This window comes from Pseudomonas sp. Irchel s3a12 (genome assembly GCF_900187485.1).
Classification (GTDB): domain Bacteria; phylum Pseudomonadota; class Gammaproteobacteria; order Pseudomonadales; family Pseudomonadaceae; genus Aquipseudomonas; species Aquipseudomonas neuropathica.
In genome coordinates, this window is the sequence record NZ_FYDN01000001.1 from 683,687 (window position 1) to 796,839 (window position 113,153).

The 113,153-nt window shown below is 58.1% G+C and carries 74 protein-coding genes (1 of these 74 cut by a window edge); 44 read left to right on the forward strand and 30 right to left on the reverse strand.

Features of this window, described 5'->3' with window-relative positions; genetic code table 11:
* The 4 genes from CKW14_RS03195 to CKW14_RS03210 form a co-directional block, all read right to left on the reverse strand.
* Positions 1–673: the 5' portion of a multidrug effflux MFS transporter gene (locus tag CKW14_RS03195; protein ID WP_095124641.1), read on the reverse strand. The gene continues 542 nt to the left of window position 1, outside the view; the window shows 673 of its 1,215 coding nt (coding positions 1–673); the start codon lies at positions 671–673; the stop codon falls past the left edge of the window.
* Positions 674–698: 25 nt separating this feature from the next.
* Positions 699–1,664: an LLM class oxidoreductase gene (locus CKW14_RS03200; RefSeq protein ID WP_095124642.1), complete on the reverse strand. Its 966-nt coding sequence runs from the start codon at positions 1,662–1,664 to the stop codon at positions 699–701.
* Positions 1,661–2,065 carry a nuclear transport factor 2 family protein gene (locus CKW14_RS03205; RefSeq protein ID WP_176471245.1) on the reverse strand — a complete coding sequence of 135 codons (405 nt, stop codon included), beginning with the start codon at positions 2,063–2,065 and terminating at the stop codon, positions 1,661–1,663. The genes CKW14_RS03200 and CKW14_RS03205 overlap by 4 nt, the downstream gene beginning before the upstream one ends.
* Before the next feature lie 77 nt (positions 2,066–2,142).
* Positions 2,143–3,000: a sugar phosphate isomerase/epimerase gene (locus tag CKW14_RS03210; protein ID WP_095124644.1), complete on the reverse strand. Its 858-nt coding sequence runs from the start codon at positions 2,998–3,000 to the stop codon at positions 2,143–2,145.
* 106 nt (positions 3,001–3,106) lie between these two features.
* On the opposite strand from CKW14_RS03210, the gene CKW14_RS03215 reads away from it, so the two are divergent.
* Positions 3,107–4,021, forward strand: a complete 915-nt coding sequence (locus CKW14_RS03215; protein ID WP_095124645.1) for a LysR family transcriptional regulator — start codon at positions 3,107–3,109, stop codon at positions 4,019–4,021.
* Positions 4,022–4,130: 109 nt separating this feature from the next.
* On the opposite strand, the gene CKW14_RS03220 is transcribed toward CKW14_RS03215, so the two are convergent.
* From CKW14_RS03220 to CKW14_RS03235, 4 genes are all read right to left on the reverse strand, one after another.
* Positions 4,131–5,219: a Gfo/Idh/MocA family protein gene (locus CKW14_RS03220; protein WP_095124646.1), complete on the reverse strand. Its 1,089-nt coding sequence runs from the start codon at positions 5,217–5,219 to the stop codon at positions 4,131–4,133.
* 113 nt (positions 5,220–5,332) lie between these two features.
* A complete protein-coding gene (locus tag CKW14_RS03225; protein WP_095124647.1) occupies positions 5,333–6,136 on the reverse strand; it encodes an SDR family NAD(P)-dependent oxidoreductase in 804 nt (267 codons plus the stop codon).
* 85 nt (positions 6,137–6,221) lie between these two features.
* Positions 6,222–6,527, reverse strand: a complete 306-nt coding sequence (locus CKW14_RS03230; protein ID WP_095124648.1) for a Dabb family protein — start codon at positions 6,525–6,527, stop codon at positions 6,222–6,224.
* 74 nt (positions 6,528–6,601) lie between these two features.
* Entirely contained in the window at positions 6,602–7,462 is an 861-nt protein-coding gene (locus tag CKW14_RS03235) for an intradiol ring-cleavage dioxygenase (protein ID WP_095124649.1), read from the reverse strand.
* A gap of 205 nt (positions 7,463–7,667) precedes the next feature.
* On the opposite strand from CKW14_RS03235, the gene CKW14_RS03240 reads away from it, so the two are divergent.
* A complete protein-coding gene (locus CKW14_RS03240) occupies positions 7,668–8,582 on the forward strand; it encodes a LysR family transcriptional regulator (RefSeq protein ID WP_095124712.1) in 915 nt (304 codons plus the stop codon).
* 58 nt (positions 8,583–8,640) lie between these two features.
* Here CKW14_RS03240 and CKW14_RS03245 read toward each other — a convergent pair whose 3' ends face one another.
* Both CKW14_RS03245 and CKW14_RS03250 read right to left on the reverse strand, forming a co-directional pair.
* Positions 8,641–9,705 carry a maleylacetate reductase gene (locus tag CKW14_RS03245; RefSeq protein WP_095124650.1) on the reverse strand — a complete coding sequence of 355 codons (1,065 nt, stop codon included), beginning with the start codon at positions 9,703–9,705 and terminating at the stop codon, positions 8,641–8,643.
* A gap of 79 nt (positions 9,706–9,784) precedes the next feature.
* A complete protein-coding gene (locus CKW14_RS03250; protein ID WP_095124651.1) occupies positions 9,785–10,168 on the reverse strand; it encodes a nuclear transport factor 2 family protein in 384 nt (127 codons plus the stop codon).
* A 769-nt stretch (positions 10,169–10,937) separates the two neighbouring features.
* Between CKW14_RS03250 and CKW14_RS03255 the strand changes: the two genes are divergently transcribed.
* The 15 genes from CKW14_RS03255 (at position 10,938) to CKW14_RS03325 (ending at position 28,021) form a co-directional block, all read left to right on the forward strand.
* Positions 10,938–11,792, forward strand: coding sequence for a sugar phosphate isomerase/epimerase (locus CKW14_RS03255; RefSeq protein ID WP_095124652.1), 855 nt, complete (start codon positions 10,938–10,940; stop codon positions 11,790–11,792).
* A gap of 87 nt (positions 11,793–11,879) precedes the next feature.
* Positions 11,880–12,929, forward strand: coding sequence for an inositol 2-dehydrogenase (gene iolG / locus CKW14_RS03260; RefSeq protein ID WP_095124653.1), 1,050 nt, complete (start codon positions 11,880–11,882; stop codon positions 12,927–12,929).
* Positions 12,930–13,047: 118 nt separating this feature from the next.
* Positions 13,048–14,310 (forward strand): sugar MFS transporter, encoded by a 1,263-nt coding sequence (locus CKW14_RS03265; RefSeq protein WP_095124654.1) that lies wholly within the window; start codon positions 13,048–13,050, stop codon positions 14,308–14,310.
* A gap of 121 nt (positions 14,311–14,431) precedes the next feature.
* The gene (locus tag CKW14_RS03270) at positions 14,432–15,157 is read left to right on the forward strand and encodes an SDR family NAD(P)-dependent oxidoreductase (RefSeq protein ID WP_095124655.1); all 726 of its coding nucleotides are present in this window, start codon (positions 14,432–14,434) and stop codon (positions 15,155–15,157) included.
* A gap of 80 nt (positions 15,158–15,237) precedes the next feature.
* Positions 15,238–16,191 carry a sugar ABC transporter substrate-binding protein gene (locus tag CKW14_RS03275; protein ID WP_095124656.1) on the forward strand — a complete coding sequence of 318 codons (954 nt, stop codon included), beginning with the start codon at positions 15,238–15,240 and terminating at the stop codon, positions 16,189–16,191.
* A 66-nt stretch (positions 16,192–16,257) separates the two neighbouring features.
* The gene (locus tag CKW14_RS03280; RefSeq protein ID WP_095124657.1) at positions 16,258–17,211 is read left to right on the forward strand and encodes a substrate-binding domain-containing protein; all 954 of its coding nucleotides are present in this window, start codon (positions 16,258–16,260) and stop codon (positions 17,209–17,211) included.
* Between the two features lie 87 nt (positions 17,212–17,298).
* On the forward strand, positions 17,299–18,861 hold the full coding sequence (locus CKW14_RS03285; RefSeq protein ID WP_095124658.1) for a sugar ABC transporter ATP-binding protein: 1,563 nt from the start codon (positions 17,299–17,301) through the stop codon (positions 18,859–18,861).
* Between the two features lie 37 nt (positions 18,862–18,898).
* Entirely contained in the window at positions 18,899–19,900 is a 1,002-nt protein-coding gene (locus CKW14_RS03290) for an ABC transporter permease (protein WP_095124659.1), read from the forward strand.
* 211 nt (positions 19,901–20,111) lie between these two features.
* Positions 20,112–21,332: a carbohydrate porin gene (locus CKW14_RS03295; protein WP_095124660.1), complete on the forward strand. Its 1,221-nt coding sequence runs from the start codon at positions 20,112–20,114 to the stop codon at positions 21,330–21,332.
* A gap of 1,014 nt (positions 21,333–22,346) precedes the next feature.
* Positions 22,347–23,135, forward strand: a complete 789-nt coding sequence (locus CKW14_RS03300) for a YkgJ family cysteine cluster protein (RefSeq protein ID WP_095124661.1) — start codon at positions 22,347–22,349, stop codon at positions 23,133–23,135.
* A gap of 275 nt (positions 23,136–23,410) precedes the next feature.
* A complete protein-coding gene (locus CKW14_RS03305) occupies positions 23,411–23,836 on the forward strand; it encodes an Rrf2 family transcriptional regulator (RefSeq protein ID WP_095124662.1) in 426 nt (141 codons plus the stop codon).
* Positions 23,837–23,897: 61 nt separating this feature from the next.
* Positions 23,898–24,761: an SDR family oxidoreductase gene (locus CKW14_RS03310; RefSeq protein WP_176471246.1), complete on the forward strand. Its 864-nt coding sequence runs from the start codon at positions 23,898–23,900 to the stop codon at positions 24,759–24,761.
* A 419-nt stretch (positions 24,762–25,180) separates the two neighbouring features.
* A complete protein-coding gene (locus CKW14_RS03315; RefSeq protein WP_176471247.1) occupies positions 25,181–26,296 on the forward strand; it encodes an NADH:flavin oxidoreductase in 1,116 nt (371 codons plus the stop codon).
* 12 nt (positions 26,297–26,308) lie between these two features.
* A complete protein-coding gene (locus tag CKW14_RS03320; protein ID WP_095124665.1) occupies positions 26,309–27,211 on the forward strand; it encodes an NmrA family NAD(P)-binding protein in 903 nt (300 codons plus the stop codon).
* Positions 27,212–27,667: 456 nt separating this feature from the next.
* The gene (locus tag CKW14_RS03325) at positions 27,668–28,021 is read left to right on the forward strand and encodes a hypothetical protein (protein ID WP_095124666.1); all 354 of its coding nucleotides are present in this window, start codon (positions 27,668–27,670) and stop codon (positions 28,019–28,021) included.
* A 426-nt stretch (positions 28,022–28,447) separates the two neighbouring features.
* Here the strand turns inward: CKW14_RS03325 and CKW14_RS03335 are convergent, their stop codons facing one another.
* A complete protein-coding gene (locus tag CKW14_RS03335; RefSeq protein ID WP_095124668.1) occupies positions 28,448–28,639 on the reverse strand; it encodes an MbcA/ParS/Xre antitoxin family protein in 192 nt (63 codons plus the stop codon).
* Between the two features lie 35 nt (positions 28,640–28,674).
* Positions 28,675–29,193, reverse strand: a complete 519-nt coding sequence (locus CKW14_RS03340; protein WP_095124669.1) for a hypothetical protein — start codon at positions 29,191–29,193, stop codon at positions 28,675–28,677.
* 123 nt (positions 29,194–29,316) lie between these two features.
* Between CKW14_RS03340 and CKW14_RS03345 the strand changes: the two genes are divergently transcribed.
* The 4 genes from CKW14_RS03345 (at position 29,317) to CKW14_RS03360 (ending at position 31,423) form a co-directional block, all read left to right on the forward strand.
* Complete coding sequence (locus tag CKW14_RS03345; protein ID WP_095124670.1) at positions 29,317–29,625, forward strand: helix-turn-helix domain-containing protein; 309 nt, start codon at positions 29,317–29,319, stop codon at positions 29,623–29,625.
* Between the two features lie 148 nt (positions 29,626–29,773).
* On the forward strand, positions 29,774–29,992 hold the full coding sequence (locus tag CKW14_RS03350; RefSeq protein ID WP_095124671.1) for a hypothetical protein: 219 nt from the start codon (positions 29,774–29,776) through the stop codon (positions 29,990–29,992).
* Positions 29,989–30,390, forward strand: coding sequence for a Mov34/MPN/PAD-1 family protein (locus CKW14_RS03355; RefSeq protein ID WP_095124672.1), 402 nt, complete (start codon positions 29,989–29,991; stop codon positions 30,388–30,390). Before CKW14_RS03350 ends, CKW14_RS03355 begins: the two co-directional genes overlap by 4 nt.
* A 376-nt stretch (positions 30,391–30,766) precedes the next feature.
* Positions 30,767–31,423, forward strand: coding sequence for a hypothetical protein (locus tag CKW14_RS03360; protein WP_095124673.1), 657 nt, complete (start codon positions 30,767–30,769; stop codon positions 31,421–31,423).
* Between the two features lie 118 nt (positions 31,424–31,541).
* Here CKW14_RS03360 and CKW14_RS03365 read toward each other — a convergent pair whose 3' ends face one another.
* The gene (locus tag CKW14_RS03365; RefSeq protein WP_095124674.1) at positions 31,542–32,429 is read right to left on the reverse strand and encodes a hypothetical protein; all 888 of its coding nucleotides are present in this window, start codon (positions 32,427–32,429) and stop codon (positions 31,542–31,544) included.
* 479 nt (positions 32,430–32,908) lie between these two features.
* Here CKW14_RS03365 and CKW14_RS03370 point away from each other — a divergent pair, with 479 nt between their 5' ends.
* Entirely contained in the window at positions 32,909–33,286 is a 378-nt protein-coding gene (locus CKW14_RS03370; protein WP_095124675.1) for a hypothetical protein, read from the forward strand.
* A gap of 82 nt (positions 33,287–33,368) precedes the next feature.
* Positions 33,369–34,064, forward strand: a complete 696-nt coding sequence (locus tag CKW14_RS03375; RefSeq protein WP_218233132.1) for an HNH endonuclease — start codon at positions 33,369–33,371, stop codon at positions 34,062–34,064.
* A gap of 53 nt (positions 34,065–34,117) precedes the next feature.
* Here CKW14_RS03375 and CKW14_RS29265 read toward each other — a convergent pair whose 3' ends face one another.
* From CKW14_RS29265 to CKW14_RS03400, 5 genes are all read right to left on the reverse strand, one after another.
* Positions 34,118–34,552: a hypothetical protein gene (locus tag CKW14_RS29265; RefSeq protein WP_141231775.1), complete on the reverse strand. Its 435-nt coding sequence runs from the start codon at positions 34,550–34,552 to the stop codon at positions 34,118–34,120.
* 171 nt (positions 34,553–34,723) lie between these two features.
* The gene (locus CKW14_RS03385) at positions 34,724–35,137 is read right to left on the reverse strand and encodes a hypothetical protein (protein WP_095124678.1); all 414 of its coding nucleotides are present in this window, start codon (positions 35,135–35,137) and stop codon (positions 34,724–34,726) included.
* On the reverse strand, positions 35,130–37,175 hold the full coding sequence (locus CKW14_RS03390) for a hypothetical protein (protein ID WP_141231776.1): 2,046 nt from the start codon (positions 37,173–37,175) through the stop codon (positions 35,130–35,132). The genes CKW14_RS03385 and CKW14_RS03390 overlap by 8 nt, the downstream gene beginning before the upstream one ends.
* The gene (locus tag CKW14_RS03395) at positions 37,172–38,776 is read right to left on the reverse strand and encodes a site-specific integrase (RefSeq protein WP_095124680.1); all 1,605 of its coding nucleotides are present in this window, start codon (positions 38,774–38,776) and stop codon (positions 37,172–37,174) included. The genes CKW14_RS03390 and CKW14_RS03395 overlap by 4 nt, the downstream gene beginning before the upstream one ends.
* Positions 38,773–40,026 (reverse strand): site-specific integrase, encoded by a 1,254-nt coding sequence (locus CKW14_RS03400; RefSeq protein WP_095124681.1) that lies wholly within the window; start codon positions 40,024–40,026, stop codon positions 38,773–38,775. Before CKW14_RS03400 ends, CKW14_RS03395 begins: the two co-directional genes overlap by 4 nt.
* A 94-nt stretch (positions 40,027–40,120) precedes the next feature.
* Here CKW14_RS03400 and dnaQ point away from each other — a divergent pair, with 94 nt between their 5' ends.
* From dnaQ to CKW14_RS03415, 3 genes are all read left to right on the forward strand, one after another.
* On the forward strand, positions 40,121–40,879 hold the full coding sequence (gene dnaQ, locus CKW14_RS03405) for a DNA polymerase III subunit epsilon (RefSeq protein WP_095124682.1): 759 nt from the start codon (positions 40,121–40,123) through the stop codon (positions 40,877–40,879).
* A gap of 132 nt (positions 40,880–41,011) precedes the next feature.
* Entirely contained in the window at positions 41,012–43,267 is a 2,256-nt protein-coding gene (locus tag CKW14_RS03410) for an Orn/Lys/Arg decarboxylase N-terminal domain-containing protein (protein WP_095047905.1), read from the forward strand.
* Between the two features lie 14 nt (positions 43,268–43,281).
* Entirely contained in the window at positions 43,282–43,896 is a 615-nt protein-coding gene (locus CKW14_RS03415; protein WP_095047904.1) for a GNAT family N-acetyltransferase, read from the forward strand.
* Here CKW14_RS03415 and CKW14_RS03420 read toward each other — a convergent pair.
* Both CKW14_RS03420 and CKW14_RS03425 read right to left on the reverse strand, forming a co-directional pair.
* Positions 43,862–44,755, reverse strand: a complete 894-nt coding sequence (locus CKW14_RS03420) for a LysR family transcriptional regulator (RefSeq protein ID WP_095047903.1) — start codon at positions 44,753–44,755, stop codon at positions 43,862–43,864. The genes CKW14_RS03415 and CKW14_RS03420 overlap by 35 nt on opposite strands.
* Before the next feature lie 85 nt (positions 44,756–44,840).
* On the reverse strand, positions 44,841–45,071 hold the full coding sequence (locus CKW14_RS03425) for a hypothetical protein (protein ID WP_093430724.1): 231 nt from the start codon (positions 45,069–45,071) through the stop codon (positions 44,841–44,843).
* Between the two features lie 185 nt (positions 45,072–45,256).
* Here CKW14_RS03425 and CKW14_RS03430 point away from each other — a divergent pair, with 185 nt between their 5' ends.
* Together CKW14_RS03430 and CKW14_RS03435 are read left to right on the forward strand one after the other, a co-directional pair.
* Entirely contained in the window at positions 45,257–45,814 is a 558-nt protein-coding gene (locus tag CKW14_RS03430; RefSeq protein WP_038366013.1) for an NADPH-dependent FMN reductase, read from the forward strand.
* 153 nt (positions 45,815–45,967) lie between these two features.
* The gene (locus CKW14_RS03435; RefSeq protein WP_095047902.1) at positions 45,968–47,251 is read left to right on the forward strand and encodes an arsenic transporter; all 1,284 of its coding nucleotides are present in this window, start codon (positions 45,968–45,970) and stop codon (positions 47,249–47,251) included.
* Between the two features lie 130 nt (positions 47,252–47,381).
* Here the strand turns inward: CKW14_RS03435 and CKW14_RS03440 are convergent, their stop codons facing one another.
* Positions 47,382–48,332: a DUF1853 family protein gene (locus tag CKW14_RS03440; protein WP_095047901.1), complete on the reverse strand. Its 951-nt coding sequence runs from the start codon at positions 48,330–48,332 to the stop codon at positions 47,382–47,384.
* Positions 48,333–48,447: 115 nt separating this feature from the next.
* Between CKW14_RS03440 and CKW14_RS03445 the strand changes: the two genes are divergently transcribed.
* From CKW14_RS03445 to pepN, 6 genes are read left to right on the forward strand one after another with little or no spacing between them, the layout of a single operon-like run.
* Positions 48,448–49,338, forward strand: coding sequence for an NAD(+) kinase (locus CKW14_RS03445; protein ID WP_003224174.1), 891 nt, complete (start codon positions 48,448–48,450; stop codon positions 49,336–49,338).
* Positions 49,338–50,309: a metallophosphoesterase gene (locus CKW14_RS03450; protein WP_093430727.1), complete on the forward strand. Its 972-nt coding sequence runs from the start codon at positions 49,338–49,340 to the stop codon at positions 50,307–50,309. Before CKW14_RS03445 ends, CKW14_RS03450 begins: the two co-directional genes overlap by 1 nt.
* On the forward strand, positions 50,306–51,175 hold the full coding sequence (locus CKW14_RS03455; RefSeq protein ID WP_095124683.1) for a rhomboid family intramembrane serine protease: 870 nt from the start codon (positions 50,306–50,308) through the stop codon (positions 51,173–51,175). The genes CKW14_RS03450 and CKW14_RS03455 overlap by 4 nt, the downstream gene beginning before the upstream one ends.
* 32 nt (positions 51,176–51,207) lie before the next feature.
* Entirely contained in the window at positions 51,208–51,468 is a 261-nt protein-coding gene (locus tag CKW14_RS03460) for a YeaC family protein (protein ID WP_007919229.1), read from the forward strand.
* Positions 51,465–52,295, forward strand: a complete 831-nt coding sequence (locus tag CKW14_RS03465) for a DUF2797 domain-containing protein (protein WP_093430729.1) — start codon at positions 51,465–51,467, stop codon at positions 52,293–52,295. The genes CKW14_RS03460 and CKW14_RS03465 overlap by 4 nt, the downstream gene beginning before the upstream one ends.
* Positions 52,296–52,305: 10 nt before the next feature.
* Positions 52,306–54,963 carry an aminopeptidase N gene (gene pepN / locus CKW14_RS03470; RefSeq protein ID WP_095124684.1) on the forward strand — a complete coding sequence of 886 codons (2,658 nt, stop codon included), beginning with the start codon at positions 52,306–52,308 and terminating at the stop codon, positions 54,961–54,963.
* 395 nt (positions 54,964–55,358) lie between these two features.
* On the opposite strand, the gene katG is transcribed toward pepN, so the two are convergent.
* On the reverse strand, positions 55,359–57,629 hold the full coding sequence (katG, locus tag CKW14_RS03475) for a catalase/peroxidase HPI (protein WP_095124685.1): 2,271 nt from the start codon (positions 57,627–57,629) through the stop codon (positions 55,359–55,361).
* A gap of 335 nt (positions 57,630–57,964) precedes the next feature.
* Here katG and CKW14_RS03480 point away from each other — a divergent pair, with 335 nt between their 5' ends.
* Positions 57,965–60,001: a TonB-dependent receptor gene (locus CKW14_RS03480; protein WP_095124686.1), complete on the forward strand. Its 2,037-nt coding sequence runs from the start codon at positions 57,965–57,967 to the stop codon at positions 59,999–60,001.
* Positions 60,002–60,116: 115 nt separating this feature from the next.
* Here the strand turns inward: CKW14_RS03480 and CKW14_RS03485 are convergent, their stop codons facing one another.
* Complete coding sequence (locus CKW14_RS03485; RefSeq protein WP_095124687.1) at positions 60,117–62,327, reverse strand: LTA synthase family protein; 2,211 nt, start codon at positions 62,325–62,327, stop codon at positions 60,117–60,119.
* 419 nt (positions 62,328–62,746) lie between these two features.
* Between CKW14_RS03485 and CKW14_RS03490 the strand changes: the two genes are divergently transcribed.
* Positions 62,747–63,763, forward strand: a complete 1,017-nt coding sequence (locus CKW14_RS03490) for an ABC transporter substrate-binding protein (protein ID WP_095047894.1) — start codon at positions 62,747–62,749, stop codon at positions 63,761–63,763.
* 33 nt (positions 63,764–63,796) lie between these two features.
* Here the strand turns inward: CKW14_RS03490 and CKW14_RS03495 are convergent, their stop codons facing one another.
* The 3 genes from CKW14_RS03495 to CKW14_RS03505 form a co-directional block, all read right to left on the reverse strand.
* Positions 63,797–65,338 carry an alkaline phosphatase D family protein gene (locus CKW14_RS03495; RefSeq protein ID WP_095047893.1) on the reverse strand — a complete coding sequence of 514 codons (1,542 nt, stop codon included), beginning with the start codon at positions 65,336–65,338 and terminating at the stop codon, positions 63,797–63,799.
* Between the two features lie 103 nt (positions 65,339–65,441).
* Positions 65,442–65,639 carry a helix-turn-helix transcriptional regulator gene (locus CKW14_RS03500; RefSeq protein ID WP_093430734.1) on the reverse strand — a complete coding sequence of 66 codons (198 nt, stop codon included), beginning with the start codon at positions 65,637–65,639 and terminating at the stop codon, positions 65,442–65,444.
* Complete coding sequence (locus tag CKW14_RS03505; RefSeq protein ID WP_095047892.1) at positions 65,636–66,010, reverse strand: hypothetical protein; 375 nt, start codon at positions 66,008–66,010, stop codon at positions 65,636–65,638. The genes CKW14_RS03500 and CKW14_RS03505 overlap by 4 nt, the downstream gene beginning before the upstream one ends.
* Before the next feature lie 232 nt (positions 66,011–66,242).
* Here CKW14_RS03505 and CKW14_RS03510 point away from each other — a divergent pair, with 232 nt between their 5' ends.
* The gene (locus tag CKW14_RS03510; protein WP_095047891.1) at positions 66,243–66,740 is read left to right on the forward strand and encodes a hypothetical protein; all 498 of its coding nucleotides are present in this window, start codon (positions 66,243–66,245) and stop codon (positions 66,738–66,740) included.
* Between the two features lie 78 nt (positions 66,741–66,818).
* Here the strand turns inward: CKW14_RS03510 and CKW14_RS03515 are convergent, their stop codons facing one another.
* The 4 genes from CKW14_RS03515 to CKW14_RS03530 all read right to left on the reverse strand — a co-directional run bounded on the left by CKW14_RS03515 (position 66,819) and on the right by CKW14_RS03530 (position 70,282).
* Positions 66,819–67,298, reverse strand: coding sequence for a copper chaperone PCu(A)C (locus CKW14_RS03515; protein ID WP_095124688.1), 480 nt, complete (start codon positions 67,296–67,298; stop codon positions 66,819–66,821).
* Positions 67,298–67,903 (reverse strand): SCO family protein, encoded by a 606-nt coding sequence (locus tag CKW14_RS03520; protein ID WP_007915980.1) that lies wholly within the window; start codon positions 67,901–67,903, stop codon positions 67,298–67,300. Before CKW14_RS03520 ends, CKW14_RS03515 begins: the two co-directional genes overlap by 1 nt.
* Before the next feature lie 156 nt (positions 67,904–68,059).
* Positions 68,060–69,454: an efflux transporter outer membrane subunit gene (locus tag CKW14_RS03525; RefSeq protein ID WP_095124689.1), complete on the reverse strand. Its 1,395-nt coding sequence runs from the start codon at positions 69,452–69,454 to the stop codon at positions 68,060–68,062.
* 33 nt (positions 69,455–69,487) lie between these two features.
* On the reverse strand, positions 69,488–70,282 hold the full coding sequence (locus CKW14_RS03530; protein WP_095047888.1) for a helix-turn-helix transcriptional regulator: 795 nt from the start codon (positions 70,280–70,282) through the stop codon (positions 69,488–69,490).
* A gap of 486 nt (positions 70,283–70,768) precedes the next feature.
* On the opposite strand from CKW14_RS03530, the gene CKW14_RS03535 reads away from it, so the two are divergent.
* From CKW14_RS03535 to CKW14_RS03565, 7 genes are all read left to right on the forward strand, one after another.
* Positions 70,769–77,179 carry a non-ribosomal peptide synthetase gene (locus CKW14_RS03535; protein ID WP_095124690.1) on the forward strand — a complete coding sequence of 2,137 codons (6,411 nt, stop codon included), beginning with the start codon at positions 70,769–70,771 and terminating at the stop codon, positions 77,177–77,179.
* 257 nt (positions 77,180–77,436) lie between these two features.
* A complete protein-coding gene (locus CKW14_RS03540) occupies positions 77,437–90,453 on the forward strand; it encodes a non-ribosomal peptide synthetase (protein WP_095124691.1) in 13,017 nt (4,338 codons plus the stop codon).
* Positions 90,450–108,293 (forward strand): non-ribosomal peptide synthase/polyketide synthase, encoded by a 17,844-nt coding sequence (locus CKW14_RS03545; protein ID WP_095124692.1) that lies wholly within the window; start codon positions 90,450–90,452, stop codon positions 108,291–108,293. The genes CKW14_RS03540 and CKW14_RS03545 overlap by 4 nt, the downstream gene beginning before the upstream one ends.
* Before the next feature lie 66 nt (positions 108,294–108,359).
* The gene (gene macA / locus CKW14_RS03550; protein ID WP_095124693.1) at positions 108,360–109,508 is read left to right on the forward strand and encodes a macrolide transporter subunit MacA; all 1,149 of its coding nucleotides are present in this window, start codon (positions 108,360–108,362) and stop codon (positions 109,506–109,508) included.
* A gap of 2 nt (positions 109,509–109,510) precedes the next feature.
* Positions 109,511–111,469: a MacB family efflux pump subunit gene (locus CKW14_RS03555; protein ID WP_095124694.1), complete on the forward strand. Its 1,959-nt coding sequence runs from the start codon at positions 109,511–109,513 to the stop codon at positions 111,467–111,469.
* A 677-nt stretch (positions 111,470–112,146) separates the two neighbouring features.
* Complete coding sequence (locus tag CKW14_RS03560) at positions 112,147–112,512, forward strand: DUF6124 family protein (protein WP_095047882.1); 366 nt, start codon at positions 112,147–112,149, stop codon at positions 112,510–112,512.
* 59 nt (positions 112,513–112,571) lie between these two features.
* Positions 112,572–112,853, forward strand: coding sequence for a DUF6124 family protein (locus tag CKW14_RS03565; protein WP_320413091.1), 282 nt, complete (start codon positions 112,572–112,574; stop codon positions 112,851–112,853).
* Positions 112,854–113,153 lie beyond the last annotated feature (300 nt).

The following is a 113,153-nucleotide window of genomic DNA, read 5'->3' on the forward strand; positions in this document are numbered from 1 at the left end:
CTGCGAAGTTGAAAGCCATGATCAAGGTCGAAACCAAGAATCTCTTGCTCTTCAGAACGCTCAGGTAGGAAGTGAGGAGCGAAGCGGCGGCATGGGAGCTTTTGCGCGTAGCGGTTTCATCAAAACTCGTTTGGGCACGGCACCAGAGAATCACGCCGCATACGGCCAGCGCGGCATAGATCCACCGCCAGTTAGCCACCACCAGAATCGCTGAGCCGAGCAGTGGTGCTATCAGCGGCGCAAGGTTATTGACCAGTGCCAAATGGCTCTGCAGCTTGCGGGCTTGAACACCCTCAAAACGGTCTCTGACAATGGCAATGGGAAGTGTTGCAGCCGCTCCGGCTGCGCATCCTTGTAGGAAGCGCGCACTGAGCAACAGGGTGATGTCCTGAGCAAAGGTGCAGGCAATGCCTGCGATGGTGAACAACACCAAGCCGGCGAGAAGAATAGGGCGTCGACCGATCCGGTCAGACAGTGGCCCAAAGAGCAATGGCCCCAGCACGAATCCGAAGATAAACACGCTCAGGGTTTGAGAAGCGGAGGCTAGAGATACGCCAAGCGCCTGACTGATGTCGGCAATTGCAGGCAATCCCATATCGATAGAGAGTGGTGGCAGCGCTGTGACGGCACCCAACAACAAAATGTATAGCCACAGAGGGCGTGACACGGACATTAATCAGGACTCATTGGCTTGAAGTTTAGTGGCTAGGGAAGTGCGGAAGGACAAATTCGGCGAGCTCTTCCATGACCTCATCTGCTGGCCTTGAGCCATATTTGAGGTTGAACGCCATATGCGAAACGCCGATACGCTCATCCTCTTTCAGAAACTGAATCAGCGCATTTCGCCCCATCCGATAGCCTGAGTGAATCTTCTGAGGCATCTCATTCGGGTTCGCTGCCAAGTCGAAATTCATGCCTTGAAGCATGGGCTTGAATTTACCTGGGCAATGCTCAGCAACAAGGGCTTTCCAGTCCTTGGCTGCAGCGCGGAGCGTCTGGTGATCCAGGATGTAGTAGAGCCAACCATCAGCGTGTTCGGCGATCCATGGCAGTGATTGTCGGCTCGTGCCTGTCACCAGCGCCGGTATGCGGTTATGGACTGGTTTGGGCAGAAGATCCGTTTGCCCATCCATGCTGATCAGGCCCTTGGTGCCCATCTTCGGGAACGTTTCTTCTGTCAGTTGCCGCAACGCGTGGAAGGTGTCTTGGAACCTTTGCCCTCGCGTCTCGAAATCAATATCAAAAGCAGGGTACTCGACCGGGCGATCACCGGATGCCACGCCCAGCAGCAGGCGTCCACCGGATAACTGATCGACAGATGCAGCGGCTTTCGCCAGGTGAATCGGATGGCGCAACGGTAGTACCGCACTGGATGTCCCCAGCGCTATGCGTACGGTCTTGGCGGCTAGGTATCCCAGGTAAACGAAGGGGTCGAACACCTGACCGACGTCGCCAAAATTTGGGTCGAGCAACGGAACATCGCGAGCCCAGAGTGCTGCAAAGCCAAGTTGCTCAGCCCGGCAGGCGAGTTCTGCGTGGTTGGCCAGCGTCGGTACTGCGCCCTTATAGGATTCAATTGCCATGATGAAGCCGAGGGTGAGGCGGCCTTGCTGGAAGGCACGCTCGAATCCAGTATGGTGACTCAGATCGACGCCAAAACTCATTGGGCAGCCACCGCAACTCCGTAGGAGTCTTCGAAGAAGCGGTAGCGCGTGATCAGCTCGTTGATGACTTCAAATTCGATCGCGAACTCGCTGATGATGGTTTTGCCAGTACGTATGACTTGGCACTGCAGTGAGCCGAGCGCGACACCGCGTTCGTAATCGGCCATCAACGACTTGATGTTGAATTCTTGGGGCTGCAGATAGGTTCCAAAGTCGCGATAAAATGCAGCCACTGCAACACGTCCTTTGCGCGGGCCAACCCAAGGTGCTATGTCAGAAGCACCAGGAATGCTCCAGTCCACATCTTGGCTAAAGCACTCCGCAATGGCCTCCGGGCTTTGTCCGGACGAGATCTTTGCGAAAAGGGTGCGGATCACTTCGAGGGTTTTTTCAGTGCTCACAGTTTCGCGGCTCCGATTGAGAAAAAAGGGGGCTTTCAGCTCCGCGTGGGGAGCTGAAAGCAGGTGCGACTACTGAGTTATTTGCCGAATTGGCTCATGGTTTTCTCGTAGGCGCTATTTGCCATCTGCTCTAGAGGAAGCATGCGGTGAGTGTCAGACAGCACTTCAAGACCCCATGGGCCTTCATAGCCAGCAGCCTGAACAGCCTTGATGAATGCCGGGATGTCGAAAGTACCGTCGCCTGGCAGGACGCGTTTGTGAATGGTGTCCATCCACAGTGGTTCGATGGCGTATTTGTGAGCGTCGTTGAGCTCGATCGACTTGATGAAGCGAGCCGGGATCTTGGTGATATCGTTAAAGTCGATGCCACCGCGCTGGAGGTGCCAAATATCGAGCAATAGACCGCCGTTTGGCTGGTTGGCGCCTTCCACGATTGCCAAAGCGGTTTCGATGGTTCGCACGTTGCTGAAAGGCATAATTTCCAGAACGACGTTGGCACCGACCTCTGCAGCCTGTTGGCTCAGCAGGGTGAACTCCTTGACCATCAAGTCGATGTCCGCAGTGTCCTCACCGATGCCAGGGCCGATCTTGATGGAGCGAGCGCCCAAAGCTTTAGCTGCTTCGAGTAGCTCCTGGCGAACCTTGTCCGACTGACGGCGACGTTCGCCGGTGTGGTACCAGTCAACCAGGAATTCCAACTCCACATGCTTGATACCGTTCTTTTCGAGAATGGCTTTCATGGCTGGATATCCAATCTTGTCGACAGTATCCATCATGCCGTTGTGAACCAAGCCGATGCCTTTAAAGCCCGCGTTGCCCGCAGCTTCCATCCGATCCTCGAACGAGTACGGGCTGACTTCGGTGGGGCCCATCGGATAGATGTCACCTGCAATAGTCCAATACGCAGCAAGCAGTTCAATATTTTGAGTATTCATTTCTCTGTCCTCTTTAGGATTGGAATCAACGTGAGAACAGACTAAGGTAGAGCTTTGTTGCGATAAACCTCATTATGCTCCTTTCATAGTGGAGTAAAGGTGGACAATGGCACAGGTTGAACAGGCCTTAAGTGGCGTGCTGATCTTCGTGACTGCGGCGCGGGCTGGAAGCTTTACCGTCGCTGCCGACCGGCTTGGCATCACCAAATCAGCGGTGGGGAAAAGCATCGCGAAGCTCGAAGAACGGCTCGGATGCAAACTTTTTCATCGAACGACACGGAGCTCGGGCCTGACCGTAGATGGCGAGGCCTACTTCGCAAGCTGCTCGGCTGCAGTAGATGAAATCCTCGCTGCAGAGGCATCATTGACCAGTCACCAACAAACACCCAGTGGACGCCTGAGGGTTGACCTACCTGCCGCCTATGGCAGGAGCGTTGTGCTGCCGGTGCTACTGGAAATCCTGGATGCGAATCCCGACCTCAAGTTGACGGTTACCTTCACCGATGCCGTCATTGACCTGATTGAAGAGGGGATTGATCTTAGTATCCGGTTCGGGGCATTGAAGGATTCCAGCGGCCTTGTGGCTCGTCGACTTACCGTGCAGAAGCAGATCATATGTGCAGCCCCCAAATATCTCGCGAACCACGGCTGCCCTGAGTCTTTGGAGGAGTTGCAAAACCACCGTTGCATCGTGAATTACCGACGTGGGCAGCGGATGAGTTGGAGCGTTCTGGATGGGGACGGAGAAGTCACACGCATCACTCCAACCGGAACTCATGAGGTAGGAGATGGTGATGCCATCGTTTCCATGACGGTCGCTGGGCAAGGTATTTGCCAGATGCCGAGCTCTTTAGTTAAAGATCATCTTGAGGCGGGACGGCTCGTTCAGGTTCTTGAGAAATACAATCCAGGTGAGGTGGAGATCCATGCGGTATGGCCCCAAACGCGTCACCTGCTACCAAAGGTTCGGCGTGTCGTGGATGAACTCGTGCTGAGGGCTGAGCGTGGGGCGCTGGATTGAATAGCGTCATGCGGTCACGAATGCGCGCCAGTAGAAAAAAACCGCTGGCGTTTATCGATCGTAGGGAATGTTCCGCTGCCCAGACTGGATCTGGGCAGCGAAAGCAACGTCAGACCAGCGTTACTTCCTGCCCTCGAAGTTCTGACGATTTGAAAAGTGCTTCGAGGATCAGATTGATATTGTGAGCCTGAGTTGCCGGAACTTGCGATGGCAAGCCTTCAATAAGTGATTTAACGAAGGCGGCCGCTTCTCGATCAAAATAAACCGGATTGCCGATTTCAGCGATCTCCGGTGAATAAACAGTTTTTCGCACAGCCCATACTTCGGGGAAACTCGTTTCGTTCCAATGCGTCCAGCCTTGCGAGTGACCAACCTTTCCATCGTGATAGAGCTTGTACGAGGCGGGCATTGGGGTGGAGTGCATAACACCGTGTGTACCGTAGGCCGTCATGTCCCAGCTTTCCGTCCAAGGCATGGGATCCCAAGAGCTAAAGTCGATTGTGACCACTTTGTCGTCGTAATTCAGCATCGCGGCGGCGGCGTCTTCGCGCGCAGAATCACTCATTTGACCTGCAAACTTGGTGATCCTGGCGTTCACGGACTTAGGCATGCCGAAGTGCAGCAAGATCCGGTCAATGGTGTGGCATCCAATAACGTAGAATGCACCACCCAGATCACCTGGCTGTTTCATGTGGTTGGTATCAGCCTCGTCGTGCGAGCAGCCTGCGTGAGCACGCACCTGAAGCACTTTGCCGATTTCACCGCTTTGGAGCACTTGCTGCATTTTTTCCACTGCAGGGGAAAACCTCCAGCAGTAGCCGACTTGGAACAGGTTGCCAGTGCGCTCTACTGCTTCCACGATGCGGAAAGTATCGGTCGAGCGGCGACCTGCAGGTTTCTCACACAGAACGGCTTTACCTGCTTCTAATGCCTCGATAGCCCAATCAGCCATGAGATAACTCTTAGGATGCACCAGAACGATATGTACATTGGGGTCGCCGAGAATCTCCTCTTTACTACGGGCCTGTAGACCCAGCGCATCGACGAACGGGTCGAGCAGTGGGCTATCGTCGTAGGCGCCGAAGAACTCAACGCCTGGGATACGCTGAAAGGCTTTAACTCGCCCCGATGTGTGAGGGTGGGTGATTCCCAAGCATGCCACGCCCAGCTTTGTCTGTTTGTCGATCTTGGTCGGCATAATCCATTCCTTATTCGTCTATTCATCACAGAAGGCCACGCGAACATCACGGGCCGTGCAGGGGCTACCCGGAGCGATGCTCCACAGGTGGGCGCGCCAGGATTGCGCTGCTATTAAATGACTGAGCGGATGCTTCCGCCGTCGACACCCCAAACGCTGGATGTCACAAAGGACGCCAGATCAGACGCCATAAAAACAATGACGTTGGCCACCTCCTCTGGAGTGCCAAGTCGATCTAGAGGAAGCTGGCGTAGCGACATCTCGTGCTCCACTGCAGCTTGAGGCTCCATCCCGTGGACTTTCGCCATGGTTTCAGCGAAGCCGCCCGATTTCGTCCAAAAAGGCGTCCAGATAGGGCCGGGCGCAACGGCATTGACCCGAATGTGCGGGCCTTCACTGCGGGCCAAACCTTTGGTTACGGCGAGCACAGCAGCTTTAGAGGCGGAGTAGTCAAGCGGGCAGGGTTCTGGCTGTCGGGCAAGGTCGGAGGCATTGTTGATGATGACGCCGCTTCGTTGAGCGCGCATCACCGGGAGGATTTTGCGGCAAGCGCGTACGTAGCTCATGAAATTGAGCTGCATCGTTGCTTCCCAGTCTTCATCAGTCAGGTCGTCGAACATCCGTACGGCGCCAGAGCCAACATTGTTGACCAGCACATCAACCTTGCCGCCGTAGATGGCCAAAACGCTATCGATGCCATCGTTCACACCGATCAAACTGCTGAGGTCAGCTTTACTAACAGCAACTGTGGCGCCAAGAGCCTCAGCCTCGTGCTTGAGTTCTGCGAGGGCTCCTTCATCCCAGTCTAATAATGCGAGCTGACTGCCTTCGGCTGCAAACGCCAGCGCTGTGGCGCGACCGATACCTTTCGCTGCGCCGGTGATGAGTACGATTTTTCCGGCAAGGTTAGTTTTCATGTCTGATACCTTCTTTTTTGAGCTGTTAAAGCACGTGGTGCTCGTTTCTTATTGATTCGAAGTTCAGTGTTAGAACAGCGTGTTATTACATGAAGTAGTCAACCTGGTGCCTGGCGGTGCGAACGTTTCCGAGTTCTTCGCGAACTCGCAAATGAGCAGGGTGAGTGGCATAACCCTGCAGCGCCTCCATGGAATCAAACTCCGAATACAGCACCACATCGCAGGCATAGTCGATCTTGCTGAAATCGACGCCGATCTCAAGCTTGAGAAGGCCAGGAATTTCACTGCGGAGGCCTTCGAAAGCATTTTTGAGTTTTTCTATATTGACTGAGCGCTCATGCTCAGTTTCGCCAAGCAAGTTCCACATGACGATATGTTTGACCGGTCGCATAGTCCTCTCCGAGGTAGGTGTGCGATTACTGCTATGGCCTGCAACTGCAGGCTTGGTAGACAAGAATGTGGGGGCTAAGCGTTGTGCAGGATGAAGTCAAAATCCAAGGTGTAATACAGCGAGTCAATCGTATTGCCGTAAGTATCAATGCCACTCTCATGGCGAACCCAGTCTGCAATTAATGACGAGCGAACACCGAACACCGCGTCCGAATCCAGATAGTCCCCGCCTTCGCGGAATACGTGGGTGACTAGACGCTGATATCCAGGGGCAGTGATCATGAAATGCAGGTGCGCAGGGCGCCATGGATGCCGATTCAACGCCTCCAGCATCTTTCCAACCGGGCCATCATGGGGAATGGGGTAGCACTCGGGGACGATCGTGCGGAAGTGATAATGCCCATTGGCGTCGGCCTGTATTATTGCCCGTCCGTGGTAGTCCTCCAGACCTGGCTTCTGAACGTCGTATAGGCCGGCGTCGTCGGCTTGCCAAACTTCAATGGTCGCATTTGGGATGGGGGTGCCATCTTTGGCCGTAACGGTGCCCTTCACAAACCAAGGCACTCCTGGCAGCCCACCACTTATGTCTTCGCCCAAGTCGTAACGAGGGGCATTGGCAACATGGAATGGGCCGAATACCGTGGCCTCGGTGCAACCTTCTGGCTTCTTGTGATTCTGAGCAATGACCAACGTCGACAGCCCCAGCGTATCGGATAGGAGGATGAACTCCTGTCGTTTGTCGGTTGTGATATGACCGATCGCGGTCAGAAACTCGATACCCTTTTCCCATTCTTCTTCGGTCAAATTAGTCTCCCGCGCAAATGCGTGGAGATGCTGAACGAGTGAAGTCACGATCTCATGCAGGCGCTGATTCTCCGTCCCGGCATTTCGAGTGAGGACAGCTTGTGTGATCGTCTGCTCATCTAGGTTTCGCATGGAAATGCTTCCTTTTTTATTTGAGTCAGGAGAGTTCTGAGGTGAACTACTCCCTAGGGAACGTTAACTGCTGGCCGGCAGATGCCTGTTCCCGAAACTATGGCAATACGCTAAAGTCCCACGCAGTGGAATAAAATACTAAAAATGGAAATCTTTATTTCATCACTGAAATAATCCGCTGGTTATGACGTTGGGATGCCTGACGATGGACAGATTTACAGAGCTAGAACTCTTTGTGCACACCGCTGAGCTGGGTACGCTGAGCCGTGCGGCGGAGAAAATAGAAATTTCCAACGCTGCTGCCAGTCGTCACCTTGCTGCACTCGAAGAAAGACTTGGGGTGCGCCTGGTGGAGCGGAGCACCCGCCGTTTATCCCTAACCAATGCAGGTCACGATTTTTATGCCAAATGCAAAAGCCTGCTCGCTGAGCTTGCAGAAGCAGAAGCGACGGTCAGTGCGGCTCTGATTGAGCCCACGGGCACGCTCACGATAAGTGCAACTATCTCGTTCTCCATGCTCCACATCGCACCACTCGTTCCTGAGTTCCAACGGCGCTACCCTGGTATCAAGATCAAGATCATCGGTGCCAACCGCTACTACGAAATCATCGACAGCGAGATTGATCTAGCCATTCGAACTCGCGAATTCGAAGCGGACTCGAACATTACTATCCGTCGGTTAGCTGAGACCAGGCGGATACTCGCAGCGTCGCCTAAATACCTCCAACGCAAAGGTACACCCAAGACTGTGCAGGATTTGGCTGAGCATGATGTGCTCATCTACAGCCATGCGAACCACCCTAATACCATGGAGTTCACGCGCGGTGGAGAGCATGTGAGTGTCAAGGTACAACCTGCATTAGAGACAAATGATGGACAGATCGTCAGGGCGGCAGCGCTGGCAGGGGCGGGAATACTTGTTCAGCCCAAATACATCATTTATGACGACCTAGTCGCCGGCAGACTGATCCCGGTACTGGATGACTGGGACTTACCAAAACTGACTATTAATCTGGCGTTTCAGGATCGACGCCATATGCCTGCGAAAACCCGTTTATTCATAGACTTCCTGCTAGACCACTTCAAACGCAGTGACTATGAACGGTACTGGACTCGATGAAAAAAAGCCCACTCAACTTCCGTCACAGTTGTTGAGTGGGTAAGGCAACAGTCGGGACTTAAACGGGACGTTTCCCTTCATATGCGTCTTGGAGCAATTGACGAATCCCCTCGCGCTCGATCGGACGCGGGTTCCAGTAAGGGTTACTGAGAGCAATATCTGTCGCGCGATCAAGATCCGCCTCGGTCAGTCCCAACTCTTTCAGCTTCATGGGTGCGCCGAGTTTTTCCGCTAGATCGAATAACGCGCCACCGGCTGAATCATGCTTCCCACCCAAGGCTCGAATGATGCGCGCCGCTGCGTCCGGAGCAGCGCTGGCGTTGTAAGCGATAGCGTGAGGCAGCACGATAGTGTGTGTCTGGGCGTGAGGTAGGTTGAAGCTGCCACCCAGCGTGTGACAAAGCTTGTGATGCAGAGCCATACCTACATGACCAAGCACAGTGCTGCACAACCAGGCACCGTAAAGGCAGTCGCTGCGGGCCTCTAGATCCTCAGGGGTTTCGCTGATGCGCTCCAGTCCCTCAGCCATCGCACGAATACCTTCTTCTGCAATCAGAGACATCACCGGGTTCCCATCTTGGGAATAGAGACCTTCTGCAGCGTGAGCGATTGCGTTCATGCCGCTCATTATCGACATGCCTAAGGGGAGGGTGGCTGAAAGCTCAGGGTCATAGATCACGGTTTTAGGTAAGACTCGTGGGTCTTTGCCTGTTTTCTTGATGCCGTTTTCCGTCAGTCCATACACCGGTGTCATTTCGGAACCGGCGTAAGTTGTGGGAATCGCCAAGATTGGGAGGCCTGACTCCAAGGCGATTGCCTTACCCAGACCGGTAGTAGAACCGCCGCCGATCGCGATGGCGCAGTCAGCCCCCAGTTCCTTCGCAACTTCTCGCGCTTCACGAGCGGTTTCGATTGGGACATGCATGACTGCTTTATCGAAAATTCCCGCAGCACGGTTACCCAATATGTCGGCGATTCGCTCAGCCTGATCTCTTTGCTCAGGCGTGCACAGCACTAGGGCGCGGCGGGATTCGAGGCGGTCTATCTCAGCCTCAAGCTGTTGAAGAGATCCCTTGCCAAAGATCACGCGAGCAGGCAGGCCGGTGTAGGTAAAGTTTTTCATATTATGGTGTGTTCCTATCGGTGAGAGCTAGTGCGGCAGGCTCTCGGGCAGAGGGAATCAAGTAGTTCCAGCGCAACGCTTACTTAGGGATGGGCGTGGGCTGATAGGCGAGCAGCTTCCACTCGCCGTTACGCTGCTCCCAAACCGCCAAGGCTTTGTTACGAAGTGTTTTCTGCACGCCGCCAGCAGTGATTTCACCGTTCATCTCGCCGAAGACGAGTGCGATATCACCTACGACTTTGATGAACTCGATTGGATGCTCGATATGGTGGTAGACGTAAAAGCCGCCCAGGCATTTGTCCATGTAGCTTTCAAGCGAGTCTACGGCGCCGTTGGAGTGGGAATAAGTCAAATCGGGATGGGCGTACGCTTTAAACGCTGTGAAATTGCCGGCAACGATGGCTTCGTAGCGTTTATCCTCAAGCTCGCGAATCAACTCCTCAACTACGTTTTGGTTTTTCATGCTCGGCCTCTTGGGGTCTGTCACAGGCATGTGAGCGAATTTCGAGCCATGCCCTTTTTCTGTAGCCAGCCAAGGCTGCTCATCGCAGCGTTCGACTAGTCCCAGCCTATAATTACGAAAGGGCTTATAAAACCTCGCGTTTGGAAATCTTTATTTCACTGGTGAAATAATCCTATTCCACCTCATTTTTTTGCCATTAAAGAGTGAAAAGCCTTCTCTCAACTCCTTAATAAGCTGGCTGATTGTTCTGAGCCGGTATCCCTTTTCGCGTTTCTTCCATTCTCGGATTCTTCCGCTGGTGAAAAAGAGAATTCACCTTTCGGTATTTTTCTTCCTAAAACGCATGCCTAAGATCGTCCTACAACGGCAACTCATTTCAGTTGCACTAAAACAAGAACGGAGACATAGCCATGTACTTGCTCCTAACCCTTTCCCAAAACCGCACTGCTGCTGCCCAAGCGGTGCTGAGTCTCCTAAACAATCTGCGTTGTTCCGTACTGCTGGGTGACTCCCGCTCAAAAGCATCGGTGCAAGGCCCATCAAAAATTCGCTCTTTTTACCTAGCGAGCAGGTCATCTCCCCGGATTCCAGTAGGGACTGCTTCACCGGGAAGTCATGTTGGAAACGATCACGCCTGAAAGCATCACGCTGACGTCGAAATTGATTTCCGATACCGCTTTTGAAAAGACATTCCAGGTTCCTTGCGCGTTCTGGATTTAGCAGCGCTCGCACGCTTCAACCTTTTGCAACTGCCACTCAGGAGTTACACATGAGTAATCAAAACGTCGAATTGTTGGCCGCGTATTTCACCTTGTCAGGTGATGTCTACCCATTCGGCCCAACTGAAATCAGCCCCTTTGCATTCCGGGATCGTGTAGAGGCAGCCGCAGAAGCCGGTTACAAAGGGGTGGGCCTGATCCATGTAGATCTGATGTCGACAGTTGATCGCATCGGTTTTCGCGAGATGCGCCGCATTCTCGAAGGCAACGGTATTAAGCACGTCGAATTCGAGTTTTTGACTGACTGGTACCTTGATGGAGAAGCTCGGCGCGCCTCGGACAAAATGCGGGCTGAGCTCTTCAACGCGGCCCAAGAACTTGGCGCTCGTGCGGTCAAAACCGCCCCAGGCCTGCACCAGGAAGACGCCAATATTCCGCTGATGGTCGAGCACTTCGGCCAGTTGAGTGCTGAAGCGGCAACCTATGGTACGAATATCGTCTTGGAGATCATGCCGTTCAGTAACGTGCGCACGATTGATACCGCGTTGGCTCTGGTTCAAGGCGCGAATCACGACCACGGCAAGCTGCTACTCGACATTTGGCACTTAGCACGCGGCGGCGTCGACTTTAGCGAAATTGCTCGTATTCCAAGCAAATTCATCGGTTCGGTAGAGCTCGACGATGCTGACAAGTACGCCGTTGAGCCGCTATGGCAGGACACTATCCACAAGCGCCGCTTACCAGGCGAAGGCGTGCTGGATGTCCCTGGCTTTATCAAAGCCATTCAGGCTACTGGCTACGAAGGCCCTTGGGGTGTGGAAGTCCTTTCTGAAGTAGTGCGCAAGCTGCCATTGCAAGAGATGGCTCAGCGCACCTTCGATACTTCGATCGCACAATTCCAATAAATCACAAGATTGCCTTGGGTGGGAGCTGAGCTTCCACCATCCCTAACTAAAAATAACAGGCAGCAGTGCTGTCGAGGGAAGAACATCATGTTACGTATTGCCGTATTGGGTGCTGGGCGTATTGGCAAGATCCACGCCGCTAACGTTGCAATGAACTCGCGTACGAAGCTGGTCGTCGTAGCCGATCCATGGAAGGAAGGAGTTGATAGTCTCGCCGATCAGCTCGGGTGCGAAGCCTCTTACGACTATGTGTCCGCTATTCATCGAGAGGATGTTGACGCAGTTTTGATTGGTACGCCTACCGAGTTCCACATTGAGTTGATGCTTCAAGCCGTAAAGCTGGGCAAACCCGTGATTTGCGAAAAGCCCATCGATATGGACTATGAACGCGCAGCCGCCGCAGTTCATGAACTCGAAAGCCTCAATGGACGAGTCATGCTGGCTTTCAACCGCCGATTCGACCCTGACTATCTTAGCCTTCGGCGTGCTATTGACGCCGGTGAGGTGGGTGATGTTCGCCAAGTGATCATCACGAGCCGTGACCCTGGACTTGCAAGCCGTGCCTATCTGGAAACGTCCGGCGGCATCTACCGGGATATGACGATCCATGATTTCGATATGGCTCGGAGTCTTCTCGGCGAAGAGCCCGTGGAGGTCTTCGCTATCGGCAGCCGTCTTGTTGACCCTACCCTTGAAACCATTCCGGACTATGACAGCGTGATGGTGCTGATGCGCACCGCGTCAGGCCGTCAATGTCACATCAATTGCTGCCGAGAAGCAGTTTACGGTTTCGACCAGCGGCTGGAGGTCTCAGGTTCGAAAGGCATGCTGCTGAACGAGAATCATCGCCAGAGCACCATCCGCCGCTACGGCGCCGACGCTACAGATGTGGCTGAGCCATTGCTCCACTTTTTCCTGGAGCGTCATGCTGATTCATACAAGATCGAGCTCGATAGTTTCCTTGACGCTCTTGAGACTAATAGCCCAATGCCAGCGACGCCGCGTGATGGTTTGCTCGCTTTGCGCTTAGCCAACTGTGCGACTGAGTCCGCTGCAACCGGCAGGGTTGTGAGGGTAGGACATCACTTATCGCTGGTTGATCCAAGCGTCGAAGTGGCTCAAGCAGCAGGAGTCTAAAGGCGGGTTGCCTAGCGCCAAAAATTAGAAATAAAAGGGTCGTCTCGGGCGGCCCTAATCCAGGTGAGAGCCTGGCGTGCATCAATGACGGTTTATAAGACTTACAAAGGTACCGGTCATGACTACGAATACCAAGGTCTATGAAGGCCTCCCAGGCAGCCGCGAAAAGCTTTCTTCAACTCGCGTAGCCTTCATTTTTATAACGAGCTTGTTCTTCATGTGGGGGCTGTCACACGGGCTACTCGATGTGCTGAACAAGCATTTCCAAGACACCCTTCACATATCTCGTGCGCAATCCGGACTGGTTCAAACAGCTTACTTCGGGGCGTACTTCATCATTGCCCTGCCGGTTGGCATGTTCATGGAGCGCTTTGGCTACAAGGCAGGGATTCTGGCAGGACTTGCCTTATTCGCCTTTGGAGCCTTGCTGTTCATTCCCGCTTCGACGGTTGGCACCTTTACGCCGTTTCTGGTTGCACTATTTGTACTAGCATGCGGTTTAGGCTGCCTAGAGACCGCCGCAAACCTGTATGCCGCCGCACTTGGCGATCCTGCGAAATCAGAACAACGTCTGACATTTGCTCAGTCCTTCAATGGTCTGGGCGCTTTCATCGGGCCGGTCATCGGCGGCGCGGTTTTCTTTGCTCCACCTGTTGAGTTCAACGGCAGTCGCATTGATCTGGTTTCGGTGACATATGCGGCGTTGGCTATCATCGTGATGTTGATGTTCGTGGCCTTTGCTCGAATCAAACTTCCGGAAATTCGCGGCGAAAAGATTTCTGATGCACTGGCCTCAAAGGGGGACGAATTAAGGCTCTGGAAGAAGAGCAGCTTCACTGGTGCGCTGTTCGCCCAGTTCTGCAACGTCGGTGCTTACGTCGGAATCGGTGCGTTCTTCATCAATTATGCGATTGATCACTGGCACGGAATCTCCGTCCAGAAAGCATCCTTCCTACTTTCACTTGGGATGCTTGCATACATGATCGGTCGATTCGCCGGGACGTGGATAATGCGTTATGTCCCCGCACGTTCGATTCTGATCCTCAACAGCTTAGTGAGCATGATGCTTTGTGTCGTTGCCATCGCTGGGTTTGAGCGGATCTCGATCTTCGCGGTCGTCGCCATCTATCTTTTCATGTCGGTGATGTATCCAACGATCTTCGCTATGGGTATTCGGGGGCTCGGCACACAAACCAAGAAAGCTGGATCGTGTCTGGTGATGACGCTCGTGGGTGGTGCCTTCGTTCCACTGTTGATGGGCGCGCTTGCTGATCACTTCGGGATTGCCACGGCTTTCTATGTGCCACTGGCATGTTTCGCAGTCATCGCATGGTATGGGCAGAGCCAGCCACCTGTGACTGCGACCAACAAAGCTCACTGACTCATAAACCCGATAACGACCTGTGGCAGGCCTCGCATGGCGAGGTCTGCTGCAACGGATTCGGCTTGCCCGTGATTCTTGAAAGCCGGTCGTTGGCAGACTTCAGATTAGGAAAATCAACATGAAACGACTACAGAACAAAGTTGCGTTGGTGACGGGTGGTGGGATGGGAATCGGGCGTGCGATCGCCGAGCTTTTTGCCGATGAAGGAGCCACCGTCATAGTTGGCGATGTCCACCAGCCTACGCCATACAAGAACGATAGTGTCGTCGCCAAGCACCTGGATGTATCAAAGCTGGAGGACTGGGAAAGCTTCGTCGAGGAGGTCATGAGTGAGCACGGCAAGGTTGATGTGCTCGTGAATAACGCAGGCTTGGTGGGCTCCTACCTTCCCATCGATGAGATCACACTCGATGACTGGAATCGGGTTATCGATATCAACCAGAACGGTTCGTTCTTTGGAATGAGAACTGTCATTCCGATCATGAAGCGTCAGCAATCGGGCTCCATCGTTAATGTGTCTTCGATCTGGGGCATCGTCGGTGCCAGTGGTGTATCGGCGTACCAAGCTAGCAAGGCTGCAGTGCGCATGATGAGCAAGAACGCAGCTTTGTCGTATGTGTCCAACGGTATCCGCGTCAACTCGCTGCATCCGGGGTTGGTTGAAACTCCAATGATTGCCCACCAAGCGGCTGATACCACCGCAGCCGTCGTCGCAGCGACGCCGATGGGGCGTGCAGCGGATCCCAAAGAAATTGCCTACGCGGCTTTGTTCCTGGCCAGTGATGAAGCGAGCTACATCACCGGGACGGAACTCGTTGTTGATGGAGGCTACACAACACCTTGAACGTTCTGTGACGCGCTCGTATTGCAGCACGCGCAACTCCGTGCCGCGATTTTGATACCCATCTGAGGAAAACAAAAATAATGAAAAGGCAGAAAGGTGGTTTGTTGTGCAGCGCTGTTTTCGCAGCGGGTTTGATGTTCCAGTTTTCCCCGGCAATGGCCGCCGGTGAGAAAATCGTAGTCAATTTTCAAACGTTATCCATTCCCTACTTTATCTACATGCACGAGCAAGCCGTGCAGGAAGCTAAGGCCCTTAATATTGAGCTGCTTGTACAGGATGCTCAGTCCTCTTCAACCAAGCAGTCCTCGGACGTAGAAAACGCCCTGACTCAAGGTGTCGCTGCAATGGTGGTTGCACCCAATGATGTGACCGCCTTGGCACCTGCCTTGAACGAAGTGCTGTCTGAAAAAGTACCCTTGGTGACAGTCGACCGCCGTGTCGAAGGAACCGATGCCCCAGTGCCCTATGTCACTTCGGACAGTGTCGCAGGTGGCCGACTTATGGCCGAGTTGGTCACATCGAACATGAAAGACGGTGCCCGTGTAGCGTTCATCGGCGGTACCCCAGGCTCGTCGACCGCCATTGATCGCGCTAAAGGCGTTCACGACGGACTCAAAGCTGGCGGGGAGAAATTCCAACTCGTGGCTGAACAGTCAGGGGAGTGGGAACGCGCCAAGGCCATGTCGGTGGCAGAAAACATCCTGACTTCGCTGAGTGCAAACCCTCCAGATGCAATTATCTGTGCGAGCGGCGACATGGCCCTCGGCGCTGCGGAAGCCGTGCGGGCCATGGGGCTGAAAGGCAAAGTCAAAGTGATCGGATTTGATGCCTACCCCGAGGTGCTGCGAGCCATCCGTGACGGAGATATCGCCGGCATCGTGGAGCAAAACCCCAGTAAACAAATAAGAACGGCCCTGCGGATGGCGGTGAAGAAAGTACGCGGCGAAGCGGAGCTCGAAACGGTGATCGTTCAGCCATTCATGGTCACCCAGGAAAACCTGAGTCAGGCAGAGCAATACAGCGCCATTCAATAACCGGGCTGTTCTACGCCCAGTCAATCCGAATGCTTGATGTACCTATGCAATTTGAGGAATTCAAGAATGAAAACGAACAATAAATGTCGAGTGCTGACTGCTGCAATGGCCACTGCTTTCTTGATGTCGAACACTTCCGTTTTTGCTGCTGGTGAAAAGATCGCAGTGAGCTTCCAGACTCTTTCAATTCCCTTTTTCATCTTCATGCACGAGCAGGTTGTTCAAGAGGCTAAAACATTGGATGTCAAGCTGCTTGTTCAGGACGCCCAGGCTTCATCCTCCAAACAGAGCTCGGATATCGAAAACTCGCTGACACAAGGCGTCGCCGCAGTTGTATTGACACCAAACGATGTCACGGCGCTCGCGCCTGCGATCAACGATGTATTGGACGAGAAGGTGCCGGTAATTGCAGTTGACCGGCGCGTAGAGGGTACCTCTTCACCCGTGCCATACGTAACAGCAGACAACGTGGCAGGTGGTCGGCTTATGGGCGACTGGGTTGTAAAGAACCTGCCAACAGGCGCCAATGTGGTGCTCATCACCGGTCAGATCGGCTCCACGACTGCGATGGATCGTGCGAAGGGCGTGCATCAATCACTGAGCGCTGCTGGTAGCAAGTTCAAGCTTGTCGCTGAACAATCCGGAGAGGCTGATCGGGCCAAGGCGATGTCGGTGGTCGAGAACATTCTTACCGCGTCGGCAGGTAATCCACCTGATGTGATCATCTGCTCCACCGGCGATATGACGCTTGGAGCAGTCGAAGCGGTGCGCGGCATGGGGCTGGGCGACAAAATAAAGATTATTGGCTATGACGCCTATCCCGAAGTGCTTAAAAGCATCAAGGCTGGTGAGATCACAGGCATCGTCGAGCAGAGCCCAAGCAAGCAGATTCGCACAGCACTGCGCCTGGCTGTGGACAACATCAGAAACGGCACCAAGATCGAGTCGGTGACCATTACGCCATTCATGGTCACGCGGGAAAACCTTGATCAGGCCGAGCAGTTCAGCGCTATCAAGTAGTCCATGTGGTCACGCTTTTGAAGGCAATGAGGGAGGGAGCAATGCTCCTTCCCGTGTATAGCGAAACCAGGGCTGGGAGGCATCGAGATGAACGATAGGCTGCTGCAAGTTCGCAATATCAAGAAGACCTTTCCGGGTGTCGTCGCGCTCAACGGCGTACAGCTCGAAGTCGGGAAAGGTGAAGCCCATGCTTTGCTGGGTGAAAACGGCGCCGGCAAGTCCACCATTCTAAAGATCCTGGCCGGGGCTCAGCCTGCGGATGCTGGCCAAGGCTCACTTGAATTCAATGGTCACGTGCTTGGGGAGCATGACACCCCCATACATCGCCAGGAGGTAGGCATCATTACGATCTACCAGGAATTCAATCTTATCGCCGACATGTCAGTCGCCGAAAATATGTACCTGGGTCGTGAACCACTACGACATGGTTTCGTTGACTGGAAGCACATGTTCAGTGACGCGCAGCACGTGCTGGACGATCTTGGTTTGCACATTACGCCAAAGACAATGGTGCGCAAGCTGAGCGTGGCAGAGCAGCAAATGGTCGAGATCGCCAAGGCGCTCACCATGAATGCAAAGCTCATCATCATGGATGAACCTACTGCTGCGCTCAGTGGCCGTGAAGTCGACAAACTTCACGAGATCATTGCAGATTTGAAGGCTAAAGGGATCAGCATCATCTATGTGTCGCACAAGCTCAACGAAGTAAAGGCTTGTTGTGATCGCTATACCATCTTTCGCGACGGAGCCTACATCACCTCTGGCGACGTTTGCGACGTTAGTGTTGATGACATTGTCCGACTGATGGTTGGCCGGGACGTGGAGTTTGTCCGCAAACCGCTCACGGGTGCACCAGGTGAGGTGATGCTCAAGGTGCAAAGTGTTTCCAGAACAGCGGCTGGTGGAGGAAGGAGTCTTCATGCGACGCCATTGCTCGACATGTCCGTCGATGTACGAGCGGGGGAAATTGTCGGTTTCGCTGGGCTGGTGGGAGCAGGCCGCACTGAACTGGCTCGCGTGATTTTCGGTGCCGACGGATGCGATGAAGGGATGATCTACGTCAATGGGCGCCAAGTCTCTCCATTCAAATCCCCCAAAGAAGGTATCGCTGCTGGCGTTGCGCTTGTTCCTGAGGACAGGAAGCAACAGGCCTGCTTTTTGAGCCACTCAATCCGTTGGAATATGAGTTTGCCAAGTCTTGGCGGATTGCAGCGCTGGGGCATGTTTATCGATGACCGGGCTGAAACCCAGCTCATCCAGGACTACCAGAAGCGACTGCGCATCAAGATGGCTAACGACAACGTGGCCATTGGAACGCTGTCTGGAGGCAACCAGCAGAAAGTGATTTTGGCTCGCTGCATGGCGCTCAAGCCGAAGGTGCTCATCGTCGATGAGCCAACACGCGGCATCGATGTAGGGGCCAAGGCAGAAGTTCATCAACTTCTGTTCGACATGGCCCGAGCCGGCGTCGCCGTGATAGTGATTTCTTCCGAGTTACCTGAAGTCATGGCGGTCAGCGACCGGATTGTCACGTTCCGTGAAGGACAGATAACCGGAATTGTCACGGCTGATGAGGCAACTGAAGAGCTTCTTATGGCGCGTATGGCTCAAGGCGTGAGCTCATCGTTTTCGCAGCAAGGCGTGGCCTGAACAGGTCGCACCCGCATCGTCTATCGAGTAAATAAAAATGATCAAGCCAGCATCGAATGAGTCAGTCGTGGAACGCCGGAAAAAAATTGAGATAGTCGGGTTCTTTGAGAAGTATGGCGTGTTGTTGTTTCTCGTCGCGCTTATCGTCATTTTCACCCTATACAACCCAATGTTCCTGTCGGCACGAAACATCAAAAACATTCTTACCGAAGTGTCGATCTACGGAATCATTGGTGTAGGCATGACCTATGTGATTCTCACCGGGGGAATCGATCTTGCAGTGGGGTCGTTGCTTGCATTCGCAGCGATCAGCGGTGCATTTTTGATGCAAGCGCTGGGCGGCGATTTCTTCATGGGATGGCTCGTTGCGATGCTCGCAGCGTGCGCAGTCGGCACGATGGCGGGCTACATCCATGGCAAGGTGGTGACCCGTTTCGGCGTACCCGCGTTCATTGTGACGCTTGGCGGTTTGACCGTGTGGCGCGGCGCGACACTCATTGTGAATGACGGTGCGCCTGTTAGCGGTTTCAATGAAGCTTTTCGCTGGTGGGGAAGGGGAGACGTCTTAGGCGTACCGGTTCCTGTCCTCGTCTTTCTTGTGGTCGCTCTGGTGGGATACATCGCGTTGCGCTACACCCGATTTGGCCGGCAGGTTTATGCCGTTGGTGGTAATCCAGAAGCAGCGCGACTCTCAGGCTTGAGTGTTCAGTCCATAGTTCTGAGCGTCTATGTCATCACCGGCTTCCTTGCCGGGCTTGCTGGATTCCTGCTGTCTGCACGACTTGGATCGGCTGAGGCCGTTGCCGGCACGGGTTACGAACTGCGCATTATCGCTTCAGTGGTGATTGGTGGTACCAGCCTGTTTGGTGGTTTAGGTGGCGTCGGCGGCACGATTGTCGGAGCGTTGCTCATCGGCGTACTCATCAATGGCTTGGTTATCATGAACGTATCCGCGTATTACCAACAAGTGGTGATTGGAATCATCATCGTGTTGGCGGTCGGTTTCGATACGTATGCCAAATCCAGAGGCAAGTCATGATTTGGCTGAAGCACCGTAGAAAATGATATGTAACTGTTTCACTGGAGCCTTATCTATAAGTGTCGTTACCCGTCGACCTGACGAGGTTGGCTCCAGGCTGTAACCACACGAAGTAACTTAATAAAAGCCCACGTCGCTGGAAGAGGAATCTTCCGGGAAGGGTTCGGCTGTCCCGAGAAAATCAAATAAAAATAATAAGTGGAGACGCAACATGAGATTAAAGACTGTTTTCTGGAGTGTAGGTGTGGCTGTAGCAATGCCGCTGTCTGCAAATGCACTGGATTTCAGCGGCTATCTTCGTACGGGTACAGGTAACGCCTTAGAGGGCGGCAGTCAGTCCTGCTTTCAGCTTCCGGGCGCGCAGTCTAAGTATCGGTTGGGTAATGAGTGCGAACAGTACTTCGAGCTTGATCTGCGGCAAGATCTTCTCAAGCTCGATGATGGCTCCGCCATCAGTATTGAGGGCATGGCTCAGTTGTACAATCAATACGGCCATACACCGAAGTTTACGGGGGATTATGGCTTTGCACGAATGAACCAGATGTACGCTGAATGGAGCAAAATGCCCGCTCTTAACGGAGGCTCTTTTTGGGCTGGCCGTCGTTACTACAATCGAAACAGCATCGAAATGAGTGACTACTTCTATTGGAACCAGAGTTCGAATGGTTTCGGCTTCGATCAAGTAGGTATCGGTGATCTCAAATACAGCTACGTTTTTTCGCGCAAAGACAACTTGTTCCAAAAGGACTACATCAACCGCCACGACTTTACCGTCAGCGGCTTCGATACCAACCCCGATGGGGCGCTGCAACTGGGCGTGAGCTTTCTCGACAAGCCGGACAGCAGGGATGATTCCCATACGGGTTGGTCGGCCATCGCCCAGCACAAACAGAAAGGCTTCCTAGGTGGGCTTAATACCTTTGCGGTGCAATACGGACGCGGCCCAGGAACGGCTTTGAGTTACACCGGCGACCCAGCTCTGGATAACGCCAATCAGAGTTGGCGCATGGTGGAGTACTTCGACTGGCAAATGACTCCGCGATTCAGTGGGCAGCTTCAGGTCGTCTATCAAAAGGACAAACGTCCAGACGGTGATGACCAAAACTGGCTTTCTGTGGGCGTACGCCCGGTCTATGCATTCACTGAACAATTCAAATTGAGCACCGAGATTGGCCGAGACCAAGTGGAGGCGCCTGGTGGGACGCGCAAACTGACTAAGTTCACCATTGCGCCAACTTGGTCACCTGCTGGGCCTGGCTACTGGCATCGTCCAGAGTTTCGTCTGTATTACACCTATGCGTCCTGGAACGAAGCGGCCCAACGCGCAGCGAATCAAATGGCTGCTGGGTCAGCGCTTTCGGATACCGGTGCCTTTGGTAATGCGTTGCATGGCTCAAACGTTGGTGTGCAGCTTGAGTACTGGTGGAAATAGGCGAGTCAGCCAACAGGGTCAAGTCAACTGACCTCCGGGAAGCCCTACCGCCAGTTATGTCCAGGTAGGGCTTCGACTATCGAGTTGTAAGGGAGACCTGCACATGTGTTCGCAATCGCATTGTTTTAGTGTTTTTACTGCTTGGGTTTGCGACACAGGCCATGGCGGTAGGTCACAATGATTGCTGACACAAACGCCAAAAGCGCATACCCAATGGGCTTTTGAAATTGGCATTGTCGCTGAGCGCAAAGCGCTACGACTTTGCGTTTCTTCCTGATTCACCTCCGTCCAATCACATCGCCACAGTAACGCCATTTATAGCGCCAGAAATTCAGGCCTGTCTTCCAGCTTGAGGCGGATGTACATCGAAACCAGGTCGTGCGGCCTGCATCGTTTCCGCACCCAGTCCCTTGGTCATGCGGTTGGCGACATCGACACTCTAAAAGCGCGGCTTGCTGTAACACTTTGTCTTAAAGTTGCTGTGCTTTGCCGTTATGTGGCTCTTGCACTCAATATGGATACCAATATAGTATCCGATTGTGGCGTGAGTAAACACCGTATGTTCGATTCTCGTCCATGTGGCGGCAATAGCACTTCATGAGGGATTATTGCTTCGGAGATTCTCTCGAGCAGCGCAAATGCGAACCCGGCTTTTGTTAAAAGAATCCCCGTTAAATTCTCTAAGGCGAAACTGGCTAAAACGTCTGTGGTAAGTCAACCGGTTACGGTTAGGCACGAAGCCCGAAAAGAATTAACTCTGAGATATCTTCTCGCGGTAAACCCCCAAATGCTATTGCCACCCTTACTTATTCCGTAAGGCAAAAGTATGTGGTGAGCTCTAACCTCAATGAAGTCATCAGCGACATCCTGGTTGACACGCAGGATGCCGTCCGTGGGGAGGTTAGACGGGCGACGTTGGCGGAATGGCTCCAAATCACAGCTAAGTCCAGTTAAATTTTTTTGTCTTAAATAGATACGTTTATAGTATCCGGTGGCGTAGATAAGGAACACGTGATGACGAAACTTAACGCAATTTCCCAAGTGACTACCGGTGGCGCCACCGGTAAGGGGGCAGTTCAATATACCTGTGTGACCTGCGGTATTTGCTGTAAAGGAAGGCTGATTCCTTTAACCGTGAAAGAGGCGGAACAATGGCTCACGCGGGGTGATGACGTAGCGATACTGCTGGAGGCGTTCAGTCACTCTGCGGAGGCAGTACAATCACCTGAGTACCAGCATAATGCGAGCCGAGCAGCCAAAGTGACAGCAGGAGACAATGAGCTTAACGTTATTGCCATATTCGCAGGAAATGCATTGAATCAGTGTCCGAGCCTACAAGAGGATAACCTTTGCGGTATTTATGAAGATCGACCGTTGGTGTGTCGAATTTACCCTATGGAAATAAATCCATTCATTGAATTAAGAGTTGAGAATAAAGTTTGCCCTCCTGAGTCTTGGGGGCGTGGTGAAATCATTTGTACCGACGGCGAAGCAAATCCGCCCTTAAAGTTGCTGATTAACCTGTCTAAAAAGGCCGATGTTGAGGATGCTGCCGTTAAGGTGGCGATCTGTGAGCTATTGGGGGCTACCGTTGCAAGCTGGAAAGGCGATGGGTTGGCGGTGTATTTCCCGAAACGAGAAACGCTGCTCGGCGCAATCCTTGCCAGTGATGCACGCCCGGCGCGCTCAAATAGCCGATGGGCCGTTCGTACTGATAACCTTGAACTACGCTATCAACTTCAAAGCGCGGGCTTGCCGTTGGCACCTGAAGATGCAAGCAATTACGTCTATCAAGCGTTGTAGCATTTACGGAAGGACAACTACTGCTTAGGCAGGGGGCGAAGCAATCTTTCGTGCAGGACGACATCTCACCTACGGAGCGAGGTATGCAAGTTCGAGCAATGCATGAACGCTTACGAGCGCAGCGGCGCAATAGAGAAGAGCGCGATAACAGCTCTTCAGCGGCTATTTTGGATACCCAATCGACTCGCGGCTTAAGGTTGAGACGGTGCCGACCTGTGCCTTGCCGCCCCGGACGGCTCTTGCATTCGACATGGATACTAATATAGTATCCATGAATGGCTTCAGTAAACACTCAATTCTCCATCGCCGTCCATGTACTGGCGGCAATCGCACATCACGACGGGGTTTTCGCTTCGGAGATTCTCGCGGGCAGCGTAAATGCGAACCCGGTTTTTGTTAAAAGAATCCTCGTTAAGCTTTCGAAGGCGAAACTGGCTAAGACGACGGTTGGTAAGTCGGGTGGTTACGGACTGGCGCGAAGCCCAGAAAATATTTCACTTTTGGACATCTATTCTGCGGTGAGCCCTCCTGATGCGTTTGCCATTCATACTTATCCGATAAGGAAGGAATGTATCGTGAGCACCAACATCAAGGAAGTCATGAGCGACGTACTGGTTTGTACTCAAGAGGCCGTCCATAGGGAGTTGAGACAGACGACGTTGGCAGATGTGGTGTCCAAAATCAGAGCTAAGTCCGCTTAGCTTTTTTTTGCCTATAATAGATACGTTAATAGTAGCTAATAAGCATTTAAAGGAACTCGAAATGACGAAATTGAACGAAAAGTCCTCTCTGCCTGGCGGCACTGCAACCGGCCCCGCCGCGACTACGCATTACAAGGATTCGCCCACCGCCGTTCTCATCGGAGTGACCGGTGGGCTTGGCCACGCGCTGGCCAGGCTCCTGGCGGCCGAGGGCTTTCGATTGGTGCTCGCTGCGCGACGAGAGCACGACGCCGCCGAGATAGCCGGCAAAAGCGACGGTTCGGCGATTTACGTGCGCGCGGACGTAACCGATCCGGCTAGCCTTGAGAAGCTGGCAGTAACAGCTTTTGAACACCTCGGCCGGATCGATGCAGTGGTTAACCTTGCAGGTATCTCGCCCCGCAAACCTATTGAAGACTACACGCTATCCGACGTCGACGATCTGCTCGCTATCAACGTGAAGGGGCCAATCCTCGTGACTCAGGCATTCCTGCCTGGGCTGCGCAAGCAAGCCAGCGACGGAGTGATTGTCCACATCGGTGGAGCCATGGATGGCCGGGTGGCGCTGCCTTTTATGAGCGCCTATGCGGCGACCCGTGGCGCACTGGCGAGCTACGTGCAAGGCGCCAATCGCGAGCTTGAAGGGACAAACGTATCCCTGTCGTTCTTCGGGCCCGCCCCCTCCAACACCGAGTCGGAGTCCCCATTTTTCGACATGTGGAAAAAGATGGGCGTCGACCTATGCGAGCCTGATGAAGTTGCACGCGATATCCTAGCGACGATCCGCCAGCGACGTAAGGAGCATGTCATGGGTGGCGCGCTGCTCAAGATGATGACGCTTATGAACGCCATCTCTCCATCCGTTGCTGATGCGATAGGTCTGCGGAAATTTGGGAAGCTTATCAAGCAATATAGCCCGCGTTGATGATGAGCTTCGAACTTTATTCGGGGCGGGTAGAAGCGCCACGTTTCTCAGCCGTCCCTAATAGCATGGCTTACCGAATGCAATGCGGGTGTACAAACTGAGGCTGCTTCTTACCGGCAAAGTCTATGAAGGCACCTTTATGGACGAAGAACTTTTGATCCATGAGATCAGGCGTGTGATTTTACCGAGAGCCAACTGCAATAGTTCGCCAACCTAAGATGCCTGAGTTTGCGACAATTGCAATAAGTTCCTTCCCGTTACAACTCGATACGCTAAAGCGCGAAAATCATTCTTTGTATTCCACAGCCTGGTCGCAGTCACATACGGCTTCTATACAACTGCAAGTGCCAAATGCCAAACAGGTGGGAATCTCGCATACGACCGATAACTCAGTCGCTGACAAACGAATAGGATCCCAAGTGAACGAACAGTTTTTCCAGCCCTACACTTTCAACAACGGAGCGACGGTAAAAAATCGGCTCTTTATGGCACCGATGACTAATGGGCAAAGTCATTCCGACGGACGCTTTAGCGAAGAAGAATTGAACTGGTTAACGATGCGTGCCCAAGGTGGATTCGGCGCGGTCATCACAGCCGGAGCTTCGCCCTACGAAGACGACATTTACATAGAAGGGCAGATCGGAGCTTTCTCAGATTCTCACGAATATGGACTCCGCTGCTTTGCCGACATGGTTAAGCGGGAGCAGGCGCTGTCGATTATTCAACTCATGCCCTCCGGAATGCGAGCAAAAGCCAAACTGAACAGAGGTAAACAGCCGGCGGGCCCAAGTGTCGTTCAACTTCCTATTCCTGATTTTGAGCAGCCTCGGGAGCTCAGCGAAGAACAAATCCAAGCCATCCTTGATGTTTTAGTGGATAGCGCGCGGCGAGTGCAGCGGGCTGGGGCCTCCGGAATCGAGCTACACGGTGCCAACGGCTACCTTTTTACCCAGTTTTTTAGCAAAGCCACGAACCTGCGAAAAGATAAATGGGGAGGCTCGGTGGAAAATCGCGCACGATTTTTACTCGAAGCCATGCGGAGAATCCGTGGCGAGTTACCCGGCGACTTCACCATCGGGGTTAAAATTCTTGTCGAAGATTGGAACAACGGGCGGGGCTTCGACATTGACGAAGGCTTGGAGATGCTCCGAATGATGAACGATGTGGGGTTTACTTACCTGAATCTCTCGGCCATGAACGCTAAGGAAGTATCCTGGAAATATCCCACTCAAAAGCAGACAAATCTCTCGCGGGTTAGGGACGTTTTAAGGAGCGACATTCCCGTAGTGGCAAGTGGATCGTTGTTAACCCCGCAAGACGTTCAAGATGCGCTCAACGATGGTGCCGATATGGTTGCTTTGGGCCGCGCGGCGATATTAGCCCCGGACTGGCCGAAAAGGGCTGCTCGCCCTGACTTCGAAATTCAAAGTTTTCCGCTCGCGCTTGAAGAGCTCTATGCGCTCGGAGTGTCGCCGAAGTTTGTGCATGCGCTGCGAAATGGGCTTTCCATGTGGAAATTCATAAAAGAAAATTAGGAAGAGAGCGTCATGAATATAAAGCAAAGTAAAGCGCGAGTATTGGTTATAGGTTCCAGTGGGCAAATAGGTAAGAAAGTAGTTTCCAATCTGGAGGGCAGCCTTGACGTTGACGTTAGGATTACTTCCCGCAGACTTGAGGAGGTTCATCGTTTAAGCGGCGAGGGAAAGGACATTGTTCACCTCGATCTAGACGACCCACGAACTTTCGGAGCCGCGCTCGCGGGCGTGGATAGAGTTTTCCTTTTAACCGGCTATACCGTAGCCATGCTTGCGCAGAGCAAAACGCTGGTGGATGCGGCGAGCAAAGCCGGTGTTAAACATATCGTGCACCTCGGTGTGTTTGGAGAATGGGATTGTACGGGGCCAGCCTTTGCCTGGCATCAATTGGTTGAGGCGTACATTAAAACCAGCGGAATTTCTTGGACATTCCTTCATCCCAATATGTTTATGGAAAACATACTTACCCTTTGCTTAAAGGGTGACACCCTGACCACTTACTGGAACGAATATCGAACCGGCTGGGTTGCGGCGGCGGATATCGCGCTGGTTGCAGCTACCGCGCTTCAGGAGGGGCCGGCGAAGCACGCTGGAAAAGAGTACTGGCTTAGCAGCGATGTTGCTACTGGGCCTGAGCTCGCCAAACTTCTAAGCGAACTACTCGGAAAAGAGATTGCCGCCAAAGTCCTTGGCCCGGCAGAATTTCAGGCTATTTTCACATCGGCAAGTATCCCGGTGGAGTCGTGGTATGCAGATGGTGGCGTCGAGATCATGCGACAAATAGTTGATGGGCGAATGGGGTATCTAGGATGCGTTCGAAATGATGTTCCGCACGTCACCGGAGAACACGCTTTAACACTTAAGCAATGGATTCTTCAGCATCGGGAAGAGCTAATTACGATCACTGGGCACTAGAGATACGTTGGAATAATGGGGTGTATTCCGGCTTTGGGGGCGTCAGCATTCTCCAAATACAGGTGCCTGTTGAAATTCACTCAATCCTCGTCGTTCTTTCAGTCTTTCAGATCGCTGGAAAGCATTTTTCAGCATAACCGTCCGGCCATGATGAGCGAACGCGGGAGAAAAATCGACACTTTCACTTGTGTTTACGTTTTCGTCTGGAGGGATTATTCAATTCTGGCGGCACGCTAGTCACACTATACAGTTCCAACTGCCGAGGTAAGGAATGGGATAGCGTAGCGAAAGTAAATGACGCTACTCACCACCCAAAGGCTTAGTTGTAAAACTGTTAATGTAGGTTGTGCGTCTTTGGGGATTTTGGCTTAGCTACGTCTGTTAGACAGCTGCGATGGATGCAGCGTTCTCCACGATGAGCATCCAATGGGTTCGTACAAGTGGTAAGGATTTGACATGCGTATCACGACCCCCATTGAGGGACAACTCTACCAACTGGCGCTGGCCCATCTCTGCGCACAAAACCTTGTCACAGTTGTGTCCGCATGCTTAGCGCGTCCAGTAAAACGCAGAGCGGTAGACACGGTCGGCTATCTACGCGTCGAATGGCTCGGTGCCGAAGCGTTGGCGGCGGTGCAAGAAGGTTACCAACGCGCCGGCAAGCGACGCTGGGGCAGCACTCGGGACAAAGTCGCGGTAAGTCTGGGCGAAAAATCCAGGCTTTATCAGGCGCTGCTACAGGCAATACCGATAGAGGTTTTGCCGGCTGAATTCATCGAACTTAGGCTCGCGCTCGACGTAAGCGTTTGATGCGTAATGAAGGTGAAGCCAGGCTAAAAGCACCCAGGATCTATTTGTTTCTGGGCGAGTGGTGTAGCGAGCCAAGAGGCTTCAAAGGTGACAGCCGTCAGATCTCGACATCGCGTAGCGGCAAGCGAGCGATGGATGAAGAGGGGGCTTCAAAGGCTCTGTGCATCGCTCGTAGAGCTAAAGGAGAAGGGGCTGCACCAAGGAGTTGTGCTGGGCTGCGTTTGAGTTAGGACTTGTCTCGTGTGTCTGTCTTTGCAGATGCGATAAAAGCGCGTGGCTCAGATCGAGCAGTGCCTCGCGCAGTCGCCGATCTTCACGAGCATCGCCCGAATCCGGTTCGAATGTTTGCGCATGTTGAAGCAAAGCCTCGGCGTCGTTTGTGTTGAGATCAAACGTGATCATGTCGATCCTCGACGAAGGAGTGCATTAACTGGCGAACCCATGGTTGAGCCTATCAAGTTCTGCTTTCACGACTTCATATCCCATCTGACTGTGAGCCAGTTGCAACCGCGAGCAATCACCGGTTTCAACTGTCGGCTGGCTCAGCCAATGATCGGCTTTCTTTTTGTTGCCAAAGACAAGCTCGGCTTGGTGTTGGATCTGCTCGACGTTGTTCACTTTTACTCCTGGCACTCTATTGCGACTGGTTCATCTCATTTGGCTGTAGAGGCGGAAGCAGGGGTCTTGGCGCAATATTCACGGAACGCCTTGATGCCGCGCGTGATGATCAATATTGGCTTAACCATATAGCGATAGCTGACGAACAAATTCAGCGCGATCCAGGCTAGCTGGTAGGAAGAACCGTGAAAGCTTCGGTGGTTGGCGCTGTTTGTCCAGAAACCGTAGGCAACAAAAATACTAAAGATGGCGACCGCTAACGGAAAGATGCCGAGCCTCCCTAGGGAGACGCCAATGAAGGGAATATTAACCACCGAGCGAACAGGCTCCCCTGCCACTTGCATTGCCCAGATTCTGTAGACCTTGTCCTTACCCAGCTGTGCTGTCACTCGAACGCGATCCCCCGCCCTGACGTGAGCATCCAGCACGTCTGGGATTTCGATCGGTTCGAGTTTTTTGCCTTCGATTTTCCAAAAATGGTAGCTCACCATGTCGCCGCCGAAGCCGCGCGATTTCTCGTCGAGCCGACCGTCTACGATCTGCATTTCCTTCATCTTGATTCCCTGTCCTTGCGTCGCTGAGTGATGGCAAAAGGATATTTCTTCTAAATACTAAGGAATACTTAGTATGTCGTCAAAGCGAATCTAAGAATCTCTTAGCCTTTCGGCGATGAGAAAATGAGTACGTTCGGCAAGCGTTTGAAAGAGGCGCGCAAGCTAAGGGGCTTTTCACAGGAGCGCTTGGGGATTGAAGCGGGCATTGAGCCGGCCACGGCCTCTGCGAGGATGTCTCAGTACGAGAAGGGCGTTCACCAGCCTGGTGAAAGCATCGTGAAGCAGATCGCTGCAGTCATGAATCTGCCGGTGCCGTATTTTTACTGCGAGGACGATGAGACAGCGCATCTGCTGCAGTGCTTTCATTTGTTGAAAACGAAGGATCGAAAGGATGTGGTTGATCAGGTTGAAAACCTCGCTTTCAAACACTGATATCTGGATCCGAAAAGTTTTATGGGCACTTCGGGCCTACGCAGGGGAGCAAGCGGAACGTCTCGCTTTCGGTCTACCGTCTTCGGCACCTACGTTGCCGCCGGCTTGATTTATGATCTGCGCCTATCCTTTGACTGGAGTAACCTAGTTGAATCGAAAAAAGGCGGTGTCCCTGGCTGAGCGTGAGGGGCTGCAATCGGTGATTGATAACGCACGAAAGCATGCCGAAGCGGGTTATCCAGACTTTACGGAGACTGATCCTGCTGTGTTCGACGCGGACTTTGTGATCAATAAGGAGCGTGAGGGAATGAGTGTTGCTCAGGCGCTTGAAGCTTTGGTTGCATTCAAGCTCAACCGCAGGTCATGAGTCCTACCCTCTGCTTCAATTGTGGCCTGTACGCCGATCGGCAAAAGGCTGTGCCCAACGAAACAGGTGGCGCGATCCTCGTCGTCACGGATCTGAAAACGAAAACGATTGTCATTGTTGACATACTGCCGGCGCCGCCAGACAGCGAGACCAGTCCGAGCCATTTCATCAGAGGCCAAGAAGGCCAGGCAAAAGCGCTGAAATTGGTACATAACCGTACAGCGGGCATGGTGGATTATTTGGGTGAATGGCATTCGCATCCCGATGGCTGTCCTGCGCGCTCGAGTCAGCTCGACGAAAACCTGCTGAATACCCTGCATCGCCAGATGAGCATAGAAGGGTTGCCAGCGCTCATGGTGATTGTTGCTAAAGGTGCGGTAGGGTTTTTCTTACGTTGATCCATATGCATGCGTTTTGGTTTTGGGTATAGGGACGGGTGCTCATGTTCGAATGCCAGCCCACTTTTGGATGCTCGGCCCGATCTCATTAGCTAGTCGTTCATTGATCGCTTCAAGGCCATACTTTTTTAACTTCGAGCCAACCGCGAAAATGACTGCGAAGCCTGTAGTCCAAGACATGCAAGGGGATCTATTGAGGGCGGGGGCCGCCACCTGGGGGGCCGAATCTGTTCGCTAAAGGTTGAGTGGGTGGCTATTTGATATTAATATTGCAGGGTCTACGGCGGCATTTTGCTGATGACTTGTACCCAGAGAAGCCGGGATTCGAGGGACTTTGGGGCAGCACCGTTAACTTTCGGACAGTTAAGAAGTTTCTATGGCTAGTGATCTCTGGAGTCTAGTGCTCAATGTTGTGGCGTCATTCATTTATGCAGGCATTTTGTCGCTATGGAGGCTTAGGAGTAATCAGCCTATCCCAGCACCTGTTCAAAAGCATAAAAGTACAGCCGTTGAATCAATCGAATCGGTTGAATCTGTTGAGTTAGATAGGCGAGCAAAGAATCGTCAAAAGGCTGATGAAACAGCGGTAAAATTTGTTTTCTATTTCGTCACGTTTGGTATGCTTTATCTCTCGATTTCCACGCCTCCATTGTTTAAGGCTTTGTTTTCAAGTGGCGAGGTTTACCTCAGCAATGCTAGATTTGTTGGAGAGTATCTTCCTGCAATTCCCGTCGGGAAAACTAACCTTCAGTTCATTTTTTTCATAATCTCGGCGATTTTTTATATTCCTTTAATGCTTGTCGCTGAGTTTATTGCCAGATTTATATCACCGCTCGTGGATTCGTTTAAAGAAGTGACGGAGCGGATATTTGCGGCAATAACTATGTTGGTTTTTGTTGTTTTCTGCGTTCCCATAGGAGCTACCTCTGTATGGTTATATTATGAAAAAACCTATGCTGAATCACTTTTAAGTGTTTTGTTCTTCGCTGCGATACCCTTCGTTTTCTCTAAGGTGCAGTCAGTGCGTAGATGATATTTTTTAAGGCGAGTAACTGAGTTTCCAAAAGAATATACCGGTTCACGGATGAGTTGGCACCGCTCTAGGAAAATTTGACGTCGTGGTTGGTCGCTACATCTCTTTTACATTTTATCTACAACCGACTGTTGATCAGTTCCTCTGCCAGTCGCCGAATTTCTCCAGCAGCGTGAGAGTTCGGAGCTACGTCTGCAAAAGAATGCGAATAGCAAAAACCTTCCAAAATCTCCCGATCCTCATTGTAATGCTTAATCGAGACTTTGTATGAGGCCGTCATTTCGGTCGAGAGTATCGGGAAGTCCAGCGCTCGGATCGTTTGGTAAATACGCTCGCGACGCTGATACTCCGCACGCTTGGCTTGCCTAAGCTGCTCATGAATTTCATCGTTCAGGTCGGGCGGTTCTCCGACGAACTCTTCCAGTTCACTGTTGACTCCGCCGTCGTCGCAGTTGGTTACCAGCCCGAAAAAAGAGGGCGCAACCCTGCGACACTTGATCGCTCTCATGGCCGTGACGAACGCCTGGCCACTATGGATAGAGTTGTAACAATCACTGTCGGCAATCACTTCAACCAAGTCTGCATATCTTCGTATCAGCTCAGTGTTCACGTTGATGTCGAGAAACACATGGTCGTACCGAGTGATCATGTCGCTGAGACCCTCATTGGCTTTCTCTTTTCGTTCTAACGTCTCCATAACGTGACTGTAAATGATGCTTTCGATGTGCTGTTCTGCCTTTGGCAGGCTAGTAGCGTTATCACTGATCTCCTTTTTCAATCTCTTGATATCTGCAGTTGAGACTTTGATGTCGCGCTCGTCATAAAAGTCAATTTTACTAACTCGGGTGCCAGGGATGAACCCTCGGCCGCCATTGGTCATTCCACGGAACACACCATCGTTAGTGACAACGGCAATCTTGAAGTGTTGTTGAACCAACTGTGCCGCCAAACTAATCGTGATGGGGGGCTTGCCAACCCCAACCTTGTAGGTGGCAATCGACAGCACACGCCCAATGGTTTGCCATTCGTGCGCGCTTTGAATTCCTGCGGCATCTCAATCCCGGAGCGTTGGAAAAAGCTCCACAGCGCTTTTTCGGACGGCTGACGGTCATATTTTGCTCCTTTCAAGGGTTCCCAGGAGCGCCAAGTGTGCTCATCCACAAATGCTCGCATCGCTTCCAGCGCGACACTTATCTTTGCTGATTTACGAAGTGTTCTCAGTAATATTCGAGGGTTGTGTCTCATTTGTCTTTTCCGCCCGTGTCTTGGTGGAAGGAAGAGTATCCATTGCGCCCATGCGAAAAAACCAGGAGCATTGCTCATGGCCCAATCATGGCCTGTCTACAGCGCAAAAGGGGATTGCTAGTGGCTTTGATACCGACTGCCATTTACCGACATAGAACGAGTATTGAATGTGCCCTAAGCATACTCAGGGATGGTTATTTCAACCCCGTGAGTGGCGACCCTCTGAATGGTGACTCCTGCATGAATCTTTGGGATCAGCAGACAAATCTTGCGGGTAACATTACTAAAACGGGCGTGGACATTGTGGTCGCCTGGTATGGCCCCCCTGCGGTCGGAGGAAATCCAAGTTCGTATACGCCTCTTCCCCAAGCAACCTGTATCGATTTCAATCCGTGGAGAGTCGTGATCACTCAGCATATCCCGAAGGGACTGCTGCGAATTGTACGGGTGGAAGTGGTTAACCAAAAGATGGTGAACGCTTTTCTAAAGAAAAAGTTTTGGAGTGCTCACACGCCTTCCGGCTTGCGGCGGGAAAGACTCCGACTCTTTCAGCACATCAGGAGTGAAATAAGGGCGAAAGATTTTTTCCTAGAGATAAAATGGTGTCGATTTATCTGACTTAATCAGCGGGTGCAGAGTGAAGAAGCGAAATAGTCACCAATCGCCTATTGATCAATCTTGCAGGCTCATGGAGATACCAATGCTGGTACAAGAAGCCGTAAATTTAACCAAGAAAGACCAACAGATTTTGGATTCAATAATGCCCGGTCAGGCCGGTTGGCACTTGCAGAGTCACTTGGAGTGTCTGCAATCGTGCCCTTCATATGATCGGTGTGGTGGGCAGGGGCCTGATGGGAAGGTTTGCTCTGACGAATGGAGAGACGCCTTACTCGACGAGGGCTCATCCAAGGTTTTCGTTCATGTCCTTAAAAATTTTGATTTCTACAACCAATGTGATTTGCCCGGGCTGGCCGCGAAATCTGATCAAGTCACATCGCTTCGTTTCAAGTTCTTGAAGGCGATGGATGGTCTAGCTTCCCAAGAGTATGCGGAAGGTTCTCTGCGGCTGGTCAAGCATCGGCGGCGTGAACGGGCCAACGGCCTCTCGCTGCGTTTGAAGTGGGAGCGTTTCGATCAAACAGGAAAGCTTGAGTGTGAAGCGTGCACTATCGATTTCTTTGCAATGTATGGCGAGGCGGGTTTCCGGGTCATTGAGTGTCATCATCAGATTCCACTGTCCCATGAGAATCACAAGGGCAAGACCAAGCTGGAAGATCTAGCGCTTCTGTGCGCCAACTGTCACCGGCTCGCACACTCTGATGAGCTATTGCATCGCGTGGATGCGCTAAAAGAATACGTCAAAGAAGCGCAGAGAAATCCGCTACTGCCGAATTGATGTTGCCCTCATTTTTAGAGCTTCATAACGGATCATCGTGAAGCTCTGGAACGTTAGCGAATGTTGAGGCGCAGTAGTCTGCCGATGACCAACATTGCATAGGCTTGGCGCTTGACCCAGCGATAGGTCACCTGCGACGAGGTCACCAGATGATAGCGGTCTTTGAGATCGCCCACTCGACTCAGTAATTTCTGACGCTCAGCTGCAGAAAGGCCTTCACAAGCAAGTTGCGCCATGAGCTCCCTAAGCTTCCTTTCATACTCTTCTGCCCATGCTGGTCGGAAGCGATTTTGAATCGTCTCTAAACGCAAATACAGATAAGCAGACATTGACAAGGTGATCGATGCACTTATAACAGTCAGGTCGCCCTGATTCCATAAGGCGGCAAGCGCCATACAAGGAGATGCGGCAACAAGCGATAGATAAACTGAACGCTTGGGAGGATCTATCCCGTGATGTGACAGGGCATTGTTGAACGCAGCAATCATGATGTTTCCTCGGCGATGGGGTACCGAAGATCCTCTCACAAGTCCTTTAGCCATTCATCCCAAACCATGGTCAAGAAATTACAGTCTGTGCTCATGCTAATGAGGGCATGGCAAGAATGGAGCTGAACCAAGGGCGGCGACCTCACTGTCTGGCGAATAGCCTCCTCCTGGCTAACCTTTTCTGTCTGGCCTAGGGATAGGGTTCATCAGCTTGTCCCGAGTCAGGCCATTCAATGCAGCGTTGTGAATGAATATCTGAGCCGTTTCAGCCATAAGCTGCAATTCATTTTTTAGCCGTTTGTTCTCTTCCTGCAGCCTCAGAATTTGCTCTGCGGCAGCTGTGAGGCTCTTAGGCAACGGCATGCTTGCGGTGCGATCTCGGTCTGAAATGATCTCCGCTTTTTTAACTTTGTAAGCGTTAACAACCAATGCTTTACCGGCCAGCGCTTGGCGAGTAGGAACAAAACCCAAAGCCGATTGAGAGGCCTCGCATATGGCCTCCCAAGTTAGCTTTTTCTTCAACGGCCACTCTCTGATAATGGACGTTATAGCTTTAATCTCCTTGGCGGTGAACGCACTAGGCATCTGTATTTTCTTCCATTAGTTCTTTCAGGCAGCTTAACAAATCGTCGCTGTAGACGTCACTGAGCCCACCGGTTTCAAGCATTTCCGGGTGCTTGATCGTCAGTATTCGTTTGGCATGGGTGAAGTCATTACCGGCCATCTGCACAGGGCTGCCATCCGGTATTGCCGGGTTACGGTGCATCGCCACAATCTCATTGAGGCGCACTAGATACAGTTGATGGCGATCGACCCAACGCGTTGCCGCACGATTGCCTGCTTCGATTTCCTTGAGCGCTGCTTCCAGGTTTTCCGCGACGTGATCGCGCTCGCGTTCCACTGCTTTGAGTGAGTTCTTGTGTCCCTTGCAATGCAGCAACTCGGAACAGTTCAAGCAATCGGCAGCTTTCTCGCAGGCTGAAACCGTCCACGGGTGAGTACAAATGCCGTACCGGGTTGTGATGATGTTGCCCTTGTCTCGAACGTCGTATTCTCCCTCCGTAATCGGGGTGTGCGTAATGTCCGCCATGGGTATCAAACGGTCGCCGATTTCCCGTGCTGTCCGTTTCGGGTCTTTATGCATGTACGTTCGCGACTGTGGGACAGATGCCCGCCCACTCCATGCGGTGATTCGTTCAATGGCGACTCCCGCCTCCTGGGTGGCGGTGTTCAAGAAGTGCCGAAGCTGGTGTGATTTCAGGGTGATGTTTTCGTAACCATGCCGGTGCAAGAAGGAAGGGTACGTCTTGCCATTGAGCTTGCTCACGTTGTTCTGAGACAGGCGTTTGTTGTAGTAATCGCGATTGATGGGCGCCAAGAAAATCGGGCTGGTTGCAAAACCATCCGCCAATTGGAATTCGCGGAAGCAAAGGAGTGATTCCGACATTTTGGGCGGCGTTATGGAGCAGAGCCTCGGGTCTACCTGGTAAGGAAAGAATGGGTTGTTTTTTTTATGGTACTCAACCACGGCTGCCCATAACGTCCTAAGAGTCCATCCTGCCAACTTACGATGCCCAGTCATCCATTTCATCAGGTTTTCGGCAGACTTAAGGGTCGGGCGGCCCAGTGCTGCGACAGCTTGCTCGCGTGTCAGTGGCTGATTGGGTGGAACGACAGGACAGGTCTCGTGTGGATAGAAGTCCTTCGCGCCTGATTCGTAATAACGCGCAAGCTTTCGACCTTCCTCAGTGATTTTTTCCAAGCGTCGGAAGGCCTCTTCACAATGGCCTGCCATTACTTCGGGGATCTCTTTCGTGACCATTTTATTGATCTTTGGAGAATAGTGTCGCAGGAATTTCTGGGGTTGACCGAGCGTATCGGAATCCTCTTCAAGCGATGCAAGCTTCAGCCAGCTTTGTTCGTTGATACGAAAAGGTGCCGAAAGGAATATGGCCGTAATACTCGTAATGTAGGTTGCCTCATCATTGAGATCGCCTGAGTGGCCGTTTGCAAAGATTTCGGCGAGCGCCAACAGAGTTTCGTCCAAGGGAAGCTTCGTTTCTCGGTCGTAGCTGGCGCCAGGTTCTCTCAGCCCCCGAAATGGATGTTGCCAGTGACGAATGCCGCTAGAAGTAATGTTGTGCTTGGTGACCTCGTCAACCAGATTTTTTAGCGCCGCGCCCATTCCTAAAAGATCGACATAGGTCTTTTTGATGATCGCAGAGGCGCGGTCGAGGTGCTGCTCTGATAACCGAGTAATGTCTGCATAACCGTCTATTTCAATGAGCGCTTGTTCAACGACCATTATGATAGATAGGTCTTTTGACGGTACCTTGCTTGGGTCACCTCGTCGAGTTTCTACTATGTAAGCTTTGGCGAATTCCATGAACTCAGGATCCAGTTGTTGGTTTGCAGCAGGTGTGACGCTTTTATGCACGCCTGCATTCGCCAAATTTAAAAAGCGAAGCCTTCCACGAGGTAAAGTCCATACACTATCGCTCCAGTTAAAGTTGGGGAGGCTGTGATATGTTGGGTTTGCGTATCTGGCATTGAAAATATAATTGGCTAGATTTTGCGAATTTGTGATGACAGCTTTTGACTTGAAAGGTGTTGGTGTAATCATCGTGTATTTTCCAATTCGGCTTTGCGTTTCTCGCACAATGCAATAACGTTCTTTACGGCTCTGATGTCTTTGTCAAGCTGAAGAGGCGCTAGCATGCGGCGTGATTTGCTTGGCAAATGGATGTTGTTCTCTTCTTCTTGGCGGTCGATCAGCCGAATCAAGACCTCTTCGTGTGGCCCATACACCCAGGGCTGAAATTTGCTACACCGGTAGCAGGGGATCGGTACTGACGCGGAGCAATATCCCGATTCACCGCAAGTGCCAACACCCTTGCGTCCGTCCAGTTCAATTCGGCTGGTAGGGTCATCGCCTCGAATAGCGTGGGACTCGTCATCCCTGATTACCCCGCTGAATGCTTGTGCCAGAGGAGCCAAGAGCGTCCCAATGTCGTTATTGAGGGTTCGCGCGCGTTCAGCTGGATCGTCATAGTAAGAATCTAGAGAAGTTGGTGACTCGTGACCCAACCAGTACTGAAGAATCTTCCTCGGCACACCCAGTCTTGCCAATTGACGGGCGCGAGTGTGTCGCATCCGATATGCAAACTCGTGAAGCCGCTCTCCTGTCCTTTCAGAAATCACGGGGCTACCTTCTTTTCTTTGAAGGATCTGGATGATTGATGACGAGCTTTTATGCCAGAGTAATGAGTAATAGTATTCATCCCCAGCTGCGTATGTGTCTGCGTACTTTTTTCTTCTCCTAAGCGCCGGCTCATGAAGTGTGAGAAAAAAAGGCAGCTGGTCTCGTTCGGTCTTACTTAAACTTTTTCCAAAAAAACTCTCAAAGGCTTCGATGGAGCTTTTGATCTGAAGTTGACAGATGTCCCAGAGGTCATCACCCATTGGGTGAACTTCAAATTTTCCGTCGCGAAACTCCCCGGAGTGTTCATCCTTTACGCTAGGAAAGGATACGCGCTTTCCAGAGACCCCAAAGGTTGCCCCCGCAGACTCAAAATCCATGTTTTTTAAATATGAAAGTTGTTTGGGGCGTCTGCCGTATTGAGCATTTAAGAGTGCGGCTACGCTATTTTGTAAACTTACCTGGCCTGTGCCATAGTCGTACCACAACGTACTGACTAGGTCGTCATATTCTTGTTCCGAATACCAGCCCGTATCGATATTTCCTGCGATGGCCCTACTATTCGACTTATGATAGGGGCGGTGAAACCGATGAATAGTGTCAATCACCTCGTCACTAACACCGGGGATGCCAAGTGCATGCCAAGTAATTAGGAGGTTTCCGATGTTGTTGGCGGTAACGTTATCTTCATTTGCAATAAGTTTTGCGTAGGAGCTCGGTGTAAGCTTTGAGGTTGGGTTAGTTCGCAGAACCTTTACCAAGCATCTGATTCGACTGCGCATTGTATTTGCGGAAAGTTTTCCAGTGCGGCCAACCGTTGTGATCATTGATTTGAATCCATCAACGGTTTGCTTGTCCATGGCGAGAATTGGAGTAATCGTCATTCCATAATGGCCAACCACAATTAGGCGGTCGTCATTGAACTCCGCTATGTATCCTCTCTTGTTTTTAACGCTGCTTTTATCGAATTCTTCAAGAGTAGCCAGAATCGGCTCCGGGACTTCCGACCTTTCAGGGGCGTTCATTTTGCCTTCCTTTTTTTGCTGTCTTTTGCTGTGTCTTCAGCAATAGCCAAACCTGTTTTAAATGCGGACTCGCGGACGTATCGACGATCATAGGTTTTTGCGGACTCTGATCCCGCTGCCCAGCCCATGAGATACTCTCTGTCAGAGCGTTCTTTCGCCTCGCTCACATCCTCTTCCTCACACTTCAACGAGAAGCGGTAATTCCAGTCGTGACGGAGCAGGTGAGGGTGGAGATGCTTCAGGCGAGCGTCTTTTTTGATCATCTCCGTAAGAGCAGCCCTGAAAGTATTCAAAGTGATCTCTCGTCCCTGACCCTCTCCCTTTTTGTGCTTTACGAAAATGAAAGCGGTCTTCTCAAAGCCCACATTTGGGATGTCGGCACGCCAAGTCCCCAAGTATTCAAGGATCTTCTTTTCAAGTTCGGGAGAGATCGCGATGTCTCGGCCTAATGTCTTTGCGACAGGCTGCATTAGGCGACGGTCGTATTTGTCATCATGATTGCGCTCAACAGCAATGTAGGCATGATCACCGCCGCTGGCAGGAAGGAAATGCTCTAACTTCAGGCTTAAAAGTTCTCCGACCCTCATGCCAGTGTCGTAAAGAATGTACAGTGCCAGCGCGTTGCGAAAGGCTATTCCCTTATCAAATTCGGTCGCGTCGTCATCGTAAGGATTGGCGAAGATCTCCAGCAGCGCTTCGCGAGTGACCACATTCAGCTTTTTGTCGATCTGCTTTTGTTTTGCTGCTGAAGATGAACCGGGTTTGACCTTGCGCTCCAACAGGCTCTTCTCTAGCTTCTCGATGAGCGCATAGTTTTCCGGTGCGTTCGAGTCCTGGATGAGGCGCCCAAAGAGCCAGGACAGATAGAGGGCAAGCACGCTCAGCGAGTTGTTGATGCGCCTGCCACTAACCTGCGAACCATCGTTGTCGCGGCAGCTAACTGAGATGTGCTGAGTAAGGGACTCCACTTCTGGGAGTGATAGCAGCTTCTTGGTGGCGAACCTTAGCTCAAGGTCTATGCCATGCTCGTTAGCCCAGGTGTAGAGGCTTTTCAGGACGTACAGGTTCGCCCTTTGGGTGTTGGCGGTCAGGCTGGCTGTCCGCAGGCTTGTGTAGGCCGTTGGGTAAAACAGCGGAAAACCATCGCCATCGGTATCATAAAGGAGGGAGAATCGCCGGCCGTTCCGGGCAATGTACTCCTTTACCTTGAGTTTCTGTTTACGTTTCTGGTCGGACTTTATATTTTTCATTTTTGGTTTTTACATTTTTTTGCCGATTTTTGGAAGCAGATTTCCCTTGAGGGCTGCTACCATAGGGCTTCTAGGTTGAGGTTATTTACTCTTTATGGTTAACAGGTTAGTAGTACTCGATACCGAAACCACCGGCATGCCGGTGACCGATGGTCACCGGATCATTGAAATCGGTTGTGTCGAACTGATCGGTCGGCGCCTGACGGGCCGGCATTTTCACGTTTACCTGCAGCCGGATCGCGAGAGTGATGAAGGCGCCATCGGCGTCCACGGCATCACCAACGAATTCCTCGTCGGCAAGCCGCGCTTTGCCGAAGTGGCCGATGAGTTCTTCGAGTTCATCAAGGGCGCGCAGCTGATCATCCACAACGCGGCGTTCGACGTTGGCTTCATCAACAACGAATTCGCCCTGATGGGGCAGCACGATCGCGCTGACATCACCCAGCACTGCTCAATCCTCGACACCCTGATGATGGCTCGGGAACGTCACCCGGGGCAGCGCAACAGCCTCGATGCGTTGTGCAAACGTTATGGCGTCGACAACTCCGGCCGTGAACTGCACGGCGCCTTGCTCGACTCGGAGATTCTCGCCGACGTCTACCTGACCATGACCGGTGGCCAGACCAGCCTGTCGCTCGCCGGCAACGCTTCCGACGGCAATGGCACGGGCGAGGGCGCGGACAACTCGGCGACCGAGATTCGCCGCTTGCCGGCTGATCGTCAGCCTGCGCGGATCATTCGTGCGACGGAAGAAGAACTGGCGGCGCATCTGGTGCGGCTGGAAATTATTGCCAAGTCTGCGGGTGGCCCGGCGATGTGGACGCAGATCGCGGAAGCTGACGCCCAGGCTTGAAGATCAACGGATCGGACGATCTTTGCTTTTGGCGGCATGAAGCCAACTGGCCACCCTCGCCACTTTCGCTGCAACCCTCTACCCTGAGTGCATTGGCCGATTCAATTCGGCCGCCTCAGGACACTGAGCCTCATGTACAAAGATTTGAAGTTTCCGGTGTTGATCGTTCATCGCGACATCAAGGCCGACACGGTCGCCGGTGACCGTATCCGTGGCATCGCCCAAGAGTTGGAGCAGGAAGGTTTCAGTATCGTGTCGGCCACCGACTACGCCGAAGGGCGGTTGGTCGCGTCGACCCATCATGGTCTGGCGTGCATGCTGATTGCCGCCGAGGACGCCAGCACCCACTCGCATCTGTTGCAGAACATGGCCGAGCTGATCGGTCTGGCGCGGGTACGCGCACCGGATCTGCCGATCTTTGCCCTGGGCGAGCAAGTCACCCTGGAAAATGCGCCGGCCGATGCCATGGCCGAGCTCAATCAACTGCGCGGCATTCTCTATCTGTTCGAAGACACCGTACCGTTCCTCGCCCGGCAAGTGGCCCGCGCGGCGCGCAAGTACCTCGATGGCTTGTTGCCGCCGTTTTTCAAGGCGCTGGTGCAGCACACCGCCGACTCCAATTATTCCTGGCATACCCCCGGCCATGGCGGAGGTGTGGCGTATCACAAGAGTCCGGTCGGGCAGGCGTTTCACCAGTTTTTCGGTGAAAACACGCTGCGTTCGGATTTGTCGGTGTCGGTGCCGGAGCTCGGTTCGCTGCTCGATCACACCGGACCGCTCGCCGAAGCCGAAGCGCGCGCCGCGCGCAATTTCGGCGCCGATCACACCTTTTTCGTGATCAATGGCACCTCGACCGCCAACAAGATTGTCTGGCATTCGATGGTCGCGCGCGACGATCTGGTGCTGGTCGATCGCAACTGCCACAAGTCTGTTTTGCACGCGATCATCATGACCGGGGCGATCCCGCTGTACCTGTGCCCAGAGCGTAACGAGCTGGGGATCATCGGCCCGATCCCGCTGAGCGAATTCAGCCGCGAGTCGATTCAGGCCAAGATTGACGCCAGCCCGCTGACCAAGGGCCGTGCGCCGAAAGTCAAACTCGCCGTGGTCACCAATTCGACTTACGACGGCCTCTGTTACAACGCCGAGCTGATCAAGCAAAGTCTCGGCAACAGCGTCGAGGTGCTGCATTTCGACGAGGCCTGGTACGCCTATGCGGCGTTTCACGAATTCTTCGCCGGGCGCTACGGCATGGCCACCTCGCGCAGCGAAGACAGCCCGCTGGTATTCACCACGCATTCCACGCACAAGCTGCTCGCTGCCTTCAGTCAGGCCTCGATGATTCATGTGCAGGACGGCGGTGCGCGGCAACTGGACCGTGACCGTTTCAATGAAGCGTTCATGATGCACATCTCGACTTCACCGCAGTACAGCATCATCGCCTCGCTCGACGTTGCCTCGGCAATGATGGAAGGCCCGGCCGGGCGTTCGCTGTTGCAGGAAACCTTTGACGAAGCGCTGAGCTTCCGTCGCGCGCTGGCCAATCTGCGGCAGCACATCGCCGCCGATGACTGGTGGTTTTCGATCTGGCAGCCGCCGGGTGTCGAGGGCATCGACCGCGTGCAGACCGAAGACTGGTTATTGCAGCCGGATGCCGAGTGGCATGGTTTTGGGGAGGTCAGCGACGATTACGTGTTGCTCGACCCGATCAAAGTCACGCTGGTCATGCCGGGATTGAACGCCGGCGGCGCGCTGAGCGAGAAGGGCATCCCGGCGGCGGTGGTCAGCAAATTCCTCTGGGAGCGGGGGCTGGTGGTGGAGAAGACCGGTCTGTATTCATTTCTGGTGCTGTTCTCCATGGGCATTACCAAAGGCAAATGGAGCACGCTGCTCACCGAGTTGCTGGAATTCAAACGCAGCTACGACGCCAATGTGCGCCTCGACACCTGCCTGCCGTGTGTTGCCCAGCAAGACACCGTGCGTTATCGCGGCATGGGCCTGCGGGATTTGTGTGATCAACTGCACGCCTGTTATCGCAGCAATGCCACGGCCAAACACCTCAAACGCATGTACACCGTGTTGCCGGAAATTGCCATGAAGCCGGCGCACGCTTACGATCATCTGGTGCGCGGCGAAGTCGAGGCGGTGCCGATCGATGATCTGGAAGGACGCATCGCCGCGGTGATGCTGGTGCCGTATCCGCCGGGGATTCCGCTGATCATGCCCGGCGAACGCTTTACCGAGTCGACACGCTCGATCATCGATTACTTGAAATTTGCTCGCACGTTCGATAGCAGCTTCCCCGGTTTTGTCGCGGATGTGCATGGATTGCAGCACGAAGATGAAGGCAATGGGCGGCAATACACCGTCGATTGCGTCAAGGAATGAGGACTTTTCCCAGTATGCAACCGGTCATGAATCCGAAATACCCAGGGCTGTCGGTGCGCGTCGCCGATGAAGGCTTTGCGCCGTATATCTGGGGCAGCGACTTCAGTTTTGAGGTCGCCGCCTATGGCGCTGCCGTGATCGGCCAGCCTGTCGAGCAATGGCGGGTGACGCCGATCGTGCCGTACCGCAAGTGCTACGGCATCGATCCGGAAGAGTTCAGCGCCTTTCATAACGCGCCGGACAGCGCGATTTTCATGGCGTATCTGGATGATCAGCCGGTCGGCCATTTGGTGATCAGTACCAACTGGAACGGCTTTGCCCATATCGATGAGCTGGCGGTGCATGCGCCGGCGCGGCGCCATGGCGTGGCCAAGGCGTTGCTCGACGTCGCGCAGTTCTGGAGTCGCAAGAAAAAACTGCCGGGGATCATGCTCGAAACCCAGAACAACAACCTCGGCGCTTGTCGGCTGTATGAGCGTTGCGGCTATGTAATGGGTGGCATCGACCAGTTGCGCTATCGCGGCATCGATCCGAACACCGCCGAAGTGGCGCTGTTCTGGTATCGATTGTTCGATAACCCGCTGGAAAACCCTGTCAGCTCGCCAGCATCGCCTCGGCTTGTTCCGTGATGATCGCCAGTAGCGTCTGAATCGCCGATGCCGGCGCGATGTGCTTGAACGTTAGGGCATAGAGGCTGATCGGCACGGCCGGCGACAGCGGGCACACGTCGAGTCCGGCGGCGCGCGCACCCAGTGCGGTGAACGGATCGACGATGGCCAGGCCTTCGCCGGCCTCGACCATGCTGCGCATCATCTGATGGGTTTGTACGCGGGTCTGGATGCTCGGTGCCGGGCGCAACGCCTGGAGTTTGTTTTCCAGCGCCGGGCTCAGCGGGTCCTGGCCTTCGAGGCCGACCATGGCCTGACCGGCGAGATCCTGCAGGGAAATGTATTTCTGTTTCGGTTGCAGCCAGCCATGGGGTGCGAGCAGTTGCAGCTTGCCCTGGGCCAATGGCCGGCAATCAATGTCGGGGTGTTCGGGATCGTGCAGGCTCAAGCCGAGATCGCTTTCGCGCAGCAAAAGGCTGCGGACGATATCGCGGGTTGGCGCGCTGAGCAGGCTGCACGGTGCATCGGGCAGGCGTCGGCGCAGGGCGGCAAGGCTTTGTGGCAGTAATTGTTGCGCCAGCGGCGGGGTGCCGATGATACGCAGGGGCGGGGCGAGGTATTGTTTGAGGCTGCTGGCCAGACGCTGCACTGGCTCCAGCGCTTCATAAACGTGGGCGATTTCGACCTGCAATGCCCGCGCTTCGGGCGTCGATTGCAGGCGCCCGCGTACGCTGGCGAACAGCATGAACCCCAACTGACTCTCGGCTTCGCGCAAACGCTCTTCGACCTCGGCCACCGGCAACTGCAACCATTCGGCGGCGGTGCCCAGGTGACCGGTCTGCAAGAGCGCCTGAATCACTTCGATATGACGTAAACGCATGCGTGAAGTCCATGTTCAGCAGGTGGGGTCAGTGGCTGAATCCTACCCCAACTCTGCGCATATGACTTCTGCTCATAACGGCCAGTTATGAAGCGACGGTGGTCTCAGGCTCACGGGTCAGGGTGATGCCTGACTGAACCAGGAGAAACTCGTTGTCGTTGACCTTGTTGACGCGATCGCCAATGGCCAGTTTGTAAATCGGCTCCGAGCCAGTGGAACCGTCTGCCGACGGGTTGGATTCCTGGAACTCATGCACGGAATAAACGCGGCCTTCCGCATCTCTTGCATGGAACTGACCGACCAGTACTGCTGCCATCTGCTTAGAACCTCTGGAGATAAAACGCTTGATTTGCGGCTTGGTAGACCGCTATCAAGGCCTGTAAGTTTTCCTACAGGAAAAAAATAATCAGCGCGCGGGAATTTCCCATTGTGTGCTGGTGGAATCGTCACCGGATCATCTATAACTACGGGCTCCTCCCACGGACCATCGAGAGTTCTTCCATGAGCAATGTCTACAACGTCGCTGTAGTGGTCGGTAGCCTGCGCAAAGCTTCGATCAATCGCAAAGTCGCCCTGGCACTGGCGGAGCTGGCCCCGGCTAACCTCAAGCTTGAGATTGTCGAAATTGGCGATCTGCCACTGTATAACGAAGACATCGACGGCGACTCACCGCCGGCAGCCTACAGCACTTTCAGGCAAAAAGTGGGTTCTTCCGACGCGGTGCTGTTTGTCACGCCCGAGTACAACCGTTCGGTGCCGGCGCCATTGAAGAATGCCATCGACGTCGGCTCGCGGCCTTATGGCAAGGCTGTCTGGAGTGGCAAACCGGGGGCGGTGATCAGCGTATCGCCGGGTGCGATCGGTGGTTTCGGCGCGAATCAGCATCTGCGCCAGTCGTTCGTGTTTCTCAACGTGCCGTGCATGCAGCAACCGGAAGCGTATCTGGGCGGCGCGGGTTCGGCGTTTGATGAGGCGGGAAAATTGAGTGAATCGGTGAAACCTTTTCTGCAAAGCTTTATCAATGCCTACGGACAATTCGTAGAGCAACACAAAAAGTAACCTGTACACGGAACAATGTAGGAGTGAGCCTGCTCGCGATAGCGGTGTGTCAGTCGACCAATTGGTAACTGACAGTCCGCTATCGCGAGCAGGCTCACTCCTACAGGTTTTGTGTTGGCTTCATAACCCCATTTCAATTTAAGGCTGTTGCGGATGCTCGCTGCGTCACTGATTTTCCTGCTGACCATTACCCTTGTCATCTGGCAACCCAAAGGCCTTGGCGTCGGCTGGAGTGCGACGCTTGGCGCGGTGTTGGCGCTGATCTTCGGCGTTGTGCACCTGAGCGATATCCCGCTGGTGTGGCAGATCATCTGGAACGCCACCGGCACCTTTGTCGCGCTGATAATCATCAGCCTGCTGCTCGACGAAGCCGGGTTCTTCAACTGGGCTGCATTGCACGTGGCGCGTTGGGGGCGGGGCAGTGGGCGCAAGCTGTTTGCTTTTATGGTGCTGCTCGGCGCATTGGTGTCGGCGTTGTTTGCCAATGACGGTGCAGCGCTGATCCTCACGCCGATCGTGATTTCGATGTTGCTGGCCCTACGGTTTTCCCCGGCGGCGACGTTGGCGTTCGTCATGGGCGCGGGTTTTATTGCCGACACGGCGAGCCTGCCGCTGGTGGTATCGAACCTGGTCAACATTGTTTCGGCAGACTTCTTCCACATCGGCTTCAACCGCTACGCAGCGGTGATGGTGCCGGTCAACTTCGTCAGCGTGGCGGCGACGCTGGGCATGCTGTTGTGGTTTTTCCGTCGCGACATTCCATCGACGTATGACCCTGAGCAACTCGAGCATCCGGAAACCGCGATCCACGATAAAGCCACGTTTTACGCCGGTTGGGCGGTGTTGGTGATTCTGCTGATCGGCTGCTTTGCGCTGGAGCCGCTGGGCATTCCGATCAGTGCGATATCTGCCGTGTGTGCCGCGCTGTTGCTGGGCATCGCCGCCCGTGGCCACAAGATTTCCACGCGCAAGGTGATGAAAGAGGCACCGTGGCAGATCGTGATTTTCTCGTTGGGCATGTATCTGGTGGTGTATGGCCTGCGCAATGCCGGGCTGACCGTGTATCTGGCCGGTTGGCTGGATGTCTTTGCCGGTCATGGCGTTTGGGGCGCGGCAATGGGCACGGGTGTGCTGACCGCGTTGCTGTCATCGATCATGAACAATTTGCCGACGGTGTTGATTGGTTTGTTGTCGATTGATGCCAGTCAGGCCAGCGGAGTGGTCAAGGAAGCGATGATCTATGCCAACGTGATTGGCAGTGACCTAGGGCCGAAGATCACGCCGATTGGCAGCCTGGCCACGTTGTTGTGGCTGCATGTGCTGGAGCGCAAGGGCATTCACATTGGCTGGGGCTATTACTTTCGGGTCGGGATTGTGTTGACGGTGCCGGTGTTGTTGGTGACGTTGGCGGCTTTGGCTCTGCGTTTATCCCTTTAGACCGAGTCGGCCCATTCGCGAGCAGGCTCGCTCCCACAGGGGAATGTATCGCCTCTCCCTACATTTGAAATGCGGTCCAAATGTGGGAGCGAGCCTGCTCGCGAAGAGGCCGGGTCAGGCACTGAAATTTTCAGGCCTGGCCGGGGACATTCGGCCAAAGGTCCGAGACCAGAAACAACCGCTCAGCCTCTTCCCATTCCCCTCGCGCATTCTCGATCAGGCGCACCATCAACTGCGCCGGGGCCAGCGGCTCAAGATCCTCCAGCCACATTCGTAAATGCTCCATAGTCCACGTCTGATCCGCCGGATAATGCGCCGGTGCCAGCCAGGCGTGGCGGGGCAGGGGTTGCCAGCGTCCCGCCGGACGTTGAGCGACGAATGCCAGCCAATCCTTCTGATGCAACCAACTGCCGCGCAAATGCTGCGGGTGCGCACCGCTCGGTGATTCAGCCGGCCCGGGCCACGGATACAACAAGTAACCACCGAGCCACAGCTGCGCGCTGAACACCTCGATATCCAGCGCCGCCAGCACTTCGCGACTTTCCGGGCGCGCCGAGATCGGCAATTGATGCTCGGCCAGATGCGCCAGTTTGCGATCCAGCCGATCATGACAACCCGGGCCTAGCCACTGCGCGGGATCACGACCGTCGCCATTTTGCGGGCCCAGATAAAGCTTGATCGCCAGTTCCAGGTGATGCACGCCGTCGCGGTCACGCAACAGCATGTCCAGCTCGCCGAGGGTGTGGCCCTCGCGGCGGATCGGCAGGTTGGCGGCGATCAGCTCAATGCCCGGCGCATGCTCCACGGCAAACTGCCACAGCCGTTCGTAATACAGGCCCAGACGCCGCGTGCGCGCCTGCGACAGCCAATGCAACAAGCCATAACTGTCGCGGTCGAGCTGGCGCAACCAGTGCTCCAGTCGCTGCGGGTCATGCACCCAATCGCTGCCCGCCAGCGGATGACGCTGCGGCCATGGCGTGGTGGCGAGCATCGGCGGGGCGAGGATCACCCACGCCAGATCCCGCACTTCCGGGTGGCGTAATTGGTGGGGCAACTGAAGCAAATCGGGAAACAGGATCATCTTGCGAGCATAGCCTGAAACATGAGCGCAGCCTTGAGGCTGAAAGGATTTTGTCTAACCGGCGCTTTCGCCCATAATCGTGCTTTTCGCGTTTTCGATTGTCCGCAGAGGTCCCATGGAGCAATTTCGTAATATCGGCATCATCGGTCGCCTGGGCAGTTCCCAGGTGCTGGATACCGTCCGCCGACTGAAACGGTTTCTGCTCGATCGTCACCTGCATGTGATCCTCGAAGACACCATCGCCGAAGTCCTGCCGGGCCACGGTTTGCAAACCTCGTCGCGCAAAATGCTCGGCGAAGTCTGCGACATGGTCATCGTCGTCGGCGGTGACGGCAGCCTGCTCGGCGCCGCACGAGCGCTGGCCAAACACAATATTCCGGTGCTGGGGATCAACCGTGGCAGCCTCGGTTTCCTCACCGACATTCGCCCGGACGAGCTGGAAGTCGAAGTCGCCAAGGTGCTCGACGGCCACTATCTGGTGGAAAACCGCTTCCTGCTGCAAGCCGAAGTGCGCCGCCACGCCGAGGCCATTGGTCAGGGCGATGCGCTCAACGACGTGGTGCTGCACCCCGGCAAATCGACCCGGATGATCGAGTTCGAGCTTTACATCGACGGCCAGTTTGTCTGCAGCCAGAAGGCCGACGGCCTGATCGTCGCCACGCCGACCGGTTCCACCGCGTACGCACTGTCTGCCGGCGGGCCGATCATGCATCCCAAGCTCGATGCCATTGTGATCGTGCCGATGTACCCCCATATGTTGTCGAGCCGGCCAATTGTGGTCGATGGCAACAGTGAGCTGAAAATCGTCGTGTCGAAAAACATGCAGATTTACCCGCAAGTCTCCTGTGACGGGCAGAACCATTTCACCTGCGCGCCGGGCGACACCATCACCGTCAGCAAGAAAGCGCAGAAGCTGCGGCTGATTCATCCGCTCGACCACAACTATTACGAAGTCTGCCGCACCAAGCTCGGCTGGGGCAGCAAGCTGGGCGGTGGAGGCGACTGATGCTCGATCCCGCGCGCAGTTATGACCTGATCGGTGACGTGCACGGATGCGCCCTGACTCTCGAACACTTGCTTGACCGCCTCGGTTATCACAAGCAGGGCGGGGTCTGGCGGCATCCATCGCGCATGGCCGTGTTCGTCGGCGACATCATCGACCGTGGCCCGCGCATTCGCGAGGCGCTGCACATCGTCCACGACATGGTCGAGGCCGGTCAGGCTTTGTGCATCATGGGCAACCACGAATTCAACGCATTGGGCTGGAGCACGCCGGCGCCGCCAGGCAGCGGCAAGCAGTTCGTTCGCGAACACACGCCGCGCCACGCGCGTCTGCTGCACGAAACCCTGACCCAGTTCGAAGACCATCCCGGTGACTGGCACGATTTCCAACGCTGGTTCTATGAGTTGCCGCTGTTTGTCGACGCCGGCCGCTTCCGCGTCGTGCATGCCTGTTGGGATGCCGGCCTGATCGAGCCGTTGCGCGCGCTGTTCCCCAATGGCTGCATCGATGAACACTTCCTCCAGGCCTCCGCCGTGCCGGACAGCTTCGCCTGCACCGTGTTCGACCGTCTGTTGCGCGGCACCGACATGCGCCTGCCGGATGGTCTGACCATGACCAGCGGCGATGGTCTGGTGCGGTCTTTCTTCCGCACCAAGTTCTGGGAAGACGATCCGAAGACTTACGGCGATATCGTTTTCCAGCCTGATGCACTGCCAGATCCGGTGGCGCAGAAGCCGCTGACGTCCAGCGAAAAAAACAACCTGCTGCGCTACGGCGTCGACGAGCCACTGCTGTTCGTCGGCCATTACTGGCGCAGTGGCAAACCAGCACCGATCCGCCCGAACCTCGCGTGCCTGGATTACAGCGCGGTGCTTTACGGCAAACTGGTCGCCTATCGTCTGGATCAGGAAACACGTCTGGATCCGCATAAATTTGTCTGGGTCGATGTCGAGCGGCCGGAGGTGCTGCAATGAGTGCGGTAGCGGTATTGCGTCTGCCGTTGGCGGTGGACTTGAGTGGTTTCGTCAAACTGCTGCAACGCATGCAGGTCCCGCATCGGGTCAGCGAAGAGGCCGGCGAACAAGTGCTGTGGGCACCGGCGGAAATCAGCGAAGACGTGCGCTCCTTGTACGAACGCTTTCCGGCGGGTGATCCCGACCAGCAAATGGACATTCCCGTCGCGCCAACCTTCAAGCGGCCAAGCTTCGCCGAGCAACTGAAATACGCCAAGGCCACCGGGTTCATCCTGTTGTTGTGCCTGATCGTTGGCGGGCTGACGTACCTCGGCGAAAACCTGCAAACGCTGCGCTGGTTGACCTTTCTCGATTTTCAAGTTGTGGGCGAGTACATCCATTTCACGCCATTGGCCGACAGCCTGGCGGCAGGGCAGTGGTGGCGTCTGGTCACGCCGATGCTGATCCACTTCGGCATCCTCCATCTGGCCATGAACGGCATGTGGTACTGGGAGCTGGGGCGGCGTATCGAGTCGCGCCAGGGCAGTATCAACCTGATCGGCCTGACGCTGCTGTTCAGCCTGGTTTCCAACTACGTGCAGTTTGTCTGGAGCGGCGCGACGTTGTTCGGCGGTCTGTCCGGCGTGCTTTACGGCTTGCTTGGGCATTGCTGGATCTTCCAACTGCTGGCGCCGAACCCAGCCTATCGCCTGCCGCGTGGCGTGCTGGTGATGATGCTGGTGTGGTTGCTGGTGTGCATGTCCGGGCTGATCTCGATGATCGGTTTCGGCGAAATCGCCAACGCCGCCCACGTCGGCGGGTTACTCATCGGATGCTTCACCGGTTTGTTGGGCGGTTTGTATAACCGCCGTAAACTGGCCGCCTAAAATTTCAGTAGATAAAGAGCACGGAGACCCTGATGTCCTCTTTTAACGACATGATCAACAACATCACCCCGGACATCTACGAGAGCCTGAAACTGGCCGTGGAAATCGGCAAGTGGTCCGACGGTGGCAAACTCACCGCCGAACAGCGCGAGTTGTCGCTGCAGGCGATGATCGCCTGGGAAATCCAGAACCTGCCTGAAGACCAGCGCACCGGTTACATGGGCCCGCAGGAATGTGCATCGAAGTCGATCGAAGTGCCGAACATTCTGTTCAAATCGGATGCCATCCATTGATCGAGATTGGCCGCGGTGCAATCAGCAAAATGTCGGCGCGCCTGGACGGGCCGAACGTGCAATACGCGTTTCGTCTGGATGACGTCGAGGTCCCGGTCAATCCGTTGATTGGCAGTACGGTGCGTCTGGAATACCTGGGGGCGATCCACTGCACCCATTGCGGGCGCAAGACCAAAACCAGTTTCAGTCAGGGTTACTGCTACCCGTGCATGACCAAACTGGCGCAGTGCGACCTGTGCATCATGAGCCCGGAGCGCTGCCACTATGACGCCGGCACCTGCCGCGAGCCGGAGTGGGGCGAGAAATTCTGCATGACCGACCACGTGGTTTACCTGTCCAATTCGTCGGGGATCAAGGTTGGCATCACTCGTGCTACGCAACTGCCGACTCGCTGGATCGATCAGGGCGCATGTCAGGCATTGCCGATCATGCGCGTCTCGACACGGCAGCAATCGGGCTTCGTTGAAGACCTGTTCCGCAGTCAGGTCGCGGATAAAACCAACTGGCGCGCGCTGCTCAAGGGCGATGCGGCGGCGGTCGATCTGGCGCAGGTACGTGACCAGTTATTCGAAAGCTGCGCCGAAGGCCTGCAAGGTTTGCAGGAGCGATTCGGCCTACAGGCTATTCAGACGATTGCCGATGTAGAACCGCTGGAAATCCGCTATCCGGTCGAGCAATACCCGGCCAAAATCGTCAGCTTCAACCTGGACAAGAACCCGATTGCCGAAGGCACGCTGCTGGGGATCAAGGGCCAGTACCTGATCTTCGACACCGGCGTGATCAACATTCGCAAGTACACGGCTTATCAGCTCGCCGTGCATCAATAAGGACGCCAGCATGCGCACCGAACAACCGAAGATGATTTACCTGAAGGACTATCAGGCGCCCGAGTACCTGATCGACGAAACACACCTGACCTTCGAGTTGTTCGAGGATCACAGCCTGGTGCACGCGCAGTTGGTCATGCGCCGCAACCCGGCGCGTGGCCCGGGCCTGCCGCCGCTGGTGCTCGATGGCCAGCAGTTGGAGCTGCTCTCGGTAACGCTGGCGGATCAGGAACTGTCTGACGGCCAATACCAGCTCACGGAAAACCACCTGACCTTGCAACCGGCCAGCGAAACTTTCACGGTCGACACCAGCGTGAAGATCCATCCGGAAACCAACACCGCGCTGGAAGGCCTGTACAAGTCCGGCACGATGTTCTGCACTCAGTGCGAGGCCGAAGGTTTCCGCAAGATCACTTATTACCTCGACCGCCCGGACGTGATGAGCAAGTTCACCACCACCGTGGTCGCGGAACAGCACAGCTATCCGGTGCTGCTCTCCAACGGCAACCCGATTGCCTCGGGCCCGGGCGAAGACGGCCGGCACTGGGCAACCTGGGAAGACCCGTTCATGAAACCGGCGTACCTGTTTGCGCTGGTGGCCGGTGATTTGTGGTGCGTTGAAGACAGCTTCACCACCATGACCAACCGCGATGTTGCACTGCGCATTTACGTCGAGCCGGAAAACATCGACAAGTGCCAGCACGCGATGAATAGCCTGAAGAAGTCGATGCGCTGGGACGAAGAGGTTTACGGTCGCGAGTACGATCTGGACATCTTCATGATCGTCGCCGTCAACGACTTCAACATGGGCGCAATGGAGAACAAAGGCCTCAACATCTTCAACTCCAGCGCCGTACTGGCCCGCGCCGAAACCGCGACCGACGCCGCACACCAGCGCGTTGAAGCAATCGTCGCCCACGAGTATTTCCACAACTGGTCGGGCAACCGCGTGACCTGCCGCGACTGGTTCCAGCTGTCGCTGAAAGAAGGCTTCACCGTATTCCGTGATTCCGGCTTCTCTGCCGACATGAACTCGGCCACGGTCAAGCGCATTCAGGACGTGGCTTATCTGCGCACCCACCAGTTCGCCGAAGATGCCGGCCCGATGGCTCACGCTGTGCGCCCGGACAGCTTTATCGAAATCTCCAACTTCTACACCCTGACCGTATACGAGAAGGGTTCGGAAGTGGTTGGCATGATCCACACCTTGCTCGGTGCCGAAGGCTTCCGTAAGGGCAGCGATCTGTACTTCGATCGCCATGACGGCCAAGCGGTAACCTGCGACGACTTCATCAAAGCGATGGAAGATGCCAACGGCGTCGACCTGAGCCAGTTCAAGCGCTGGTACAGCCAGGCCGGCACGCCACGTCTGGCGGTGAGCGAGTCGTACGACGCCGCCGCGAAAAGCTACAGCCTGACCTTCCGCCAGAGCTGCCCGGAAACCCCGGACAAAGTTGAAAAACTGCCGTTCGTGATTCCGGTCGAACTCGGCCTGCTCGACAGCCAAGGTAACGAGATTGCTTTGCGTCTGAGCGGCGAGGCATCGGCGCAAGGCACCACCCGCGTGATCTCGGTCACCGAAGCCGAGCAGACTTTCACCTTCGTTGATATCGCTGAACAGCCGCTGCCATCGCTGCTGCGCGGCTTCTCCGCGCCGGTGAAACTGAGCTTCCCGTACAACCGCGATCAACTGATGTTCCTGATGCAGCACGACAGCGACGGCTTCAACCGCTGGGATGCCGGTCAGCAACTGTCGGTGCAAGTCCTGCAGGAATTGATTGGCCAGCAACAGAAAGGCGAAAGCCTGAAACTCGATCCGCGTCTGGTGTCGGCGCTGCGTACGGTGCTGTCGGATGAAACGCTGGATCAGGCCATGGTCGCGGAAATGCTCTCGTTGCCGGGTGAGGCGTACCTCACTGAAATCAGCGAAGTGGCGGATGTCGATGCCATTCATATCGCCCGTGAGTTCGCGCGTCAGCAACTGGCGGAAGGTTTGTTCGAAGCTCTGTGGCTGCGTTATCAAGCCAATCGTGATCTGTCGAAAAAGACCCCGTATGTGGCCGAGGCCGAGCACTTTGCTCGTCGCGCGCTGCAGAACATTGCATTGTCGTACTTGATGCTCAGCGGTAAGCCGGAAGTATTGGCGGCGGCGCTGGAGCAATTCGAAGCGGCCGACAACATGACCGAACGCCTGACTGCGCTGGCCGTGTTGGTCAACTCGCCATTTGAAGAGCAGAAAGCCTTGGCGCTGGCGAGTTTCGCCGAGCACTTCAAGGACAATCCTCTGGTCATGGATCAGTGGTTCAGCGTGCAGGCCGGCAGCACCTTGCCGGGCGGTCTGGAACGGGTGAAAGCGTTGATGCAACACCCGGCGTTCAACATCAAGAACCCGAACAAGGTGCGTGCACTGGTCGGCGCGTTTGCCGGGCAGAACCTGATCAACTTCCACGCGGCCGATGGCTCAGGTTATCGCTTTCTCGCGGATCTGGTGATCGAGCTGAACGGCTTCAACCCGCAGATCGCTTCGCGCCAACTGGCGCCGCTGACGCGCTGGCGCAAATATGACGATGCACGTCAGGCTTTGATGAAGGGCGAGCTGGAGCGGATTCGGGCGTCGGGGCAGTTGTCGAGTGATGTGTATGAGGTGGTGAGCAAGAGCCTGGCTTGATGGTGTGTTGGCGTCGGTGTTCCAGCGTTGGACCGGCCCTCACCCTAACCCTCTCCCAGAGGGAGAGGGGACTGACCGGGTTGGATGGTCGAGTGACACCGACCTGAAGGTCCGGAGTCGAACTCAGACTTTGAACGGCCCCGATCTGCTCCCTTTCCCTCTTTCATAGTGGGAGAGGGGACTGACCGAGGTGGATGTACGAGTTTCACGTCTGAAAGTCCGGAGCCGAACTCAGGACTTGAAAAGCACGAAGATCTGCTCCTTTTCCCCCTCGCCCCCCTGGGGGGAGAGGGCTGGGGTGAGGGGGCAGGATTCACGCATCACCACAAAACCCAAGCCGTACACACAAAAAAACGCCGCATTGAAACAATGCGGCGTTTTTATTTTCCGAAAAATTACTTCAAATCAAACCGATCCAGATTCGTCACCTTCGTCCAGGCCGCAACGAAGTCTTTGACGAACTGCTCCTTGGCATCCGAACTGGCATACACCTCAGCCAATGCCCGCAGTTGCGCATTCGAGCCGAATACCAGATCAACCCGCGTCGCCGTCCACTTCACGCTGCCGGTTTTACGGTCACGCCCCTCGAACTCATCCGCATCCCTCGAAGTCGGCTTCCACTCCACCCCCATGTCCAGCAGGTTGGTGAAGAAGTCATTGGTCAGTGCTTCCGTCTGCGAAGTGAACACACCATGCCGGGTTTGCCCGACGTTGGTGTTCAACACCCGCAGACCACCCAGCAGCACAGTCATCTCCGGTGCGGTCAGTGTCAGCAATTGCGCCTTGTCGATCAGCAACGCCTCGGCCGAAACGGTGTATTTGCCTTTGCTGTAGTTGCGGAAGCCATCGGCAATCGGTTCAAGGAAACCGAAGGAATCAACGTCGGTTTGCTCTTGCGAGGCGTCCGTACGTCCCGGTGTGAACGGCACCGTGACCGAGTGGCCAGCGTTTTTCGCTGCTTGCTCGACCCCGGCATTCCCGGCCAATACGATCAGGTCTGCCAGCGAGACTTTCTTGCCAGCAGCGCCGCTGTTGAAGTCGTTCTGAATGCCCTCAAGGGTTTGCAGCACTTTGGCCAGTTGCTCAGGCTGATTGGCCTGCCAGAATTTTTGCGGTGCCAGACGCAGGCGACCACCGTTGGCGCCGCCGCGCTTGTCGGAGCCACGGAACGTCGAGGCAGCGGCCCATGCGGTCGAGACCAGTTGCGACACCGAAAGGCCTGACGCGAGGATTTTGCCTTTCAGCGCAGCCGCGTCGCTTTCGTCGATCAGCGGATGAGTGACAGCGGGGATCGGATCCTGCCACAACAGTTCTTCATTCGGCAGTTCCGGGCCGAGGTAGCGAGACAGCGGGCCCATGTCGCGGTGGATCAGTTTGTACCAAGCGCGGGCGAAGGCATCGGCCAACTGATCCGGATTGGCAAGGAAGCGCCGCGAAATCTGCTCGTAGGCTGGATCGAAACGCAGCGCCAGGTCGGAGGTGAGCATGGTCGGCGAAAGCTTTTTGCTCGGATCATGGGCGTGGGGAACGGTACCGGCACCGGCGCCGTTCTTCGGAATCCACTGATGCGCACCGGCCGGGCTTTTGCTCAGCTCCCACTCGAAGCCGAACAGGTTTTCCAGGTAGTTGTTGCTCCACTTCGTCGGTGTGGTGGTCCAGGTCACTTCCAGACCGCTGGTAATGGTGTCGCCACCCTTGCCGGTACCGAACGCGTTGCGCCAACCGAGGCCTTGTTCTTCGAGGCCGGCCGCTTCCGGCTCAGGCCCGACGTTATCGGCTGGGCCGGCGCCGTGGGTTTTACCAAAGGCGTGACCGCCAGCGATCAACGCGACGGTTTCTTCATCGTTCATGGCCATGCGGCCGAAGGTTTCGCGAATGTCGTGGGCTGAAGCGACGGGGTCTGGATTGCCTTCCGGACCTTCGGGGTTCACGTAGATCAGGCCCATTTGCACGGCGGCGAGCGGGTTTTCCAGATTGCGTTCGCCCTGATCGGTGCGGCTCTCTTCTTTGCCATGCAAATCCGGCTCGGCGACCAACGTACCGTCACCGGGTTCCTGCATGGCGGACTTGTCCTTGCCGTAACGGCTGTCGCCGCCCAGCCATTCGTGTTCCGAACCCCAGTAGACGTCTTCGTCCGGCTCCCACACATCGGGGCGGCCACCGGAGAAACCGAAGGTTTTGAAACCCATGGATTCCAGCGCGACGTTCCCAGTGAGAACGATCAGGTCAGCCCAGGAAATATTGCGGCCATATTTCTGCTTGATCGGCCACAGAAGGCGGCGGGCCTTGTCGAGGCTGACATTGTCTGGCCAGCTGTTCAGTGGTGCAAAGCGTTGTTGCCCGGAGCCGGCGCCACCACGGCCATCGGCGGTGCGATAAGTGCCAGCGCTGTGCCAGGCCATGCGGATGAAGAGGGGGCCGTAGTGGCCAAAGTCGGCTGGCCACCAGTCCTGAGAGTCGGTCATCAGCGCATTGAGATCTTGTTTCAGGGCTTGAAAGTCGAGGCTTTTGAAAGCTTTGGCGTAGTCGAAATCCTTGCCCAACGGATCGGACTTTGGCGAATGCTGACTGAGGATTTTCAGGTTGAGTTGATTCGGCCACCAGTCACGGTTCGTCGTGCCACCACCGGCGGCGTGGTTGAACGGGCATTTCGATTCGTTTGCCATGTTCGGGTCCTTATCAGGTCTGCTACGGCCGGCTCGTGCCGACTTCGGACTAGTAAGGCTAGACCCGACTTGGAGAGTCAGCTAATAGGCCGACTATTGGAGGCTGATAGGCAAAGTCTTTCAGCGTTTTTCGGAGCGCTTCACGGATCAGCCGATAGCGGCTACCTGCTGGAAACATGCGTTGTTGAGCCTCTGCAAAAAAACAAAAAGTGAAAATCGGGATGACAGAAAGAAATGTTATTGTATAACATAAAATTCGTTTCATTCTGTTTCTACCAGCGTTAAAGAAAAACGCTGGCAGCGATCCTCACTTTTCAGCGCATGGAAATTCTGCAATGCCTGCCCGTTCTAAACCCCTGCAACGACGCCTCAATCCGTTGGCCGCCGCGCTGCTTTTTGCATCCCCGGTGTTCGCCGCTGACACCCTCGAACTGCAACCGCAAGTCATCACCGGCAATCCGCTCGGCAGCCAGACACTCGCTTCGCCATCGACCGTGCTCAGCGGCGACGACCTCACGTTTCAACAGAAGGGTAGCCTCGGTGAAACCCTGAACAAGCAGCCCGGGGTGTCTTCGTCGTACTTCGGCCCGGGCGCGAGCCGGCCGATCATTCGCGGCCAGGACGGTGACCGCATCCGTATTCTGCGCAACGGTGTCGGCGCGCTGGATGCCTCGTCGCTGTCTTACGATCACGCGGTGCCGCTGGACCCGGTCAACGTCGAACGCGTTGAAATCGTCCGTGGTCCGGCAGCGCTGCTGTACGGCGGCAGTGCCATTGGCGGGGTGGTCAACACTTTTGATAACCGCATTCCGACCGAGGCTATCGACGGAATCCATGGCGCCGGTGAGTTGCGCTACGGCGGTGCCGACACCACGCGTAGCAGCGCCGGCAAACTCGAGGCCGGTAACGGTCAATTCGCCCTGCATCTGGACGCCAGTGCCCGCGAGTTTAATGATCTGAAAATCCCCGGTTACGCGAAAACCAGCCGCGAGCGCGCGAACGACGACGGTGATTCGAAAAAGCATCGCCTGGCCAACAGCGATGGTCGGCAGGACGGCGGCGCGGTCGGCGGCTCTTACACTTGGGATGACGGATACGCCGGCCTGTCCTACAGCAACTACGACTCCAACTACGGTTCGCCCGCTGAACAAGACGTGCGCATCCGCATGCAACAGGAGCACTACGCGTTCGCCTCGGAGATCCGCAATCTCGATGGGCCGTTCAGTTCGATCAAGCTGGATGCGGGTTACACCGATTACGAGCATCGCGAAATCGAAGGTGGCGAGGTCGGCACGACGTTCAAGAACAAAGGTTACGAGGCGCGTGTCGAGGCGCGGCACCAGCCGTTGGGGCCGTTCAACGGGGTGGTCGGTGCGCAGGTCAGCCGCAACGAGTTCTCGGCACTCGGCGAAGAAGCGTTTGTACCGCAGACCGATACCGATGCCGCTGCGCTGTTCATTCTGGAAGAGTTGCAAGCCACCGACCGGCTGCTGTTCACCCTCGGCGGACGCCTTGAGCACACCACGGTCGACCCGGACGCCAAGGGTAACGAGCGCTTTGCCAACGCCGATCGATCCAGCAGTTTCACCGCTGGCAGTCTGTCGTCCGGTGCGGTGTACACGCTGACGCCGATCTGGTCGGTGGCCGCGACGCTGGGCTACACCGAGCGCGCCCCGACGTTCTATGAGCTTTACGCCAACGGTGCCCACGTCGCGACCGGCACTTATGAAGTCGGCGATGCCGGGCTGTCGAAAGAAAAAGCCGTGTCCAGTGACCTTGCGCTGCGCTTCGACAATGGTACGCACAAGGGCAGTGTCGGTGTGTTTTACAGCCACTTCTCCAACTACATCGGCTTGCTCGGTACGGGCCGAAGGTTGAATGACGAGGGCGAAGAGGACGCCGACGGTATTCCCGAATACACCTATTCCGGTGTGCGCGCGCGCTTCAGCGGCTTTGAAGCGCAGGATCACTGGAAGCTCGGCGAGAGCGCATACGGCAAGTTTGCGCTGGAGTTGTCCGGCGATTACACCCGCGCGAAGAACCTCGATACCGGCGAAGACTTGCCACGCATCGCGCCGCTGCGGTTGAGCACCGGGCTGCTGTGGGAACTGGACAAGTGGCAGGCGCGCATTGATGTTGAACACGCCAGTTCACAGCATCGCGTGCCGGACAATGAAAGCAGCACTGACGGCTACACCACGCTGGGCGCCAATGTCGGGTATCACTTCGATGTCGGTCAGAGCCAATGGCTGGCCTTCGTCAATGCCGAGAACTTGACCAATCAAACCGTGCGTTACGCCAGTTCGATTCTGCGCGACATTGCGCCGGCAGAAGGGCGCAGCATTCAGGTCGGGTTGCGCACAACGTTCTGATAATCACTGATTCCCACTGGAGCTGCCGCAGGCTGCGATCTTTTGATCTCTATTTTAAAAGCAAAAGATCGTCCGATCGCGGCCCGAGCCTGCGGCAGCTCCTACACGGGCGTGATCAGGTGGATTGAGCCGTGTCGTCCTCCGGCACGTCGTCAAGGATGTCCTCTTGCCCCGGCAACTCGGTAATCACACTGAAATCCGTCACCTCAACCGCGCCCAAGCCATACCCCAGCAAATGGAAAGAAAACGCTTTGCGCTCTTGCGGGTTGTCGAAGCTGAAGTTCATTTCCAGTGGCTGCTCGGCGGTTGCCACCATCTCCTGCGGCAGACCGATCTGCACGTCCTGTTCAAACTCTTTGGCCTTGAGCTGAATGTACGCCGCTTGTTGCGGATCGACTGAGCGCACGGTCAGGCGCACGCGGGTGTGCGAGCCTTTGGGCATTTCCAGGTACTGCGCGCCGATCAGGTTGTCGGCCCAGTCATCCTTGATTTGCGCTTGCAGCGGGATGACGTTGGTGCTGCCGAACTGATAGCGATGATTGAGCGGCGTGCGCAGCAGCGACAGGTCGAGAGCATTGGCGCGAGCGGCGATCTGCCGGGCCGGATGACCGCTGTAGTTGCCTTTGTACGTGGCGCTCTCGGCGATGAAACCAGCGCTTTCGTAGTAGCGGCAGCGGCGCGGCATGTCGCACTCGGAAAAAATCCCCTGACCGTTGTGATAGCGCAGCTTGCCGTTGGTGAACGACATGATTTCGCGGCCGCTGTCGTAGTCGCGAAACAGCGAGCGGCCACTCAGCGCGGAAGGCACCGGCAAGTCGAAGTAGTCGAGTATGGAAGTGCTCAGATCGACGTGGCCATACACGCCTTTGTTGAGCCTTGGCAGTTGTTCATGCTCCGGCGCCAGAGTCAGGTTGAAGCCCCATGAAGAGGCCAGGCGCACGCCGTCAATGCCATGGGATTCGTCCGAGGTGATCACCACCAGCGTATCTTTCAGGACGCCCTGGCGCTCGAGGCCGCTGAGGAATTGCTCCAGCGCATCGTCGAGATAACCGACGGCGGCCTGTTTCGGCGTTTCGTAGCGCTCCAGGTATTCCTCGGGCGCGGAGTAGGGCTGATGGGTGCCGACGGTCAGCAGCGTCAGCATCCACGGCTGTTTCTGCTTTTTCAGTTGGCCGACATAATCCAGCGCGCCTTCAAAAAACGCCTTGTCATCCTTGCCCCACGGGAATTCCAGATAATTGCTGTTGCTGAACCATTCCAGACCGTGCGTCGCATCGAAACCAATGTGCGGCATGATCTTGTCTTTGGCCATGAAGCGCAGCCCCGCGCCCTGTAGATAGTGCGTGCTGAAGCCGTGTTCGCGCAGCTGCGCCGGCAGGCAGGCCTGATTGCGCTCGTTGAGGGTGAGCATTTCCACGCCTTTGGGCGTGCCGTTGTTGAGTTTGTCGTAATCGCCGCAGAGCATCGCGTACAGACCGCGAATGGTCTGGTGCGTATGCAGCACGTAGTCCGGGGTGTTCATGCCGCGCTCGGCCCAGCGGCTGAGGTTGGGCATCAGGTCTTCCTGATAATGGCTGCCGATCGCCTCGCGGTTGGCGCGGATGTAAGCCCCGGGAATGCCTTCCAGCGCGATGATCAGCACGTTGCGTGCTTGTCCCGGCGCGGCCAGCAGTTTCTGCCCGTTGAGGTCGACGTCGGTGAGACCGGCCATCGCCGGCGCGGGTTCTACGACATCACCGTCCAGCCATTCCTCGGCCTGGATCTGCAGATCGGCGACCTCGCTGGCCAGCAATTGGTGCGGCAGGTTGTACTGACACCACGGATCCGCTTCGTTTGGCCACAGGTTCTGCGCGCCCCAGTGGGCGGCGAACAACACCAACGGTGCGCTCCAGGCAGCGCGGGGCAGGGGCGGACGTGGCAGGTCGCGGTTGGCAAACCGGGTCAGCAGCCAGAACAGCAGGGCCAATAGCAAAGTGATGCCCAGTGCAGGATGGGCCAGGCCGCCACCACTGGAGTTTTCCACGAACTGCGGATCGATCAGGTAATGAATGTCCGAAGGCGTCGGCAGCCGACCAACCGCGCTGACCAGTTCAGCAGTCGCTACAGCCAGCAATCCCCAGAACAGCAACACCGGCAAGGCCAGCCACCACGCCCGGCGATGCAGCAACACCACCAACAGGCTGCCGATGGCCAGATCCGACAAATAGCCCAGCGGTGCCGACCAACCCAGCGCCGCACGCAGGCACAGCGGCACCACCAGCACCAGGACAATCAGGGAAAAGAGGCGGGCATGCGGCTGCCGCAACCGGTTAAAAAGAGCGCTCACAAAAAAGACCTTCCAGCCATTAAATCGTCATAAAAGTGTGCGCGATGATACCAAGGGTGGACTGTCTGATCGCCCTTTTAAACCCTCAACTGATGTGCTGGTGCGGTGGCCCCTGAAGGTGATGGAGTGTCTGCAGGCCTGACCGGCCTTCGCGTGGCACAGCAATCGACGATATTGAGGCTGGTGGATTTATTGTTTCAGGCTGTTTAACCCGTCGAGCCGCCACCGGATTCCAATGTAGGCGCTGCGGCACGCTGCGATCTTTTGATCTTGTTATCGAAACCCGGCATCACAAGATTGCAGCCTCCTTTCGCTCGACAACCCGTGCTATCGATATGCGATAAAGATATTTAATTTCTATTTTTTATAGCGATAAAGTCAGGCCTTTCAGCACACCACCCCCATGCTGCGAGGTTGTCATGGCCACACCGTTCAAACGTTCTGCACTGACTCTGTTGGCCGCCTCCCTGGCCGCGAGTGCGTTGTTCAGCACCGGCGCCCAGGCCGAAGGCAAGATCAGCATCGCCCAGCAATTCGGCATCGGTTACCTGATTCTCGATGTAGTGCGCGACCAGAATCTCATCGAAAAACACGGCAAGGAGCAGGGCCTCGACATCAAGGTCGACTGGAACAGCATCTCCGGGGCCACCGCGATGAACGAAGCATTACTTACCGGATCCCTCGACGTGGTGTCCGCCGGTGTGCCGCCGATGCTCACCGTGTGGGATCGCACCAAAGGCAAACAGAACGTCAAAGCCATCGCCGCGCTGGGTTCGATGCCCAACTATTTGCTGACCAACAACCCGAACATCAAAACGCTCAAGGACTTCACCGACAAGGACCGGATTGCCGTGCCGGCTGCCGGCGTGGGCTTCCAGTCACGCACCTTGCAGATCGAAACCGCCAAGGAATTCGGTGACGGGCAGTACAAGAAATTCGACGATATTTCAGTCAGCCTGCCGCACCCCGATGCGACCGCCGCGCTGATCGCCGGCGGCTCCGAGATCAACTCGCATTTCTCCAGCCCGCCGTTCCAGTACCAGGCTTTGCAGAATCCCAACGTGCACAAAGTGCTGAGCTCCTATGACGTGCTCGGCGGTCAGGCAACGTTCAACGTGCTCTACACCACAGAAAAATTCCACGACGAAAACCCGAAAACCTACAAGGCGTTCTACGACGCTTTGGCCGAAGCCGAGAAAATTATCAAGGCTGACAAGCCGGCGGCGGCTCAGGCGTACATTCGTGTCGAACAGTCGAAGTTGCCGCTGGCCCTGGTGGAGCAAATCGTCAAAGACCCGGAAATCGACTTCACGGTGGTGCCGCAGCGCACCTTTATCTATGCCGAGAAGTTGCAGGAACTGGGTGTGCTGAAGAACAAGGCCGACAGCTGGAAGGATTACTTCTTTGAAGAGGCGCATGGTGGGGCCGGTAGCTGAAGAACCCGGCCCGGTGCAGGGGATTTCCGGAACTCAACCGGCAGGCTCGATCAGTCGCGTAATGGGGTGATCGTGCCCCTCGACGTGCCATTTCACCCACAACCGATTGCGCCCGTCGGAACTTTTGTCTGGCTCGATGGACAGCCAGTTACGACTGGCAATCAGGCAATTTCCGTCGTACCCAATGGCTTGCATCTCGGCAGTAAGGTCGGTGTCGATCTTTTCCCGGGTAGCGGTGATCGTTTCCAGGCTTCTGATCGTCAGCACAGGCAGAGGAGGATGGACGATGCCGGTTGAAATCAGCTGATGGATGACTTCTGCACCATTGTCGATATGCCGGGGGTTGGCCGAACGAATGACGCTGGCGGCCGCTACATGCACATCCCCGGAGACAATGGTGACTTTGCATTTCGCCAACTTGGCGAAATCGAGCAATCCATTGATCAGTTGCTTGCGCTCGTTTTTGTGCGGCTGATGGCGCCAGTGGTCGCGGAAATCATCCTCCGGTCCGATCTCTCCCGGAATCCATCCGATCAGGGCCTCAAGCAGCGCAAGGTTGACGAACGATACCGGAACGCTGGAGATGAACAGCAGGTGTGAAGGTTTGCTGACCGTCAGGCTTTTGATCCAGGTAAACATCTGCGAGATGCTTTTTTGCGACATGATTTGCGTGGGCTGTTTGAGCTGGCCGTTTCTGCCTTTGATGTCGGGCGCACGTTCAGACCTGAGGTCGGGAACCACAATGGCGAGGCCACCGAGGCCTTCAAAAGCGAAGGTATGCCCTTGACGAGTAATCGCTCCCGGGCGGCTCTCGGTTTCGTCAACCTGTAATTGGTAGAGACGAAAATAATAACTGGCAATGCGGAACAGCCCCTGGTGTACGGGACTTTCATGCAGGGCCTGGGGATAGGATCCCCAACCGTCAATGATGTCGTGATCGTCCCACATCATCAGGGTCGGAACGCAACTGAGCATTTTCAGTATCTGTGGTCTGGCCCAGTATCGCGGGTAAACACTGGCGAAAAACTCGTCTGCCTGAACTTCCATTTCTTCAGTCCACAGAGTGTCATCACGATTCCAGGAGAACTGTTTGTACCATTCATTCAAGGGGCCTTGAGTCTGTAACAGTTCATCGCTGTAAATCTGATCGCCTCCCATGACCAACAGATGGTACTCGGCTTGCTTGTGGGTCTGCGCGAGATGACTCCAGCGTTCGGCATAGCGATCTGCCAGCGAATTCAGGTATTTGACGTCCGACACACCGTTGCACGAGGTGTAAGCGATGCGGGGAGCCTGATCCAGAGGCGGGACGTGAAATGAGCCCGATACGTCTCCCAAGTCATAGTCGATCTTCAACTGCGTTTTACTTTGCTGGATCTGCATGTCCAGTCGCCAGACGGCCATGCGCGGTTTGATCAAAGGAATCCGGGCAATCCGTTTGATCGTCGGATTGTGTGCCTGCGCGACCTGCGTAGTGGGTGCCGGTGCGTTGAGGTCTTGCACCAGCAGGGCAGATACACAGTATTTCTGATTCTGAATACCGCGAAAGCTCAAAACCGGGCCAAAGGGACTCATGTTGTCGTCCTCGCTGACAATAGAAAAACGGATGCCACGCAATGCCGTGGTGTCTCCGAGCGTAGTCCGTTTTTGCAAGTAGCGAGGACGCGAGGGGAGCGTTTCAGTTCATGCCATCATCAAAAATGCTTTCGATTGATAACTCGAACGCCCGAGCAATCTGAAAGGCCAGTGGCAGACTCGGGTCGTAGCGTTCGTTTTCTATAGCGTTAATCGTCTGACGCGACACGCTCAGGCGTTCAGCCAGATCGACCTGCGACCATTTGCGCTCGGCGCGCAATTCCTTGAGACGGTTTTTCATTGGTAGCGGCGTCGCGCAATTTGCAGGCCGACAATCCACATCAGCCCCATCACCGGCCATACACACGTCCACGGAATATGCGGGGCGCCGACGTTTTCCAGGAAACCGTAGCTGAAGGTCAACAGTGCCGAGGCGGCGAAGGCAAACCCCAACGCTTCAAACTGGATGCGCAGATGCATTTCGTCCATGCGCCGCATATTGCGCACGATGGCCCAGCACATCAGTCCCGCCGGAATGACCGGCGTCACTGCGACGGCCGAGCGCATCACGATGGGGGCGTCCATCAGGTATTGCGAGGCAATCAATGATGCTGTCAGCACCAGAATGTAGATGATTAATGCTGCGCCCAATTCGAGGTAGTACCGGTTCATTCTTCACTTCCTATGTAAAAGACCCTTTACATGGTCGCCGAAGATTTATTCGATGTAAAGTACGCTTTCCATCCAGCCGTTAACCTCGAAGAGACTCATGCCGGAGGATTTCGCGTAGGTCTGCAGCTTAGGGGCACGTTTTCTGGACAGCGTAATAGCCACTCAGTAGCATTCGACTCCAACGGATTATCCCATCGCACGTCGTCCGACGTGGAACGCTCAAGGAATCGGCATGCGCGACACCCCCACTGACCAAAAACGAACGGTCGTGACCCAGGTCAACGGCGAGATTCACTATGAAACCCAGATCAGTTTCAGCTCCATGTCGCTCGTCGATGGCGACATTCGGGTGCATCGTGCTGAAGGTAATCAGCTAAACATTCCGGTGGCCGGGGCGGACTTCGCTTGGCGCATTGATCTGGATGGGGTGCACAGAGTACCGGTGACGCAGGCAGTGGTTGAACCGGCTGAACCGGTGCCTGCCGATGACAGCTTGAAGTTATTCACCTCGAAAACCGTGTGGATCACCCTCGGGCTGTGGTTCTTCGTCAGTTCGGTGTTCGGTTGGCTGGGGATTGTGGCGGCAGGCGGATATCTCGGTTATCAGTGGCGTGAGGTGGAAAAGCGCAAGGAACAGTTGGCCAAGGCGCCCGTAGATAAGGCCGTGCCCCGTTCCGGCTCGGGGATGTCACGGGAAAGCGTGCGCAAGGCGTTGGCCCGCAAGCGTTAATACTGCGCAGATCAAATACAAAAAAGGGGCGGCCTGATCATCGATCAGGCCGCCCCTTTTTATTGCCGCTCAGTCAGATCAATGCATTTTGCTGTGATCGTGACCTTCCATGTTGGTCAGCGCACGAACCGGTGCCTTCACTTCGATGGTTTCTTTTTCGCCCTTGGAGTTTTCCACGATCAGGGTCAGCGGCACAGTTTCGCCTTCCTTTAGCTGACCGGTCAGGCCCATCAGCATCACGTGGTAGCCGTTTGGATCAAGCTTGACGGCTTTGCCGGCGGGCAGGGCGACCGACTTCACTTCGCCCATTTTCATTACATCGCCGTTCATGGTCATTTCGTGGATCTGCACGATTTTGGCCGCGGATGTCGCGACGCTCAACAACTTGCTGTCGCTGTCGGCGGTGAGGGTCATGAACGCGCCGCTGGCGGACTGGGTCGGCACGGTGGCACGGACCCAGGCGTCGTCGACTTTGGTCTGCGCGGACACCTGGAACGCCAGGCCCAGCAGAGACAGACCGATGACAGCGCGTTTGATGTGGTTCAGAACAGGTTGCATCAGCAAACCTCCATAACAGTAAGCAAATCTTCCGTGCATTGTTCTGCCGAAAGCGAGGTGGACAGACCCAGGCGCAAGCCGCCGTTGGAGTCGTAAACGTAACTGGTGGCAGTGTGCGAGATGGTATAGGTGTCGCCGGCCGGGACTTTCTCGTAGAACACGTCGAATTCCTTGGCGGTGGCCGCGGTTTCCTCGAGTGTGCCGTACAGCGCAACGAACGTCGGGTCGAAGGCTTTCATGTAGGCGTCAAGGATTTCCGGGGTATCGCGCTCGGGATCGAGGGTGATGAAGATCACCTGCAAACGATCGCCATCGGCGCCCATCAGTTTCTTGATTTTCGCCGCGCGGGCGAGGGTGGTCGGGCAGACTGCCGGGCACTGGGTGAAGCCGAAGAACACCATCGGCATCATGCCGCGAAAGCTCGACAGCGTCATGGTTTCGCCATCGGTGTTCTTCAGTTTGAAGGTGCGCCCCATGATCTTGTTACTCAGATCCTTGCCGTACTTGTACGACAGTTGGCCGCGGGTGTCGCAGCCGGCGAGCAGGCCGAGCCCGAGTACGCCCATTCCCGCAAGCACCTTGCGGCGAGTCAACAAAGCCGTCATCTAATACCGCCTTTTGCAGCCCGTCAGTCAGCAGGACTGGCGGGGGGTTAACCGTAAAAGCGGCGCATGATACCAAACTGCAGGCAGACGCCGGCCACGGATCGCCGCACGGCGCAGGATCGCGCGACAAAAGGTGTAAGGAAAAGTGACTGCGGCTTACTGCGCGCGTGACTCATCGGCGCTCCAGCCCCCGCCCAGCGCGGTGTACAGATTGACCTCGGCGACCAGTTGCGCGAGGCGATCGGTGATCAGGCCTTGCTGCGAACTGAACAGCGAGCGCTGCGCATCGAGGAATGTCAGGCTGCTGTCGACGCCGTTTTGATAACGGTTTTGCGCCAGGTTGTAGTAAGTCTGTGTGGCCGCGACCAGATCGTGCTGCGCCTGCAATTGCTGCTGATAAGTGCTGCGCGCAGCGAGGCCGTCGGCGACTTCCTGAAATGCGGTTTGAATCGATTTTTCGTATTCGGCCACCGCCACATCTTTCTGTAGCTTCGAATAATCCAGGCTGGCGCGCAGGCTGCCGGCGTTAAAAATCGGCAGGCTGATCTGCGGCTGAAAGGTCCAGGCGCCAGAGCCACCGCCGAACAGCCCGGACAGATCGCGGCTCGACGTCCCGGCATTCGCCGTCAGGCTGACACTGGGGAAAAACGCCGCCCGTGCCGCACCGATATTGGCGTTGGCTGCTTTCAGTTTGTACTCCGCCTGAAGGATGTCCGGACGCCGTTGCAGCAGATCCGAGGGCAGGCCGGCGGGCAGTTGCCGCACCAGCTCGCTGGCCAGTGGACGCGCGGGCAGAGAATTCGGCACCGGCGCGCCGACCAGCAAGGTCAGGCTGTTCAAGTCCTGGGCGACCTGACGCTGATAGCGCGCCAGATTGGCCCGTGAACTGTCGACGCTGGTTCTGGCCTGCGCCTGCTCCAGCGCTGACGATTTGCCGGCCTCACGGTTGCGGGTGGTCAGGTGCAGGCTCTGTTCATCGGCAGCAAGGGTGTCGCGGGTCAGTTCCAGCAACTCCTGATCGGCGCGCCAGGTCAGGTAGGCGTTGGCGACGTTGGCCACCAGACTCAACTGTGCGCTGCGCCGCGCTTCTTCAGTCGCAAGCCAGGTTTGCAGCGCTTGCTCGCTGAGGCTGCGCACGCGGCCGAAGAAGTCCAGCTCATAAGCGCTTATCCCGAGGTTGACCGAGTACGTCGAATTGATCAGCGCTTTGCCTTGGGTCACGCTCGGCGGCATGCGCTGGCGCAATTCATTGGCATTGGCCGACACCGCCGGCAGCAGGTCGGCGCGCTGAATGCGGTATTGCGCCTGAAAGGCTTCGACGTTGAGTGCCGCCACGCGCAGGTCGCGGTTGTTGACCAGCGCGCTTTCGATCAGTTGTTGCAGCACCGGATCCGTGAACAGCGTGCGCCAGTCCTCGGCGCTCGTGGCTGGCTGCGTTGCTGTCGGATACTGCGCGGCGGTGGGGGAAGCGGGGCGCTGATACTCGGGAATCAATGAACAACCGCCCATCAGCACCGCGATGGACAGCAGGGAAAGTCGCAACGTCAACATCGAACTGCCTCATGCATTTAGAGAGCTTTGTGCTCAAGCCCCGGCCATCCATTTCGCCAGGCCATGGCGGCCACTCACGCCGAGTTTGGCGGTGGCGCGTTTCAGGTAAGTCTCGATCGAGCTGTTTTTGACCCGCAGCTTTTCCGCCATTTGCGGCACGGTGCCGCCGGTCAACAGGCCGAGGCAGACTTCTTTCTCGCGCACCGACAGGGCGATGTCGCTTAATGCCAGGCGCTCATCGAACACCTGCGCCAGCGGCGCCTGATCCAGCTCGGCCAACGGTTGGCGCGGTTGCCGGGCGAGGATTTGCCGACTGATCTGCGCGTGACGTTCGATCAGCGGCAGCAGGGTGTCGGACAGGCTCTTGAGAAACGACAGCTCCGGCAGGGAAAACACCCGTTGGGTATGCGGTCGGTAAAACGAAATCACGCAACGGCGGTTGGACGTACGCGAAACCAGATTGCATTGATGGGCACTGTGTTGCGGATGGCGAGGCTGGAGCGAGGCTTTCAGTTGAATCAGCAGCGAGTCGTTCATCTCGATCATCTTCTGCAGCAGCGGATGATCGTCGGGGCTTTCCAGCGGATCGGGCGCGGCACAGGTCTGCGTCAAACCGGCGCTGCCCAACGGCTTGATGTCGACCACGCTGGCCTGACGCTCATCCAGCGTCCACTCACTGAGATCCACGCGGTTGACCGGCACCAAGGTGTCGACCAACTGGAACATGTTCGTGGCGAAGTGATCATCGCCGGTGCTTGCTATCAACTCACCCAGTTGCCAGTAGAAGTGTGGGTTTTCCATATTACGAATGCTGCCGGTCAGATTCATATCCTTCATCCTTGGTTCAGAGCCATCACTGAATCGTCTGCCGTCTCTGTAAAAGCCGCCCACGCAGTCATTTCTCCTTGAACATGATCTGGAGCGGGATTTAAGCCTATGGATTTGTCCTACGTCTGTAGGGGAAAACAGGGACACAAAGTGCCACTATTTCTGAATATTGGCGCCGGGGTTCTGACGCTGTTAAACGCCGGTGTAACGGCGAGTGTGACTGTTCAGTCACGCTCAAGCCCCGGAAAACCTGGCGAAGGGGAATTCTGATCGGCAGCGCTCGGGTAAATGGCGGCGCTGCTATGTGGTTTTTTTCCTACAAGCTTTTCAGTATTTCCTCTCCGAACTTTTCGACAGTGCCTACGGTAAACACGCCCGCAAGTTCAGACAGGCGCGTACGAGCCTGGTGGTTGTCCGGGTTTCAGGTGTCATGTCGGCGCCGGGGCCGATGCTTGAATACCGGCAAAATTTCATGAGAAGGATCTTATGCAGCCTACTTCTGCCAACGTGGCGGACGATGAGTCCGTGCCTGTCGAGACATTTGCGCTGACTGCCGCCCAACGGGATATCTGGCTGGACCAATTGAGCCGCGGAGATTCGCCGCTGTACAACATTGGCGGTTACGTGGAGCTGACCGGGCCACTGGATCCGGCATTGCTGCAATCGGCGCTTGAGTGTCTGGTGGAAGCGAATGATGCCTTGCGCATTGTTCTGCGATCGGACGTGGGTCGCGACGGGCTGCCGTTGCAAGGGTTTGCGCAGGCGCTGCCGGTGGCCATGCCGCTGTTTGATCTCAGCGGGCAAGCCGATCCACAGGCGGCGGCCCGGGCGCTGGTTGAAGCACAGATGGCGCAGGCCTTTGTGTTGAGCGGGCACGCGTTGTTCCGCTTCAGTCTGATTCGCCTCGATCGCCATCGTCACTGGCTGGCAGCCCAGGCCCATCACTTGATCATCGATGGCTGGGCGTTCGCGCTGCTGTTCAAGTCGGTGGGCGAGATCTACAGCACGTTTTGCCGTGGCGAGCGCCCGCGCATGGCGACACCGTCCTATGTCGACTTTATCGAAGATGACGCGCGCTACCATCAATCACCTCGCTATGAGCGCGACCAACGCTACTGGCTGGACAAGTACCGCAGTATTCCCGAACCCTTGTTGACCCCTCGTCATCGCGAACCCCTCGACGCTGAAGCGGCGCCCGCTCGGATCCACGTCAAGGCATTTCCAGCGCTGTTGCACGAACGCATGAAAGACACCGCGCGGCCACTGGGCGGCTCGGCGTTTCATGTCTTGCTGGCGGCGCTGCATGTGTATTTCAGTCGTACCGCCCAACGTGATGAATGGGTGATCGGTTTGCCGATTCTCAATCGCTCCGGTGCCCGCTTCAAAAGCACCTTGGGCTTGTTCACCCAGGTCAGTGCAATGCGCATGGGCTTTGGGCGAGCGCTGTCATTCGCTGAATTGATCAAGGCGATCGGCGCTGACCTGAAGCAGGATTTCCGCCATCAACGCTACCCGCTGAGCGAGATGAACCGCGCGCTGGGCCTGTTGCGCGAAGACCGTACGCAACTGTTCGAGCTGTCGCTGTCCTACGAACAGGACGACCATGACTACCGTTACGGTGAGGCTTCGGGACACTCGGTCAAGGTCTCCAACCAGCACGAGGCGACTCCGCTGGCCATTCACCTGCGCAGCAACCGTTACACCGACAAGGCTTGGTTGCATCTGGTGTATTCACCGGCCTATTTCACGGCTGACGAGATCGCGGCGTTGACTGAACGCTTGCTACTAATTCTGCAGCAAGGCCTGGAATGCCCGGCGCTGGCGATCGCCGATTTCAACCTCAATAGCCCGGCAGAACTGGCCCGGCTCAATGAGTGGAACGACACCCGGGTCAGTTATCCGCAAGGCCGACTGATTCATCAGCGCTTCGAATCGCGAGTGGCCGAAGAGCCGGACGCGGTGGTCGCGACGTATCAGGGACGAACCCTTACTTATGCCGAGCTGAATCGGCAAGCCAATGCGTTGGCCCACCATCTGATCGGCCTCGGCGTGCTTCCTGACGATCGTGTGGCAATCGTTGCACGCCGTGGCCTGGACACGCTGGTCGGGCTGTTGGCGATTCTCAAGGCTGGTGCTGCTTATGTGCCGATTGATCCGGCGCATCCGCCCGAGCGTCTGAGTTACTTGCTCAGCGACAGTGCTCCGGTGGCGCTGCTGACGCATAGCGATCTGCGTGATCGTCTGCCCGCCACAACGCTGCCGGTGATCGACCTGGATCGGCGCGAGTGGCCGCTCGACAACTTGACCGATCCCGACGTGACGGGGTTGAACACCCACCACCTCGCCTATGTGATTTACACCTCTGGCTCCACCGGGTTGCCCAAAGGCGTGATGGTCGAGCACCGCACGCTGGGCAATCTGGTCGACTGGCACTGTGCGGCGTTTGGACTTGGCCCCGGGCAGCATACCTCAAGCCTGGCTGGCTTCGGTTTTGACGCAATGGCCTGGGAGGTTTGGCCGGCGCTGTGTGCCGGGGCAACGCTGAATTTTGCACCCGCGAGCGAAGGCAGCGAAGACATCGATGCGCTGCTTGCCTGGTGGCGTGCGCAGCCGCTGGATGTCAGCTTTCTGCCGACGCCGATTGCCGAATACGCCTTCAGCCAAAAACTCGATCATCCGACCTTGCGCACCTTGCTGATTGGCGGCGATCGTCTGCGCCAGTTCAGCCGAGCGCAAGGTTTTGCGGTGGTCAACAACTACGGCCCGACCGAAGCCACGGTGGTCGCCACCTCGGGGCTGATCAGCCCGGGGCAGGCGTTGCACATCGGCAAACCCGTGAGCAATGCCACGGCTTATCTGCTCGATGATCAGCAGCGTCCGGTGCCGATCGGCATCATTGGCGAGCTGTATGTTGGCGGCGCCGGGGTTGCCCGGGGTTATCTGAACCGTCCGGACCTGACGGCCGAACGCTTTCTCGACGACCCGTTCAGTGCGCAGCCTGATGCGCGCATGTACCGCACCGGCGACCTCGCGCGGTGGCGCGCCGACGGCAATCTTGAGTACATCGGTCGCAACGATGACCAGGTGAAAGTTCGTGGGGTGCGTGTCGAGCTCGGCGAGATCGAAGCCGCACTGGCCAGCCATGACGCGGTGCAGGAAGCCGTGGTGCTGGTGCGCGACGGTCAACTGTTGGCATGGTTCACCGAGCGTGAAGCGCTGGACATCCTGCAACTGCACGCGCACCTGACATCGCGCTTGCCGGCCACGATGCTGCCGGCCGCTTACATGCGCCTGGCGAGTTTGCCGCTGACCGCCAACGGCAAGCTCGATCGCCAGGCGTTGCCGGCACCGGGGCCGGACGCGCTGATCCGCCGTCAATACGAGGCGCCACAAGGTGACGTCGAAATCGCTCTCGCCCAGATCTGGGCCGAGGTCTTGCAAGTCGACCGGGTAGGGCGTTACGACCATTTCTTCGAGCTGGGCGGCCACTCCTTGTTGGCCGTGGGCCTGATCGAACGCATGCGCCAGATTGGCATGAGCAGCGATGTTCGCGTGCTGTTCAACCAACCGACACTGGCGGCGTTAGCGGCGGCAGAGGGCAGCGGCCGCGAAGTCGAGGTGCCGGCTAACCGCATTGCGCCCGATTGCACGTACATCACGCCGGACCTGTTGCCATTGGTTGAACTGGATCAGGCGATGATCGAGCGTATCGTCGCGACCGTGCCGGGCGGTGCCGCCAATGTGCAGGATATCTACCCGTTGGCCCCGTTGCAGGAAGGCATTCTCTATCACCACATCACCGCTGCGCAGGGCGATCCGTATTTGCTGCAATCGCTGCTGGCGTTCGACAGCCTCGAGCGGGTCGAGGCCTTTGCCGCTGCGCTGCGTCAGGTCATGGCGCGGCACGACATTCTGCGTACGGCGGTGGTTTGGGAAGGGCTGACGTCGCCGGTTCAGGTCGTTTGGCGCGAGGCGATTTTGCCGGTGCAGGAGGTCGAATTTGATCCTGCCCGTGGCGCGATCATCGATCAATTGCACGAGCGTTTCGACGCGCGGCGTTATCGTCTCGATGTCAGTCAGGCGCCGCTGCTGCGCCTGATGTATGCCCGTGATCCCGCGCACGACCGGGTGGTTGGCATCTTGGTGTTCCATCACCTGGCGATGGATCACATTGCGCTGGAGGCGATGCGCGAAGAAATCCACGCCAGCCTGTCCGGGCACGGCGAACCGCTGGCAGCACCGGTGCCGTACCGCAACTATGTGGCGCAGACGCGCCTGGGTGTCAGCGAGCAGGAGCATGAAGCGTTCTTTCGGCAGATGCTCGGCGACATCGACGAGCCGACCTTGCCGTTCGCTTTGCTGAACGTGCAGGGCGACGGCAGCAACATCGAAGAAGCCGAGCAGGCGCTGGCCAGCGCTCTCTATCAGCGCCTGCAGCAGCAGGCGCGCCTGGCGGGCGTGAGCATCGCCAGCCTGATCCACCTCGCCTGGGCGCAAGTATTGGCGGCGACCTCCGCGCAGCAAAGTGTCGTATTTGGCACGGTGTTGATGGGCCGCATGCAGGGTGGCGCGGGTGCCGACCGGGCGCTCGGGGTGTTCATCAACACCTTGCCGCTGCGGGTCGATGTCGGCGAGGGTGCGGGCGCAGCGCTGAAGTCCACCCATGCGCGCCTGAGCGCGTTGCTTGCCCATGAACACGCTTCGTTGGCGCTGGCCCAGCGTTGTAGCGGTGTTGCTGCGCCGGCACCGCTGTTCAGCGCCTTGCTCAACTATCGGCACAGCGATGATGTCGAGCAAAAAACCTCGCGGCAAACCTGGCAGGGCATCGAGACCCTGGCTAATGAGGAGCGGACCAATTATCCGTTTACCCTGAGTGTCGATGACCTCGGCACAGGCTTGCGGTTGACCACCCGAACCCTGTCGAGCATCGGCGCACAGCGGATTTGCAGTTATGTGCAGTCAGCGCTGAGCGTGTTGGTCGAAGCGCTGGAGAACACGCCGCAGCGGCCGCTGAATAGCCTGCCGTTGTTACCGCAGGAAGAACTGCAACGGCTGCTGATCGAGTTCAACGATACGGCAGTCGACTGCCCGCTGGATCAGCCACTTCAGGCGCTGTTTGAACAACAGGTGCAGCGCAAGCCGGATGCCATCGCCGTGCAGTTCGCCGAGCAACGCCTGAGCTATCGCGAGTTGAACGAGCAGGCCAACCGCCTGGCCCATTATCTGCGCGGGCTCGGCGTGCAACCGGATTCGCGGGTCGCGATCTGCGTCGAGCGCGGGCCTGAACTGGTGATCGGTCTGTTGGGCATTCTCAAGGCCGGCGGTGCTTATGTGCCGCTCGATCCGGATTATCCGCAGCAACGGCTCAACTACATGTTGCAGGACAGCGCTCCGGTCGCGCTGCTGGTGCATGCCGCAACGCGTGATTTGCTCGGCGAACCCGGCGTGCCACTGATCGATCTCGATCTCGGTGTATGGCGGGACCAACCGCACGAGAATCCGCAGGTGCCCGGTCTCGGCGCGGCGAATCTGGCCTACATGATCTACACCTCCGGCTCCACCGGCACGCCGAAAGGCGTGATGATCGAGCACCGCAGCGCCTGCAACATGGTGCATTGGGGTTCGCAGTTGTCGCCGCCGACTGAACACGGGGCGTTGCTGCAAAAGGCCCCGTACAGTTTCGACAGTTCGGTGTGGGAGATCTTCTGGCCACTGTGCTCGGGCATGCGCCTGGTCCTGGCGCGAGCCGATGGCAATCGCGATTCGGCTTATGTCACGCAAGTGATTCGTGAGCAAAACATAACCGTGGTCAAGTTCGTGCCGGCCTTGTTGCAGCAGTTCCTCGAACAGGACGATGTCAGCCAGTGCACCAGCCTGACCGATGTGCTTAACGGTGGCGGCGAGTTGACCGTCGCGCTGGCCCGGCAAGTGCGCGAGTGCCTGCCGTGGGTGCGCCTGCACAACGTCTACGGGCCGACCGAAACCACGGTCGACAGCAGTGGCTGGACGCTGCAACCCGGCGAGCCGGTGCCTCAGACACTGGTGCCGATCGGCAAGGCCCTGAGCAACACGCGGCTGTACGTCCTTGATGCCTTTGATCAGCCAGTGCCGTCAGGCGTCAGTGGGCATTTGCACATTGGCGGGGTGGGCGTGGCGCGGGGCTATCTGGGACTGCCGCAATTGCAGGCCGAACGCTTTATCGACAGTCCGTTCGTGCCTGGTGATCGCTTGTATCGCACCGGTGATCTGGTGCGTTATGGCGCCGATAGCAACCTCGAATTCCTCGGTCGTAACGACTTTCAGGTCAAGCTGCGCGGGGTGCGTCTTGAGCTGGGCGAGATTGAAGCCCGCCTGCTGGAACACCCGGCCATTCGCGAGGCGGTGGTGCTGGTACGCGATGAGCGGCTGGTGGCTTATTACACCCTGCGCGCCGAACTGGCTGCACCGACGCTGGAAGCATTGCGAGCGCATGTGTTGGCGCAGTTGCCGGAGTTCATGGTGCCTGGCGCCTACGTGAGGTTGGCGGCGTTGCCCTTGACGCCAAACGACAAAATCGACCGCAAGGCGTTGCCGGAGCCGGGGGCGGAGGCGCTGCTCAGTCGTCCTTACGAGGCCCCCGCAGGCGACGTGGAAACCGCGTTGGCGCAGATCTGGGCGCAGGTGCTCAAGGTCGAGCAGGTGGGCCGGCACGACAACTTCTTCGAGCTGGGCGGGCATTCGTTGCTGGCGGTCAGTCTGGTCGCGCGCATGCGTCTGGCTGGCCTGCATGTCGACGCGCGCACGCTGTTCAGCCAGCCGACGCTGGCCGCGCTGGCGGCACAGACCTCGCGGCAGGCGAAGCAGGTCGAAATCGCCCAGACCACCATCCCGAGCCTCAACCGCAAACGCCGGCTCTGATCGTCGGACACGAAACCTGTGGGAGCGAGCCTGCTCGCGAAAGCGCTGTGTCAGTCGCCATCAACATTGACTGAACCAACGCATTCGCGAGCAGGCTCGCTCCCACGGGGACTTGCGGTGCTCACGCTGGCAGCTTGTCCCCGCTTCCCATGTCAGACACCCACGCCCCGATGTTTTAGTTTTTCCAGGCTGCGCGCCGCCTGCATGGACTCGCTGCTGCGCGCTCATTTTTTTTCGAATTTACAGCAGGTTACCTCATGCATTTCAGCGAACTGATGGCTGCCATTTCCACCCGTGCGATCCGCCTTCAACAGGAAGATGAAGACCTGGTCATTCTGGGCAGCGACGACGCGCTGGATGACGCGTTGTGGGACAGCCTCTCGGCGCACAAGGCGCAACTGCTGGAACTGGTCGCCCAACATGGCGGCGACTGGCTGAGCCCTGCGTTTCGCATCACTCCGGACATGCTGCCGCTGGTGAAGCTGAATCAGGACACCCTTGACCGCATCGTCGCCACGGTGCCGGGTGGCGCCGCCAACGTGCAGGACATTTATCCGTTGTCCGCGTTGCAGGAGGGCATGCTCTATCACCACCTCTCGGCCCCTGCCGGTGACCCTTACATCTCGCAGGCGCGCTTCGTATTCGACAGCCAGGAACGGCTGGACGCCTTCGCCGACGCGCTGCGCTGGGTGGTAAAACGTCACGACATCCTGCGCACCTCGTTCGTCTGGGAATATCTCGACGAAGCGCTGCAAGTGGTCTGGCGCGAGGCGCCGCTGGTGTGTGAGGAAGTCCCCGTCGACAGTGCCGCCGACGTGCTCACGCAACTGCTCGCACGCCACGACCCGCAACACTTCCGTCTCGACATGCAGCAAGCGCCTTTACTGCGCCTGGTGTATGCGCAGGATGCCGCGCAGGGCCGCGTGGTCGCGCTGTTGCTGTTTCATCACATGATCATGGATCACGTGGCGCTGGATGTGCTGCGCCGGGAAATTCAGGCCTGTCTGCTCGGGCAGACCGCGCAAGTGCCTGCCGCTGTGCCGTATCGCGATCACTTGGCCAGGGCACGCAAAGCCGGTAACGAGCAGGCGCAGGAAGCATTTTTCCGCGACATGCTCGCGGATATCGACGAGCCGACGCTGCCCTGTGGTTTGCAGGATGTGCAGGGCGATGGCCACGCCATCGAGGAAGCCTCGCTGATGCTCGACAGCCGCTTGAGCCGGCAGTTGCGCGAGCAGTCACGGCAGCTCGGCGTCAGCGTCGCGAGCCTGACGCATCTGGCCCTGGCGCGGGTGCTCGGGCAATTGTCCGGGCGCACGGCGGTGGTGTTCGGCACCGTGCTGCTGGGGCGGATGGACGCGGGCGAGGGCGGCGAGCAAGCGTTGGGCATGTTCATCAACACTTTGCCGCTGCGCGTTGATGTTGGCGAGCAAAGCGTGCGCGCCGGCGTGCTGGCGACCCATCGGCGCCTGACCGCGCTGCTGGCGCACGAGCAGGCTTCGCTAGCCCTGGCGCAACGCTGCAGCGCCGTTGCGGTGCCGACGCCGCTGTTCAGCGCGATCCTCAACTACCGACACAGCAGCGTTGAGGAAGTGGCGGAGGTGATCGACATCGCCCCCGGTGTGCAGGTGTTGGGTGCCCGCGAGCGCACCAACTATCCGCTGACCATCAACATCGATGACCTCGGCGCCGACTTGCGCATCACCGCGCTGGCGGATGCAGCGCTGGGGGCCGAGCGCATGGCCGCGTACCTGAACACGGCGCTGGAGAGTCTGCTCGCAGCCTTGCAAACCAGCGCCGATGTGCCGCTGCAAACGCTGCGCATCCTCCCGGTGAGCGAACGCGAACACTTGCTGTACGGCGTCAATTCGCCGCTGGCACAGTTCCCGGAAACCCTGTTGATTCACCAGCAATTCGAAACCCATGCCCAGGCCCAGCCTGAGGCCACGGCGCTGATATTCGACGGACAAACCCTCAGTTACGGCGAACTCAACCGGCGTGCCAACCAGGTGGCGCATCATCTGCTGGCCCTGAACATTCGTCCCGACGACCGCGTGGCGATCTGCGTTGAGCGTGGCGCGCCAATGATCATCGGCCTGCTTGGGGTGCTCAAGGCCGGCGCCGGTTACGTGCCGATCGATCCGGCCTATCCGCTCGACAGAATCAGCTTCACCTTGCAGGACAGCGCCCCGGCAGCGGTGCTGATGCAGGCGGCGACGCGCGAGCGCGTGGCCGCTCTCGAAGTGCCGCAGATCGACCTCGACAGCGCTCACCTCAAGGCCGAACTCGACAGCAATCCGCAGATCCCTGAGCTGACCCCGGCGCATCTGGCTTACGTGATCTACACCTCCGGTTCCACCGGTTTACCCAAAGGCGTGATGGTCGAGCACCGCAACGTGGCGCGGTTGTTTTCCGCCACCCACGATTGGTTCCAGTTCAACCCGCAAGACATCGGGGTGTTGTTCCATTCCTTCGCGTTCGACTTCTCGGTCTGGGAAATCTGGGCCGCGCTGGCGTTCGGCGGGCAACTGCTGCTGATCCCGCAAGCCGTCAGCCGTTCGCCGGACGACTGCTATGCATTGCTCTGCCAGACCGGCGTGACCGTACTCAACCAGACGCCGAGCGCCTTCCGCCAACTGATCGCCGCGCAGGGCCGCAGTCAGCTGCAACACTCGTTGCGGGAAGTGGTTTTCGGCGGCGAAGCGCTGGAGCCGGGCTTGCTCAAGCCGTGGTATGCGCGGGTCGGCAATGCCGGCACGCGGCTGGTGAACATGTACGGCATCACCGAAACCACCGTGCACGTGACCTATCGACCGCTGCAAGCCGCCGACGCGCAGTTGCTCGGCGTCAGCCCGATTGGCGTGCGTATTCCCGATCTGCAACTGTATATCCTCGATGCTCAGCGCGAACCGGTACCGGTCGGCGTGATTGGCGAGTTGTACGTCGGCGGGGCCGGGGTGGCGCGCGGTTATCTGAATCGTGAAGCATTGACTGCCGAGCGTTTTATCAATGATCCGTTCACTGAAAATGTCGATGCGCGGCTGTATAAAACCGGCGACCTCGCGCGCTGGGCCGCCGACGGCAGCCTCGAATACCTCGGTCGCAATGACGATCAAGTGAAAATTCGCGGCTTCCGCATTGAGTTGGGCGAGATCGAGGCGCGGCTGTCTACTTGCGAAGGCGTGCGCGAAGCCGTGGTAATCGCTCGTGAGGACAGCCCCGGCGATCAGCGTCTGGTCGCCTACTGGCTGGCCGACGCAGGCGCTGCGCCGGATGTGGCGCAATTGCGTGATCATCTGTTGGCGGGGTTGGCTGACTACATGGTGCCAAGCGCCTTCGTGCGCCTGGAAGCCTTCCCGCTGACCACCAACGGCAAGCTCGACCGCAAAGCCTTGCCGGCACCGGACAGCGATGCATTCGCGCGGCGCGGTTTCGAAGCGCCGGTCGGAGCGGTAGAGAATCTGATTGCTGGTCTCTGGCAGACATTGCTTGGTGTCGAGCAGGTCGGCCGCCATGACAATTTCTTCGAGCTCGGCGGTCATTCGCTGCTGGCAGTGAAGCTGATCGAACGCATGCGCCAACAGGATCTGCACTGTGACGTGCGCGTGCTGTTCGGTCAGCCGAGTGTGGCCGCGCTGGCGGCGACCTTGAGCAGCGAACGCGGCATCGTCGTTCCCGACAACCTGATCAAGCCAGGTTGTACGCGCATCACCCCGGCCATGTTGCCGCTGACCAATCTCGATCAAGCCGCGATCGACCGTGTCGTTGCAACCGTGCCGGGCGACATCGCCAATGTGCAGGATATCTATGGCCTGGCGCCTTTGCAGGCGGGAATTCTCTATCACCATCTGGCCACCGCTGCCGGTGATCCGTATGTGTTGCAGGCGCAATTTGCCTTCGACGGTCTGGCGCAGATCAAAACCTTCGTTCGCGCCTTGAACGGCGTGATCGCGCGCCATGACATTCTGCGCACCGGCATCGTCTGGGAAGGGCTTGAAGAGGCGGTGCAAGTGGTCTGGCGCGAGGCGCCACTGGCGCTGGAACGCGTCGATGCTGACGAACTCGACGGCGACGTGCTCGAGCAGATGCAGGCGCGTTTCGATCCACGCCACTATCGTCTGGACCTCAATCGCGCGCCGCTGATGCGTTTTGTCTACACCGAAGATCAGCCGCACAAGCGCTGGATCGGCATTCTCCTGATGCACCATATCGTCCTCGACCACACCGCCCTCGACGTGCTGGTCGCGGAAATGAATGACGTCATGCTTGGTCGCAGCGAGCATCTGCCGCCGCCGGTGCAATACCGCCACTTTGTCGCCCAGGCGCGGCTCGGCGTTGATGATCAGGCCCATGAGGCGTTCTTCCGCGAGATGCTTGGCGATATCGACGAGCCGACCGTGGCCTTCGGTCTGCAGGACGTGCACGGCGACGGCAGCGACATTCTCGACAGTCATTCCGAGCTCGATGCTGACCTCGGTAAACGTCTGCGTGAGCAGGCGCGGCGGCTCGGTGTCAGTGTGGCCAGTCTGGTGCATCAGGCCTGGGCTCAGGTGTTGGCGCAGGTGTCCGGCCAGCAGGACGTGGTGTTCGGCACGGTATTGCTCGGGCGCATGCAGGGCGGCGAAGGCGCAGATCGGGCGTTGGGCATGTTCATCAACACCTTGCCGCTGCGCGTCAGCGTCGGGGCTGATTCGGTAGAGAGCGGCGTGCGGGGTACCCATGCACGTCTGGCGCAGTTGCTCGGCCATGAGCAGGCTTCGTTGGCGCTGGCCCAGCGTTGCAGTGGTGTCGCCGGGTCGCAGGCGCTGTTCAGCACCTTGCTCAACTACCGCCACAGTGCGCCGGAGTCGGCCGCTGTAACGTGGGACGGCGTGCAGATTCTCAGCTCCCGCGAGCGCAGTAACTATCCGTTGGTGGTCAGTGTCGACGACCTCGGCGACGGGTTCCGCCTGAACGTGCAAGCCGTGCCGCAAGTGGATGGCGCGCGGGTCTGCGATTTCTTGCAAACCGCGTTGCACAGCCTGGTCACGGCACTTGAGTACACGCCAACGGCGCCGTTGCAGCAACTGTCGATCGTGTCGCCGAGTGAGCGGCAGCGAGTGCTGGTCGGCTTCAACATCAGCGGTCGTGAATTCCCGCCGGCGCAGACCGTGCCGCGCCTGTTTGAAGCGCAAGTGGCGGCACATCCCGAAGCGCTGGCGGTGGTGCAGGGCGAGCAACGGCTCAGCTACCGTGAACTGAATCAGCGCGCCAATCGTCTCGCCCATCACTTGATCGGTCTCGGCGTGCAAGTCGATGACCGTGTTGCGCTGTGCCTGCGTCGCGGGCCGGACATGCTCGTCGCGCTGCTGGCGATTCTCAAGGCCGGCGCCGGTTACGTGCCGATCGATGCGGATTACCCGGCAGAGCGCATCGCCTACCTGTTGCAGGACAGCGACCCGATCGCGGTGCTGGCGCAGGCGTCGACGCGCGAGCTGCTTGGCGTTGTTCCCGTCATCGATCTGGATGCCGGCGACTGGCAGCACTTACCTGACACCAACCCAGTGCTGTCGAGGTTGACCCCGGCGAATCTGGCCTACGTGATCTACACCTCCGGTTCCACCGGGCAGCCGAAAGGCGTGATGGTCGAGCACCGCACCCTGGAAAACCTCGTGCACTGGCACGCCGAAGCCTTCGATCTGCATGCCGGCAGCCACACCGCCAGCGTCGCCGGTTGCGGTTTCGATGCCATGGCCTGGGAAGTCTGGCCGGCGTTGTGCGTTGGCGCGACCGTGCATCTGCCACTGTCTTCGATCAAAAACGAACATCTTGATGAACTGCTCGAATGGTGGCGCGCGCAGCCGTTGCAGGTGAGCTTTCTGCCAACCCCGGTGGCCGAATATGCCTTCAGTCGTGAATTGGGCCATCCGACCCTGCGCACATTGCTGATCGGTGGCGATAAATTGCGCCAGTTCCCGCGAGATCAGACGTTCGATGTGATCAACAACTATGGCCCGACCGAAGCCACGGTGGTGGCGACGTCCGGGCGCATCGAGCCCGGGCGGGTTTTGCACATTGGCCGGCCGATTGCCAATGCCAAAGTCTATTTGCTGGACCGTCAGCAACAACCAGTGCCGACCGGTGTACAAGGCGAGTTGTATGTAGGCGGCGCCGGGGTTGCGCGCGGCTATCTGAATCGTCCGGAACTGACCTCAGCACAATTCCTTGACGACCCGTTCAGCGATGAACCGCATGCGCGGATGTACCGCACCGGCGACCTCGCTCGCTGGCTGGCGGACGGCAATATCGAATACCTGGGGCGCAATGATGATCAGGTAAAACTGCGCGGCGTGCGTATAGAACTCGGGGAAATCGAAGCGGCGCTGAGCGCTCACGCCGCGGTGCGCGAATGCGTGGTGCTGGTGCGCGACGGCCGTCTGGTCGCCTGGTTTACCGCAATCGAGTCTGTCGAGATCGGCGATTTGCACCAGTATCTGCACGCGCGGCTGCCGGACACTTTGGTCCCGGCCGCTTACGTGCGACTGGACAGCCTGCCGCTCACGGCTCACGGCAAACTCGACCGCAAGGCCTTGCCCGAACCGGATCAGGACGCCTGGCTCAGCCGTGAATATGAAGCGCCACAAGGCCCGGTCGAAATGGCGCTGGCGCAGATATGGGCCGACGTACTCAACATCGAACAGATCGGCCGTCACGACAATTTCTTCGAACTCGGCGGCCATTCGCTGTTGGCGGTGAGCCTGATCGAACGCATGCGTCAGGCCGGTCTGAGCGCCGATGTGCGCGTGCTGTTCAACCAACCGAGCCTGGCCGCGCTGGCGCGGGCCTTGGGCAGTGGCCGGGAAATCGATGTGCCGGCAAATCTGATTGCGGCCGATTGCACACACATCACGCCCGACATGCTGACCCTGACCACACTCGATCAGGCCAGCATCGATCGTATCGTCGCGACGGTGCCGGGCGGTGCTGCGAATGTGCAGGATATCTATCCGCTGGCACCGTTGCAGGAAGGCATTCTTTATCACCACCTCAGTGCCGAACAGGGCGATCCGTACCTGCTGCAATCGCGTCTGGCCTTCGACAGTCTTGAACGTTTGCACAGCTTCGCCGAGCACTTGCAGCAGGTCATCGCCCGTCACGACATTCTGCGCACCAGCGTGGTCTGGCAAGGCTTGCCGAGCCCGCAGCAAGTAGTCTGGCGGCAGGCGCAGATGGTCGTCCAGCAGTTGCTGCTGGATGCGCAGGACGGCGACATTCTCGAACAGCTGCACGCGCGTTTCGATGCCCGGCATTTCCGCCTCGACCTGAGCGTTGCGCCGCTGATCCGCATGGTCTACGCCGAGGATCCGGCGCAACAGCAAGTGGTCGCCATCGTGCTGTTCCATCACTCGATTCTCGACCACACCGCCATGGACGTGATCGGCCGGGAAATGCACGCGTTGATGTTCGATCAGCTCGACACACTGACGCCGCCGATGCCGTACCGCAATTACGTAGCGCAGGCACGCCTCGGCGCCGATGAGCAGGAACATGAGGCGTTCTTCCGCGAGATGCTCGGCGACATCGACGAGCCGACTTTGCCCTTCGGTCTGCAGGATGTTCAGGGCGACGGGCGTGGCATCGAAGAAGCGCTGCAAGCGGTCGATGCCGCGCTCAATCGGCGTCTGCGCGAACAGGCCCGGCAGTTGGGCGTCAGCCCGGCGAGCCTGATGCACATGGCCTGGGCGCAAGTGTTGGGCGTCGTTTCCGGCCGTCGCGACGTGGTCTTCGGCACCGTGTTGATGGGGCGTATGCAGGGCGGTGAGGGCGCCGACCGCACGTTGGGGGTTTTTATCAATACCCTTCCGCTGCGGGTGGGTCTCGCTGAGAGCGTGCGCGCCGGGGTGAAAACCACCCACGCGCGGCTGACGGCGCTGCTCGCTCATGAACACGCGTCACTGGCGCTGGCTCAACGCTGCAGCGGCACGCCGGGTTCTGCGCCGCTGTTCAGCGCCTTGCTCAATTACCGGCACAGCGCCGCCGCACAACAGCCGCGCGACGGCCAGGGGATCTGGCAAGGCGTGCGCATGCTCGGTGGCGAGGAGCGCAGCAACTATCCGCTGACCCTGTCGGTGGATGATCTGGGCGACGGTTTTGCCTTGGACGTGCTGGCGCTCGCCGAGATCGGTGCGCAGCGGATCTGCAGTTACATGCACACCGCACTGGAGCAACTGGTGCAAGCGCTGGAGCAGCAGCCCCAGACGCCACTCGATCAGCTACCGATTCTGTCGCTGCCGGAGCAGGCGCGACTGCTGGTCGATTTCAATCGGAGTGCCGTCGCGTTTCGCCGTGGCGCAACCCTTCATGCGCTGGTCGAGGCTCAGGCGGCACAACGGGCGGATGCGCTGGCGGTGGTGCAGGGCGGGCAAGCGTTGACCTATGGCCAGCTCAATCAACGCGCCAACCGCCTGGCCCACCATCTGCTCAGCCTTGGCGTGCAGCCTGACGACCGCATCGCCGTGTGCGTGCGGCGCAGCCCGCAGATGCTGGTGGCGCTGCTGGCGATCCTCAAGTCCGGCGCCGGTTATGTGCCGGTCGACCCCACCTACCCGGCGGAACGCATTGCCTACCTGCTGGAGGACAGCGCTCCATTGGCGGTTCTGGCCGAGGCCTCGACGCGTGATTTGCTCGGTGCTGCGCGCGTGATCGATCTCGATCGCCTTGACTGGGCGCATCTGCCGGACCGCAATCCGCAGGTGCCGATGCTGACCCCGGCGCATCTGGCCTACGTGATCTACACCTCGGGCTCCACCGGCCAGCCGAAAGGCGTGATGGTCGAACACGCAACGCTGGAAAACCTCGTGCACTGGCACAACGGCGCCTTTGACCTGCACGCGGGCAGCCACACGTCGAGTGTCGCCGGGTTTGGTTTCGATGCCATGGCGTGGGAGGTCTGGCCAGCGCTGTGCATCGGCGCGACCGTGCATCTGCCACCGCAATCGGTGAGCAACGAGCACCTCGACGAGTTGCTGGCGTGGTGGCGCGCGCAGCCGTTGCAGGTGAGTTTCCTGCCCACGCCCGTCGCCGAATACGCCTTCAGTCGTGACCTCGGCCACCCGACCTTGCGCACGTTGCTGATCGGTGGCGACAAATTGCGCCAGTTCCCGCGTCAGCAGACGTTCGCGGTGATCAACAACTACGGCCCGACCGAAGCCACGGTGGTTGCCACCTGCGGCGCGGTCGAGGCCGGGCAGGTGCTGCATATCGGTCGGCCGATGGCCAACGCGAAGATTTACCTGCTCGATGACCAGCAGCGCCCCGTACCGGTTGGCGTTGCTGGCGAGTTGTATGTCGGCGGTGCCGGCGTGGCGCGCGGTTATCTGCATCGCCCCGAGCTGACTGCCGAACGCTTTCTCGACGACCCGTTCAGCGATGAACCGCAGGCGCGCATGTACCGCACCGGCGACCTCGCGCGCTGGCTGGCTGACGGCAACGTCGAATACCTGGGGCGCAACGATGATCAGGTCAAACTGCGCGGCGTGCGCATCGAATTGGGCGAAATCGAAGCGGCGTTGAGCGCTCACGAAGCCGTGCAGGATTGCGTGGTGCTGGTACGCGACGGCCAGTTGCTGGCTTGGTTTACCGAACGCCTGAACGTCGAGATCGAGGATTTGCGCAGTCATTTGCAAGCACAGTTGCCGCAAGCCCTGGTGCCTGCCGCTTACGTGCGCCTGCAAGCACTGCCGCTGACCGCCAACGGCAAACTCGATCGCAAGGCGTTGCCAGAACCGGATCAAATGGCGTGGCTGAGCCGCGAATATGCCGCGCCACAAGGTTCGGTGGAAATCGCCTTGGCGCAGATCTGGTCGGACGTCCTCAAGGTCGAACAGATCGGCCGTCACGACAACTTCTTCGAACTGGGCGGGCATTCATTACTGGCGGTGACGCTGATCGAGCGCATGCGTCAGGTCGATCTGAGCACCGACGTGCGTGTGCTGTTCAGCCAACCGACCCTGGCCGCGCTGGCGGCGGCGGTGGGCAGTGGCCGCGAGGTCGCCGTGCCGGACAATCTGATTCCTGCCGATTGCACGCACATCACTGCGGACATGCTGACGCTGGTGCAACTGGATCAGGCCAGTATCGAGCGCATCGTCGCCACGGTGCCGGGCGGCGCGGCCAATGTGCAGGATATTTATCCGCTGGCACCGTTGCAGGAAGGGATTCTGTATCACCACCTCAGCGCCGCGCAGGGCGATCCGTACCTGCTGCAATCGTGTCTGGCGTTCGACAGTATTGAACGGTTTCAAGGGTTCGCGGCGGCGTTGCGTCAGGTTATGACGCGCCACGATATCCTGCGCACTTCGGTGGTCTGGCAAGGCTTGGCGGCGCCGGTGCAAGTGGTCTGGCGCCGTGCGGAGTTGCCGGTTCAAGCTGTGGCGCTGGAGCCCGCGCAGGGCGAAGCCATCGATCAACTACGTGCGCGCTTCGATGCGCGGCACTGGCGTCTGGACCTCGACCAGGCACCGCTGTTGCGCCTGGTGTATGCCCTCGACCCGGACAATCAGCGCGTCGTCGCCATGCTGTTGTTCCACCACATCGCCATGGACCACACCGCGTTGGCGGTGGTCAGCGCAGAAATGCAGGCGATTTTGCACGGTGATGAGCGACTACCTGTGCCCGCCGTGCCATACCGCAACTATGTGGCGCAGACCCGCCTCGGCGTTAGCGAACAAGAGCACGAAGTGTTCTTCCGCGAGATGCTCGGTGACATCGACGAACCGACGCTGCCATTCGGTTTGCAGGACGTGCACGGCGACGGGAATGACATCGAGGAAGTCTGCCAAGCGCTGCCTGCCACGGTGGCGCAGCGTTTGCGCAGCCAGGCGCGCTTGCTCGGCGTCAGTGTCGCCAGTCTGTTCCATCTCGCCTGGGCGCGGGTACTGGCGGCAACGTCCGGTCAGGAACGGGTGGTCTTTGGGACGGTGCTGCTGGGCCGCATGCAGGGCGGCGCGGGCGCAGATCGCGGGCTGGGCATGTTCATCAACACCTTGCCATTGCGCGTGGATGTCGACGAAACCGATGTGCGCGCCGGGGTCAAGGCGACCCATGCGCGGCTCAGTGCGCTGTTGGCTCACGAACATGCTTCGCTGGCATTGGCCCAGCGTTGCAGCGGTGTCGCAGCGCCGTCACCACTGTTTAGCGCGATGCTCAATTACCGCCATAGCGACAGCGAAGCTCAGCAAACTACCAAGCGCGAGGCCTGGCAGGGCATCGAATCCCTGGCCGGCGAGGAGCGCACCAATTACCCGTTGACCCTCAACGTCGATGATCTCGGCAGTGGTTTCGCACTGACGGTGATGACCCCTTCGCGCATCGGTGCAGCACGCCTCGGCCAGTACATGCACAACGCGCTGATCGCGCTGGTTGAAGCGTTGGAGCACACACCGCAACAACCGTTGAACTGCCTGACGGTGTTGCCGGACGAGGAGCGGCAGGCGTTGCTGTTCGGCCTCAATGCCACCGACGTCGATTACGACTTGCAGCAGACGCTGCACGGCTTGTTTGAAGCGCAGGTGCAGCGTACGCCACAGGCTGTGGCCGTTGTCGCCGGCGACCAGGCATTGAGCTACACGCAGTTGAACGAACGCGCCAACCGCTTGGCCCGGCACCTGCTCAGCCTTGGCGTACAGGTTGATTCACGGGTGGCAATCTGCGTCGAGCGCAGCCTGGAAATGGTCATCGGCCTGCTGGCGATCAATAAGGCCGGCGCCGCTTATGTGCCGCTGGACCCAGCCTATCCGGCGGAGCGTCTGGCCTACATGCTCGAGGACAGCGCGCCGGCCGTGGTGCTGGTGCACGGGGCGACCCGCACGCTATTGGGAGAGTTCTCGGCACCGGTAATCGACCTCGACCAGAACACCTGGCAATCCCTGCCTGCCGACAATCCGCAAATCCCGACGTTGACACCACAGCACAGCGCGTACGTGATCTACACCTCCGGCTCCACCGGCCAACCGAAAGGCGTGGTCAACGAACATGCCGGGGTGGTCAACCGCTTGTTGTGGATGCAGGACGCCTATCGCCTGACCGCTGCCGATTCGGTATTGCAGAAAACCCCATTCAGTTTTGACGTCTCGGTGTGGGAGTTCTTCTGGCCGCTGATGACCGGCGCGCGCCTGGTCATGGCGCGGCCCGACGGACACAAGGATCCGCAATACCTCACTGAAGTGATCGAAACCGAAAACATCACCACGCTGCACTTTGTGCCGTCGATGCTCGATGTGTTCCTCGCCAATAGCGACACCACACGCTGCGACAGCGTGCGGCAGGTAATGTGCAGCGGCGAGGCGTTGCCGGGCCGTGTGGTGCGGCGTTTCAAACTACAATTGCCGGGCAGCGCGTTGCATAACCTGTACGGCCCGACCGAAGCCGCCGTCGATGTCACCGCGTGGGACTGCGCGGGAACGATCGAGCAGACCCCGGACAACACGCCAATTGGCAAACCGATCGCCAACACCCGCATGTACATCCTTGATGCGCAACAGCAACCCGTGCCGCAAGGCGTGATCGGCGAGCTGTACATCGCTGGCGTGCAGGTGGCGCGCGGTTATCTGAACCGACCTGAGCTGAGTGCCGAGCGCTTCCTCAACGATCCGTTCCAGGCCAACGGGCGGATGTATCGCACCGGTGACGTCGCCCGCTATCTGGCGGACGGCAACATCCAATACCTGGGGCGTAACGATGATCAGGTGAAGATCCGCGGTCTGCGTATTGAGCTGGGCGAAATCCAGGCGCGCCTGGCCCAGATCAAAGGTGTGCAGGAAGCCGTGGTGGTGGCTCGCGAAGACGTGCCCGGCGACAAACGTCTGGTCGCGTATTACACCGGCGAACGCCTGGAAATCGACCTGCTGCGCAGTCAACTGCTCGAGCATTTGCCGGATTACATGGTGCCTACGGTGTTTGTGCATCTCGATAGTTTGCCGCTGAGCCCCAACGGCAAGCTCGACCGCAAGGCGCTGCCGGCGCCGGATCAGCAATCGCTGAAAACCCGCGAATACGAAGCCCCGGTTGGCGACGTCGAAATCACCCTGGCACGGCTCTGGGCCGAGCTGCTTAACGTCGAGCGGGTAGGGCGTCACGACCATTTCTTTGAACTGGGTGGTCACTCATTACTGGCGGTCAGTCTGATCGGCCGGTTACGTCAGGAAGGCATGGAAGCCGATGTCAGGGGGTTGTTCGAACAACCGACCCTGGCCGGCTACGCCGCAATTACGGAAAGAATGGAGATCGTCCTGTGAATGTGCTCGAACTGTTGGCAACCCTGAAGACAAAAGACATTCAGTTGGCGGTGACCGATGAGCAATTGCGCGTCAACGGCAACAAACAGGCGTTGAGCGATCCGGCGCTGCTGGCCGCGCTGCGCGAGCACAAACCGGCGCTGATCGAACTGATCAAGGCCGGCCAATACTCGGCCACCCGCGTCGGCCAGATTGACGTTCCGGCTAACGGCATTCTCCCCGGCACCACGCGCATCACCCCAGCAATGGTGACCCTGGCTGACGTGGATCAGGCGACCCTCGACCGCTTGCTCGCCGAGGTACCAGGCGGCGCCGCCAATGTGCAGGACATCTACCCATTGGCGCCGTTGCAGGAAGGCATTCTCTATCACCACGCGAGCAACGAGCAGGGCGATCCGTACGTCATGCAATCGTACTTTGCGTTCAGCAGCCGCGAGCGGCTGCAGGACTTCGCTCAAGCCTTGCAAAAGGTCATCGATCGCCACGACATCTTGCGCACGGCGGTGCATTGGGAAGGGCTGGACGTGCCGCTGCAAGTGGTCTGGCGTCAGGCACCGTTGCCGATGGAAGAGATCGTGCTGGCAGACGGCGCAAGTGATGCGCTGCAGCAACTGCACGAGTGTTTCGATGCGCGGCATTTCCGTCTGGACGTCCGGTGCGCGCCGATGATGCGTCTGGCCTACGCGTGGGATGAGGGCGGTCAGCGCGTGGTCGCGACGTTGTTGTTCCATCACATGGCGCTGGACCACTCGGCGCTCGACGTGGTGCGTCACGAACTGCTCGCCTGCCTCACTGGCCAGGCTCAATCGCTCGGCCGGCCGGTGCCGTTTCGCAATTACGTGGCGCAGGCGCGGCTGGGCATCAGCGAAGCTGAGCACGAGGTTTTTTTCCGCGACATGCTCGCTGACATAGCCGAGCCGACGCTGCCCTACGGTTTGCAGGATGTGCAGGGCGACGGCCTCGGTATCGCTGAGCTGAGCCTGCCGGTCAATCCGTTGCTCGGCCAGCGTCTGCGCGCACAGGCGCGGCAGCTCGGCGTGAGTGTCGCGAGCCTGTTTCATCTGGGTTGGGCGCAGGTACTGGCGGTGCTCACCGGCAAACAAAACGTAGTGTTCGGTACGGTGCTGATGGGCCGTATGCAAGGCGCCGAAGCCACCGAGCGGGCGCTGGGGATTTTCATCAACACCTTGCCGTTGCGGGTCGATGTCGATGCACTAGGCGTGCGTGCGGCGGTGCAGGCGACGCACAAACGCCTGACCACGCTGATGCGCCACGAACACGCACCACTGGCACTCGCCCAGCGTTGCAGCGGCGTGGTCGCGCCGACGCCGTTGTTCAGTGCCTTGCTCAATTACCGCCACAGCCACAACGCGGCGACGGCGAGTGCCGAGACCCTGGCGGCCTGGGAAGGCATCAGCACGATCAGCTCCGAAGAACGCACCAACTATCCGCTGACCCTGAGCGTCGACGATTTCGGCGATACCTTCAGCCTGACCTTGCTGGCCACCACCGAGGTCGATCCACAGCGCATCTGCGATTACTTGCACTGCGCCCTGGAAAGTCTGGTGCTGGCGCTGGAGCAGGCGCCGGACACCGCGCTCAACCAGTTGCCGATTCTGCCGGCGGCCGAGCGCGAACAGGTTTTGCTGGCGTTCAATGCCAGTCACGCCGATTTCCCCGCGACGTTGACCATTGCCCAGCGTTTCGAGGCCCAAGTGGCGCAGCGGCCAGAAGCTGTGGCAGCACACTTCTTGGGTGAGCAACTGAGCTATGCCGAACTCAACCGGCATGCCAACGCCTTGGCTCATCATCTGATCGCACTGGGTGTGAAACCCGATGATCGCGTCGCCATCGTCGCCCGCCGTGGCCTCGATACGCTGGTCGGGCTGGTCGCCATTCTCAAGGCCGGTGCCGGTTATGTACCGGTCGACCCGGCGCACCCGGCCGAGCGTCTGCACTACTTGCTCAGCGACAGCGCCCCCGTTGCAGTGCTGACCCAAAATAATCTGCGGGAGCGCTTGCCGACGCTGGCGGTGCCGGTGATCGATCTCGACCCGCGCACCTGGCCGCTGAGCGAGACCCTTGATCCGCAGGTGCCGGGCCTGACCGCCGCGCAACTGGCCTACGTGATCTACACCTCCGGCTCCACCGGCCTGCCCAAAGGCGTGATGGTCGAACACCGCACCTTGTCGAATCTGGTCGACTGGCATTGCACAGCGTTTGATCTGTGCGCCGGTCGCCACACTTCAAGCCTTGCCGGGTTCGGTTTCGACGCCATGGCCTGGGAAGTCTGGCCGGCGCTGTGTGCCGGCGCGACCCTGCATCTGGCACCGACTCACGAGGGCACCGAGGACATCGATGCGTTGCTCGAGTGGTGGCGCGCGCAGCCACTGGACGTGAGTTTTCTGCCGACACCCGTCGCCGAATACGCCTTCAGCCAGAACCTTGAACACCCGACGTTGCGTACATTGCTGATCGGTGGGGACCGCTTGCGCCAGTTCAGCCGCAATCAGCAGTTCGACGTGATCAACAACTACGGCCCGACCGAAGCCACCGTGGTTGCGACCTCTGGACGCATCGAGGCAGGCGATGCCTTGCACATCGGCAAACCGGTGACTAATGCCACGGTGTATCTGCTCGATGAACAGCAGCGTCCGGTGCCGATTGGCGTCATGGGCGAGTTGTATGTTGGCGGTGCCGGGGTCGCTCGCGGCTATTTGAACCGTGCCGACCTGAGCGCCGAGCGCTTCCTCCACGACCCGTTCCACCCCTTGTCGAATGCGCGCATGTATCGCACCGGCGATCTCGCACGCTGGCGCGCGGACGGCACGATCGAGTACCTGGGGCGTAACGACGATCAGGTGAAAATCCGTGGCGTGCGTATCGAACTCGGGGAGATCGAAACCCGCCTCAATCAGTTGCCCGGTATTCAGGAAGCCGTACTGCTGGCGCGTGAAGATGAGCCGGGCCAACCGCGACTGGTGGCGTATTTCACCGAGCAGAGCCAGGTCGAACCGTTGGCCGTGGCCGAGTTGCGCGCGCACCTGTTGACCCAGTTACCGGAGTACATGGTGCCGGTGGCCTTCGTCAGACTCGACGCGCTGCCGTTGACCGCCAATGGCAAGGTCGACCGCAAGGCCCTGCCGAAACCCGAGCGAGCGGCGCTGTTCACCCGCGAATACGAGGCGCCGCACAACGAACTGGAAAGCGCCTTGGCGCAGATCTGGGCGCAGGTGCTGCAAGTCGAGCGAGTCGGGCGTCAGGATCATTTTTTTGAACTCGGTGGTCACTCGCTGTTGGCCATGCGCATGGTGTCCCAGGTTCGCCAGCGTCTTGGTGTCGAGCTGGCGCTGGGCGATCTGTTTGCCAACGCCGAACTGGCAGCGGTTGCCGAGGCGGTGGCGCAAGCCGGGCGCAGCACGCAACCGGAGATTGTCGCGGTGGCTCGTGACGGCGCGTTGCCGCTGTCGTTCGCCCAGCAACGCTTGTGGTTTCTCGCACAAATGGAAGGCGCCAACACCGCGTACAACATTCCCATCGGCCTGCGCCTGCGTGGGCAACTGAATGAGCATGCGCTGCAACAAGCCTTGGCGCGTATCGTTGCGCGTCACGAAACCCTGCGCAGCCGTTTCGCCCAGTTCAATGACCATGCGCAGGTGCTGATCGCCCCGGTCGACAGCGGTCTGCTGCTGCGCGTTGAAGACCTGCGCCAGCATCCGCAAGCCGACCAGACCTTGGCGGCGCTGATTCAGGGCGAGGCCTCGGGGCCGTTTGACTTACAAGACGATGCGCTGATTCGCGGACGCCTGGTGCGGCTGGCCGACGATCATCATGTGCTGCTGCTGACCCTGCACCACATCATCTCCGATGGCTGGTCGATGGGGGTTCTGACCCGTGAACTGATGGCGCTTTATCAGGCGTTCAGCCACGGTCAACCAGATCCACTGCCGCCGCTGGCGCTGCAATACACCGACTACGCAGTGTGGCAGCGGCGCTGGCTCAGTGGTGAGGTGTTGCAGCGCCAGAGTGAGTACTGGCAACAGACCCTGGCGGGCGCTCCGGCACTTTTGACGCTGCCGACTGATCGTGTGCGCCCGGCGCAGCAGGATTACGCCGGCAACACCGTCGAGGTGGTGCTCGACGAACGCCTGAGTGCCGGACTCAAGGCTTTGGCCCAGCGTCACGGCGTGACGATGTACATGCTCATGCTCGGCGCATGGGCGAGCCTGTTGAGTCGTTTGTCCGGGCAAGCCGAAGTGGTCATCGGTTCGCCGGTGGCCAACCGAACCCGCGCCGAGATCGAAGGCCTGATCGGCATGTTCGTCAACACCCTGGCGCTGCGTATCGATACTTCGGGCGAGTTGAGCACCGAGGCGCTGTTGGCGCGGGTCAAGGCGCGAACGCTGGAGGCGCAGGCGCATCAGGATCTACCCTTCGAGCAAGTGGTGGAAATCACCAAGCCTGCGCGCAGCATGGCGCACAGCCCGTTGTTTCAAGCGATGTTCAGTTGGGACAGTGGCCACGGTGCCAGCCTGAGTCTCGGCGAGCTGACGCTGGAAAGCGTTGCCGAACCGAGCCACTTTGCCAAATTTGATCTGTCACTGACGCTGGCAGATGCGCCGGACGGCATTCGCGGTGTGCTGGAGTACGCCGTTGCCTTGTTCGATGAGTCGACTATTCAACGTTACGTCGGCTACTTCCAGCGCCTGTTGCAGGCGATGGTCAGCAACGATCAAGCGGTGTTGGAGCAGGTAACGTTGTTGGCGGACGATGAGCGTCAGCATCTGCTGGTCGATCTGAACGCAACCACTGTCACCCACGATCTTGAGCAGACTGTTCATGCTCGCTTCGAGACGCAGGTGTTGCGCACGCCAGACGCGGATGCCGTGGTGGCCGGTGAATTGCGTTTGAGTTACGCCGAGTTGAACCGTCGCGCCAACCAGCTCGCCCATCACCTGCGCCAGTGCGGCGTGGGCCGCGATTCGCGGGTGGCGATCTGCGTCGAGCGCGGGCCGCAATTGCTGGTTGGTCTGTTGGCGATTCTCAAGGCCGGCGGCGCTTATGTGCCGCTGGACCCGGGGTATCCTGCTGAGCGTCTGGCCTACATGCTTGAGGACAGCGCACCAGTGGCGGTGCTGGTGCATGCGCCGACGCGTGCGCTGATCGGCGAGTGGGCCGGTGTGTTGGTCGATTTCGACCATTGCACCTGGCAAGACCTTGCGCAAAGTAATCCGCAGGTGCCAGGCCTGAGCGCCGCGAACCTGGCCTACGTGATTTACACCTCCGGCTCCACCGGCACGCCGAAGGGCGTGATGGTCGAGCACCGCAACCTGGGCAATCTGCTGCACTGGAGCGCCAGCCTGTGTCCGCTTTCTACCGGCGCCGCGCTGTTGCAGAAAACCCCGCTGAGTTTCGACGCCTCGGTGTGGGAGCTGTTCTGGCCGTTGAGCTGCGGTATGCGTCTGATCCTCGCGGGCCCGGACGACCACCGCGATCCAGCCGCGCTGGTGCAACTGATTCGTGAGCAACAGGTCAACGTCGTTCAGTTTGTGCCGGCGCTGTTGCAGCAATTCCTTGAAGTGGCAGAGGTGGGCGAGTGCAGCAGCCTTACCGATGTGTTCTGTGGTGGCGGTGCGCTGACGGCCGCGTTGGTACGCAGCGTGCGTGAACGTCTGCCGCAGGTGCGCCTGCACAACGTTTATGGCCCGACCGAAGCCACCGTCGACAGCACCGTATGGACGCTGGAGGCGAATTCGCCGGTACCGCAAGGCGCGCCACCGATTGGCAAACCGCTGTGCAATACCCGCGTGTACATCCTTGATACTCACCAACAACCGACGCCATGGGGTGTGGTCGGCGAGATGTATCTGGGCGGCGTGCAGGTGGCGCGGGGTTATCTGAATCGGCCTGAGCTGACCGCCGAACGTTTCCTCGACGATCCGTTCAGTGATCATCCCGGCGCACGTTTGTACCGCACGGGTGACGTCGCACGGTATCTGGCCGATGGCAATATCGAGTACCTGGGGCGTAATGACGATCAGGTCAAAATCCGTGGTTTACGCATCGAACTGGGCGAGATTCAGGCGCATCTGGCGCAGGTCGACGGTGTCCGCGAAGCGGCCGTGCTGGCCCGTGAAGACGTGCCGGGCGATCAGCGTCTGGTCGCGTACTACAGCGGCGAACTCGTCGAAACAGATCAGCTACGCAGCCAATTGCTCAAGCATCTGCCGGCCTACATGGTGCCTGCCGTGTTTGTGTATTTGCCGGCCTTGCCACTGAGCCCCAACGGCAAACTGGATCGCCAGGCCTTGCCGGCTCCCGACCAGACTGCGCTGCTGAGCCGGGAATACGAAGCCCCGATCGGTGAAGTCGAAACCGTGATTGCCGGGATTTGGGCCGAGTTGCTGAAGGTCGAGCGGGTAGGGCGCTTCGATCATTTCTTCGAACTGGGCGGTCACTCGTTGCTGGCGGTCAATCTGGTTGCGCGCATGCGTCGGGCCGGCCTGTCGGCGGATATTCGTGTGCTCTTTGGCCAGCCGACATTGGCCGCGCTCGCTGCGGCTGTGGGCGGCGAACCTGATGCGGCGGTGCCGGCAAACCTCATTGCGGCCGATTGCCCGCGCATCACACCCGAATTGTTGCCGCTGGTAGCGCTGGACCAAGCGACGATCGACCGTATCGTTGCAAGCGTCCCCGGCGGTGTGCGCAATGTTCAGGACATCTACCCGCTGGCACCTTTGCAAACCGGCATCCTGTTCCATCATCTGTCGGCCGCGCACGGCGATCCATATGTGCTGCAGGCGCAGTTTGCCTTCGCTGATGAACAGCGTTTGCAAGTGTTCACTGATGCCCTGCAACGGGTAATCGAACGCCATGACATTCTGCGCACGTCGCTGTTCTGGGAGGGGCTGGAAGAGCCGGTGCAAGTAGTCTGGCGTCAGGCTTCGCTGGGCTGCGAGGCCTTGCCGCTAGACGCCGAAGCGGGCGATGCGCTGAGCCAGTTGCGCAGACGCTTCACCATCGATAACTACCGCATGCCCGTCACCGAGGCGCCGCTGATGCGCGTGGTGCACGGCCGCGATGAGGCCAATCAACGGGTGGTGGCGTTGCTGCTGTTCCATCACCTGGTGATGGATCACGTGGCGCTGGAGGTGTTGCAGCACGAGATGCAGGCGTTTCTGCTGGGCAACGACGGGCTGCTGAGCGAACCGGTGCCGTACCGCAATTACGTGGCGCACACCCGTTCCGGCCTGACCGCGCAAGCGCACGCCAGTTTCTTCGGCGAGATGCTCGGCGCTGTTGATGAGCCGACCTTGCCTTACGGGCAGAATCTGGCCAGCGACGGCCCTGCACAAGAGGCGCAACTGGACCTGGAAAACGCGCTGAGCCACAGCATCCGTCAGCAGGCCCGGCGTTTGGGGGTCAGCGCCGCCAGCCTGATGCACCTCGCCTGGGCACAGGTGCTGGGGCAATTGTCCGGACGCGACACCGTGGTGTTTGGCACGGTGTTGCTCGGGCGATTGCAGGGCGGTGAAGGATCGGAGCGGGCACTCGGTGTGTTCATCAATACCTTGCCGCTGTGCATCGAGCTGAACGCCCATAGCGTCAAAGGCGCCGCACTGGCGACCCACGAACGCCTGAGTCAGTTGCTGGCCCATGAACATGCGCAACTGGCGCAGGTGCAGCAATGCAGCGCCATGCCGGCGGGCACGCCGCTGTTCAGCACGCTGCTCAACTATCGTCACAGCGCCCCGGTCGGGCCGATATCCGCTGAGGTGCAAGCGGCGTGGCACGGCATGCAATTGCTCGCTGCCGAGGAACACACCAACTATCGCCTGACTCTCAGCGTTGATGATCTCGGTGAAGACTTCCGCCTGAAGGTATTGGCCGGGGCCGGCATTGATGCGCAGCGTATCTGCGGGTACATGCAGGGAGCGTTGATGACGTTGCTGGAGGCACTGGAGCACACGCCGCACGTGGGCTTTGACCGGTTGTCGATCCTGCCGGCAGCTGAGCGCGAACAGTTGCTGGTGGATTTCAATGCGACCGAGGCTGACTACCCGCGTGAGCTGACGATTGCCCAGCGCTTCGAATCGCAGGTCACCGAGCGTCCGCAGGCTATTGCAGCGGTGTTTGCCGGACAGCCACTGACTTACTTGCAGCTCAATCGCCAGGCCAATGCCTTGGCGCATCACTTGATCGCCATCGGGGTGAAAGCCGATGACCGCGTGGCCATCGTCGCCCGCCGGGGCCTGGATACATTGGTCGGGCTGGTCGCCATCCTCAAGGCCGGCGCCGGCTATGTGCCGATCGATCCGGCGCATCCTGCCGAGCGGATCAGTTATTTGCTGAGCGACAGCGCACCGGTCGCGGTGCTCACGCAAAGCGATCTGCACCAGAGACTGCCGCTGTTGAGCGTGCCAGTGATTGATGTCGATCTGTGCGCATGGCCGGCGCAGGCGCAGCACAACCCTGCGGTGCCGGGCCTGAGCGCTACGCATCTGGCGTACGTGATCTACACCTCGGGTTCGACCGGTCTGCCCAAAGGGGTCATGGTCGAACATCAGCCGTTGTCCAATCTGGTCGACTGGCACTGTGAAGCGTTCGATTTACGCGCCGGCAGCCACACCTCAAGCCTTGCCGGATTCGGTTTCGATGCGATGGCGTGGGAAGTCTGGCCGGCCCTGTGCGCGGGCGCGACCCTGCACCTGGCCCCATCCCATGATGGCGCTGAAGACATCGATGGGTTGCTCGACTGGTGGCGTGCGCAGCCGCTGGACGTGAGCTTTTTGCCAACACCGGTCGCCGAATATGCGTTCAGTCAGAACCTCGATCATCCGACCTTGCGCACCTTGCTGATCGGTGGCGATCGCTTGCGCCAGTTCAGCCGTCAGCAGCGCTTCGCCGTGATCAACAACTACGGCCCGACCGAGGCCACCGTGGTCGCGACCTCCGGGCGTATCGACGTTGGCGCGGCGTTGCACATCGGTAAACCGGTGGCGAACGCGGCGGTTTATTTGCTCGACGAGCAGCAACGGCCAGTGCCAATGGGCGTCATGGGCGAGTTGTACGTCGGTGGCGCGGGCGTGGCCCGGGGTTATCTGAATCGCGCCGACCTGACTGCCGAGCGCTTCTTGCGCGACCCGTTCAGCCCCTTGCCGAATGCGCGCATGTACCGCACCGGTGACCTTGCCCGTTGGCGCGAAGACGGCTCGCTCGACTACTTGGGGCGTAACGACGACCAGGTGAAAATCCGTGGAATGCGCATTGAATTGGGCGAAATCGAGACTCGCCTCAATCAGCTCCCTGGTATTAACGAAGCGGTGTTGCTGGCCCGCGAGGACCAACCCGGCCAGCCGCGACTGGTGGCCTATTTCACCGAACAGGCGGGGGCCGAGCCACTGGCAGTGGGCGAGTTGCGCGAGCATCTGCTGACGCAGTTGCCGGACTACATGGTGCCGGCAGCGTTTGTCCGGCTCGAGGTTTTGCCGCTGACCGCCAATGGCAAGGTCGACCGCAAGGCATTGCCGAAACCGGATCTGGCCGCGCTGCCGACCCGCGAATACGTGGCACCGCAAGGTGAACTGGAAACCGCGCTGGCGCAGATCTGGTCCGAAGTGCTGCAAGTCGGGCAGGTCGGCCGTCACGATCACTTCTTCGAACTGGGCGGTCATTCGCTGTTGGCGATGCGCATGGTCTCGCTGATCCGTCAGCGCCTCGGCGTCGAACTGGCGCTGAGTGATCTGTTTGCCGATGCGCAATTGAGCGCAATCGCTGCAGTATTGAACCGCGCCGGGCGCAGCGCGTTACCGGAGATCTTGCCGGCACCGCGTGATCAGGCGCTGCCGATGTCCTTCGCCCAACAACGCCTGTGGTTTCTTGCGCAAATGGCGGGTGGCAACTCGGCGTACAACATTCCTCTCGGCTTGCGCCTGCGCGGTCACCTCGACGTCGATGCCCTGCAATCGGCGCTGGCGCGGATCGTCGCCCGCCACGAAACCCTGCGCAGCCGTTTCATCCGCCTCGACGACAGCGCGCAGGTGTCGATTGCCCCGGTCGATAACGGTTTGCTGCTGCGCGTAGAAGATCTGCGCCAACAGCCGCAGGCCGAGCACACCTTGCAAATATTGCTGGCGCAGGAAGCCTCGACAACGTTTGATTTGCAGAACGATTCGTTGATTCGTGGACGGTTGGTGCGTCTGGCTGACGATCATCATGTGCTGCTGTTGACCGTGCATCACATCGTTGCCGACGGCTGGTCGATGGGCGTGCTGACCGGCGAGTTGATGGCGTTGTATCAGGCGTTCAGCCAAGGCCAACCGGATCCGCTGCCAGCACTGACGCTGCAATACGGCGACTACGCCCTATGGCAACGGCGCTGGCTCAGCGGTGAAGTGCTGCAGCAGCAAAGCCAATATTGGCAGCAGACCCTCGACGGTGCGCCGGCCTTGTTGACGCTGCCCACCGATCGCCCGCGACCGGCGCAGCAGGATTACACCGGCGGCAACGTCGAAGTGTTGCTGGACGAGCGCCTGAGTACTGGCCTCAAAGCGCTGAGCCAGCGTCATGGCGCGACCCTGTTCATGACCCTGATGAGTGCCTGGGCGTTGCTGATGAGTCGGCTGTCCGGGCAATCCGATGTGGTGATCGGCGCGCCGGTGGCCAACCGCAGCCGCGCTGAAACCGAAGGCCTGATCGGTATGTTCGTCAATACGCTCGCCGTGCGCATCGACACCTCGGGCGCGCCCAGCGTCGAAGCGCTGCTGGCACAGGTCAAGGCGCGGACACTGGAAGCGCAGGCGCATCAGGATCTGCCGTTCGAGCAAGTGGTGGAAATCGCCCGCCCGGTGCGCAGCCTGGCGCACAGCCCGTTGTTCCAGAGCACGTTAAGCTGGGACGGCAGCGTTGGCCCGCAACTGGCCTTGGGCGAGCTGACGCTGGAGGGTGTTGCCGGGACCGGCAATGTCGCCAAGTTTGACCTGACGCTGACACTGGGCGAGGTCAACGGAGTGCTTCGCGGCACGCTGAACTACGCCACGGCGCTGTTCGATGCGCTGACGATCAAGCGGTACATCGGCTACTTCGAACGTCTGCTCGAAGCGATGATTGCCGATGATCAAACGGTGCTGGAACGTGTGCCATTGCTGGCAAATGATGAGCGCCAGCGCTTGCTGTACGACTTCAACGCCACGGCGCGTGGCTACCCGCAAACACTGACCGTACACGGGGTTTTCCAACAGCAGGCAGCCGCGCATCCCAAAGCTGTGGCGGCCGTGCATGGTGCGCATTCGCTGAGCTACTTTGAACTCAACGCGCAAGCCAACCGCCTGGCCCATCACCTGATCGCGCACGGCGTGCAGCCGGGCGATCACGTGGCGATCCTGCTGCCGCGTTCGCTGGAGTTGCTGGTCGCGCAACTGGCCATTGCCAAATGCGCGGCCGCTTATGTGCCGCTGGACATCAATGCACCGAGCGAGCGCCAGGCGTTCATGGTCGAGGATTGCCGCGCGGTGGCGTTGTTGACCTTGAGCGACGAAGTCATCGACTACGCCGCGCCGCGTATCGACCTCGACAAGCTGACCCTCAACGGCCAGCCGACGCATAACCCGAACCTGCTGCAGTCATCCGAGTCGTTGGCGTACATCATGTATACCTCCGGCTCCACCGGCACGCCGAAAGGAGTGATGGTGCCGCACCGGGGCATCGGCCGCTTGGTGCTCAACAACGGTTACGCCGATTTCAATGCGCAGGATCGTGTGGTCTTCGCCTCGAACCCGGCGTTCGATGCGAGCACCATGGACATCTGGGGGCCGCTGCTCAATGGCGGTCGCGTGGTGATCATCGACCATCAAACCTTGCTCGATCCGCATGCCTTCGGCCGTGAACTGAGCAGCAGTGGCGCAACGATCCTGTTCGTCACCACCGCGCTGTTCAATCAATACGTGCAACTGATTCCGCAGGCGCTCAAGGGCCTGCGGATTCTGCTGTGCGGCGGTGAGCGGGGCGATCCGGCGGCGTTTCGTCGCCTGTTGGCCGAGGCGCCAACACTGCGCATCGTGCATTGCTACGGCCCGACTGAAACCACCACCTACGCCACAACCTTTGAAGTGCGCGAAGTGGCAGAAAACGCCGAGAGCGTGCCGATTGGCGGGCCGATTGCTAACACGCAGGTTTACGTGCTCGATGCGTATCAGCAGCCGGTGCCGATGGGCGTCACCGGCGAGCTGTACATCGGCGGGCAGGGCGTGGCGCTGGGGTATCTGAACCGGGCGGATCTGACTGCCGAGAAATTCCTCTGCGATCCGTTCAGCGAAATGCCGGGCGCGTTGCTCTATCGCACCGGCGACCTCGCGCGCTGGCTGGCGCCGGGGCAACTCGATTGCATCGGGCGCAACGACGATCAGGTGAAGATTCGCGGTTTCCGCATCGAACTGGGAGAAATCGAAAACCGCCTGCTGAATTGCCCGGGGATCAAGGAAGCGGTGGTGCTGGCGCGCCGCGACGGACAGGACTCCCCGCGTCTGGTGGCGTACTACACGGCGCACGATGAGCACTTGGACAGCGCTGAACTGCACGCGCAAATGCACGCGCGACTGCCGGAATACATGGTGCCCACCGCGTGGGTGCAACTCGATGTATTGCCGTTGAACAACAACGGCAAGGTCGATCGCAAGGCGCTGCCGGCACCGACGCAGGAGGCACTGCTCAGTCGGGCCTACGAGGCACCGGCCAATCCACTGGAAGCAAGCCTGGCGCAGGTCTGGGCCGAGGTGTTGCAGGTCGGGCAGGTCGGTCGCTATGACAACTTCTTCGAGCTCGGCGGCCATTCATTGCTGGCCATGCGCATGCTCTCCCAGGTGCGCCAGCAATTGGGCGTGGAGCTGGCGCTGGCCGATCTGTTTGCCAACCCGGAACTGGCGGCGGTCGCCGAAGTGTTGAGTCAGGCCGAACGCAGCAGCTTGCCGCCGATTCTGCCGGCACCGCGCGATCAGGCACTGCCGTTGTCGTTCGCCCAGCAACGCTTGTGGTTCCTCGCGCAAATGGATGGCGGCAACACCGCCTACAACATTCCTCTGGGCTTGCACCTGCGTGGCCGACTCGACGCCGTGGCACTGCAACGGGCATTGGCGCGAATCGTCGCTCGTCACGAAACCCTGCGCAGTCGGTTCACCCAACTGAACGACGAAGCACAGGTGCTGATTGCCCCGGTCGACAGTGGTCTGCCGCTGATTGTGGAAGACTGGCGACAACAGCCGCAGACCGAGGAGGCCTTGCGCACATTGCTCGATACGGAAGCGCGCGGACCATTCAATTTGCAGGACGATCCATTGATCCGTGGACGGCTGGTGCAGTTGGCCGATGAGCACCATGTGCTGTTGCTGACGATGCACCACATCATCTCCGACGGTTGGTCGATGGGCGTGCTGACCCATGAGTTGATGGCGCTGTATCAGGCGTTCAGCCACGGCGAGGCCGATCCGCTGCCGCCGCTGGCCCTGCAATACGCGGATTACGCGGTATGGCAACGGCGCTGGCTGAGCGGCGAGGTGTTGCAGCGCCAGAGTGATTACTGGCAGCAGACTCTGGCCGGCGCCCCGGCATTGTTGAGCCTGCCGACTGACCGACCACGGCCGGCGCAACAGGATCACCGCGGCGGCAGTGTCGAGATCGTACTGGACGCGCAGACCAGCGCCGGTCTCAAGGCGTTGTGTCAGCGCCACAGCGTGACGCCGTACATGGTGATCATGAGCGCCTGGGCGATGCTGCTTACGCGTCTGTCCGGGCAGTCCGATGTGGTTATCGGCTCGCCCGTCGCCAACCGTACCCGCGCCGAAATCGAAGGGTTGATCGGCATGTTCGTCAACACCCTGGCGCTGCGCATCGATACCTCGGGCGATCTGACGGGGGCAGCGTTGTTGGCGCGGGTCAAAGCGCAGACGCTGGCCGCGCAGGCGCATCAGGATCTGCCGTTTGAACACGTGGTGGAAATCACCCGGCCGCTGCGCAGCCTTTCCCACACACCGTTGTTCCAGACTTTGCTGAGCTGGGACAGCAGCGTGGCGCCAGCCTTGGCACTCGGCGAGCTGACGCTGGAAGGTCTGGCCGGGGAAAATCACTTTGTGAAGTTCGACCTGTCGCTGAGTCTGGGCGAAAGCCAGCACGGGGTGCGTGGCTCGCTGCGCTACGCCATCGCGCTGTTCGATGAGTCGACCGTGCAGCGTTTTGTCGGTTACCTCCAGCGCTTGCTGGCGGCGCTGGTCAGTGATGATCAGGCGGTTTTGGCGCAAGTCGAGTTGCTTGCCGAGGATGAGCAGCGACGCCTGCTCGGCGACTTCAACGCGACGGCGCTTGATTGCCCGGTCGAGCAACCGGTGCAGAGCCTGTTCGAAGCACAGGTGCGGCGTCAGCCGGACGCCATCGCCGTGCAGTCGGGCGAACACAGCCTGACCTATCGCGCGCTGAATGCGCGTGCCAACCGCCTCGCGCATCACCTGCGTGAGCAAGGCGTTGGGCCGGATGCGCGGGTGGCGCTGTGCGTCGAGCGGGGGCTCGATCTGGTGGTGGGGTTGCTCGGCATTCTCAAGGCCGGTGGCGCGTACGTGCCGCTGGATCCGGCTTATCCGGCGGAGCGCCTGGACTTTATGCTCAGGGACTGCGCGCCGGTGGCGGTGCTGGTGCAGACGGCCACGCGATCGCTGTTTGCCGAGGCTGGGGCAATGCTGATCGACCTTGACCAATGCACCTGGCACGACCAGTCGGAAAGCAATCCGCAAGTGCCATGCCTGAGTCCTTCGAACCTGGCGTACATGATCTACACCTCAGGTTCGACCGGCACACCAAAAGGCGTGATGCTCGAACATCGTGGCTTGTGCAATCTGGTGCATTGGGGCTCGCAGATTTGCCCGCCAGCTCCAGAGGGCGCGTTGTTGCAGAAAGCCCCATTCAGTTTCGATGGTTCGGTGTGGGAATTCTTCTGGCCACTGACGGCCGGTGTGCGTCTGGTGCTGGCACGGCCGGGCGGCCATCGGGAACCGGCGTATCTGGCGCAAGTGATTCGTCAACAGCGGGTCACGGTGGTCAAGTTCGTGCCGGCGCTGTTGCAGCAATTTCTCGAGCTGCAAGACGTCAGTGAATGCACCAGCCTCACCGATGTGTTCTGCGGTGGCGGCGAACTCACGGCGGCCCTGGCCCGCGAAGTGCGCCAGCAACTGCCGTGGGTGCGCCTGCATAACGTGTATGGCCCGACCGAAGCCACGGTCGACAGCACAGCGTGGACACTGGAACCGCACATGCCCGTGCCATCCACCGAATTGCCGATTGGCAAGGCCATCTGTAACACCCGTTTGTACGTGCTCGATGCGCATGACCAAGCGGTACCGCTCGGTGTTATTGGCCAGTTGCACATCGGCGGTATCGGCGTGGCGCGAGGGTATATGGGACTGCCACAGATGCAGGCCGAGCGCTTTATCGACAGTCCGTTTGTGCCCGGTGACCGCTTGTACCGCACCGGCGATCTGGTGCGTTACCGCGCGGACGGTAACCTCGAATTCATCGGGCGCAATGATTTCCAGGTCAAGCTGCATGGTTTGCGCCTGGAACTCGGTGAAATCGAAGCGCGGTTGATCCAGCACCCGGGTGTGCGCGAGGTGGTCGTGCTGATGCGCGACGAACGACTGGTCGCGTATTTCACTTTGCGCGAGGGCAGTGCTGCACCGGCTATCGACACGCTGCGCGCGTTCATTCTTGAGCAGTTACCCGAGTACATGGTGCCGGGTGCGTTTGTTGCGCTCGACGTTTTGCCGCTGAGTCCCAACGGCAAGATCGACCGTCAGGCGCTGCCGGCGCCGGGCCTCGACGCGGTACTCAGCCGACATTACGAAGCACCTGAAGGCGAGGTCGAAACCGTGTTGGCGCGGGTCTGGGCTGAGGTGCTGAATGTCGAGCAGGTCGGACGCCACGACAACTTCTTCGAATTAGGCGGGCATTCGCTGCTGGCGATTCGTCTGGTCAACCTGCTGCAGCGTGCGGGGCAACAGGTGACGCTGGCGGAGCTGTTCCAGCGTCCGAGTGTCGAGTCGCTGGCCGCGCTGCTCTGTCAGCGCAACACGGTGCCCGAACAGCCGGATGGCCTGGTCGTGGTACGGCCGGGCGAGGGCGGCGATGCGCTGTTCCTGATCCATGAGTTCAGCGGCAGGGAGGTGTATTTCCCGGCATTGGCGATGCACATCAAGGGGCAGTTTCCGATTTACGGTTTGCCCGGTGTGCCGTTGGGGCAGCCGCAGCTGCGCACGCTTGAGTGCATGGCCACGCGGATGGTCGGGATTATCCGGGCGGTACAACCGCATGGGCCGTATCGTCTGGCCGGGTGGTCGTTTGGCGGCTTGCTGGCGTATGAAATCGCTCAGCAGTTGCTTGGCCTCGATGAGGCGGTGGCGTTTGTCGGTCTGCTCGATACCTACGCGCCGCATCCGGCCAGTCAGGATAAAACCCGCTGGAGCGGCGCGCATCGCGACAAGCATCAGTTGCTGGAGCACTGCCGCGCGCGTTCGCAGATGCGCGGTGCAGAAGGGCTGCCAGCGTTGGCTGAGGTCGAGCGGCTGGAGGCTGAAGTCGAACGCATTGCGTTCGATGAGCTGTTCCAGCGCTGCTGCGAACAGCAATTGCCTGACCCGGAACTGGCCGCACTGAGTGCAGCGGATGCCTGGAGTTACTTCGATCGTGAGGCCGCTCATGGCCTGGCGCTGGCGCATTACCGGGTCAGCCCGGCCAGTCAGCCGGTGCACTTGTTCCGCGCTCAGGCACTGATGCCGGGGCAGTCGCAGCCGAGTCCGACCCGCGGTTGGGAAAACAAGATCAGTACAAGTTTGCTGCGCTGCATCGATGTCCCGGGTGATCACCGCAGCATGATGAAAGCTCCGGATATTCAGGCGCTCGGCCAGGCCTTGAGTCAGGCTATGGCCGCTGCGCAGGCTCCGGAGCCAGAGGCCTATCAGCCGCTATTGACCATTCAGAGCGGGCACGCCGGGCATGCGCCGATCTTCTGCGTGCCGGGGGCGGGCGACAGTGTCACCGGGTTCATTCACCTGACCGAGGCCTTGGGCCCGGAGTGGCCGATCATCGGCCTGCAACCGCGTGGGCTCGATGGCAGCGGCGTGCCGCACAGCCAGGTTGAAGCGGCAGCGAAGTGCTATCTGCAAGCTGTCGAGCAGTTGTATCCGCAAGGTGCGGTGCACCTGATCGGCCATTCCTTCGGCGGGTGGGTCGCGCATGCCATGGCCGCGCAGTTGCAGGCGGCGGGGCGTGAGGTGGCGTCATTAACCCTGATCGACAGCGAATCGCCCGGCGGCAACGGTACGGCGGGCAAACCGTACACCACGACTGCCGCACTGGAACGCTTGATCGAGACGCTGCAACTGTCCAGCGGCAAGTCGTTGGGCATCGACCCGCTGGCGTTCGCCGAGGCTGACGACACCACGCAAATGCGCCTGTTGCACGAGGGCATGGTGCGCGCCGGTGTGTTGTCTGCGCGTTCGTCAGCGCAGGCCATGCACGGCCCGGTCCGCACCTTCGCCACAGCCTTGCGCACGGTCTATCAACCGCAGTTGGCCTACACCGGGCCGGTGCGGCTGGCGCTGGTCGATGACCCGACGCTGGATGCGTGGGGCAATCAGCGCGAGCAAGCGGCGATGGTTGAAGGCTGGCAACGCCAGGTGACGGATCTGGCGGTGTGGTACGGGCCGGGCAACCACTTCACGATTCTCAAGGCGCCCAACGTTTTCAGTCTCGCGGCGTGGTGGCATGACGGCCTGAAAGTGCCGGCCGGCCAAGTGGTTTCCTGATTGTTGTTTATCTACCAGAGCCCGGCCGCTGGCCGGGTTCACCCCTGAACGGACTTGTGGTCATTTATGGAAAAGTCGAAGTTGCGCAAAGTCGGTATGGGTTTGGCGTTAGTGGCAGTGGCGGGATTGGCGTTCTACGCGGTGCAGGCACCGGCCGAGGCGCCGCAGTACCTGACCGCGCCGGTGGAACGCAGTGACATTGAAAACGCGGTGCTCGCCACCGGGTTGCTCGAAGGCATCAAGCAAGTGGACGTCGGCGCGCAAGTGTCGGGGCAATTGAAGTCGCTCAAGGTCAAGGTTGGCGACAAGGTGAAGAAAGGGCAGTGGCTGGCAGAAATCGATCCGCTGGTGTTGCAGAACACTTTGCGCCAGGCCCAGGTTGATGAAGAAAACCTGCAAGCGCAAAAACGCGCGACCCAGGCTCAGCTCAGGCAGACCAAAGCGATTTACGAGCGCTACAAGAACTTGCAGGACGACGCGTCGATCTCGCGCCAGGACTTCGAAACCGCCGAGTCGGATTATCAGGTGCAACAGGCCAATCTGATGTCGCTGGATGCGCAGATCAAAAGCGCGCACATCCAGATCGACACGGCCAAGGTCAATCTGGCCTACACACGGATTGTTGCGCCGATTGATGGCGATGTAGTCGGCGTGGTGACACAGGAAGGCCAGACCGTGATCGCCAGCCAATTGGCACCGGTCCTGCTGAAACTGGCGGATCTGGACACCATGACGGTCAAGGCGCAGGTGTCCGAAGCCGACGTGATTCACATCGCCCCGGGGCAAGAGGTGTATTTCACCATTCTCGGCGAGGACAAACGCTACTACGCGAAACTGCGCGGCACGGACCCGGCGCCGCAGAACTTTCTTGAAACACCGCCCGCCGGCACGCCTAAGCAAAGCAGCGCGGTGTTCTACAACGCGTTGTTCGAGGTGCCCAATCCCGATCATCGCCTGCGCATCTCGATGACCGCGCAGGTGCGCATTATCCTCGACACCGCCAAGTCGGTGCTGACCGTGCCGGTGGCGGCGCTCGGCCCGCGCAATGCCGATGGCAGTTTTCCGGTACGCGTACTCGACGCCAAGGGCCACGCGCAGTCGCGCAATGTGCAGACCGGGATCAACAACAACGTCAAAGTGCAGATCAACGCCGGTCTGGCAGAAGGCGACCGCGTGGTGATCGGTGATCCGGTGAACAATGTGGCGGGGGCCTGAGCATGACTGAGCCACTGCTACAGCTGACCGGCATCACCCGCAGTTTCACCGCCGGTGACCGTGAATTTCTGGCGTTGAAGAACATCAACCTGACGATCAATGCCGGGGAAATGGTCGCGATTATCGGCGCCTCGGGTTCTGGCAAATCGACGCTGATGAACATCCTCGGTTGCCTTGATTACGCCACCGCCGGCAGCTACAGGATCAACGGCCAGGAAACCCGCGATCTGGACAATCAGGCCCTGGCCGAGCTGCGCCGCGACTACTTTGGTTTCATCTTCCAGCGTTACCACTTGCTGCCGCATTTGAGCGCAATGCACAACGTCGAGATGCCGGCGATTTACGCCGGTACGCCACAGCTTCAACGCCATGCCCGTGCCCGTGAGTTGTTGGCGCGACTGGGTCTGGAAGGCCATTTGACGCATCGGCCGAGCCAGCTCTCCGGCGGTCAGCAACAGCGAGTGAGTATCGCCCGCGCCTTGATGAACGGCGGCGAAGTGATCCTCGCCGACGAACCGACCGGCGCCCTCGACACGGCCAGCGGCAAGGAGGTCATGCGCATCCTGCTGGAGCTGCACGCGGCGGGGCACACGGTGATTCTGGTCACTCACGACCCGAAAGTGGCGGCCAATGCCGAGCGCATCATCGAAGTCAGCGACGGCGAAATCCTCAGCGACCGCAGCAATGAACGCGATACCACGCACCTGCTCAGCGAAGAACCGGTGGCACCGAAAGCCACCGCTTCGCGTCGCCTGGTCGCCAGTCTCGGGCTATTCAAAGAAGCGTTCGCCATGGCCTGGGTGGCTTTGATTTCCCATCGCATGCGCACCTTACTGACCATGCTCGGCATCGTCATTGGCATCACTTCCGTAGTGTCGATTTCGGCGGTCGGGGAGGGCGCGAAGAACTACGTGCTCAAGGACATTGCGGCGATTGGCAGCAATACCATCGATGTCTATCCCGGCAGCAGTTATGGCGACAAACGTGCCGCCGCCATTGAAACCCTGACGCCGGCCGACGTCACCGCGCTGAATCAGTTGTACTACGTCGACAGCGCCACGCCGATGATTGGCCGCAGTCTGTTGTTGCGTTATCGCAATATCGATCTGGATGCGCAGGTCAACGGCGTCAGCGATCAGTACTTCAAAGTGCGCGGGATCAAAATGGCCGCCGGCATCCCGTTCAGCGAAAGCGATGCGCGGCGGCAGGCGCAGGTGGTGGTTATCGATCACAACACCCGGCAGCGTCTGTTCGGGCAGGATGTTGACCCGTTAGGCCAGGTGATTTTGATCGGCAACCTGCCGTGCACAGTGATCGGCGTGGCCGCGCAGGATAAAAGCCTGTTTGCCTCGGGCAAGACCCTCAACGTCTGGGTGCCCTACGAAACCGCCGCCGGGCGGGTGTTGGGCCAGCGTTATCTGGACAGCATCAGCGTGCGCATGAAGGACGGCCAGCCGAGCAAAGTGGTGGAAGAACACGTCACCCAACTGCTGCTGCAACGCCACGGCACCAAGGATTTCTTCACCAACAACCTCGACAGCGTCTTGCAGACCGTGCAGAAAACCAGCCGCTCACTGGCGTTGCTGCTGTCGCTGATTGCGGTGATTTCCCTGGTGGTCGGCGGTATCGGGGTGATGAACATCATGCTGGTGTCGGTGACCGAACGGACCCGCGAGATCGGTATTCGGATGGCGGTGGGGGCGCGGCAGTCGGACATTCGTCAGCAGTTTCTGGTGGAGGCGGTGATGGTCTGTTTGTTGGGCGGGGCGATTGGCATTTCCTTGTCGTATGCCATCGGGCATTTGTTTTCGGTGTTTATCAAGGAGTGGGAGATGGTGTTCTCGCTGGGGTCGGTGTTGACGGCGGTGGTGTGTTCGACGTTGATCGGGATTGTTTTTGGCTTTGTGCCGGCGCGGAATGCTTCGCGGCTTGATCCGATTGAGGCGTTGGCGCGGGATTAAGGGCTGACCCTCATCAAACCTGCTGGGCATTGCACAGGTCGTGATGTTGGGGGAATTACCGGTGAATCAGGCTTTGGAGCACGTCGCGGGATTGCCCTCACCCTAACCCTCTCCCAGAGGGAGAGGGGACTGATCTCGGTGTTCTTTCGAGGTACACCGACGTGGGATACCGAGCCAAACTCAGGTTTTGAACAGCACAAAGATCGGCTCCCTTTCCCCCTCGCCCCCCCCTGGGGGAGAGGGCTGGGGTGAGGGGGTAAATCCCACTGACACACCGCAAAACCTCGAACCACCGCCATCCAGAATTTCCATCAATAAACACAACACCGTGAGCCCGTTTAAATTACACGAACCGTTACGTCATACCGCCTACAACACCTTGCGTCGTTACCTACGCGTACGCCAGAATCCGCCGGCTTGTGCGCTTATCCCATGGGCTCTATCGTTTCCCTGCCACTGCCTATCAGTGGTCGGGTTTAGTAGCCCGATTGGTATTAGTAAGTGCATGAGTTCCATTTAGTCAGGGGCGTCTCTGCCTGCACTCAATGGTGGTTGTGCGCAGGGCGCCCTCGGGCGCGCCGGTCTTGCTAATTCCACCGGTCTACTAACCTGTGCACAGCCGCCACCCTTCTTTTAGTAGAGAACGGTCGCGGCCCTATTTCAGGAATTAGATGAATATGTTCAAAGTTACGCCGAACCCTCCGGACACCGACCCGATCCCCTACGACGCCGCACTGGAACCTCAAAACATCAAAGAGGCCACAGAACGGGCGATCAATTTCTACCTCAATCCTTCCGCGCTCAAAACCTCAAAACCCACCCGCAAAACCGGCAAGATCTACCTGATCGACCCCACCGTCGACGACGAAACCCTGCTCGTTGAAGCCTATGAATCGCTGTCCTCGGCCAGTGACATGGCCCGCGACCTTGCCGACTCGATCGACAGCCCTCACCGCAAGAAAATGCTGATCCTGCAGCAGGTGATCATGTTGAGTGAATTGGTGGTGAGTCGCGTCCTCGACAATCAGCGCTTGCCCAACTAATTGCGAAACTGCCGCGCGAGGGAGCCTGCTCCCTCGCTGCGCAGAAGGAGTTTGAGCTTATGTCCAAGACATCCGATCCGCCGGTTACTGCAGCCAACATCATGGCCACGCCCTATACGCCCAACGCTATGTTCCGGGTCAACCCGCAAACCGATACCGAATCCCTGCTGGCAAACGCCTGTGAATCGCTGGCTTCGGCCTCGGTCATGTTGTGTGATTTTGCCGGGATGCTGGAGGGGCCGCATCGCCAGACCTTGTTGGGTATTGCGCAAGTGGTGATGTTGGGGGAGTTGGCGGTGAATCAGGCATTGGAGCACGTCGCGGGAGTGCCCTCACCCTAACCCTCTCCCAGAGGGAGAGGGGACTGACCGAGATGTTCTTTCGAGCTACGCCGACCTGAAATATCGCGTCGAACTCAGGTTTTGAAACGGCTCCCAAGTCGAACTCAGTTTCGAACTCAACCGAGATCGGCTCCCTTTCCCCCTCGCCCCCCTTGGGGTGAGAGGGCTGGGGGTGATCTGGTCAAACGATACTGGACACGGTTATAGGGTTTTACCCTTTTTCATGCCGCCAGGGCCTCCATGTCCACCGGAGTTCGGTAGCCATTGTGACTGTGCAGCCTGATCCGATTGTAATAATGG

Bases quoted from the DNA above. Each gene is read 5' to 3' on its own strand.
- CKW14_RS03505 (WP_095047892.1), bottom strand. From the start codon at position 66,010: ATGAACCGGTACTACCTCGAATTGGGCGCAGCATTAATCATCTACATT.
- CKW14_RS03225 (WP_095124647.1), bottom strand. From the start codon at position 6,136: ATGAAAACTAACCTTGCCGGAAAAATCGTACTCATCACCGGCGCAGCG.
- CKW14_RS03420 (WP_095047903.1), bottom strand. From the start codon at position 44,755: ATGCGTTTACGTCATATCGAAGTGATTCAGGCGCTCTTGCAGACCGGT.
- CKW14_RS29265 (WP_141231775.1), bottom strand. From the start codon at position 34,552: ATGATTGCTGCGTTCAACAATGCCCTGTCACATCACGGGATAGATCCT.
- CKW14_RS03490 (WP_095047894.1), top strand. From the start codon at position 62,747: ATGGCCACACCGTTCAAACGTTCTGCACTGACTCTGTTGGCCGCCTCC.
- CKW14_RS03445 (WP_003224174.1), top strand. From the start codon at position 48,448: ATGGAGCAATTTCGTAATATCGGCATCATCGGTCGCCTGGGCAGTTCC.
- CKW14_RS03285 (WP_095124658.1), top strand. From the start codon at position 17,299: ATGAACGATAGGCTGCTGCAAGTTCGCAATATCAAGAAGACCTTTCCG.
- CKW14_RS03370 (WP_095124675.1), top strand. From the start codon at position 32,909: ATGAATCTTTGGGATCAGCAGACAAATCTTGCGGGTAACATTACTAAA.
- CKW14_RS03215 (WP_095124645.1), top strand. From the start codon at position 3,107: ATGGCACAGGTTGAACAGGCCTTAAGTGGCGTGCTGATCTTCGTGACT.
- CKW14_RS03560 (WP_095047882.1), top strand. From the start codon at position 112,147: ATGTTCAAAGTTACGCCGAACCCTCCGGACACCGACCCGATCCCCTAC.
- CKW14_RS03295 (WP_095124660.1), top strand. From the start codon at position 20,112: ATGAGATTAAAGACTGTTTTCTGGAGTGTAGGTGTGGCTGTAGCAATG.
- CKW14_RS03430 (WP_038366013.1), top strand. From the start codon at position 45,257: ATGAGCAATGTCTACAACGTCGCTGTAGTGGTCGGTAGCCTGCGCAAA.
- katG (WP_095124685.1), bottom strand. From the start codon at position 57,629: ATGGCAAACGAATCGAAATGCCCGTTCAACCACGCCGCCGGTGGTGGC.
- CKW14_RS03200 (WP_095124642.1), bottom strand. From the start codon at position 1,664: ATGAGTTTTGGCGTCGATCTGAGTCACCATACTGGATTCGAGCGTGCC.
- CKW14_RS03565 (WP_320413091.1), top strand. From the start codon at position 112,572: ATGTCCAAGACATCCGATCCGCCGGTTACTGCAGCCAACATCATGGCC.
- CKW14_RS03555 (WP_095124694.1), top strand. From the start codon at position 109,511: ATGACTGAGCCACTGCTACAGCTGACCGGCATCACCCGCAGTTTCACC.
- CKW14_RS03435 (WP_095047902.1), top strand. From the start codon at position 45,968: ATGCTCGCTGCGTCACTGATTTTCCTGCTGACCATTACCCTTGTCATC.
- CKW14_RS03360 (WP_095124673.1), top strand. From the start codon at position 30,767: ATGGCTAGTGATCTCTGGAGTCTAGTGCTCAATGTTGTGGCGTCATTC.
- CKW14_RS03270 (WP_095124655.1), top strand. From the start codon at position 14,432: ATGAAACGACTACAGAACAAAGTTGCGTTGGTGACGGGTGGTGGGATG.
- CKW14_RS03425 (WP_093430724.1), bottom strand. From the start codon at position 45,071: ATGGCAGCAGTACTGGTCGGTCAGTTCCATGCAAGAGATGCGGAAGGC.
- CKW14_RS03400 (WP_095124681.1), bottom strand. From the start codon at position 40,026: ATGAAAAATATAAAGTCCGACCAGAAACGTAAACAGAAACTCAAGGTA.
- CKW14_RS03375 (WP_218233132.1), top strand. From the start codon at position 33,369: ATGCTGGTACAAGAAGCCGTAAATTTAACCAAGAAAGACCAACAGATT.
- CKW14_RS03535 (WP_095124690.1), top strand. From the start codon at position 70,769: ATGCAGCCTACTTCTGCCAACGTGGCGGACGATGAGTCCGTGCCTGTC.
- CKW14_RS03455 (WP_095124683.1), top strand. From the start codon at position 50,306: ATGAGTGCGGTAGCGGTATTGCGTCTGCCGTTGGCGGTGGACTTGAGT.
- CKW14_RS03300 (WP_095124661.1), top strand. From the start codon at position 22,347: ATGACGAAACTTAACGCAATTTCCCAAGTGACTACCGGTGGCGCCACC.
- CKW14_RS03340 (WP_095124669.1), bottom strand. From the start codon at position 29,193: ATGAAGGAAATGCAGATCGTAGACGGTCGGCTCGACGAGAAATCGCGC.
- CKW14_RS03240 (WP_095124712.1), top strand. From the start codon at position 7,668: ATGGACAGATTTACAGAGCTAGAACTCTTTGTGCACACCGCTGAGCTG.
- CKW14_RS03450 (WP_093430727.1), top strand. From the start codon at position 49,338: ATGCTCGATCCCGCGCGCAGTTATGACCTGATCGGTGACGTGCACGGA.
- CKW14_RS03530 (WP_095047888.1), bottom strand. From the start codon at position 70,282: ATGAATCTGACCGGCAGCATTCGTAATATGGAAAACCCACACTTCTAC.
- CKW14_RS03460 (WP_007919229.1), top strand. From the start codon at position 51,208: ATGTCCTCTTTTAACGACATGATCAACAACATCACCCCGGACATCTAC.
- CKW14_RS03255 (WP_095124652.1), top strand. From the start codon at position 10,938: ATGAGTAATCAAAACGTCGAATTGTTGGCCGCGTATTTCACCTTGTCA.
- CKW14_RS03235 (WP_095124649.1), bottom strand. From the start codon at position 7,462: ATGCGAAACCTAGATGAGCAGACGATCACACAAGCTGTCCTCACTCGA.
- CKW14_RS03495 (WP_095047893.1), bottom strand. From the start codon at position 65,338: ATGAGTCCCTTTGGCCCGGTTTTGAGCTTTCGCGGTATTCAGAATCAG.
- macA (WP_095124693.1), top strand. From the start codon at position 108,360: ATGGAAAAGTCGAAGTTGCGCAAAGTCGGTATGGGTTTGGCGTTAGTG.
- CKW14_RS03395 (WP_095124680.1), bottom strand. From the start codon at position 38,776: ATGAACGCCCCTGAAAGGTCGGAAGTCCCGGAGCCGATTCTGGCTACT.
- CKW14_RS03500 (WP_093430734.1), bottom strand. From the start codon at position 65,639: ATGAAAAACCGTCTCAAGGAATTGCGCGCCGAGCGCAAATGGTCGCAG.
- CKW14_RS03305 (WP_095124662.1), top strand. From the start codon at position 23,411: ATGGCTTCAGTAAACACTCAATTCTCCATCGCCGTCCATGTACTGGCG.
- CKW14_RS03540 (WP_095124691.1), top strand. From the start codon at position 77,437: ATGCATTTCAGCGAACTGATGGCTGCCATTTCCACCCGTGCGATCCGC.
- CKW14_RS03520 (WP_007915980.1), bottom strand. From the start codon at position 67,903: ATGACGGCTTTGTTGACTCGCCGCAAGGTGCTTGCGGGAATGGGCGTA.
- CKW14_RS03230 (WP_095124648.1), bottom strand. From the start codon at position 6,527: ATGCGACCGGTCAAACATATCGTCATGTGGAACTTGCTTGGCGAAACT.
- dnaQ (WP_095124682.1), top strand. From the start codon at position 40,121: ATGGTTAACAGGTTAGTAGTACTCGATACCGAAACCACCGGCATGCCG.
- CKW14_RS03410 (WP_095047905.1), top strand. From the start codon at position 41,012: ATGTACAAAGATTTGAAGTTTCCGGTGTTGATCGTTCATCGCGACATC.
- iolG (WP_095124653.1), top strand. From the start codon at position 11,880: ATGTTACGTATTGCCGTATTGGGTGCTGGGCGTATTGGCAAGATCCAC.
- CKW14_RS03415 (WP_095047904.1), top strand. From the start codon at position 43,282: ATGCAACCGGTCATGAATCCGAAATACCCAGGGCTGTCGGTGCGCGTC.
- CKW14_RS03345 (WP_095124670.1), top strand. From the start codon at position 29,317: ATGAGTACGTTCGGCAAGCGTTTGAAAGAGGCGCGCAAGCTAAGGGGC.
- CKW14_RS03440 (WP_095047901.1), bottom strand. From the start codon at position 48,332: ATGATCCTGTTTCCCGATTTGCTTCAGTTGCCCCACCAATTACGCCAC.
- CKW14_RS03250 (WP_095124651.1), bottom strand. From the start codon at position 10,168: ATGAAAAACCAAAACGTAGTTGAGGAGTTGATTCGCGAGCTTGAGGAT.
- CKW14_RS03245 (WP_095124650.1), bottom strand. From the start codon at position 9,705: ATGAAAAACTTTACCTACACCGGCCTGCCTGCTCGCGTGATCTTTGGC.
- CKW14_RS03320 (WP_095124665.1), top strand. From the start codon at position 26,309: ATGAATATAAAGCAAAGTAAAGCGCGAGTATTGGTTATAGGTTCCAGT.
- CKW14_RS03385 (WP_095124678.1), bottom strand. From the start codon at position 35,137: ATGCCTAGTGCGTTCACCGCCAAGGAGATTAAAGCTATAACGTCCATT.
- CKW14_RS03265 (WP_095124654.1), top strand. From the start codon at position 13,048: ATGACTACGAATACCAAGGTCTATGAAGGCCTCCCAGGCAGCCGCGAA.
- CKW14_RS03480 (WP_095124686.1), top strand. From the start codon at position 57,965: ATGCCTGCCCGTTCTAAACCCCTGCAACGACGCCTCAATCCGTTGGCC.
- CKW14_RS03325 (WP_095124666.1), top strand. From the start codon at position 27,668: ATGCGTATCACGACCCCCATTGAGGGACAACTCTACCAACTGGCGCTG.
- CKW14_RS03275 (WP_095124656.1), top strand. From the start codon at position 15,238: ATGAAAAGGCAGAAAGGTGGTTTGTTGTGCAGCGCTGTTTTCGCAGCG.
- CKW14_RS03290 (WP_095124659.1), top strand. From the start codon at position 18,899: ATGATCAAGCCAGCATCGAATGAGTCAGTCGTGGAACGCCGGAAAAAA.
- CKW14_RS03355 (WP_095124672.1), top strand. From the start codon at position 29,989: ATGAGTCCTACCCTCTGCTTCAATTGTGGCCTGTACGCCGATCGGCAA.
- CKW14_RS03220 (WP_095124646.1), bottom strand. From the start codon at position 5,219: ATGCCGACCAAGATCGACAAACAGACAAAGCTGGGCGTGGCATGCTTG.
- CKW14_RS03390 (WP_141231776.1), bottom strand. From the start codon at position 37,175: ATGATTACACCAACACCTTTCAAGTCAAAAGCTGTCATCACAAATTCG.
- CKW14_RS03510 (WP_095047891.1), top strand. From the start codon at position 66,243: ATGCGCGACACCCCCACTGACCAAAAACGAACGGTCGTGACCCAGGTC.
- CKW14_RS03210 (WP_095124644.1), bottom strand. From the start codon at position 3,000: ATGAATACTCAAAATATTGAACTGCTTGCTGCGTATTGGACTATTGCA.
- CKW14_RS03310 (WP_176471246.1), top strand. From the start codon at position 23,898: ATGACGAAATTGAACGAAAAGTCCTCTCTGCCTGGCGGCACTGCAACC.
- CKW14_RS03280 (WP_095124657.1), top strand. From the start codon at position 16,258: ATGAAAACGAACAATAAATGTCGAGTGCTGACTGCTGCAATGGCCACT.
- pepN (WP_095124684.1), top strand. From the start codon at position 52,306: ATGCGCACCGAACAACCGAAGATGATTTACCTGAAGGACTATCAGGCG.
- CKW14_RS03515 (WP_095124688.1), bottom strand. From the start codon at position 67,298: ATGCAACCTGTTCTGAACCACATCAAACGCGCTGTCATCGGTCTGTCT.
- CKW14_RS03525 (WP_095124689.1), bottom strand. From the start codon at position 69,454: ATGTTGACGTTGCGACTTTCCCTGCTGTCCATCGCGGTGCTGATGGGC.